Source organism: Paludibaculum fermentans (assembly GCF_015277775.1).
GTDB classification, from domain to species: Bacteria; Acidobacteriota; Terriglobia; order Bryobacterales; family Bryobacteraceae; genus Paludibaculum; species Paludibaculum fermentans.
The window spans coordinates 7516783-7632125 of sequence record NZ_CP063849.1; the positions used below are offsets into that span (position 1 = coordinate 7516783).

102 protein-coding genes, 1 tRNA gene and 1 riboswitch (2 of these 104 only partly in view) are annotated in these 115343 nt (G+C 63.5%); of the genes, 48 read left to right on the forward strand and 55 right to left on the reverse strand.

Features of this window, described 5'->3' with window-relative positions:
* A protein-coding gene (locus tag IRI77_RS29715) for a ribonuclease E inhibitor RraB (RefSeq protein WP_194448589.1) crosses the window boundary here: on the forward strand, positions 1–17 show its 3' portion. Its footprint begins 328 nt before the window's first position; only the last 17 of its 345 coding nucleotides appear in the window; the start codon falls outside the window, past its left edge; the stop codon is at positions 15–17.
* A 264-nt stretch (positions 18–281) separates the two neighbouring features.
* Here IRI77_RS29715 and tnpC read toward each other — a convergent pair whose 3' ends face one another.
* Positions 282–1385 carry an IS66 family transposase gene (gene tnpC / locus IRI77_RS29720; protein ID WP_194448590.1) on the reverse strand — a complete coding sequence of 368 codons (1104 nt, stop codon included), beginning with the start codon at positions 1383–1385 and terminating at the stop codon, positions 282–284.
* A gap of 1530 nt (positions 1386–2915) precedes the next feature.
* Positions 2916–3053: riboswitch (cyclic di-AMP (ydaO/yuaA leader) on the forward strand.
* Between tnpC and IRI77_RS29725 the strand changes: the two genes are divergently transcribed.
* The 12 genes from IRI77_RS29725 to IRI77_RS29780 all read left to right on the forward strand — a co-directional run bounded on the left by IRI77_RS29725 (position 3042) and on the right by IRI77_RS29780 (position 16763).
* Positions 3042–5273, forward strand: coding sequence for an APC family permease (locus IRI77_RS29725; RefSeq protein WP_228486385.1), 2232 nt, complete (start codon positions 3042–3044; stop codon positions 5271–5273). Its footprint overlaps the riboswitch before it by 12 nt.
* Positions 5274–5356: 83 nt before the next feature.
* The gene (locus IRI77_RS29730; protein ID WP_194448591.1) at positions 5357–6823 is read left to right on the forward strand and encodes an ATP-binding protein; all 1467 of its coding nucleotides are present in this window, start codon (positions 5357–5359) and stop codon (positions 6821–6823) included.
* The gene (locus IRI77_RS29735) at positions 6820–7515 is read left to right on the forward strand and encodes a response regulator transcription factor (protein WP_194448592.1); all 696 of its coding nucleotides are present in this window, start codon (positions 6820–6822) and stop codon (positions 7513–7515) included. The genes IRI77_RS29730 and IRI77_RS29735 overlap by 4 nt, the downstream gene beginning before the upstream one ends.
* A gap of 98 nt (positions 7516–7613) precedes the next feature.
* Positions 7614–8084, forward strand: a complete 471-nt coding sequence (locus tag IRI77_RS29740; RefSeq protein ID WP_194448593.1) for a hypothetical protein — start codon at positions 7614–7616, stop codon at positions 8082–8084.
* Between the two features lie 158 nt (positions 8085–8242).
* On the forward strand, positions 8243–8326 hold the full coding sequence (kdpF, locus tag IRI77_RS38740) for a K(+)-transporting ATPase subunit F (protein WP_194453844.1): 84 nt from the start codon (positions 8243–8245) through the stop codon (positions 8324–8326).
* 10 nt (positions 8327–8336) lie between these two features.
* Positions 8337–10127: a potassium-transporting ATPase subunit KdpA gene (kdpA, locus tag IRI77_RS29750; RefSeq protein WP_194448594.1), complete on the forward strand. Its 1791-nt coding sequence runs from the start codon at positions 8337–8339 to the stop codon at positions 10125–10127.
* A gap of 1 nt (position 10128) precedes the next feature.
* Positions 10129–12258: a potassium-transporting ATPase subunit KdpB gene (gene kdpB, locus IRI77_RS29755; RefSeq protein ID WP_194448595.1), complete on the forward strand. Its 2130-nt coding sequence runs from the start codon at positions 10129–10131 to the stop codon at positions 12256–12258.
* A gap of 9 nt (positions 12259–12267) precedes the next feature.
* On the forward strand, positions 12268–12852 hold the full coding sequence (gene kdpC, locus IRI77_RS29760) for a potassium-transporting ATPase subunit KdpC (protein WP_194448596.1): 585 nt from the start codon (positions 12268–12270) through the stop codon (positions 12850–12852).
* 38 nt (positions 12853–12890) lie between these two features.
* Entirely contained in the window at positions 12891–14006 is a 1116-nt protein-coding gene (locus tag IRI77_RS29765) for a histidine kinase (protein ID WP_194448597.1), read from the forward strand.
* Positions 14003–15133, forward strand: coding sequence for a histidine kinase (locus IRI77_RS29770; RefSeq protein WP_194448598.1), 1131 nt, complete (start codon positions 14003–14005; stop codon positions 15131–15133). Before IRI77_RS29765 ends, IRI77_RS29770 begins: the two co-directional genes overlap by 4 nt.
* A gap of 47 nt (positions 15134–15180) precedes the next feature.
* Positions 15181–16089 carry a cation diffusion facilitator family transporter gene (locus IRI77_RS29775; RefSeq protein ID WP_194448599.1) on the forward strand — a complete coding sequence of 303 codons (909 nt, stop codon included), beginning with the start codon at positions 15181–15183 and terminating at the stop codon, positions 16087–16089.
* Positions 16090–16115: 26 nt separating this feature from the next.
* Positions 16116–16763, forward strand: coding sequence for a HAMP domain-containing histidine kinase (locus IRI77_RS29780; protein WP_194448600.1), 648 nt, complete (start codon positions 16116–16118; stop codon positions 16761–16763).
* On the opposite strand, the gene IRI77_RS29785 is transcribed toward IRI77_RS29780, so the two are convergent.
* Both IRI77_RS29785 and lpxD read right to left on the reverse strand, forming a co-directional pair.
* The gene (locus tag IRI77_RS29785) at positions 16734–17135 is read right to left on the reverse strand and encodes a P-loop NTPase family protein (RefSeq protein ID WP_194448601.1); all 402 of its coding nucleotides are present in this window, start codon (positions 17133–17135) and stop codon (positions 16734–16736) included. The two genes, IRI77_RS29780 and IRI77_RS29785, sit on opposite strands and share 30 nt — an antisense overlap.
* Positions 17132–18106 carry a UDP-3-O-(3-hydroxymyristoyl)glucosamine N-acyltransferase gene (gene lpxD / locus IRI77_RS29790; protein WP_228486386.1) on the reverse strand — a complete coding sequence of 325 codons (975 nt, stop codon included), beginning with the start codon at positions 18104–18106 and terminating at the stop codon, positions 17132–17134. The genes IRI77_RS29785 and lpxD overlap by 4 nt, the downstream gene beginning before the upstream one ends.
* A 53-nt stretch (positions 18107–18159) precedes the next feature.
* On the opposite strand from lpxD, the gene lpxA reads away from it, so the two are divergent.
* Positions 18160–18948, forward strand: a complete 789-nt coding sequence (lpxA, locus tag IRI77_RS29795; protein ID WP_194448603.1) for an acyl-ACP--UDP-N-acetylglucosamine O-acyltransferase — start codon at positions 18160–18162, stop codon at positions 18946–18948.
* A 3-nt stretch (positions 18949–18951) separates the two neighbouring features.
* Here the strand turns inward: lpxA and IRI77_RS29800 are convergent, their stop codons facing one another.
* From IRI77_RS29800 to IRI77_RS29835, 8 genes are all read right to left on the reverse strand, one after another.
* Entirely contained in the window at positions 18952–20079 is a 1128-nt protein-coding gene (locus IRI77_RS29800) for a glycosyltransferase (protein ID WP_194448604.1), read from the reverse strand.
* Positions 20080–20093: 14 nt separating this feature from the next.
* Positions 20094–20405, reverse strand: a complete 312-nt coding sequence (locus IRI77_RS29805; protein WP_194448605.1) for an EamA family transporter — start codon at positions 20403–20405, stop codon at positions 20094–20096.
* Positions 20402–20779: an EamA family transporter gene (locus IRI77_RS29810; RefSeq protein WP_194448606.1), complete on the reverse strand. Its 378-nt coding sequence runs from the start codon at positions 20777–20779 to the stop codon at positions 20402–20404. Before IRI77_RS29810 ends, IRI77_RS29805 begins: the two co-directional genes overlap by 4 nt.
* A 7-nt stretch (positions 20780–20786) precedes the next feature.
* On the reverse strand, positions 20787–22247 hold the full coding sequence (hpnJ, locus tag IRI77_RS29815) for a hopanoid biosynthesis associated radical SAM protein HpnJ (protein ID WP_194448607.1): 1461 nt from the start codon (positions 22245–22247) through the stop codon (positions 20787–20789).
* Positions 22248–22419: 172 nt separating this feature from the next.
* A complete protein-coding gene (locus IRI77_RS29820; RefSeq protein ID WP_194448608.1) occupies positions 22420–22926 on the reverse strand; it encodes a hypothetical protein in 507 nt (168 codons plus the stop codon).
* A gap of 182 nt (positions 22927–23108) precedes the next feature.
* Positions 23109–24071 (reverse strand): dihydrodipicolinate synthase family protein, encoded by a 963-nt coding sequence (locus tag IRI77_RS29825; protein ID WP_194448609.1) that lies wholly within the window; start codon positions 24069–24071, stop codon positions 23109–23111.
* Positions 24072–24073: 2 nt separating this feature from the next.
* Positions 24074–24295 carry a hypothetical protein gene (locus tag IRI77_RS29830; protein ID WP_194448610.1) on the reverse strand — a complete coding sequence of 74 codons (222 nt, stop codon included), beginning with the start codon at positions 24293–24295 and terminating at the stop codon, positions 24074–24076.
* Positions 24292–26247 carry a heparinase II/III domain-containing protein gene (locus IRI77_RS29835; protein ID WP_194448611.1) on the reverse strand — a complete coding sequence of 652 codons (1956 nt, stop codon included), beginning with the start codon at positions 26245–26247 and terminating at the stop codon, positions 24292–24294. The genes IRI77_RS29830 and IRI77_RS29835 overlap by 4 nt, the downstream gene beginning before the upstream one ends.
* Positions 26248–26292: 45 nt before the next feature.
* On the opposite strand from IRI77_RS29835, the gene IRI77_RS29840 reads away from it, so the two are divergent.
* Positions 26293–27234: a PLP-dependent cysteine synthase family protein gene (locus tag IRI77_RS29840; protein ID WP_194448612.1), complete on the forward strand. Its 942-nt coding sequence runs from the start codon at positions 26293–26295 to the stop codon at positions 27232–27234.
* An 18-nt stretch (positions 27235–27252) separates the two neighbouring features.
* Positions 27253–28011 (forward strand): sialate O-acetylesterase, encoded by a 759-nt coding sequence (locus IRI77_RS29845; RefSeq protein ID WP_228486387.1) that lies wholly within the window; start codon positions 27253–27255, stop codon positions 28009–28011.
* Positions 28012–28033: 22 nt separating this feature from the next.
* On the opposite strand, the gene IRI77_RS29850 is transcribed toward IRI77_RS29845, so the two are convergent.
* The 7 genes from IRI77_RS29850 to IRI77_RS29880 all read right to left on the reverse strand — a co-directional run bounded on the left by IRI77_RS29850 (position 28034) and on the right by IRI77_RS29880 (position 33520).
* Positions 28034–28110, reverse strand: a tRNA-Arg gene (locus tag IRI77_RS29850).
* 63 nt (positions 28111–28173) lie between these two features.
* A complete protein-coding gene (locus IRI77_RS29855; protein ID WP_194448613.1) occupies positions 28174–28521 on the reverse strand; it encodes a hypothetical protein in 348 nt (115 codons plus the stop codon).
* Positions 28518–29705: an ATP-grasp domain-containing protein gene (locus IRI77_RS29860; protein ID WP_194448614.1), complete on the reverse strand. Its 1188-nt coding sequence runs from the start codon at positions 29703–29705 to the stop codon at positions 28518–28520. The genes IRI77_RS29855 and IRI77_RS29860 overlap by 4 nt, the downstream gene beginning before the upstream one ends.
* Positions 29702–30703 (reverse strand): aminopeptidase, encoded by a 1002-nt coding sequence (locus IRI77_RS29865; protein WP_194448615.1) that lies wholly within the window; start codon positions 30701–30703, stop codon positions 29702–29704. The genes IRI77_RS29860 and IRI77_RS29865 overlap by 4 nt, the downstream gene beginning before the upstream one ends.
* A complete protein-coding gene (locus tag IRI77_RS29870; RefSeq protein ID WP_194448616.1) occupies positions 30700–31809 on the reverse strand; it encodes a carboxylate-amine ligase in 1110 nt (369 codons plus the stop codon). The genes IRI77_RS29865 and IRI77_RS29870 overlap by 4 nt, the downstream gene beginning before the upstream one ends.
* A 19-nt stretch (positions 31810–31828) precedes the next feature.
* Positions 31829–32770 carry an ATP-grasp domain-containing protein gene (locus IRI77_RS29875; RefSeq protein ID WP_194448617.1) on the reverse strand — a complete coding sequence of 314 codons (942 nt, stop codon included), beginning with the start codon at positions 32768–32770 and terminating at the stop codon, positions 31829–31831.
* A gap of 33 nt (positions 32771–32803) precedes the next feature.
* A complete protein-coding gene (locus IRI77_RS29880; RefSeq protein WP_194448618.1) occupies positions 32804–33520 on the reverse strand; it encodes an esterase family protein in 717 nt (238 codons plus the stop codon).
* Between the two features lie 170 nt (positions 33521–33690).
* Between IRI77_RS29880 and IRI77_RS29885 the strand changes: the two genes are divergently transcribed.
* Positions 33691–37206, forward strand: a complete 3516-nt coding sequence (locus IRI77_RS29885) for a hybrid sensor histidine kinase/response regulator (protein ID WP_194448619.1) — start codon at positions 33691–33693, stop codon at positions 37204–37206.
* Between the two features lie 35 nt (positions 37207–37241).
* Entirely contained in the window at positions 37242–38516 is a 1275-nt protein-coding gene (locus IRI77_RS29890) for a YeiH family protein (RefSeq protein WP_194448620.1), read from the forward strand.
* Between the two features lie 4 nt (positions 38517–38520).
* Here IRI77_RS29890 and IRI77_RS29895 read toward each other — a convergent pair whose 3' ends face one another.
* The 7 genes from IRI77_RS29895 to IRI77_RS29925 all read right to left on the reverse strand — a co-directional run bounded on the left by IRI77_RS29895 (position 38521) and on the right by IRI77_RS29925 (position 47329).
* The gene (locus IRI77_RS29895; RefSeq protein ID WP_228486388.1) at positions 38521–39300 is read right to left on the reverse strand and encodes a LytR/AlgR family response regulator transcription factor; all 780 of its coding nucleotides are present in this window, start codon (positions 39298–39300) and stop codon (positions 38521–38523) included.
* Positions 39297–40406 carry a sensor histidine kinase gene (locus IRI77_RS29900; protein ID WP_194448621.1) on the reverse strand — a complete coding sequence of 370 codons (1110 nt, stop codon included), beginning with the start codon at positions 40404–40406 and terminating at the stop codon, positions 39297–39299. The genes IRI77_RS29895 and IRI77_RS29900 overlap by 4 nt, the downstream gene beginning before the upstream one ends.
* A gap of 13 nt (positions 40407–40419) precedes the next feature.
* Positions 40420–41433 carry a DJ-1/PfpI family protein gene (locus tag IRI77_RS29905; RefSeq protein WP_194448622.1) on the reverse strand — a complete coding sequence of 338 codons (1014 nt, stop codon included), beginning with the start codon at positions 41431–41433 and terminating at the stop codon, positions 40420–40422.
* Between the two features lie 107 nt (positions 41434–41540).
* Positions 41541–42398 (reverse strand): thiamine-phosphate kinase, encoded by an 858-nt coding sequence (gene thiL, locus IRI77_RS29910; RefSeq protein ID WP_194448623.1) that lies wholly within the window; start codon positions 42396–42398, stop codon positions 41541–41543.
* Positions 42395–45037 (reverse strand): hsp70 family protein, encoded by a 2643-nt coding sequence (locus IRI77_RS29915; protein WP_194448624.1) that lies wholly within the window; start codon positions 45035–45037, stop codon positions 42395–42397. Before IRI77_RS29915 ends, thiL begins: the two co-directional genes overlap by 4 nt.
* Positions 45034–46788, reverse strand: a complete 1755-nt coding sequence (locus IRI77_RS29920) for an Hsp70 family protein (RefSeq protein WP_228486389.1) — start codon at positions 46786–46788, stop codon at positions 45034–45036. The genes IRI77_RS29915 and IRI77_RS29920 overlap by 4 nt, the downstream gene beginning before the upstream one ends.
* 19 nt (positions 46789–46807) lie before the next feature.
* Positions 46808–47329 carry a DUF2760 domain-containing protein gene (locus tag IRI77_RS29925; RefSeq protein WP_194448625.1) on the reverse strand — a complete coding sequence of 174 codons (522 nt, stop codon included), beginning with the start codon at positions 47327–47329 and terminating at the stop codon, positions 46808–46810.
* A gap of 270 nt (positions 47330–47599) precedes the next feature.
* Between IRI77_RS29925 and IRI77_RS29930 the strand changes: the two genes are divergently transcribed.
* The 5 genes from IRI77_RS29930 (at position 47600) to IRI77_RS38745 (ending at position 52351) form a co-directional block, all read left to right on the forward strand.
* The gene (locus IRI77_RS29930) at positions 47600–47935 is read left to right on the forward strand and encodes a PadR family transcriptional regulator (RefSeq protein ID WP_194448626.1); all 336 of its coding nucleotides are present in this window, start codon (positions 47600–47602) and stop codon (positions 47933–47935) included.
* Between the two features lie 3 nt (positions 47936–47938).
* Positions 47939–50641 carry an ABC transporter permease gene (locus IRI77_RS29935; RefSeq protein ID WP_194448627.1) on the forward strand — a complete coding sequence of 901 codons (2703 nt, stop codon included), beginning with the start codon at positions 47939–47941 and terminating at the stop codon, positions 50639–50641.
* 49 nt (positions 50642–50690) lie between these two features.
* Positions 50691–50999, forward strand: a complete 309-nt coding sequence (locus IRI77_RS29940) for an ASCH domain-containing protein (RefSeq protein WP_194448628.1) — start codon at positions 50691–50693, stop codon at positions 50997–50999.
* A gap of 49 nt (positions 51000–51048) precedes the next feature.
* A complete protein-coding gene (locus IRI77_RS29945) occupies positions 51049–52122 on the forward strand; it encodes a hypothetical protein (protein ID WP_194448629.1) in 1074 nt (357 codons plus the stop codon).
* 100 nt (positions 52123–52222) lie between these two features.
* On the forward strand, positions 52223–52351 hold the full coding sequence (locus IRI77_RS38745; RefSeq protein WP_407674124.1) for a SpoIIE family protein phosphatase: 129 nt from the start codon (positions 52223–52225) through the stop codon (positions 52349–52351).
* A 44-nt stretch (positions 52352–52395) separates the two neighbouring features.
* Here the strand turns inward: IRI77_RS38745 and IRI77_RS29955 are convergent, their stop codons facing one another.
* The gene (locus IRI77_RS29955; RefSeq protein ID WP_194453849.1) at positions 52396–52740 is read right to left on the reverse strand and encodes an ArsR/SmtB family transcription factor; all 345 of its coding nucleotides are present in this window, start codon (positions 52738–52740) and stop codon (positions 52396–52398) included.
* A 177-nt stretch (positions 52741–52917) separates the two neighbouring features.
* Between IRI77_RS29955 and IRI77_RS29960 the strand changes: the two genes are divergently transcribed.
* On the forward strand, positions 52918–53664 hold the full coding sequence (locus tag IRI77_RS29960) for a glucose 1-dehydrogenase (protein ID WP_194448630.1): 747 nt from the start codon (positions 52918–52920) through the stop codon (positions 53662–53664).
* Between the two features lie 53 nt (positions 53665–53717).
* On the forward strand, positions 53718–54449 hold the full coding sequence (locus IRI77_RS29965; RefSeq protein ID WP_194448631.1) for an SDR family NAD(P)-dependent oxidoreductase: 732 nt from the start codon (positions 53718–53720) through the stop codon (positions 54447–54449).
* Between the two features lie 91 nt (positions 54450–54540).
* Here the strand turns inward: IRI77_RS29965 and IRI77_RS29970 are convergent, their stop codons facing one another.
* The gene (locus IRI77_RS29970) at positions 54541–55299 is read right to left on the reverse strand and encodes an oxygen-binding di-iron domain-containing protein (RefSeq protein ID WP_194448632.1); all 759 of its coding nucleotides are present in this window, start codon (positions 55297–55299) and stop codon (positions 54541–54543) included.
* A 106-nt stretch (positions 55300–55405) separates the two neighbouring features.
* Between IRI77_RS29970 and IRI77_RS29975 the strand changes: the two genes are divergently transcribed.
* Positions 55406–55951: an RNA polymerase sigma factor gene (locus tag IRI77_RS29975; protein WP_194448633.1), complete on the forward strand. Its 546-nt coding sequence runs from the start codon at positions 55406–55408 to the stop codon at positions 55949–55951.
* A complete protein-coding gene (locus tag IRI77_RS29980) occupies positions 55948–56565 on the forward strand; it encodes a hypothetical protein (protein ID WP_194448634.1) in 618 nt (205 codons plus the stop codon). The genes IRI77_RS29975 and IRI77_RS29980 overlap by 4 nt, the downstream gene beginning before the upstream one ends.
* Positions 56566–56616: 51 nt before the next feature.
* Here IRI77_RS29980 and IRI77_RS29985 read toward each other — a convergent pair whose 3' ends face one another.
* Positions 56617–57450 (reverse strand): methyltransferase domain-containing protein, encoded by an 834-nt coding sequence (locus IRI77_RS29985; protein ID WP_194448635.1) that lies wholly within the window; start codon positions 57448–57450, stop codon positions 56617–56619.
* Positions 57451–57634: 184 nt separating this feature from the next.
* Here IRI77_RS29985 and IRI77_RS29990 point away from each other — a divergent pair, with 184 nt between their 5' ends.
* The 4 genes from IRI77_RS29990 to IRI77_RS30005 all read left to right on the forward strand — a co-directional run bounded on the left by IRI77_RS29990 (position 57635) and on the right by IRI77_RS30005 (position 61172).
* Positions 57635–58066: a gluconate 2-dehydrogenase subunit 3 family protein gene (locus IRI77_RS29990; RefSeq protein WP_194448636.1), complete on the forward strand. Its 432-nt coding sequence runs from the start codon at positions 57635–57637 to the stop codon at positions 58064–58066.
* Positions 58063–59721, forward strand: coding sequence for a GMC family oxidoreductase (locus tag IRI77_RS29995; RefSeq protein WP_228486391.1), 1659 nt, complete (start codon positions 58063–58065; stop codon positions 59719–59721). Before IRI77_RS29990 ends, IRI77_RS29995 begins: the two co-directional genes overlap by 4 nt.
* Entirely contained in the window at positions 59718–60782 is a 1065-nt protein-coding gene (locus IRI77_RS30000; protein WP_194448637.1) for a cytochrome c3 family protein, read from the forward strand. Before IRI77_RS29995 ends, IRI77_RS30000 begins: the two co-directional genes overlap by 4 nt.
* Before the next feature lie 102 nt (positions 60783–60884).
* Positions 60885–61172: a hypothetical protein gene (locus IRI77_RS30005; protein WP_194448638.1), complete on the forward strand. Its 288-nt coding sequence runs from the start codon at positions 60885–60887 to the stop codon at positions 61170–61172.
* A gap of 84 nt (positions 61173–61256) precedes the next feature.
* Here IRI77_RS30005 and IRI77_RS30010 read toward each other — a convergent pair whose 3' ends face one another.
* From IRI77_RS30010 to IRI77_RS30025, 4 genes are all read right to left on the reverse strand, one after another.
* Positions 61257–63734, reverse strand: a complete 2478-nt coding sequence (locus IRI77_RS30010) for an ATP-dependent Clp protease ATP-binding subunit (RefSeq protein ID WP_194448639.1) — start codon at positions 63732–63734, stop codon at positions 61257–61259.
* Positions 63735–63857: 123 nt separating this feature from the next.
* Complete coding sequence (locus tag IRI77_RS30015; protein WP_194448640.1) at positions 63858–64577, reverse strand: ABC transporter ATP-binding protein; 720 nt, start codon at positions 64575–64577, stop codon at positions 63858–63860.
* A 31-nt stretch (positions 64578–64608) separates the two neighbouring features.
* Positions 64609–65532: an ABC transporter permease gene (locus IRI77_RS30020; protein ID WP_194448641.1), complete on the reverse strand. Its 924-nt coding sequence runs from the start codon at positions 65530–65532 to the stop codon at positions 64609–64611.
* Entirely contained in the window at positions 65529–67007 is a 1479-nt protein-coding gene (locus tag IRI77_RS30025) for a sugar ABC transporter ATP-binding protein (protein ID WP_194448642.1), read from the reverse strand. Before IRI77_RS30025 ends, IRI77_RS30020 begins: the two co-directional genes overlap by 4 nt.
* Before the next feature lie 62 nt (positions 67008–67069).
* On the opposite strand from IRI77_RS30025, the gene IRI77_RS30030 reads away from it, so the two are divergent.
* Positions 67070–67516, forward strand: coding sequence for an SRPBCC family protein (locus tag IRI77_RS30030; RefSeq protein ID WP_194448643.1), 447 nt, complete (start codon positions 67070–67072; stop codon positions 67514–67516).
* A gap of 2 nt (positions 67517–67518) precedes the next feature.
* Here the strand turns inward: IRI77_RS30030 and dnaB are convergent, their stop codons facing one another.
* Both dnaB and IRI77_RS30040 read right to left on the reverse strand, forming a co-directional pair.
* Positions 67519–68904, reverse strand: a complete 1386-nt coding sequence (dnaB, locus tag IRI77_RS30035; RefSeq protein WP_194448644.1) for a replicative DNA helicase — start codon at positions 68902–68904, stop codon at positions 67519–67521.
* Positions 68905–69209: 305 nt separating this feature from the next.
* A complete protein-coding gene (locus IRI77_RS30040) occupies positions 69210–69749 on the reverse strand; it encodes a hypothetical protein (protein ID WP_194448645.1) in 540 nt (179 codons plus the stop codon).
* A 114-nt stretch (positions 69750–69863) separates the two neighbouring features.
* Here IRI77_RS30040 and IRI77_RS30045 point away from each other — a divergent pair, with 114 nt between their 5' ends.
* A complete protein-coding gene (locus IRI77_RS30045) occupies positions 69864–70265 on the forward strand; it encodes a Dps family protein (protein WP_194448646.1) in 402 nt (133 codons plus the stop codon).
* A gap of 155 nt (positions 70266–70420) precedes the next feature.
* Here the strand turns inward: IRI77_RS30045 and IRI77_RS30050 are convergent, their stop codons facing one another.
* From IRI77_RS30050 to IRI77_RS30060, 3 genes are read right to left on the reverse strand one after another with little or no spacing between them, the layout of a single operon-like run.
* Positions 70421–75205, reverse strand: a complete 4785-nt coding sequence (locus tag IRI77_RS30050) for an efflux RND transporter permease subunit (protein WP_194448647.1) — start codon at positions 75203–75205, stop codon at positions 70421–70423.
* A 16-nt stretch (positions 75206–75221) separates the two neighbouring features.
* On the reverse strand, positions 75222–76424 hold the full coding sequence (locus IRI77_RS30055) for an efflux RND transporter periplasmic adaptor subunit (protein WP_194448648.1): 1203 nt from the start codon (positions 76422–76424) through the stop codon (positions 75222–75224).
* A 3-nt stretch (positions 76425–76427) separates the two neighbouring features.
* Positions 76428–77087, reverse strand: a complete 660-nt coding sequence (locus IRI77_RS30060; protein WP_228486392.1) for a TetR/AcrR family transcriptional regulator — start codon at positions 77085–77087, stop codon at positions 76428–76430.
* A 113-nt stretch (positions 77088–77200) separates the two neighbouring features.
* Here IRI77_RS30060 and IRI77_RS30065 point away from each other — a divergent pair, with 113 nt between their 5' ends.
* Both IRI77_RS30065 and IRI77_RS30070 read left to right on the forward strand, forming a co-directional pair.
* Complete coding sequence (locus tag IRI77_RS30065) at positions 77201–78439, forward strand: CotH kinase family protein (RefSeq protein WP_194448650.1); 1239 nt, start codon at positions 77201–77203, stop codon at positions 78437–78439.
* Between the two features lie 29 nt (positions 78440–78468).
* Positions 78469–80205, forward strand: coding sequence for a metallophosphoesterase (locus IRI77_RS30070; RefSeq protein WP_194448651.1), 1737 nt, complete (start codon positions 78469–78471; stop codon positions 80203–80205).
* Here IRI77_RS30070 and IRI77_RS30075 read toward each other — a convergent pair.
* Positions 80183–80611 carry a barstar family protein gene (locus tag IRI77_RS30075; RefSeq protein WP_194448652.1) on the reverse strand — a complete coding sequence of 143 codons (429 nt, stop codon included), beginning with the start codon at positions 80609–80611 and terminating at the stop codon, positions 80183–80185. The genes IRI77_RS30070 and IRI77_RS30075 overlap by 23 nt on opposite strands.
* Before the next feature lie 72 nt (positions 80612–80683).
* Here IRI77_RS30075 and IRI77_RS30080 point away from each other — a divergent pair, with 72 nt between their 5' ends.
* On the forward strand, positions 80684–81604 hold the full coding sequence (locus IRI77_RS30080) for a sugar phosphate isomerase/epimerase family protein (RefSeq protein ID WP_194448653.1): 921 nt from the start codon (positions 80684–80686) through the stop codon (positions 81602–81604).
* Between the two features lie 81 nt (positions 81605–81685).
* Complete coding sequence (locus IRI77_RS30085) at positions 81686–83488, forward strand: sodium:solute symporter family protein (RefSeq protein WP_194448654.1); 1803 nt, start codon at positions 81686–81688, stop codon at positions 83486–83488.
* A gap of 14 nt (positions 83489–83502) precedes the next feature.
* Here the strand turns inward: IRI77_RS30085 and IRI77_RS30090 are convergent, their stop codons facing one another.
* Positions 83503–84387 (reverse strand): hypothetical protein, encoded by an 885-nt coding sequence (locus tag IRI77_RS30090; RefSeq protein WP_194448655.1) that lies wholly within the window; start codon positions 84385–84387, stop codon positions 83503–83505.
* The gene (locus tag IRI77_RS30095) at positions 84374–85519 is read right to left on the reverse strand and encodes an IPT/TIG domain-containing protein (RefSeq protein ID WP_194448656.1); all 1146 of its coding nucleotides are present in this window, start codon (positions 85517–85519) and stop codon (positions 84374–84376) included. Before IRI77_RS30095 ends, IRI77_RS30090 begins: the two co-directional genes overlap by 14 nt.
* 1048 nt (positions 85520–86567) lie before the next feature.
* On the opposite strand from IRI77_RS30095, the gene IRI77_RS30100 reads away from it, so the two are divergent.
* The gene (locus IRI77_RS30100) at positions 86568–87773 is read left to right on the forward strand and encodes a lactonase family protein (protein ID WP_194448657.1); all 1206 of its coding nucleotides are present in this window, start codon (positions 86568–86570) and stop codon (positions 87771–87773) included.
* Here the strand turns inward: IRI77_RS30100 and IRI77_RS30105 are convergent.
* Genes IRI77_RS30105 through IRI77_RS30115 form a run of 3 tightly spaced genes read right to left on the reverse strand, consistent with a single transcriptional unit; the run spans position 87768 to position 90418 of the window.
* The gene (locus tag IRI77_RS30105) at positions 87768–88475 is read right to left on the reverse strand and encodes a nucleotidyltransferase family protein (protein ID WP_194448658.1); all 708 of its coding nucleotides are present in this window, start codon (positions 88473–88475) and stop codon (positions 87768–87770) included. The two genes, IRI77_RS30100 and IRI77_RS30105, sit on opposite strands and share 6 nt — an antisense overlap.
* A 10-nt stretch (positions 88476–88485) precedes the next feature.
* On the reverse strand, positions 88486–89649 hold the full coding sequence (locus IRI77_RS30110; RefSeq protein ID WP_194448659.1) for a galactokinase: 1164 nt from the start codon (positions 89647–89649) through the stop codon (positions 88486–88488).
* Positions 89650–89656: 7 nt separating this feature from the next.
* The gene (locus tag IRI77_RS30115) at positions 89657–90418 is read right to left on the reverse strand and encodes a GNAT family N-acetyltransferase (RefSeq protein ID WP_194448660.1); all 762 of its coding nucleotides are present in this window, start codon (positions 90416–90418) and stop codon (positions 89657–89659) included.
* Between the two features lie 131 nt (positions 90419–90549).
* Here IRI77_RS30115 and IRI77_RS30120 point away from each other — a divergent pair, with 131 nt between their 5' ends.
* The gene (locus tag IRI77_RS30120) at positions 90550–93591 is read left to right on the forward strand and encodes a non-contractile tail sheath protein (protein WP_194448661.1); all 3042 of its coding nucleotides are present in this window, start codon (positions 90550–90552) and stop codon (positions 93589–93591) included.
* 535 nt (positions 93592–94126) lie between these two features.
* Positions 94127–94717: a hypothetical protein gene (locus tag IRI77_RS30125; RefSeq protein WP_194448662.1), complete on the forward strand. Its 591-nt coding sequence runs from the start codon at positions 94127–94129 to the stop codon at positions 94715–94717.
* 223 nt (positions 94718–94940) lie between these two features.
* Here IRI77_RS30125 and IRI77_RS30130 read toward each other — a convergent pair whose 3' ends face one another.
* Positions 94941–95339, reverse strand: coding sequence for a hypothetical protein (locus tag IRI77_RS30130; RefSeq protein WP_228486393.1), 399 nt, complete (start codon positions 95337–95339; stop codon positions 94941–94943).
* A gap of 52 nt (positions 95340–95391) precedes the next feature.
* Here IRI77_RS30130 and IRI77_RS30135 point away from each other — a divergent pair, with 52 nt between their 5' ends.
* Positions 95392–95850, forward strand: coding sequence for a hypothetical protein (locus IRI77_RS30135; RefSeq protein WP_228486394.1), 459 nt, complete (start codon positions 95392–95394; stop codon positions 95848–95850).
* Positions 95851–95930: 80 nt separating this feature from the next.
* Here the strand turns inward: IRI77_RS30135 and IRI77_RS30140 are convergent, their stop codons facing one another.
* Complete coding sequence (locus IRI77_RS30140) at positions 95931–96362, reverse strand: Lrp/AsnC family transcriptional regulator (RefSeq protein ID WP_228486395.1); 432 nt, start codon at positions 96360–96362, stop codon at positions 95931–95933.
* Between the two features lie 76 nt (positions 96363–96438).
* Here IRI77_RS30140 and IRI77_RS30145 point away from each other — a divergent pair, with 76 nt between their 5' ends.
* The gene (locus IRI77_RS30145) at positions 96439–97005 is read left to right on the forward strand and encodes a LysE/ArgO family amino acid transporter (RefSeq protein ID WP_194448665.1); all 567 of its coding nucleotides are present in this window, start codon (positions 96439–96441) and stop codon (positions 97003–97005) included.
* 174 nt (positions 97006–97179) lie between these two features.
* On the opposite strand, the gene IRI77_RS30150 is transcribed toward IRI77_RS30145, so the two are convergent.
* Genes IRI77_RS30150 through IRI77_RS30160 form a run of 3 tightly spaced genes read right to left on the reverse strand, consistent with a single transcriptional unit; the run spans position 97180 to position 100975 of the window.
* On the reverse strand, positions 97180–98022 hold the full coding sequence (locus tag IRI77_RS30150) for a fumarylacetoacetate hydrolase family protein (RefSeq protein WP_194448666.1): 843 nt from the start codon (positions 98020–98022) through the stop codon (positions 97180–97182).
* Positions 98019–98981 (reverse strand): homoserine dehydrogenase, encoded by a 963-nt coding sequence (locus IRI77_RS30155; RefSeq protein ID WP_194448667.1) that lies wholly within the window; start codon positions 98979–98981, stop codon positions 98019–98021. The genes IRI77_RS30150 and IRI77_RS30155 overlap by 4 nt, the downstream gene beginning before the upstream one ends.
* Positions 98978–100975: a DUF4139 domain-containing protein gene (locus tag IRI77_RS30160; RefSeq protein ID WP_194448668.1), complete on the reverse strand. Its 1998-nt coding sequence runs from the start codon at positions 100973–100975 to the stop codon at positions 98978–98980. The genes IRI77_RS30155 and IRI77_RS30160 overlap by 4 nt, the downstream gene beginning before the upstream one ends.
* A 42-nt stretch (positions 100976–101017) precedes the next feature.
* Between IRI77_RS30160 and IRI77_RS30165 the strand changes: the two genes are divergently transcribed.
* Positions 101018–101413, forward strand: a complete 396-nt coding sequence (locus IRI77_RS30165) for a response regulator (protein WP_194448669.1) — start codon at positions 101018–101020, stop codon at positions 101411–101413.
* Between the two features lie 40 nt (positions 101414–101453).
* Here IRI77_RS30165 and IRI77_RS30170 read toward each other — a convergent pair whose 3' ends face one another.
* From IRI77_RS30170 to accD, 6 genes are all read right to left on the reverse strand, one after another.
* A complete protein-coding gene (locus IRI77_RS30170) occupies positions 101454–101879 on the reverse strand; it encodes a hypothetical protein (protein ID WP_228486396.1) in 426 nt (141 codons plus the stop codon).
* A complete protein-coding gene (locus tag IRI77_RS30175; protein ID WP_194448670.1) occupies positions 101872–102345 on the reverse strand; it encodes a Panacea domain-containing protein in 474 nt (157 codons plus the stop codon). Before IRI77_RS30175 ends, IRI77_RS30170 begins: the two co-directional genes overlap by 8 nt.
* Positions 102346–102496: 151 nt before the next feature.
* The gene (locus IRI77_RS30180) at positions 102497–103051 is read right to left on the reverse strand and encodes a hypothetical protein (protein ID WP_194448671.1); all 555 of its coding nucleotides are present in this window, start codon (positions 103049–103051) and stop codon (positions 102497–102499) included.
* Between the two features lie 28 nt (positions 103052–103079).
* Positions 103080–104993 (reverse strand): ABC-F family ATP-binding cassette domain-containing protein, encoded by a 1914-nt coding sequence (locus tag IRI77_RS30185; RefSeq protein ID WP_194448672.1) that lies wholly within the window; start codon positions 104991–104993, stop codon positions 103080–103082.
* A 19-nt stretch (positions 104994–105012) separates the two neighbouring features.
* A complete protein-coding gene (locus IRI77_RS30190) occupies positions 105013–106605 on the reverse strand; it encodes an N-acyl-D-amino-acid deacylase family protein (protein WP_194448673.1) in 1593 nt (530 codons plus the stop codon).
* 10 nt (positions 106606–106615) lie between these two features.
* Positions 106616–107476 (reverse strand): acetyl-CoA carboxylase, carboxyltransferase subunit beta, encoded by an 861-nt coding sequence (gene accD, locus IRI77_RS30195; protein ID WP_194448674.1) that lies wholly within the window; start codon positions 107474–107476, stop codon positions 106616–106618.
* Between the two features lie 81 nt (positions 107477–107557).
* On the opposite strand from accD, the gene IRI77_RS30200 reads away from it, so the two are divergent.
* Both IRI77_RS30200 and IRI77_RS30205 read left to right on the forward strand, forming a co-directional pair.
* Entirely contained in the window at positions 107558–107977 is a 420-nt protein-coding gene (locus IRI77_RS30200; protein ID WP_194448675.1) for a 23S rRNA (pseudouridine(1915)-N(3))-methyltransferase RlmH, read from the forward strand.
* Positions 107978–108029: 52 nt separating this feature from the next.
* Positions 108030–109391, forward strand: a complete 1362-nt coding sequence (locus IRI77_RS30205) for a phosphomannomutase/phosphoglucomutase (protein ID WP_194448676.1) — start codon at positions 108030–108032, stop codon at positions 109389–109391.
* 3 nt (positions 109392–109394) lie between these two features.
* On the opposite strand, the gene IRI77_RS30210 is transcribed toward IRI77_RS30205, so the two are convergent.
* A complete protein-coding gene (locus tag IRI77_RS30210; protein WP_194448677.1) occupies positions 109395–109955 on the reverse strand; it encodes an ECF-type sigma factor in 561 nt (186 codons plus the stop codon).
* Between the two features lie 57 nt (positions 109956–110012).
* Here IRI77_RS30210 and IRI77_RS30215 point away from each other — a divergent pair, with 57 nt between their 5' ends.
* From IRI77_RS30215 to IRI77_RS30225, 3 genes are all read left to right on the forward strand, one after another.
* A complete protein-coding gene (locus tag IRI77_RS30215) occupies positions 110013–111524 on the forward strand; it encodes a fibronectin type III domain-containing protein (protein WP_194448678.1) in 1512 nt (503 codons plus the stop codon).
* Between the two features lie 30 nt (positions 111525–111554).
* Positions 111555–113855, forward strand: a complete 2301-nt coding sequence (locus IRI77_RS30220; protein WP_194448679.1) for a serine/threonine-protein kinase — start codon at positions 111555–111557, stop codon at positions 113853–113855.
* Between the two features lie 122 nt (positions 113856–113977).
* On the forward strand, positions 113978–115343 hold the 5' portion of the coding sequence (locus tag IRI77_RS30225; protein ID WP_194448680.1) for an alkaline phosphatase. Its footprint extends 647 nt past the window's final position; 1366 of the gene's 2013 nt are visible here — the first part of the coding sequence; it begins with the start codon at positions 113978–113980; its stop codon lies beyond the right edge, outside the window.

Here is a 115343-nt window from a genome sequence, read left to right on the forward strand (position 1 = left end):
AGCCGACACGCCATTGACCTGGAGCATCCCCCTCTGGGCTTCGAGCTTGACTACCCAGAAGGCGGTTGAAAGGCGACAATTTGGAAAGGCGACAGCCTGACCCGTCCCACTTTGTAAGTAATTGAACGAATAGAACTTATAGATGACTGCGTGCACCTCGCCAAGCTCTTGGCATGTACTGCCGAGATCCGTCTGGTCGCCGCGCCAGACGCATAAGTGACGCAGCGTGAATAGCATGCGGTGAGCGCTACGCGAACCCCAGGTCCTCCGACCCGACAGCTCTACTTCATCGGGCCATCAGGCGATGCGGACTGACGCCGCTTCCATTCATCCGGCAGCCACTCGGCCAAGTCGCTGATGCGCACCGACGGCAGGTTGGTTAGCAACTGCGTCAGGTACAGTTGCGGATCCACGTCGTGACGGCGGCATGTACTCGTCAGGCTCGCCAGAATCGCTGCGGTCCGGCCTCCGCGCGCGTTGCCCACGAAGAGGGAGTTCTTGCGGTTCAGCACCACTCGCTTCATTTCCCTTTCGCTGATGTTGTTGTCCAGCGGCACCGCTCCATCGGAGCAGAACACCGTCAGCTCCTCCCACTGGCTCAGTGCGTAGTTCAGCGCCTCGGCCATCGGATGCTTCGGCAGCAACTGTTCTTTCCAGCCCAGCAGCTTCTCCCGTAACTCCGTCACCACCGGCACCGAGTTCTCCTGGCGCAGCTTCAGCCGCTCCGCCACCGGAAGTCCGGTCGCCTGACGCTCCACAGAGTACAGCGCGCGCACCATCTCCACCACTACCCGCGCGATCTCCGGCGCCGCCTTCTCCGCGTCCACTACCTTGCGACGGAAATGCGCCCAACACCTTGCGCGCGTGATCTCGTTGCCCGCCACCACGCCGTTGTATCCGCCGTAGGCATCGGCCAGCAAAACCTGCCGGTAATCTTTCAGAAAATGCTTCGGCCCGTCGCGGCCCCGGTTCAGCGTGAAGTCGAAGACGTTGTAGGCATGGTCGTCATCCCCCACATAGATCCACATCCGCGCATTCGCCGTTTTGCCTTTGCTCAGCATCGGCATGATGGTGTCGTCGGTGGCCACCACATGCGAGGACCGCACTCGCTGCGCCATCAATTCGTACAGCGGTTCGGCCAGGTCCGCCACATCGCCGCACCATACCGATTGGGTGGCGCGAGAAATCTCGAAGCCCTGCCGCGCGAAGATGTCTTCCAGCCGGTAGAGCGGCAGGTAGTCGGAATTATGTGGAAAGGCGACAGCCTGACCCGTCCCACTTCGTAAGCAATTGAACGAACAGAGCTTACTGGGAAAGGCGACAGCCTGACCCGTCCCACTTCGTAAGCAATTGAACGAACAGAGCTTACTGGGAACTCCGAGCACTTCGCCTCGGTTTTGGCATCTATTGACGGGATCTGTCTGGCCGCCTCGCCAGACGCATAAATGCCACAGCATCAACAGCATGCGGTTCACGCTGCGGCTCAATGCGCGAGGAATGCGACCCAGGCTATCCTGATTCCAGCCATCACAATTGCCACTGGGACGCATCAGTTCGAACGCAACGCTGGCCACAGCAAGCCCCCTGATCTAATCCTCCTCGAAGCAGGACCAAACTGACGGGCAGGAGCTGCGCGCCCCCGCCCGCACCCACTCCGCGGGTGACTGGGGGGCAACAAGAACCCGCACGTCCTTCGCCGCCCTACGGGCGTCTCGTCCGTGCAAATGGGGCATCTCTTGACCTCCTCCCCCCGACCCCCTCCTCGGCCTGCGGCCGAAGCGGGGGCGCCGTCCTGCGACAGGACCCTGCGGCCGCCGTCGTGCAGCCGCCCGAACTGACGGCGAGGGCACGCCGGCGGCCGCCTGGACGTCTTCCTCGGGTGGGAGCCAGCCCACAAATCCGCGCCACGACCCCACTTTTATCTCAATTCCATCATTAACCCATCTTCATTCACCGCCGGTCGGGTTATTTATCTCCCCTACTTCCCACCACTTGCGAGCCACACGCCCGGCAGCCCACCAACTCACGGCTATAATCCGCCCACTGGACACCGCGGTCTGTCCGCATCCAGCCGATCTTTGACTTCAGAACCTCCACACTTCCGCCGGAGGAGTCCGTCTTCACGCCATGAAAGGGAAGCGAATGCCGGGATTATGGTTGATCAAGGCCATTTATTCCCTCTTTCTTTCCTTTCCCGGACCAACGGCAGGCCCGCCCGACCCGCCCGGTGTCGAACCACTCACGTCACTCGCAATCCGCCACCTTTGAGGGATCAAACCCATTTCTTCTCTCTGTCTTCTCCTCCACGGCGGTTAGGTAGACACCCCGCGCGCACCCAAGGCCGACCCTCCGTGGCATATGCCATCCATAACTTCTGAGGGATCAAAGCCATTTCTTCCCCCGTTCTTCTCCCCTGTGCGAGGGCTGAACTCACTCCGCCTGGCCCGGATGCCACCGCGCCCGCTTCCTCCGCAATCCACAGATTGTGAGGGATCAAAGCCACTTCTTCCCCTGCTCTTCTCCCGTCGCGGGAAATGAATTCATCCCGCGCGCACCGGAGACCACCCCGCCCACTTCCTCCGCAATCCACAGCTTTTGAGGGATCAAACCCATCTCTTCCCGTTCTCATCGCCCTGTGCCACCGGCCCGTCGACCCGGCGGTGGCCAGTTGCCCGCCCACCCCGCCGGGAGGGCGGACGCCCTCGTCGGCAGCCGGTCCCCTGACCGGCTCACTTCTCTTGAAGATGGACCGTTCCTTTCCGGCAGCACGGAAGCACACCAAAGACGACCCGCCCCGTCCCCCCCGCCACCCCAATGCACCTCGTCTCCTGATCCGCAGAACGCTCGCCCTTGCCAGCTACTCTGCCCCTAAGCCCTCCCTGGACTGACTGTCTCGCCCCTGCCCGGGAGGTGCTAATCTGGGAAAGTCTAGCTTCCTGCTCAGGTGGGAAGGCGGGGGACCCAAGTCCCGGGGCGTATCGGCAGCGTTTGGCCGTAGGGTACTTTTCAGCCCGAGCCCGTCAGCTAACCTCGCAGACGAATTGAGAAGCCGCGGCCCGCTTTGGGGCGTGCGCAAGGAGCTGTTTGTGGAAGCGTCACCGCGAGTGGCGATGACCCCGAACCGGGTTGTCATCGCCTCAACGATTGCCCTCTCGTTCATTTCCTTCTGGCGGGCTGCCGCCATTGTGCTCTCCGACCTCGCCTCCTCGGCCTACTACGTCGGAGGCATCACCGAAAAAGCCATCGGTAAGTCCGCCCCCTGGTTCATCCTGGCCATCATGCTCTTCTCCTACGCGGTCCGCGCCGTGTATATCGAAGGCTGCGCCATGTATGTCCGCGGCGGCGTCTACCGCGTCGTCCACGAGGCGCTCGGATCGCGCATGGCCAAGTTGGCCGTGTCGGCGCTCATGTTCGACTACGTGCTCACCGGCCCCATCAGCGGCGTGTCGGCCGGCCTCTATCTGGCCGGGCTGATCAACGAGACGGCGGAGCACTTCTTCCACCAGCAGCACCTCATCAACGATGCCGGCTTTGCCGTGGTCTTTGCCCTGGTCGTGACCGTCTACTTCTGGCGCAAGAACATCATCGGGATCCACGAGTCGAGCCACAAGGCCCTGCGGATCATGCAGATCACCACGCTCATGGTGGTGATCCTCATCGCCTGGTGTCTCTACACCATCTTCCATGGCCACTTCCAGGCCGTGCCTATGCCGGTGCTGGGCAACATCAAGCTGAGTGAGGAGTCGCTGGGCTGGCTGCCCGGATCGTGGGTGCAGATGATTCCCGCCGTGGCGATTCTGGTCGGGTTGGGTCACTCGCTGCTGGCTATGTCCGGCGAGGAGTCGCTGGCCCAGGTGAACCGCGAAATCGCCCACCCCAAGCTCAAGAATCTTGAGCGCGCCGGCCTGGTCATCTTCATCTACTCCCTGGTCTTCACCTCCCTGGTCTCGTTCTTCGCGGTCATGATCATCCCGGATACAGACCGCAAGCTGTTCCTGGACAACCTGATCGGCGGCCTGGCCATGCATCTCGACGGGCCCATGCCGCTGCGCCTGCTGTTCCACGCCTTCGTGGTGTTCGTCGGCGCCCTCATCCTGTCCGGTGCTGTGAATACCGCCATCATCGGTTCGAACGGTGTGCTGAACCGCGTGGCCGAAGACAACGTCCTGCCCAACTGGTTCCGCAGCCCGCACAAGAAGTTCGGCACGACGCACCGTTTGGTGAACATGATCGTCGGGCTGCAGATCGTGACCATCATCCTCAGCCGCGGCGACGTCTACCTCCTCGGCGAAGCCTATGCCTTCGGCGTCGTATGGAGCTTCGCCTTCAACGCGACCTCGGTGCTGGTGCTGCGCTTCAAGGACAAACGGCCCAGGGAATGGAAGGTGCCGCTGAACCTGCAGGTCGGGGGCGTCGAGATTCCCGTCGGGCTGGGCCTGATCGCGTTGTCGCTGTTCACGCTGGCCATCACGAACGTACTGACGAAGAAGATCGCGACCGTGTCTGGCGTCATCTTTACCCTCGCGTTCTTCATCCTCTTCACCGTCTCCGAGAAGCTGAACCGCCGGCGCGCCCTGGCCGCGAACGCGGGGCACGAGCAGTTCCGCCTGGACGACTCGGAAGGCGTCTCGGCCGAGATTCTCGACGTGCGGCCGGGCAACGTGCTGGTGGCCGTACGCAATCCCAACCGGCTGAACCACCTCCACCGGGTTCTCCAAAAGACCGATATCCGCAAGATCGACATTGTGGCGGTCTCCATCTCCGATGAAGAAGCCCCTTTCACGGCCCGCGAATCCGAGTTGTTCACCAAAGTGGTGACCCTGGCGGAGAAGGAAGGCAAATCGGTGAAGCTGCTCACCGTGCCCGGCGACGATCCCAACGGGGCCCTCGTCGAAACCGCCGCGCGGCTGCAATCGTCGCGCATCGTCATCGGGACTTCGCCGAAGCTGACCACGGCGCAACAGGGACACGCCATCGGCATTCAGTGGGAACGCCTGCCTGAACCCAGGCCGGCCATCTCCCTGGAAGTCGTGCCCGACGATCCGGCGGAACGCCCGAGTTTCGTCAACCTGGGGCCGCACCCGCCGCGTCTGTGGCCCGAGGACATTGAGCTCCTGCACGAACTGTGGCGGGATCTTTCCGCTTCGGGGCCCGGACACCGGCTGCGTCATCGCGACGTGGTGGGCGTCGCGCTGCGCCGCCTGAAAGCCGAGCTCAATTCGAAGGAGCGGGATGAGATCCTGAAGGACATCTCGCGGTCGACTGACCTCTAATCCATGCACGCTTGCGCCGTGGCGCAGGCGTGCCATCATCACAGAGTGAGCGACGGAACCTTGTCAATCATAGAGGTCGGGCGATGACCGCGTGGGCGCAACGGCTGGGCATTTGGGGTACGGTGCTGCGGTCCCTGGCCGGAGTTGGCCTCGTCCTGCTGGTCTCCGCCGTGGCTCGCGTAGTCCTGGGCGTCAATGCCACTACCGTGGGCTTCGCGTTCCTCCTGGTGGTTCTGGGCCTGGCTACCGCCTGGGGGCTGCGTGAAGCAATTGCCGCCTCAGTGGTGGCGATGCTGTGCTTCAACTTCTTCTTCCTGCCGCCGGTGGGGCACTTCACCATTGCTGACCCGCAGAACTGGGTAGCGCTGTGCGCGTTCCTGGCTACGGCCCTCGTCGCCAGCCATCTGTCGAATCGCGCCAAGATGCAGGCCGTGGAGGCGCGGGAGCGGCAGCAGGAGACGGAACGGCTCTACTCGTTCAGCCGGTCCATCCTCTTGACCGACAATACTCAACCGGTGGGGCAGCAGGCCGCCCGCTTCATCGCGCAGACCTTCGACTGTCCGGCCGTGGCGCTCTACGACGCGGCGGAAGGCGAAGTCTATCGCGGCGGTGCCGGCGATCTGCCCACCATCGACGAGGCATTGAAGCGTGTGGCGCTGGACGGCGTGCGCAGTTCGGACGCCTCGAAGCTGCTGATTGTCCTGCCCATCACGTTGGGCGGCCGGCCCATCGGCAGCGTCGCGCTGCTGGGGCTGTCGTGCTCCGACGGGGCGATGGAAGCCATGGCGAACCTCGTGGCGATTGCGCTGGAGCGGGCACGGTCCGCCGAGATCGCCAGCAAGGCCGAGGCGGCGCGTCAAAGCGAGGAGTTCAAGTCCACTTTGCTCGATGCGATCGCGCACGAGTTCAAGACGCCGCTCACGTCGATCAAGGCCGCCTCCACATCGATCCTCAGTGAGCCGGAACGGGTAGCCCCGGATATCCGCGAGTTCACTGAGATCATCGACGAGGAGACAGACCGTCTGACGCTGCTGGTCAACGAAGCCGTGCGCATGTCCCAGATCGAGGCTGGCAAGGTGCTGGTGGAGAAGCAGGCGCAGCACGTGCCCTCGTTCCTCGCCCACGTGCTCTCGACCTTCCAGTCCAGGCTTGAGGGGCGTTCCGCCACGGTGGAAGCCTCAGAGGCTCTGCCCCTCGTCCAGTTCGATTCCGAACTGATCGCGCTGGCGCTGCGGCAGCTCATCGACAATGCGTTGAAGTACTCGCCGCCCGAGACGCCCATCCGGTTGACCTCGGCGGTGGTGGATGGCGCCCTGGAGATCCGCGTGATCGACCAGGGCAAAGGCATTCCCGAAAAGGAGCGCGAGAAGGTGTTCCAGGTCTACTACCGGCGAGACACGTCGAAAGGGAAGGTGCCGGGCACGGGCCTGGGCCTGCACATTGCGCGCGAGATCCTCAAGGCGCACGGCGGCAGTCTCCACATTGAGGGCCCGTCCGGGGCCGGTGCGGAGTTCTGCCTCCGGCTGCCGTTGGAGGCGGTCCGGGTATGACTTCCGGCAAGCTCCTGATTGTGGATGACGAGCCGCAGATCCGGCGCGTCTTGCGCGTGACGCTCACCACGCATGGCTATGAGGTGCAGGACGCCCGCAGCGGCGAAGAGGCCATGCTGCGGCTGCGCGAGTCGCGCTTCGACCTGATCCTGCTCGACATGAACATGCCGGGGATGGGCGGGCTGGAAGCCTGCCGCGAGATCCGGGCCACGTCCGAGGTTGCCATCATCATGCTGACCGTGCGCAGCACGGAGATGGACAAGGTGGCGGCGCTGGACGCGGGCGCCGACGACTACATTACCAAGCCGTTCAGCACGCCCGAACTGCTGGCGCGCATCCGGGCCGCCCTGCGGCGCCTGCCCGTGAGTGAAGAGAGCACCACTGATTCCCTGCGCTTCGACGACCTGGAGATCAATCTCGCGACGCGACGCGTCACCGCCAAGGGCAAGGAGATGCGACTCACTCCAAAAGAGTTTGACCTGCTTCGCTACCTGGTGGCGAATCCGAATATCCCGATTCCCCACGGCAAGCTGCTGCAGGCCGTCTGGGGGCCGGACTATGGCGACCAGGTGGAGTACCTGCGGGTGTTCATCAACCAGTTGCGTAAGAAAATTGAGCTCGATCCGTCCCATCCAAGGTATCTGCTGACTGAACCGTGGGTCGGCTACCGCTTCGCAATCCCCTCTAAATAAAGCACTTGGCGGGCATAAGGAGAAGACAATGGAATCCTTAGCCCGCCCTTATGACTTCCTTATGGCCTGCTCCGTATTCTCGGAATCGGAGATAGGACATGACCACCCAGCGGGCGTTTCAGCGGGAAGACACAGGGCAAGCCAGGGCGATCGAGACCGGTCGTGATGGCAGTGCGCCCCATTGCTTCGAGATCGTCGTGTTGTTTACGACTGTCCGCGAGACGCTTGGCGCCTTGCGCACGGCAGGGCGTCTGGCACAAGGCGTGGCCACCAGCATCCGGCTGCTGGTCCCGCAAGTGGTGCCGTACCCGCTGCCCTTGGACGAACCGCCTGTTTCGTCCGGCCACCTGATTCGCGAATTCCAGGTTGTCCTCGAGGACAGCCAACTGGAGACGCGCATTGATGTGAGGCGTTGCCGCGATCACTGGCAGGCGGTCGGGGCGGCGCTGAAGCCGCGCTCCGTCGTCGTGATGGGCGGCTCCCGGGGCTGGTGGCCTTCGCGCAAATACCGGCTGGCCGCGCGGCTGCGCTCCGCCGGGCATCAGGTGGTCTTCTCTTCTCCAGAGTGAGGAACTCAATGCTCGATCTCTTCTACTTGGCCATTGCGGTGGCATTCTTTATCGCCTGTTGGTGGTTCACCAAGGCGTGCGAAAAACTTTGATGCGCCCGCCTGGCGCGGGCAGGCCAGTCTGGGGCTGGTTGTGGGCTGGGAGAAAGGAAAGTCGAGATGGACTACGTGATCGCGGGGATCGCTGCTGTGCTGCTGTTCCTCTACCTGATCTATGCGTTGTTGAAGCCGGAGCGCTTCTAAGGGAATTGTCATGACTACACTGGGTGTACTTCAAATCTTGGTCTTCTTCGCGGTGATCCTCGCCGTGACGAAACCGCTGGGCGCCTTCATGACGCGGCTGTTCGCGGGTGAGCGGACCTTCCTGCACCCGCTGCTGCGGCCCGTGGAGAGGCTCATCTACGTACTGGGCGGCGTGGATGAGAAGGAAGAGCAGCGCTGGACCAAATATACGGCCAGCCTGCTCTCGTTCAGCTTGTTCAGCTTCGTTGTCCTCTATCTGCTGCAGCGGCTGCAGGGCGTGCTGCCCGTGAATCCGCAAGGTTTCTCCGGAGCCCACGCGCCCAGCGGCGCGACCGCGATGACTCCGGACCTGGCGTTCAATACCGCCGTGTCGTTCGTAACGAATACCAACTGGCAGAGCTACGTGGGCGAGACCACGCTCAGCTACCTGGTGCAGATGGCCGGACTCACGGTGCAAAACTTCGCTTCGGCGGCGGCCGGCATCGCCATTGCCGTGGCCGTCATCCGCGGCTTTGCCCGGCAGCAGGCCTCCTCGCTCGGCAACTTCTGGGTCGACCTGGTGCGCGGCACGCTCTACCTGTTGCTGCCCCTGTCGCTGGTCGGCGCATTGTTCCTGTGCTCGCAGGGCGTCATCCAGAACCTGAGCCCGTATACGCAGGTGACGACCGTTGAGGGCAAGACGCAGGTTCTGGCCCAGGGTCCGGTGGCGTCGCAGGAAGCCATCAAGATGATCGGCACCAACGGCGGCGGCTTCTTCAATGCGAACTCGGCCCACCCGTTTGAGAATCCGACCCCGCTCACGAACTTCGTGCAGATGCTGATGATCTTCATCATCCCGGCCGGACTCACCTATACGTTCGGCCGCATGGTCGGGGATACGCGGCAGGGCTGGGCGCTCTTCGCTGCAATGAGTTTGCTGTTCTTCGCCGGAGTCTTCGCGCTTTACGCCTCTGAGCAGGCGGGCAACCCGATCCTGGCGAAGATGGGTATCCAGACAGCGGCCACGGCCAACCAGCCGGGCGGCAACATGGAGGGTAAGGAAGTGCGGTTCGGTATCGCCGCAACCGCACTCTTCGCCACCATCACCACCGATGCCAGTTGCGGCGCGGTGAACGGCATGCACGACAGCTTCACGCCCCTGGGCGGATTGGTGCCGCTGTTCAACCTGCACCTGGGCGAAGTCATCTTCGGCGGTGTGGGCGCCGGCCTCTACGGCATGCTGCTCTTCGCCATCGTGGCCGTCTTCATCGCCGGCCTGATGGTGGGCCGCACGCCGGAGTACCTCGGCAAGAAGATCGAAAGCAAGGAAGTGAAGATGGCCATGCTCGCGATGCTGGCGACCTCGGCGGCCATCCTGCTCTTCTCCGGCATCACGGCCGTCATCCAGTTCCCGAAGGATGCCTACTGGAACGGGTCGTATGGACCGGGCGTGGGCAACCTGAACAACAGCGGCCCGCACGGATTGGCGGAGATCCTTTACGCCTACTCCAGCGGCGCCGCGAATAACGGCAGCGCCTTTGCGGGCATCAGTGCGAATACGCCCTGGTACAACCTGACCATCGGCCTGGCCATGTTGGTGGGCCGGTTCCTGATGATCATCCCGCTGATGGCCGCCGCGGGCAGCCTGGCTGCCAAGAAACGCGTGCCGGTGACCAGCGGTACGTTCCCGACGCACGGCCCTCTGTTCGTGGGCCTGCTGGCGGGCACTGTGGTGATTGTTGGCGCGCTGACGTTCTTCCCGGCGCTCTCGCTAACCCCGATCGTCGAACACTTCCTGATGCAACAGGGGAGGCTCTTCTAACATGCCGCAAGCTACTAAAGATGTACCGGTGGAGACACCGCAGCAACCAGTGGAAAGCGGCGAACTGCTGCCCAAGAAACTGGCGCACGCCCGTCCTCTCTTCGATCCGCAGATCCTGCGGCGGGCCATCATCGAGTCGTTCGTCAAGCTGAACCCGAAGGTTCTGCTGAAGAACCCGGTGATCTTCGTGGTGGAAGCGGGCGCCGTCATGACCACCGTGTTCCTGGTGCGCGACCTGGCGACCGGCGCCGGCGGCATCGGGTTCACCGCGCAGATCTCGCTGTGGCTGTGGTTCACGGTCCTCTTCGCCAACTTCGCCGAGGCGATGGCAGAAGCGCGCGGCAAGGCGCAGGCTGATGCCCTGCGGAAGACGAAGACCGATTCCGTGGCCAAGCGCGTGAAGTCGGGCGGTGCCACTGAGTCGGTGGCGGCTTCCATGCTGCGCGCCGGTGACGTGGTGATCTGCGAAGCCGGAGACATCATCCCTGGCGACGGGGAAGTGATCGAAGGCATCGCGACCGTCGACGAGTCAGTGATCACGGGTGAAAGCGCTCCGGTGATTCGCGAGTCCGGCGGCGACCGCAGCGCGGTGACCGGCGGCACGAAGATCCTGTCGGACCAGGTTCGCATCAAGATCACGTCGAACCCCGGCGAGACGTTCCTCGACCGGATGATCGCGCTGGTGGAAGGCGCCGAACGCCAGAAGACCCCCAACGAGATCGCGCTGAACATTCTCATCGCCGGCCTCACGCTGATCTTCCTGCTGGCCGTGGTGACGCTGCAGCCGTTCGCGCAGTTCAGCGCCGGCGCCTCGGGTACGGGCTCTGTCCCTTCGGTCGCGGTGCTGGTGTCGCTGCTGGTCTGCCTGATCCCGACGACCATCGGCGGGCTGCTGTCCGCCATCGGCATCGCCGGCATGGACCGCGTGATGCAGCACAACGTGCTGGCCATGAGCGGCCGCGCGGTGGAAGCCTCCGGCGACGTGAACACGCTGCTGCTGGATAAGACCGGCACGATCACCATCGGCAACCGCGAGGCGGTGGAGTTCCTCCCCGTCCCTGGCGTCACCGAGAGCGAACTGGCCGATGCGGCGCAGTTGTCGAGCCTGGCCGACGAGACTCCGGAAGGACGCTCGGTCGTCGTGCTGGCGAAACAGAAGTACGGCCTGCGTGGCCGCGAAGTGTCTCACCACGAGGCGCACTTCATCCCGTTCTCCGCCTATACCCGCATGAGCGGCGTCGATATCGACCAGCGCCGGCTGCGCAAGGGCGCAACCGAGTCGATCTGCCAGTTTGTGAAGGAGCAGGGCGGCCGCGTCCCGCAGGACCTGACCGCCATTTCCGAACGCATCTCCAGGATGGGTGGGACGCCGCTGGCCGTGGCCGATGGGGCTCGCGCGCTGGGCGTCATCTACCTGAAGGACATCGTCAAGGGCGGCATGAAAGAGCGCCTGGGCCAGTTGCGGGCGATGGGCATCCGCAGCGTAATGATCACGGGCGACAACCCACTGACGGCTGCCGCGATTGCCGCCGAAGCGGGCGTCGACGACTTCCTGGCGCAGGCTTCTCCGGCCGACAAGCTCGCCTACATCCGCAAGGAGCAGAGCGACGGCCGCCTGGTGGCGATGACGGGTGATGGTACGAACGACGCTCCGGCGCTGGCGCAGGCCGATGTCGGGCTGGCGATGAATACGGGCACCATGGCCGCGAAAGAAGCCGGCAACATGGTGGACCTCGATTCCAATCCCACCAAGCTGATTGAAGTGGTGGCCATCGGCAAACAGTTGCTCATCACCCGCGGGGCGCTCACCACGTTCTCGATCGCGAACGACGTGGCGAAGTACTTCGCGATCATCCCGGCCATGTTCATGGCGACGTATCCGGCCTTGGGCGCGCTGAACATCATGGGGCTGCACAACCCGCAGAGCGCGGTGCTTTCGGCGGTGATCTTCAACGCGTTGATCATCATCGTGCTGGTGCCGCTGGCGCTGCGCGGTGTGAAATACCGGCCGGAATCGGCGGCCAGCCTGCTGCGCCGCAACCTGCTGGTTTACGGCCTGGGCGGCATCATCGCCCCGTTCCCCGGCATCTGGCTGATCGATCAACTGGTGCATGTGTTGAGGCTTGCGTAAGGAGCTTATATGTGGAAACAAATCCTCCCCGGATTGCGAATGACGCTGGTGTTGACGGTGTTGACGGGCCTGGCGTACCCGGGCATCGTGACGCCGCTGTGTCAGGTGCTGTTCCCGAGGCAAGCGAACGGGAGCCTGGTCTCCCTGCATGGCCAGGTGGTGGGTTCGAACCTGATCGGCCAGAACTTCAGCAAGCCGGGCTACTTTCATCCGCGGCCCTCGGCGGCCGGCTCCGACGGCTATGACGCGTCGGCCTCCAGCGGCTCGAATCTCGGGCCGACCAGCCAGAAGCTGGTGGATCGGGTGAAGGCCTCGGCGGACCAGTTCCGCAAGGAGAATCCCGGCTACAGCGAGCCGATTCCGGCGGACATCCTCACGGCGAGTGGCAGCGGCCTCGATCCGCACATCACTCCGGCGGCGGCGCTGGCCCAGGCGGCCCGCGTCGCGTCCGCCCGGGGCGTGGGTGTGGAGCAGGTCAAAGCCCTGGTCGAGCAGGCGACGGAAGGCCGCGACCTGGGCATGCTGGGCGAGCCGCGCGTGAATGTGCTGGCCCTGAATATGGCGATGGATCAAAGGTTCCCGCTGGCCCGGTAACGATCGCCCCGGCAAACAGATGAAGGATGGAGCGGTGTATGACTGAAGTGGATCGCAGGCCAAGTCCCGAGACGTTTCTCAGGCAGGCGGAGTTGGAAGAGCGCCATCTGCGGCGAGGGAAGCTCAAGATCTTCCTGGGCTACGCCTCCGGGGTGGGGAAGTCGTTTCGCATGCTGGACGAGGGCCGGCGGCGGAAGGAGCGCGGCCAGGACGTGGTCGTGGCCGCCGCGCAGCATGCCGTGTCCGAGGACGTGGAGGAGCTGATCGATCGTTTTGAGGTCATCCCGCCGCGGATGGATCTCGGTGCGCCCGCCCTGGACGTCCAGCTCATCCGGAAACGCCATCCCTCCGTCTGCCTGATCGACGGCCTGGCCTATAACAATCCGCCCGGCTCCAAGCACCCTTACCGTTGGCAGGATGTGGAGGAGTTGCTGCGCAACGGCATCTCCGTGGTCACTTCGATCAACCTGCAATATGTGGCCGAGCGCCAGGAGCAGGTGGAAGCCATCCGCGGGCGTGTGGTGAAGGAGTCGGTCCCCCTGGCCTTCCTTCTCACGGCGGATGAGATTGAGATCGTGGACGCTCCGCCTGAGTATTGCGTGGACCGTGCGAACAGCCGGAATGGCGTGATGGTGGCACCGGAAGAGCTGTCCAGGCAGCTCTCGGAGCTGCGGGAGATTGCGCTTCTCCTCGCGGCGGAAGTGGTGGATCATCAGCTGGAAGAGTATCTGCACCGGAACGGTGTGGAGCAGCACTACGGCGCGAATGAGCGGATTCTGGTCTGCCTGACACCGCGCTCCAATGCGGCGCTGATGATCCGCCGCGCGCGCCGCCAGGCGGAGCGGTTCCACGGGGAGCTGTACGCCGTGTACGTCGAGCAGAGTGACCTGGATGAAGACGACCGCACAACGCTGGAGTCGAACCTGTCGCTGTCACGGGAGGCGAAGGCACAGGTGCACGTGCTGCATGGGGAGGATCCGGTGGGCGCCATCCTCAAATTCGCGGGGGAGCAGGGCGTCACGCAGATCTTCGTGGGCCACAGCCAGCGCACGAAGTGGTGGAACAGTTGGAGGCCCAATCCGGTGGAACGCCTCATCCTGGAGTCCGATGGCATCGACGTCAGGATCTTTCCCCATTCTGGAGGGGCAATGTGACTGAGCCGTCGCCCCGTCCGGCGGGGCGGTTGAAGATCATTCTCGGGTACGCGGCCGGGGTCGGCAAGACCTTCAAGATGCTGGAAGAGGGCCAGCAACTGCGGAAGGAAGGCCACGACGTGGTGGTGGGCTACTTTGAACCGCACGGCCGGCAGGACACCATCGCCAAGCTGGAAGGGCTGGAGCTTGTGCCGCGGCGGAACATCGAGTATCGCGGCCGGGTCTTCGAGGAGATGGACACGCCGGCGATTCTGGCGCGGAGGCCGGAGATCTGCCTGGTAGACGAGTTTCCTCATACCAATGTGCCGGGCGTGGAGAGAGGCAAGCGCTGGGAAGATGTCATGGTCCTGCTGGAGGCCGGCATCGACGTGTTTACAACGATGAACATCCAGCATCTGGAGAGCCTCAACGACCAGATGCGCGAGATCACGGGCATCCAGGTTCGGGAGACGATACCTGATTGGGTGGTGAAGCAGGCGGCGGAGTTGGTGCTGGTCGATGTGCCGCCCACCGCGTTGTTGAACCGGCTGCAGCGCGGAGTGGTCTATGCGCCGGACAAGGCGCAGCGCGCGATCAAGAACTTTTTCAAGGAGCCGGCCCTGGCGGCGCTCCGGGAGTTGGCCATGCGACAGGCGGCACACGAAGTGGACATACGTCAGAGTGAGATCGAACTGCCGGTGCATCCGGCGCATCATGCTGTGAACGGCGGCACTGCCGCGCCGAGGGAGAAGATCCTGATTCATATCTCGGAGGCTCCGACGACGGCGGCCTTGATCCGGCGCGGCCGCCGCGTGGCCGATTACCTCCAGGCGGACTGCTTCGCCGTCTGCATCCTGCCTGTGGCGGATCTGAGGCAACTGCCGGCGCCGGCCCGCCTGGCCATGGAAGAGCACCTGGAGTTCGCTCGCAAGCTGCGGGTGGAGACGCGTGTGCTGGAGGGCGAGGATCCGGCGGAAGCGCTGGTCGAGTTCGCCCGGCGCAATGGAGTGACGCAGATCTTCCTGTCCAAGCCGGCCAAGCGGCTGGTGGGCCTGGTGGTGCTGCGCGACTTCGTGATGAAGGTGGTGCGGCTGGCCAGCGATATGCAGGTCACCGTGGTGGCGGAACGGGCCAGCCGGACGAACTGACGGCCCGCGGCATATGCTGCCGGAGAGCCATCTAGTACAATGACGCAGTGACGCAGAGTAAGGGCTCCGATGCTCCCGTATTTGCGATGCGGCTGTCGCTGTGGACCGGCGTGGCCATGCTTCTGGCCAAGTCCGGAGCCTGGTTGCTCACCGGATCGTCCGCGATCTTCTCCGATGCCCTGGAGTCGGTCATCCACCTGGCCGCTGTCGCCTTCGCGTCCTTCAGCCTGTGGTTGAGCCGCCGTCCGGCGAATGAGCGGTTCCACTACGGGTACGAGCGCATCACGTTCTTCTCGGCGGGGTTTGAGGGCGCGCTGATCGCTGCCGCGGCGGTGGCCATCATCGTCACGGCCATCTACAAGTGGATGCAGGGGCTGCAGTTGGAAGCGCTTGGATTGGGCGCCCTGATCACGCTGGCGGCCGGCCTGCTGAACGGCGGGCTGGGCTGGTATCTGATCCGCACCGGCCGCAGGAACAACTCCATCATCCTGGTTGCCAACGGGAAGCACGTCTTCACGGACTGCTGGACCAGCCTCGGTGTCATCGTCGGGCTGGTGCTGGTGATGATCACAGGCTGGAAGCCGTTCGATCCCATCTGCGCCATCGTCATGGCGGCGAATATCCTGTGGTCCGGCGGCGTGTTGATGTGGACCAGCGCGCGCGGCCTGCTGGACTACGCCGACCCCGAGACGGAACGGCTGCTGCGCGCCCGGCTGGATGCCCTGGTGGTTGAGCTGGGCGTGGAGTATCACGAATTCCGGCTGCGTGAGACAGGCGGCCGGGTGCTGGTGGAACTGCATCTGTTATTCCCGGATTCGTTGCCGATTGGGCAGGCCCATGCGACGGCTACGCAGTTGGAGTCCGAGCTGGCGGCATGCCTCGACCGGCCCGTGGAAATCATCACGCACCTGGAAGGCAAAGAGGACCACGAGGAGCGGCACCCCGGCCGGCGGTGAGGTGCTATTCTTTGGGAGTTCTGATTATGGCATCCGGAGTCGACAGGTCCTTAACCGTGCATGAAGACCAGGAGCAGATGCTCCGTCACCTGGCTCACGAACTGCGCCAGCCGCTGAGCGGGATCGAGTCGATTGCGTACTACCTGGACATGGTCCTGGCCGCCGAATCGCCGCAGATCCAGCTGCAATGCGAGCGGCTGCGGCGCATGGTGCAGCACGCTCATTGGCTGATTGAAGATGCCGCGTTGGCCCTGCGGCTGCAGGGCACCGAACTGGCGCCTGTCTGCCTGCAGGACCACCTGATCCGCATCGGTACGGAGATGGCGTTGCACGAGGAGCGGAACCTCGAGATCTGCCTGGCGGAGCCGCTGACGCGGGCGCTGATGCCGGCTGAGTTAACCCACGCTTTTTGCCAGCACCTGCTTGCCTTCTTTCGCGGCGTGGCGCAGGCTAGGGATCCAATCCGGGTGAATATCGAGAACGAGGCCGGGTTCGTCCGCCTGGACATTCAGGCCGAGGTTGAGGCTGAACTGGATGATCTGTTGCGTGCCATCGATCCGCCTCCGCCCGGCAGCGGTGTGCGCCGGATTGTCACCTACTGCTCCGGGCAACTGCAGGCGATGGCGGAAGGACAGATGCTGGCGCTATCCGTCCACTTCCCCTCGGTCGAGTAGTCCGAGAACCTTTTCATCCTCAATGTGCGCCGGATCGACAGCCAGCAGGGCGAAGTCGTGTTCCAGGTGGCGGAGCGCCGCGCCGGATTCGACGATCCAGTTGGGCGTGTCGGCCAATAGCGCCTTGAGGTCGGGCAGCGCGCTGGCCAGATCGCCTTGCAGCCAGAATGTCCTGTGCGCGCCGGCTTCGCGGAAGCGTCTGGTGTCGCCCGCCGCGTCATCGGCCTGCAGGCTGTAAGGCGCTCCGCCGGGCGGTTGGTGGTGAGAGATCTTCACCGCGGTCCACTGGCGGTCGCGGGAAAGGGCTATGATCCGGCAGACCAGCGTGGTTTTGCCCGTTTTGCGCCCCAGGCCGCCCACGATGATCCTCACTCGTCCTTCTTTTCCAATGCCTTCAACCGCTCCTGCAGGTCAGCCAGTTCGCGCTTGAGCTGCGGGATGCGGGCAACGTTCGCCAACGCCTCCAGGTACTCCTTCAAGGGGCGGGCGGGCGTGCCCCAATAGACCTCGCCGCCGCCGCGGATGATCTTTGAGGACAGGACGCCCGCGCCGGAGCCGAGCACGGCGCCCGACTTGACGGTCACGTTGTCTCCCAGCCCGACCTGGCCGCCGATGACGGCATAGTCCTCAATGACGGTGCCTCCGGCCATGCCCGTTTGCGCCACGATGACTACGTGCCTTCCGACGCGGCAGTTGTGGCCGATGTGGACCATGTTGTCGAGCTTGGATCCGTCGCCGATGCTGGTAATGCCCAGGGCGGCGCGGTCGACTGCCGTACCCACTCCGATCTCGACGTCGTCACCGATGACGACCCGGCCGATCTGGGGGAACTTGGAATAACGGCCGTTTTCGAAGACGAAGCCGAAGCCGTCGGCTCCGAGGACCGCGCCGGAGTGGATGAGGGCGCGCGCTCCAATGGAGACGTCCGAGTAGATCGTGACGTGGGCATGGAGCAGGCTGTGCGGTCCGAGTTGGACGCGATCGCCCAGCACGCAGTAGGGGCCGATGGTACAGCCCTCGCCGATGCGGCAGTCCTTGCCGATGACGGCGGTGGGATGGATGCCGGGCTGCGGCGCCTCCAGCTTGCGGAGGCGGGGGATGATTTTCGCGAAGGCCGCGCGCGGGTCCTTGCAGCGGATCACGGTGCGCCCCCCGGTGTTGGCGAAGTCCAGGGCTACAATCAGACAGCCGGCGGCCGATGCCTGGGCATCCCGCGCCGCGCGGCGGTTTCCGACAAATGAGATCTGATGGCTGCCGGCCGAATCGAGAGGTGCGACGTCCTCGATCGTCCGCTCGCCATCACCTTCGAATGTCGCGCTCAGTTGCTCTGCAATCTCACGCACCAGCAATCGGTTTGTCTCCTTGTCCCAGCAGGGACCTGTATCATTATTAGTTTATGCCCGTTGATCCTTCGGCCTATGTGGCGCCGACGGCCCGAGTCCACCCGGACGCCGTCATTGGGCCGCAAACAAGAGTTGGTGAGTTTGTTGTCGTCGAGCAGGATGTCGTGATTGGCGCCGGGTGCCTGTTGGAGCCGTATGTCCTCGTCAAGCGCTGGACTACGATCGGCGACCGCAACGAATTCTCGGCCGGCGTCATTCTGGGCACGGATCCGCTGGACAAGAACTTCACGGGCGAGCGCAGCTACCTGATCATCGGGAACGGCAACAAGATCCGCGAGCATTGGACCATCTCGCGAGGCACCGCGCCTGAGAGCAAGACCATCGTCGGCAACGACAACTTCGTGATGACCTCGGGCCACATCGCGCACAACTGCATTGTGGGGTCGAACATCGTGGTGGCGAGCTGCTCGCTGCTGGCGGGCTATGTGGAGGTGGAAGACCAGGCATTCATCAGCGGCGGGGTCGTGGTCCACCAGTTTTCGAAGATTGGACGGTTGGCGATGATCGCCGGGAACGTGAGGGTCAACAGCGATGTGCCGCCGTTCTTTATGTACTCCGACTTCAACATTGCAGCCAAAGGGCTGAACTTGGTGGGGCTGAAGCGGGCGGGTTTCAAGCTGGCGGAGGTCTCCGCGCTCAAGGCGGCGTACAAGCTGCTGTTCCGCTCGAATCTCAAGCTGGAAGATGCGTTGGCGCGCATTGAAGCGGAAGTGCCCACACCGCACACGCTGCATCTCGTCGAGTTCGTGCGCAGCAGCAAGCGCGGCATCTGCCGCGAGTAGTCCTCAATCCAGGGGCTGCATGCGGCCGTCGGGCAGGAGTTCGGCCTTGCCGTTGCGCCAGTGGATCGTCCGGCCCATCAGGCCCGCCAGCCAGACGACGAACGCCCAGAGGTCCCAAAGGGGGATGAGCGCCGCGGCGAAGAGGGCCGGCCAGTGGCGCAGCACCAAAAACCCTCCGGTGACACCCATGCTGACGCGGGCCACCACCAGGACCACGGCCATGGAATAGTGTCCGGCGAGGATGTTCAATAGCGCCCAAAGTCCGGCCTGCGTGACCGGCAGGCCCAGGTAGCCTCCGCCGCGCGACACGCGGATGGTACGGGCCCAGCGCAACTGATGCCTCCACACGCCCAGCCAGGCCGGATCGGAGAGCGTCGTGGCTACCGTCACCTCGGACAGGAACGAGTGCCGCCCCAATTGGGTGATGCGTTTGGCGAGTTGATAGTCGTCGGCGATGTAGTCTTTGAGGGACTCGAAGCCGCCGATGGCTTTGAGGTCCTCCGCGCGGAAGCAGAGGGTGGAGCCGAGTCCAAACTCCTTCACGCCCACCAGCGGCGCGACCAGGGTGGAAGGGATGAAGTCGGTGGCAATCCCCAGGGCTTCCCATTGCCCGGCCACTGAGGCGGCGGTGGCGCGATAGAGGCAGGTGACGACGCCTGTTTTCTTCTCTTCCAGCGGGCTGACGACTCTCTGCAGGTAGTCGCGCGGCACTGAGATATCCGCGTCGTTCACCAGCAGGACGGCGTGTTTGGCGTGCTTCTCGAGTTCCAGCAGGATGGCGACTTTGCCGTTGGGCGCGTCGGCCGGACAGTGGATGAGCCGGATGGGCAGCTTGGGGTAGGACTCCATCAGGCAGCGGATCGCCGGAACGGCCGGATCGTCGAGGTCGCGGACGCCGAAGAGGATCTCGTATTCGGGGTAGTCCTGTTCCGCATGGCTGCGGATGGCCGCGGCGAAGCCGGAGTCCAGGCCGCGCACCGGTTTGAGGATCGAGATGGGCGGCCTGGGTCCAGTTGGAGGCTTGCGGTAGCGGAGGCGGGCGACGCCCCAGTGGATCAGGCAGGCCAGCAGCGCCGTGGCCTGGTAGCCCACCGCAACGGCACCGGCGATAAGGATGGCGAGGGACAGCATTTATGAATACAACTTCAATGCGAGAGGAGGAAGACTCCGGCGGCGACCAGGCCAGCGCCGAGACAGCGGCGGAGGTCCACGTTCTCCTTGAGAACCAGTTTCGCCAGGATGGTTTCGAGCACGATGCTGGCCGCTGTCGCCGGTACGCTGAAGCTGAGGTCGGCCACGGCCAGCAGTTGCGTGAAAGAGAAGAACGAGGTGGCCAGGAAGACGAAGGAGAGCGGCACCTTCCAGTTGGCGCCGCCGCGGCGCATGCCGTGCGACTGCAACAAGTCGGCACATACGGTGGAGAAGACGACACCGGCGACGAAGATCCAAGGGTTCATGGCTTGGGTTTCCCGTTGGTCTCGGCGGGGGTGAGGCCGGTCAGGGCAGCTCCGGCGAAGATGAGCAGGGTGCCGCTCCAGCGCTGCAACGAGACATGCTCGTGCAGGAAGACGGCGCCCATCACGGCGCTGAGGACATAGCCGACGGCGGTGACCGGCAGCACGAAGCTGAGGTCGGCCAGACCCAGCAGTTTAATGCGCAGCAGGGTCCAGGCGATGAGCATGACGATGCCCAGGATGACGAAGGGCTGCAGCAGGGACAGGATGGGGCCTGCGCTGGCTGGGGCGTGCTTCATACCCCAGCTGAGCGCAAAATTGCCGAGGACGTTCAACACGACCACCGCCGCTGTGAGGAGCAGGGTGGCGGGTTTCATTGCCGTACTAGTCGCCGTTCGCCATCCGCGCGGCGGCCGTGCTGGCCTGCTGATCAGCCACAAACTGCTTCCGCTTGCTGCGCAGGTTCAGGTACTCGCGCGCTTCCTTGTACAGGCGCTTGACGTCGCCGTTCATGACGGCCTTGCTGACCACGCGGAAGGCGGCCTTCGGACGGTAGTAATACTCGTCGTAGAAGCGCTGGACCCATTCCACGAGCTCGCCGCGGTTCAGGCCCGGGTAGACGATGTTCGGCAGTTGGTGGCCGGTCTCATCGGTCATCGAAGCGCCGAGCTGGATCAGGTTGTTCTTCTGGGCGTAGTCGTAGAACTCGGTGCCGGGGTAAGGATGGGCGATGGAGACCTGGATGGTCTCGCAATCGATCTCCTTGGCGAAGTTGATCGTGTTGCGGAGCGACTCGCGGCTCTCGCCGGGCAGGCCGACGATGAAATCGGCGTGGATCGTCAGGCCCAGCTTGTGGGCGTCGCGGGTGAAGCGGCGCGCCATGTCGATGGTGGCGCCCTTCTTGATGTTCTTGAGGATCTGCTGGTCGCCGGACTCGTAGCCGACGATCATCAGGCGGCCGCCGGCATCCTTCATGGCCGACAAGGTGTCGTAGTCGGTGGTGACGCGCGACGTGCAGGACCAGGTGACGCCCAGGGGCGCCAGCTTCTTGCAGAGCTCGATGGTGCGGGCGCCCTTGTAGTTGAAGGTGTCGTCGTCGAAGAAGATCTCTTTCAGGCCCGGGAAGTTCTCCTTCGCCCAGCGGACCTCGTTCACCACGTCGTCGGCGGAACGCAGGCGCCAACGGTGGCCGGAGTGGGTCTGCGGCCAGAGGCAGAAGGTGCACATGGCCGGGCAGCCGCGCGAGGTGTAGAGCGAGATGAAGGGGTTCAGCAGGAACGGGACGTTGTAGCGGCGGAAGTCCAGGTCGCGCTTGTAGACCTTGGTGACCCAGGGCAGCTCGTCGAGGTTCTCGATGTAGCCGCCTTCCGGATTGTGGACGAACTCACCGTTCTTGCGGTAGCTGACGCCGGGCAGTTCCGAGAGCGGCGTGCCCTTGGCATAGTTGACGATCTGGTAATCGAACTCGCGGCGGACGACGAAGTCGATGGCCGATTCCTTGAGGGCCTTTTCCGGTTCCGTGGTGACGGGCGGTCCCACGAAGCAGACCTTCAGCTTCGAGTTGACGTCCTTCATCATCCGGGCCATCTTCACGTCCACGTCGAAGCCCGGCGTGGAGGTAAAGAGCACGAGCAGCTCGAAGTCCTTCGCCATGGCGACGGTCTGCTCGATGCTGACCTTATGCGGAGGTGCGTCGACCACCTTTGAATCGGGCAGCAGGCCGGCGGGATAACAAAGCCAGACAGGATACCAGTAAGACTCGATTTCACGCGTGGCCGGCCAGCGCGAGCTGGCTCCGCCGTCGAAACCTTCAAACGAAGGAGGATTCAAAAAGAGAGTGCGCATTCACCCCTACCCAATTCAGATCGAACTTCCCAAACCATCATTGTATCAGGGCAGTTCATAGTAGCGACTGGGAGTAGGCTGAGCGGATCATTCCCGGGGGTGGACGGGACCGGAGGAGGGGCGGGCGGAGGAGAGGAGCGTCCCACCAGATGGGAAACGCTCCTGAACCTGGTTAGCGGGAAGCCTGGGCGGAAGCGGCCGGTGAGGGCCCTTCGTTGCCGTGGGCACTGTTACTGAATAGCACCAGGCCACAGCAGAACAGCATGATGACGGCCGCGATGAGCCACCGCGGGTTGAAGTGGAAGGTTGAATTCGCGATAACTTGAGGGGCCGGCAGCGGCAAGGACTCCACCACCACCTCGGGCTGGGGCTCTTCAATTTTCTGCGCCACTTGTTCGACGAACGCCGGCGCGTAGCCGCCTAGAGGAACTTCGATGCGCAGTTCATGGGTTGCGCCTTCGCCCTCATAGTACTGCTTCAGGCGCTTCCTCAACCGGTGCGCCTCGACTCGAACGATTGAATCTTTCTTAGGATCGAAGCCTTCCGTGCGGCCGAGCGCCTCAAGCGCGATGTTGGTCTCTTTGATCAGGTGCGATTCGCCGGCGAAGTGCTTCTTACAGATATAGGAGAGAAATTGTGCGAGAGACGGTGCCCGGGCGAAGATGCCGGAAGCGATCACTGCCTCGAGTTCCGCCTGCTGTGCGGAGGTATGAATTTGAAGGTCCAACTTGGGACTCCCTGAAAGCGGACTTAACGACTGGACAGAATATATCACCATCCTGACCAAGGCGTAAAGCCGGTCTCGGGCCCGAATGTTAATGTTGCCTTGAAACGTTTGTAACTAGATTGAAAACAAACGTCTTACTCGAGGAGATGGGGATACGCGGCGAGAACCCGGTCGATCTCTTGAGACTGGCCCGGCGAAAGGTCTTCGCGGGGGTTAAGGGTCCACCGGCCGGCCATGCGTCCCTGGCGGACGAGCACCTCGTGGATGCCCGCAATACAACCGCGGAACCCGTTGGCGACGTCAAAAAGGGCCGCGTTCAAGTCTGTGAGTTGAGCACCCAAGGCGAGAAGTAACGAGGGGTTGGTGCCCTCGTGGATGCGCCGAAGTAACTGCACGGCGCTCCTTGTACCCACGGCCCACTGGCCCAGCAGACCACCCGCGAAGCGCACGGTTGTACCGCCGAAGGTAAAAGGGGTGAGCAGGTCGGCCACGATGTTGTCGTCGTTGCCTGTATAGAGGGCAATGTCGTTTTCGCGCCCGGATTCTGCTACTGCCCGTACTACGTCGAGCGTCTGGTACCGATGGAACGGCGCCACCTTGATGCCGCACAGGTTCTCGATGGCGCAGAAGCGCTTCCAGAACTCGTGAGGCAGGATGCGGCCGCCCACTGCCGGCTGCAGGTAGAACCCGAACACGGGGATGATTTTGGACACCGCCTGGACATGCTGGATGAGTTCTTCCAGCGTGGCGTCCCGAAGAGCCGCGAGACTGAGCAGGCCGGCGTGGTAGCCCGTGTCCCTGGCCAGCGCCGCCTCGCGTAGCGCCTGTGCCGTGGGTCCGCAGACTCCGGCGATGAGGACTGCTCCGGAGCCTGCGGCCTCCAGCGCAGCCAGTTCCAGCACCGGCCGCAGCAGACCGTGTTCGCGAATCTCGAACTGCGTCGTGTGTACGCCCACCGCGACTCCGCCCGCGCCTGAGTCGAGGTAGTAGCGGGTGAGTGCGCGCTGGCGCGGTTCGTCGAGGGTCCGCTCCGCGGTGAGACACAGCGGATGGGCGGGGATGACGAGTCCCTGATGCAGACTGTCTCGCCAGGACATGATCAAAAACGCCCCTCCCGATTCTCGAAGTGTGTGGGTTTGTTCAGCAGCCGTCCGTCGCTCTGGATCCATGCATTCATTTGCGGCACGCCTACCCGCGACGGACCGAAGATTGAGTGGCAGAGCTCGGCATGGTTTAGCAGGGCGGTGGGCGCCTCGACGCTCTGCCAGATGACGTTGACTTGGCCCGTGGTGAAGTCGAGTTGCTTTTCCGTATGAATCATGTGCGGGTGATTGCCACAGTGTACCCACCTTCCGCCGGCGGCGTGGTGGAGGAGAGCCGGATGCGGCGCACCAGCGGGCCCCAGATCGGCTGCAGGCGCGCATCGGTGGACGCGTGCTCATCGATGACGGCCCGCAGGGACTTGTCGTAGCGCAGAACGAAGCCGCCTTCCAGGTGCAGTTCACCGGGGGCCACTTCCTTCGGTGCGCGGATGGTGATCAGGCTCAGCTCGACGGATTCGGTCTTGGTTAGTTGGAACTGGTCCTGAATGGAAACCGAGTTGGCTGTGCGATCCAGGCGTACCTGACGCCGCCATTGCTTTACACCTGCTTCCGCGAGGTAGGCATGCTGCAATTCCAGGGAAAAGAGAGCGGACCGGTCGTCGCTGGAACTCGTCACGGTCGCCGCTTCGAAGCGCCGGCCGGCCTGCTGGGACACGCCGTTGATGGTGGGGCAGTTGTGCCAGCCGGACTGCATGGTCCAAATTTCATAGCGACGGCTGGAGAAGGTCTTGGCAGTGTACATCTCCACGCCCACGTCGACGAGCACCGGTTCGCCGTCGTGGAACACGATGAAGTTGCCCACGTCGTTGTGGTTGTGGCTTTCCGCGTTATGACCGCCCTGGGCGGCGACATAGAAGCCTTCCGTCGAGCCCTGGCGGCGGCGTGCCGTGAAGACCTGTACTCCTGGCAGGAAGACGTCCCGCACCAGCGGCGGCTGGGCCGCGGCGCTTGCGGCGCGCAGGTCTGCGGTATGGAAGACTTCGTCGATGGCGCGGCCCAGCGCTTCCGGCTCCACGTGCGGTTTCGGATGGGTAGCGGCGATCCAGGCTCCGTGGGCGATCATTCCCGGATCCTTGATCCGCTGGCCGTAGCGCCATACCAGGTTGCCGTTGGGCACGACGCGGGCCGAGGCGTCGGCGAAGTTCACATACCAGTCGGCGGCGATGTGGGCCTTATAGATGTAGGTTCCGATTTCGTGGACCAGCGGCGTGCCGAAGTAGTCGAGACGCCCGGAGGAGGCGGAGTGGAGCAGTTCCAGGCACTCGAAGAGAGAGGCGCCGGCACGGCTCCAATAGCTGGGGCCTTCGTCGCAGCCGCCATCGGGATGGTAGTAGTCCAGGAAGCGGTCAATGGAGTTCAGGATCCGGTAGGCGGTGGCGGACCGCCTGGCTTCGTCCCGCTCCATGAGCAGGTTGGCGGCCAGCCAGTTGGAGTCGATCCAGGGTGTCCAGTTGTTCAAGGGGCTTTGATGCTGGGGATCGAGCCCCATCCAGCCGAAGTCGTTGCGGGTGGCGCAGGGCTCCAGCATGCGGCGGCGCACCTCGGCCAGCAGACGCGGCCGGATCAATGGGGACAGTTTCTCCAACTGGGCCCCGAGCAGGTAATCGGTCCAGGCGACTGTGTTGGCGGTCTCCGCGGCGAAGAGGTCGACGATGGGTTCGCTGATATCGGGGAGGCCGTTGCCGGCCTTCTGGGCTCCGATGTGCGCCGGCACGCCCCAGAAACTCTCCTCACAGACCAGCCAGAGGCCGTCGAGGATGTCGTCGAGAAAACGACCTTCGCCTTCCATGCACTCCGCCAAAACGGCCTGGCGCAGGCGGTTGCGCCGGCCGAAGCTGAGATCCTCGAAGCGCGTGCGGTTGCCGTTGCGCTGGAAGTCGAGGAAGACGGTGGCCGGAAGCGAGGGCCAGGGCTTCCCTTTCTGCTGGTTGGCCGCCGCCACAAACGCTGACCGGAGGTCCTGCGGCAGCGCCTGCCAGGCTGGCCGGTCGGTGGCTCGGGGGTATGGATTCCACTGGGTTCGCGGCAGCAGGAGGTTGGCGAAGGGCCCTGCCTCATACTTCGAGGACAACAGCCGGCGCGATTCCGGCGGGGTCTTGACGTCCTGGGCGTTGGCCAGCAAGGCGGCGGCAGGCGCCGCCAGGACCGCACGCCGGGTGGGAGTGAACATAAGACATTCATACACAATTGCCCGCTTGTGTGTAGCCTGGAAGTGATGAAGCTGCCTGAACTCAATGCGTACCTTCACCTGCTGGGGCCCACTCCGCTGGCGCCGATCCGGCTGGACGACGAGGGTCCGCTCATCTGGTGCAAGCTGGAGTTCCTCAATCCCAGCGGTTCCACAAAGGATCGGATTGCCCGCCATATCCTGACCAAAGCCTGGCGCGAGGGGCAGATTCAGCCCGGCAGCACCGTACTGGAGGCATCCAGCGGTTCCACCAGCATCGCCATGGCGCTTGTCTCCGCGCAGTTGGGCCTGCGGTTCATTGCCGTGATGCCCGAAGGGGTCAGCAACGAGCGAGTGCTGATGATTCGGGCCTTTGGAGGCGAGATCCGGCTGACACCCAAGGCTCTGGGAATTCGCGGCTCCATTGCCGAGACTGAGCGCCTGGCCGCCGAATTGAACGGCTTCCTGCCTCGCCAGTTCTCTAATCCGGAGAACGCCGCCGCGCATGCGCATACCACGGCGCGCGAGGTGCTGGATCAGATTCCCGGCGGACAGGTGGATGCGGTGGTGAGCGGAGTAGGCACGGGCGGAACTCTGGTCGGGCTTTACCAGGGTATCTGTGAGAGCGGGTGCGCGCCCATTCCTGTCCTCGCCAAGCCTGTGGACCTGGGGGATACCCCGGAGGTGGAGTGTTGCAGTTTCAGCGCGCGGATCCCGGGCGTCATCGACTGCATCTCGACCATCCTGAAACCCGAGGAGATGCCTGGCCTGGAGATCCTGGAGGTGCGTGATAAGGATGCTCTTGCCACGACCCGGGCTCTAATGCGGCACGGTTTCCCAGTAGGGGCCAGTTCCGGATTAAACTATGCAGCGGCGGTCCAGATCGCCCGCCGGCTGGGACCGGCGGCGCAGGTGGTCACGGTCCTGCCGGATCGAATGGAGCGATACTTCACTACCGAAGTCTTCGAACCCATGCGCGCCGCTGTTTAGTTTGCGAGGGAGGGTTGGATGCGAAGAAGGTCTTTCCTGGCGGGCCTGCCCGCGGTGGTGCTGCAGCCGCAGACAGCGGGGATGAAGCTGTTTCTGCTGGCCGGGCAGTCGAACATGGCGGGGCGCGGGGTAATCACGCCCGAGGACCAGGCACCGATCCCCGGCGTCTTCGCGCTGAACAAGGAGATGTCCTGGGTGCCGGCTGTCGATCCCATCCACTTCGACAAACCGATTGCGGCGGCCGGACTGGCCAGGTCGTTTGCACTCACGCTGCTGCGGTTCGCGCCGCAGCAGAGGATCGGCTTGGTTCCGGCGGCGATGGGCGGATCCAGCCTGGACGAATGGCAGCCCGGCGGTGCGCTGTTCGCCCAGGCGATACAACGCGCCAAGGCGGCGGCTCCGGGTGGGACATTCAGCGGGATTCTCTGGCACCAGGGTGAGGCGGACAGCGGGAAAGAGGAACTGGCCCGGTCGTACACGGCCCGGTGGGTGCCGATGATGACGGCCTTGCGCGGTGAATTGGGTTCGCCCGAGTTGCCCGTGGTCGTGGGGCAACTGGGCGAATTTTTGCGCACCACTGAAGGGGGTTGCCCGTTTTCCGGCGTGGTGAACGAGCACCTGGCGCAGTTGCCGTTGCGGGCGCGGCGAGTTGGGTTCGTGTCCTCAAGCCGCCTGAAGGACAAGGGCGACTTGATCCATTTCGACACGGCAGGGCTGCACGAGTTTGGACGGCGTTATGCCCTGGCGTACCTGGGGCTGGATGCTACCTGGGGCTGAGCGGCTGGGCCTGGAAGGTTCCTGGCGCGCCCGGAGAGACTCGAACTCCCGACCTGCTGGTTCGAAGCCAGACGCTCTATCCGACTGAGCTACGGGCGCGCTCGATTTGTATTCTATCAGCCTGCGCGGGAAATGAAACTGGCGTGTTTGGGGCCGGTTTGACTAAGACAGTGCGTCCCAGCCGCCGGACTTTTCTGCGGCCTCTTCCCAGTCGGATTCCGATGTCCGGGTGAAGATCTGCTTCATGCGCTGGGCGGCGGGGACGCTGGTATCGGCCAAAACCTTGCCGATCTTCGGATGCAGGTCGAAATCGGGCGCGACGAGGAACATCAGCGACACGTAGGCCGTGATCGCTTCCGGTTGTTCAATGCCGTGGCCCTGGGCCCGGCGGATGCCCACAGCCGCGCGGCGGCGGATCTCCTCATCGGCGATTTCGGCTACCGTTTCCGGCTGTTCCTCGCACAGGTAATCGAATACGTGGTCGAGCAGATCTTCCTCATCGGGCGTCATGACTCTTCATGGTACAGCGCCGCGCTGGCTCCGACCCACTCCATATTCCTGTTGTGGTCCACGCCCATCATCTTGCCGCGGCCCATTCGAATGATATGGGTGACCGGGCGGCGGTTGACGTACATCACCCGGATCTCGGCCTTGGTGAGCCCGAAGGGGGTCTCGACGACGGGGGTGAACTCCACCCGCTGTTGCAGGATGAAGTTGGCGCGCTGGGCGGCCGGGATGGCGTCGATGTCCGCTTTCTCGGGGCCGATCACCACGCCGAGTCCGGCGAAGGAGTAGAGCGGCTTCAGCACCCACTTCGACAGGTCGTCCGGCAGCTTTTCCACTCGGTCCAGGAAGATGGTTTCCGGTACCGAGGGGTGATGGAGGTAAGGAATGGAGAACTTCGAGACACGGAAGTAGAAGTTCGGGTGGCCGGCCCATTCCACGTCCAGGTCGTCGCGCCAGTCGAAGGGCATGGCCACCTGGCGGCGTTCGATCTCGTCGACGATGGCGCGGTTGTAGATGCGGCGGATCTCCACTTCGCGTCCGTCCCGCTGGTAGAACAGGTTACGGCCGCGCCTCACGACCTGGGTGAGGCAGACGGCCCTGACGCCGAGCATGCGCTCTGTCAGCAGGAAGTCGCAGCGCGTCTTCTGGTGGCCGGGATCCACTTCCAGCAGGACGACGTTTTCGGGGTCGTGGCCGCCGACGATCGAGTGCTTCAGCAGAGCCCAGTATTGGGAATTGTTGAGGCCGTCCAGCAGGTAGTGGAGGTCTACGGGCATCTCGTAGGCGTCGATGTAGCTCTGCGCGAGTACGGGCTGGAAGGCGTAGAGGGAAGGGAAGCCCTGTATCTCCACCAGCTTAGGGTGAAGGAAGCCGTCCTCTCCGCGGACCACGCCGAAGTCGACCTGGACGAACATCGGCTCAGCGGGTTCGTTTGGGACGTTGTATTGCTCGGGCAGCGAGGCGTCGGAGATCCGGCGGTAGGCGGGGTCGTCCACCAGTTGACTAATGAGTTCGCGGCCTTCGCGCGAGATGCGCTGCATGAAGTCCGAGTCGAAGAAGCAGGGCGTTTCGCAGAGGCGGAACCCGACGTGGGTGCCGCTGCGTTCGTCGATTAAAGACTGGAATCGCGCGAACCGCTCCGGCGTGAAGTGGCTGTTGAAGAGGCGCCGGAGTTCATCGCCTTTCACAGCGCGAACTCCCCGTCCTGCATGATCAGGCGGTCGTCGGCGTGAATGGTGAACTTCCGGCCCACGACATCGATGTGGGTCGAGGAGTACCACTGCGCTCCGGTGTGGTCGCCGTAGGGATTGCCGAAGGCGATGTGGACGCCGGGGATCTTCTCGTCCTGCAGGATGTTGCCGATGACATCGCGGACGCCCAGGTTGGTGCCGATGGCGAACTCGCCGACACGGTCTGAGTTCTCATCGGTGTGGGTGTACTGCCAGAACTCGGTTTCCAGTTCCTTGTTGGCGCAGTGTGCTTCCTTCAGCCGGTTGCCCTCGATGAGCAGCGTGAGCGGAGTGGCGGCCAGGTCGCCGTACTTCGCGCAAAGATAGTCGCCCACTACGCCGTCCACGACAAAGCGGCCGTTCACCTCGCCGGGGGTGGTCCAGACTTCGCCGCCGGGCAGGTTGCCCCACGTGTTCTCGCTGATAATCCCGCTTGTTTTCAGCCACTTGTAGTCGGGATTCATGGTCGCCACGATATCCGTGCCGGCGGCGTTGCGGGCGCGGATCTGCCTGGCTGGACGGGTGATGTCGAGCAGGCGGAGGCTCAGGTCGTCCACCGCCAGGTAGTCCGCCCGCATGCCTTCGAGCATGATGCGCTTCTCGATGTTCACCATGTGGGCGTGGCGGATCTTGCGGCGGTTCACCACGTCGGTCATCTGCATGCGGCTGCGGAGCTCGTTGCGCTGCGCCACCACGGCAAAGATGCTCACCTGGCTCGACTCCATGTCGTCCAGCACCACCTGCGGCATCGCTTCCAGAGGGCGCGCGGCGCACTCTTCGAGGACGAACGTCTGGTAAGGGGCTCCGATTTCCGCCAGTGCCGCCTCCAGTGCGGCCGCGATCTCGCGGGAGACGTTGTCGGTGATGACCGTTACTTTTTCGTGCGGTTGGACGCGCAGGCAGACCCTGACTGCGTTGCGCGCCCCTTGCGTCAATTCAGGGTCGAAAGGGATCAATTGAGCCCCGCTTCTGTTTCCTGGATGATGTAGTCCACGACGGCCTTGAGGTCGCGTGTTTCGTGGAAGACCTTTAGCTGCCGGTCGGCTCCGGTGCCTTCTTCGAGGATCTGCCGCAGGTAATTGATTTCGCCGAGGCTACCAAGTTCTTCGGCCACGGGCGCCACCATATTGAAATACTCCTCCATGAGGTCGCGGAACGGGACTTCCACCCGCTTGCCGAAATCGATCAGCTTGCCGTTGATGCCGTAGCGGACGGCGCGCCACTTATTTTCCATCAACAACATACGGCGATAGAGGCGGAAACCCTGGTTGTTGGAGTGGAGCTTCCAGAGCATGACCACGGTGGCCTGGATGAGCGCCGCCAGGGCGATGGTTTCGTCCAGGCGCATGGGCAGGTCGCAGATGCGGAACTCGATGGTGGAGAACGTCGGATGGGGCCGGAGGTCCCACCAGATCTTCTTGGCGTTGTCGATGCAGCCGGTCTGGATGAGGAGGTTTACCAGGCTCTCGTATTCCCCATAGCTCTGGAAGTAGTCTGGGATATTGGTGCGGGGGAACTTGTCGAAGACCTTGCACCGATAGCTGCGCAGGCCGGTTTCGTCGCCCAGCCAGAAGGGTGAGTTGGTGGAGAGCGCGAGGATGTGGGGCAGGAAGTAGCGCGCGGCGTTCATGATGTGGATCGCGGTTTCGCGGTCCTCAATGCCCACGTGAACGTGCAGCCCGAAGATCAGGTTGGCGCGGGCCACGTTCTGCATGTCTTCGACGATGGTCCGGTAGCGTTCGTCCGGATAGATGCTCTGGTTCCGCCAGTGGGAGAACGGATGGGTAGCGGCGGCCGCCAGCCTGAGTCCGTTCGCCTTGGCGAGAGCCACCATGTGGCGGCGGATGGTGGTGATCTCGGCCCGCGCCTCGGCGATGTTGTGGCAGATCTCGGTACCGACCTCGACCACGCACTGGTGCATCTCCGGCTTGACGCGCTCGCGCAGCACCAGTTTGCCCTGCTCGATCATTTCCGCGTCGATGTGACTGCGCAGCTCCCGCGTCACGGGATCGACGGTCATGTATTCTTCTTCGATGCCGATGGTGAAGCTTGGACTCTTCATGAGCGTCTCCTCCTGCTTACTAGCGTTGGCCGCCGGCCAGGAACCGGCCCCAGTGGTAGTCGTCCCGCGGCAGGACAGGGCTGAGCGCCGTGGCGATAGCGAAGTCGGCCATGGCCTCGAGAATCCACTCGAAGTTCTCCTCGCCGACGGAGAACCTGTCGGCGTCCGGAGCCGGATTCAGGTAGTCGATGGCGTAAGGGATGCCGTCGCGCACCGCGAACTCCACCGTATTCATGTCGTAACCCAGTGCCCTGCAAAGCTTTAGCGCGTCGGCCACGATCCGGTCGTAGAGCGGGGATTGCCTGGGGTCGGCGGTGGTGACGTAGCGCTGCTCGTGCGGGAGGCGCGGGTCGTAGGCCATGACATGCACCTTTTCGCGGCCGATGACGTAGCAGCGGTAGTAGTCGGTGAAGTCGATGTTTTCCTGGAGCACCATGCCCAGGTCGCCCGTCTGGTTGTAGGCGGCGTAGAGCTCGTCGGGGGAATTCACTTTGTAGACGTTCCGCCAGCCGCCGCCCAGATGCGGTTTCATGAAGGCGGGAAAGCCAATGTAGTCAAAGACTTCCTGCCAGTTGAGAGGGTGCATCAGGTTGCGCATCGACTGGGAGGTCGTGCTGGGTGGATGGGAGTGGTGCGGCAGCATGACGGTTTTGGGAACCGCCACGCCGATCTGCTCGCCCAGCGCGTAGTTGAAGAACTTGTCGTCGGCGCTCCACCAGAACGGATTGTTGATGACCTTGGCGCCGTGGAGGATGGCGTTCCGGAGGTAGGCCCGATAGAACGGGATATCGTGCGAAATCCGGTCGATGATGACCTCGTAGCCACTGGGTTTGTCCATGCGGAACGCGCCGGTCATCAGGCTCTCGGCGATCACTCCGTCCACCTGCCGCGCGTTGATGCGCTCCACCAATGCCATCGGGAAGGTGTTCTCCATCCCATACAAAAGCCCGATCTTCTTCATCCCTGCTTCCTCCGTTGAAGATGATTCCGCGATCTAGCTAAAGTACTTCTTCGACATGAGCTGCCACAAGGGCCAATCGTGGACCGCGCCCAGCCCCCAGTAGTCGAACCAGTGGGGGATGCCCTTGGCGTTGAAGATGCCCGAGATGCGGCGGTTCTCCTCCAGGCAGATGTCGTGTTCGCCCGCGCCGAAAACCCAGCGGATCTCGCGACGGTACTGGTCAAGATACCAGGCGTCCTGCGTGTTGGGCACGAAGTCCACCGGGTTGTTGAAGTAGCACTCGTTGTCATAGTAGCCGCCCAGGAACTGTTTGATGTCGTAGGCGCCCGACATGGAGACACAAGTGTGAACACATTCCGGATGGCGCAACGCAAAGTTCGTGCAGTGGTAGCCGCCGAAGCTGCAACCGGTCACCGCGACGCGGTGATGCCCGCTGCGGGCCCGCATCAGGGGCAGTACTTCTTTCAGGAGGTACTCCTCGTATTGCACGTGCCGGCGGACGCGGTCGGCTGGATGAATGCCTTTGTTGTACCAGCTCTCCCTGTCGACACTGTCGACGCAGAAGAGCATGGCCTGGCCCGTATCCAGTTGCCATTGCATGGCTTGCACCATGCCGCGATCCTCGTATTCGAAGAACCGGCCCATCGAGCTGGGGAAGACCAGCATGGGGATTCCCCCGTGTCCGAACTGGAGAATCTCCATTTCCCGGCCCAATCGTTGGCTGTACCACTTGTGATATTCGCGATTCATGGACGGCCCCAGCGCCTGCCCCCTTCCCGAGGTATTCTCCCAGTGTAGAGCAGGAGATTCGCGGCTGGATGAACCCCCGCGGGCCTCCTCCAACACCTTTTGAAGAAAAGACTTGTCAGCAAGCCTACACAGCGCTCAACTTTCCCATCCATTCTGTCGATAAACCCGACATGGACCTACGCGCGAGCGGCCTCCGGCTGGCAGCGTGCCTGGCAGCAGTCTGCCTGGCACCGCGCGTGTGTGCCCAAAAGTTTGCGTTTCAGGAGTTTGGCTACGCGGACGGACTGCTGAACCTGGCCGTTGAGCAGGTGATCCAGGACAAGGACGGCTTCCTCTGGGTGGGCACCCAGAACGGGCTGTACCGCTTCGATGGGCACAGTTTCGCCGAGTATGGCATCAAGGACGGCGTGCCGGCGACCTCGCTGCAGTCGCTGCACCAGAGTCCCGACGGAACCATCTGGCTGGGAAGCCAAGTTGGCTTGTGGGTCCAGAACGGAAACCGGTTCGACAAAGTCGACATCGCACCGGCCAAGAAAGTCGTGGGGGCACAGGGCGTTGCCTCGGACCGCTCCGGCCGGGTGTACATTGCGACGCCGTCCGGCCTGCTCATTGCCGACCGTCAGAAAACCGGGACCTGGAAGTACCACTACGCGACTGGCGTGAAGAGCCCCGTGGCCAGTGTGATGGTCAATCGCCGGGACGAAGTCTGGTTCGGCTGCCTGACGTCCATCTGCAAACTGGACGGTGAGAATGAGATCCCGGCCGCCACCTGGAGTGAGCAGCCGAAGGATCCATGGCAGTACATGCTGGAGGATCACGACGGCAATCTCTGGATCCGGAACCGGGTGACGGTGATGGTGCGCAGGGTGGGGACTGAGGAATTTGTGCCCGTCCCGTGCGACCGGTCGCTGAGCAGTCCCTGGGTGCCGCAGTTGGCCCTCGACAACAAGGGACGCCTGCTGGTGCCCCTGAAAGAGGGTTTCGCCATTCTGGAGGGGAACCGCTGGCGCTTTGTCACGCGGGCCCAGGGGCTCGCCGCAAACGACGTTTCCATGATCTTCCGGGACAAGGACGGTGCGATGTGGATCGGCCTGCTGGGCCGCGGGCTGTTTCGCTGGATCGGCTACGGAGAGTGGGAAGGCTACACCTACACGGAAGGACTCAACGACGAACTCGTCTGGCAGATCCTGCCTGACGGGCACGGCGCCATCTGGGTAGCCACGCGGGGCGGCCTTTATCTCGGGAGGAGAAAGTCGGAGAGGTACTTCTTCGAGCCGACTCCCGCCTTGCAGGGGGAAGAGATCCAGGCGCTCGCGATGGATCGGGATGGCAGCCTGTGGGCCGGATTGCGCGGCTTCGGCGCGGTTCACTTCTTTCCGGGAACAGGGCGTGTCGACCGGTATCCCATGGCCCAACTGGGGCGGAACAGTTACATCTCGCACATCGAGATCGACAAAGAGGGGCAGATCTGGGCCTCGACGACCACCAAGTCCGGGTTGAATCTCTTCAATCCGAAGACGCGCCGCTTCGAGCCGGTGGATGTGCCGGGTTCCGAGAAATCGACAGGGCTGACCATGAAGGTCCTGGCGGATGGCGAGCTCTGGTACGGCACAACCCACGGGTTGTTCCGCCGGACGGGCGGCCGATGGATCCGGTATGGGCTACGGGAAGGCTTGAAGTATGACGGCGTCTGGTCGATCAGCGACGGGCCGGACGATTCGGTGTGGATCGCCTATCAGACGGGCATGGGGCTGACCCGCGCCACCCGCCAGGGCGACAAGCTGCAACTTTCGCACCTGACCCCCGCGGATGGACTGCCGTCGAACCAGATTTACTTCACGCGATTCGACACCAAGGGGAACATGTGGGTGGGGTCGGATCGAGGCGTGGGCGTCTTCAACGGCAAGCAATGGTCCCAGTACCGGCGCGGCGACGGGCTGGTGTGGGACGACTGCAACTCGGATGCGTTCGCGTCCGAGCCGGATGGCACCGTCTGGATCGGGACGAGCGCGGGGCTCTCGCGTTTCCACGAATCCGAAGTCAAAGCAAGCCCGGGACCGCCCCGGGTGGTGCTTACTTCCGTCCAACTGGGTGGACACCCCCAGACGCCGTCCACTGCCGCGAAGGTGGATTACCGCTGGAACACGCTGACGGTCCGGTTCGCGGTTCTGTCGTTTTCGCGGCCCTCCAGCCAGCGCTTCCGCTATCGTGTCGTTGGGCTTTCGTCGGAGTGGCAGAACACGTCGCAGCGTGAGATGCAGTTTGCGGAAATGCCGCCGGGCGACTACCGCCTGGAGGTGTACGGGTTTGACGGGTACAAGGAATGGAGCCGCGAGCCGGCCGTTTTCGCGTTCACGATTATGCCCCCGTGGTGGGCCAATCGCTACCTGCAGGGGCTGGTGGTCCTGCTGCTGATTGCGGCGGGCCTGTGGCGCATCGAGCGCGCGAAGCACCAGCACCGCGAGGAGACTGAGCGGCTGGAACGCGCGGTGGACGAGCGCACGAAGCAACTGCGGCTGGAGAAGGAACGGAGTGAACGGGCCAATCGCCTGAAAGACGAATTCCTGGCCAACGTCAGCCATGAGATCAGGACGCCGATGAACGGCATCCTCGGCATGACGGAACTGGCGCTGGGTACGCCGCTGACGACGGAACAGAAGGATTATCTGGAGACCGTCAAGATCTCGGCCGACAGCCTGCTGGCCCTGCTAAACGACATTCTGGACCTCTCCAAGATCGAAGCGGGCTTCATGGAAATTGGCCACGAGGAGTTCCCGTTGCGCGATACCGTGCAGCAGGCGGTCCGCACGCTGGCCGGCCGGGCCGCGGCGAAGCGGCTGGAACTCACCTGCTCTTTCGACAAGAAACTGCCCAACCGGATGATCGGCGACAGTTCCCGGCTCAGGCAAGTGCTTCTGAACCTGCTCGGAAATGCCCTGAAGTTCACTGAGAAGGGATCCGTGTCGTTGAGTGTGGCCCTGGACCGCACCGTCGATAACGATGCGGAGATTCGTTTCGAGGTGAAGGATACCGGTATCGGCATTCCGTTGGATCAGCAAAAACTCATCTTCGAAGCCTTCCGGCAGGCGGACGGTTCAGTCACACGCCGCTACGGCGGCACGGGGCTTGGCCTGGCGATCTCGGCCAAGATTGTCGACGGGATGGGGGGCCGGTTGGAGGTGGAGAGCGAGCCGGGCAAAGGCAGCCTCTTCCGCTTCTGGGTGAAGATGCAACTGGTTGCCCCGCTGGAGAATGCTCCGGATCCCGAACCGGAGCCTGTGCCGGAGCCACCGGCCCCAGCCCGGCTGCGCGTGCTGGTGGCCGAGGACAATCCGGTGAACCGCAAACTGGTGGAACGCCTGATGAGCAAGCGAGGCCACGACGTGGTGGCGGTTTCCGACGGCAAGCAGGCCGTCGACCGGATCTCAGTGCAACACTTCGATGTGGTTCTCATGGACGTGCAGATGCCAGGCATGGACGGGTTGGAGGCGACACGGCAGATCCGGAGCCTGGAAGTGGCCCTCGGCCGGCACGTGCCCATTCTGGCGCTGACGGCCAACGCCATGAAGGGCGATGAAGGCTCGTGCCTGGAAGCCGGCATGGATGGGTTCCTCACCAAGCCTTACGAGGCCGAAAAGCTGTTCGGCGTGATCGACGAAATGACTCGCCGCAACCCGATTCCATGAAGCTCCCCGCCTGTGCGTGGTAGTGTTCGATAGATATGGCTTCTGCATCGAACCGCTGGTGGATTCATGAGGACTGGCTGGCCGTTTGGCTGGGGTTGGCGACACTGATTGTTGTTCCGTTGGGCCTCAGGCCGGCCCTGCCCGCCTTCAAATGGGCTTCCACCACCGCGCTGGGCGGGTTATTCAACGCCGCCAACCTACAGACATCGCTGATTCTCTGCGCAATTTTGTTCGTGATGGCGCTGCCTGGCGCCCTGGCGCTGGGTGCGAAAGCCGGAAAGTTCGCCCTAGGCTTCCTCGTCGTCTTCGCCCTGTCCTGGCTGGCTCAACTCATTGCGGGCAACAGTACGATGGCCTACTGGGGCATCGAGTACGTCATCTTCGCGCTGGTGCTGGGCCTGCTGTTCAGCAACGTGATCGGCTGCCCGGCCTGGTTGATGGAAGCGGTGCGTACGGAGTATTTCATCAAGAGCGGCCTGGTCATCATGGGCGCCACGATCCTTTTCCAGGACATCATGGAAGCCGGCGTCCTGGGCATGCTCCAGGCGGTGTTGGTGGTCGTGGTGGTTTGGTATTTCAGTTTCTGGCTGTGCCGCCGCCTGAAGCTGGACGATGAGTTCTCGGCGATGCTCTCCACCGCGGTGTCCATCTGTGGAGTGAGCGCCGCCATCGCGGCCTGCGGAGCCATCCACGGCGACCGCCGCCGGCTCAGCTACGTGGCCAGCGTCGTGCTGATTGTGGCCGTCCCCATGATCGTGATCCAACCCTGGCTGATCAAGACAATGGGACTCTCCGATGTCGTTGGAGGCGCATGGCTGGGCGGGACGCTCGACACGACGGGCAGCGTGGTTGCGGCCGGGTCGTTGATCAGTGAGACGGCCATGAAGATGGGCACCATCGTGAAGTTCTCGCAAAACGTGCTTATCGGCGTGGCGGCGTTCCTGCTATCCGTCTGGTGGTCGATGAAGTCCGGCAATGGCAATCAGCCCAAGGCCAGTGCGCGGGTGATCTGGGAGCGGTTCCCCAAGTTCGTGATCGGATTCGTCGCCGCGTCCCTGGTGTTCAGCTTCCTGGTGGATCCGGCTGTCGTGAAGGCGACCAAGGGGACTCTGACTGGACTGCGTACGGCCTGGTTTGCGCTCGCCTTTGCCTGCATCGGCCTGGAAACGAAGTTCACCGATCTGCTGACCATGGAGAACGGCCGGCCGTTCTTCGCCTTCCTGGGTGCGCAGACGGCCAACGTGATCTGGACGTTGATTCTGGCCTGGCTCATCTTCGGCGGCATGTTCTTCGCCGTGCCGAAGATCTGATCCTCTAGAGGAATCCCAGCCTGCGGCGGTATCCGCGGCTGATCTTGAGCTCCGTGCCATCCGAGAGGACGGCGCGGTGCTCACCATCGACGCCGAGTTGGACCTCGCGGATGCGGTCAATGTTCACGATGGTCGAGCGGTGCACGCGCACGAACTTCTCGGGATCCATGCAGCGTTCCATCTCGGCCATGGATTGCCGCACCAGGTGGGCGCGTCCGGCTACGTGCAGGCGGACGTAGTAGTCCGCGGCCTCGATCCAATCGATCTCGGGGGCCCGCACGAGCACGAGGCGGTTGCCGGTCCGCACGATAAAGCGGTCGGTAAACGCGGCTTCTCCCTCTTTCACCTGGCCCGGCCGCGCGGCCGCCAGCGCCAGCAAACGCTCGCCCAGTTGTTCCATCTCGCGGCACCTCACTTGTCTTTTGGCGTTCTCCAACGCCTTCGCGAATCGCTCGTCGTCGAAGGGCTTCAACACATAGTCCACGGCCTGTACTTCGAAGGCACGAATGGCGTGCTGGTCGTAGGCCGTCACAAACACAATCACCGGCATGTTCTCCGGATCCAGCGTCGCGATGACGTCGAAGCCGTCGGCCTCGGGCATCTGCACATCCAGGAACACGAGATCGGGCTCGAGTTTCGGAATATCCTCCATGGCTTCCAGTCCGCTGGCGCTCTCGCCGGCGACCTCGATCTCCTGGTCGCACTCCAGCAGCAGGCGCAGGTTCTTCCTGGCCAGCGGCTCGTCGTCCACCAGCAGGGCGCGGATGCGGGGTGCGGCCGTCACGCCGGCTCCTCCCGCAACGGCAGGTGAATCACCGCCTCCACGCCGGACGGCGTTGCATCGTGCACGTCCAGGCCGGCCCGCTCGCCGTAGAGGGTCGCCAGCCGCTGGCGCGTGTTCGCGATGCCGACTCCGGCACGCCGAGGGTTCTCCTGCAGCGACGGACCATCGTTATTCACCGTCAGCCGCAGCACGCCCGAGGACTCGGCCGCGCTGACCCGGATGTTCACCGCCGCATTGCGGGCCGCGACGCCGTATTGAATCGCGTTCTCGAGCAGCGGCTGCAGGATGAGGCTCGGCACCCGGGCGCCGCCCAACTCTCCCGGCACCGACCAGTTCACGCCCAGCCGCTCGCCATAGCGCATCTGCTGGATGTCGAGATACTGTTTGGCGAAGCGGATCTCCTCATCCAGTTCCACTTCCAGGTCCGGCGGGCTATCGATGACATAGCGCAGCAGGTCGCTCAAGCCCACCAGCATGCGGATCGCACAGGTCTGGTTGCCGTCGCGCACCAGGGCCGAGATCCCGTTCAGCGTGTTGAACAGGAAGTGCGGGTTCAACTGGGCCCGCAACGCCCGCAGTTGGGCCTGCGAGAGCTGCGTTTCGAGCTGCGCCTCGCGCACATCCCGTTCCTGGAGTCTCTGCTGCGACTCGCGCCACGCGCAGAAGATCATCACGCCCACATAGGCCAGCAGATCCATGTGCAGTTGGGCCAGGAATTGCCCGCCCAGACGCTCCAGAAACGTGCTTTTGCCTTCATTCGGCCAGTATTTGAGCAACTCGGTCGCCAACACCACCAGCAGCACCGCCCGGGTGGCGGCAATGCAGATCCAGGTGGCCAGATGCAGCGGCAAAGCCACGGCCAGGCCCGGCCTGCGCAGCGGATAGCGCCTGCCCAACTCAACGACCAGCGGCGTCGCCATGGCCCAGATCATCCAGCCCAGGAAGGCCCGGATGAAGAGGGGAGTGCCCGGCACCTCCGGCATTTCCGCCTTGACGCTGAGCACCACCTGGGTCGCGTTGAACAGGGCAAACGCTACCCAGACAGCGGACAACTTCCACCACGTCACGCGGATGCGCGACGGATCACGCGGTACAGCCGGATTCATGCCTTGCATTCCATCAGATTGACGCACGCCGGGGATCCAGGTGCAAGGAGAGGCGCACGGCCACCCCCTGCCCGCTCACCGTATTCGGCGTTACTTCCAGAACTCCGCGCCAGCTGCGGTCCCGCTCATCCCGAAAGCGCCACTGGCTGCGCAACGGGGCGTCCTCGCCGTCGATCTTCGTCCACTGCGGCGTCGACTCCATCCAGGTCACATGCTGCCGGATGGCTGTCTGGAACGCTTCGAAGACCACCTCGGGTGACGACGGGTCTGTGACAGCCCACTCATTCACCCATTGCTCTTCGTCGCCTTCCCGCCGGATCGACTGCGCGCTGGTCACCGCATAGCGAAAGGCGCACAGCCTGTCGGCCAGTTGCGACCTGACAAAGGATCCCTCGGGATCCCAGTTATATTCCACGGCGAGTGCCGCCATCTGGGCCGCGCCGCGCCCGTCCAGCTTCTCAAGCACGTGCAGCGCCGCGTCGATGCCCGCGGACAGGCCGGCGGAGGTCACATATTTACCGCTATCCGTATAGCGGACATCGTCCACGACTCGGGCCAGGGGCGCGATGCGGCGCAGCCCGTCCGTCAGTCCGAAGGTGGCCGTAGCCGTGTGATCGTCCAGCAGGCCGGCCTTGCCCAACAGGAAAGAGCCGTTGCTCACGGAGAGTACGACCTGGGCTTTGCCTGCTTTGTCGCGGAGGAAGCTCAGCAGCCGCGGATTCTCGAGTTCCGCCTTCATGTTGCTGCTGCCCGGCACCAGCAGGATGTCCGGATCGGGCGCGTTCTCGAAGGTATACTGCGCGTTCACGCTCAGGTCGCCGTTGGTGACGACGGTGGGCTGCTCCGCCACCGTGAAGACGCTGGTTCCGCCGTAGCGCAGAATGTCGATCGGCGCGGCGTAACCCATCACCTGCGCTCCGGGAAACAGGACTACGGCGGCCGTCCTTTGCGGCACGGTGCCGTCTCCGCGGACGGCCGTCAGCGGCAGTAAAACGGCGAAGAGAAGTCGACTGCATGTTTGGCTCATTACGGGGCCTCCCAGTCTCGGCTGGATACAGCATGCGGCCAGAGGCTCCGGTCAGGTTACGGAATGCAGGGAGAGGCGGCGGATTTGCAGCGAATGGCGGAATCCGGTCAGGCGAGGGGATCCCAACCGCGGGGTTGTAAACTTTCGCCGGCCAGGGTCACGCGGCCCGGCTTGCCCTCCACGATGAGCCCCACGCGGGTCAGTTCCCGTGGTGCGCGGCGGCCTGGCGGCAGCGTGCAGAGCAGTTCGTAGTCTTCGCCCCCGAAGAGGGCGTGCTCGAGCGTAGCCTTCGGCGCCGAGGGCAGTGGACCGTCCAGTTCAGCGGCCACGCCGGACTCCACCGCCAGGCGGTGCAGATCCATCGCCAAGCCATCGCTCAAGTCCATGCAGGACGTGGCTTTGCCGCGCAGCTTGCGGCCCAGTTCCAGGCGGGGGATGGGGCGGTCTTTGTATCCCTTCGCGGCGGCACGGCCCAGGGCTCCGCTGACGTAGATCACGTCGCCGGGTTTTGCTCCGTCCCTCCGCAGCGCCTTGCCGCGCGGCGTGGAGCCGATCACGATGACGTCGATGCTGAGCTTCTCTGTCTTCGAGACGTCTCCGCCGATGATCTGTACGCAATGGAGGCCGGCCAGCTTGTTGAAACCCTGATACAAATCCCGGACGTAGTTGTGACAGCACCAGGGCGCCAGGGCCAGGGAGACGAGAGCGTAACGGGCGTCGCCGCCCATCGCCGCGATGTCGCTGAGGCCTCGGGCCAGGGCCTTCCAGCCTGTGTCGATGCCCGTCTGGGTGGCGCGCGTGAAGTGGACGTCTTCGATCACGAAGTCCGTCGTGAACAGCAGATCCTCATTCGCGCGCGGCCGGATGATCGCGCAGTCGTCGCCGATGCCCTTCACCACGCCGGGCGCCGCTGTCTTGGGCGTCGACCACTTCCGGATTGCGGCGATGAGGCTGAGTTCGTTCATTCCTGTGCGGGAGCGGCCAGCACGAGACCGGAGGGTAGCTCTTCCCCGAAGACGCGGGCCATCGAGTCGAGATCGCTGGGTGTGTCTCCTTCAAATAGAGACAGCAGTTCGGGTGAGCCGGCCAGGGTACGCCGCACCATTTCCAGGGAGCCGGGCGGCAGATCGCGCGTCGCGTCGCCGGTGCTCTGGCCCAGGCGCGCGATGCACTCTTCACTGCCATTTACCTTGCCGATGCCCTCAATCCAACGCACCGCCGTGGCGGCCGGCAGCACCTGGTTCAACGGTCCATAGAAGAGCTTGCGGGCGCCGATGCGGGCCAGGCACCAGAAGTCCGACGCATTCGGTTCTGACCGCAGCCGTTTCACGAGGGCGTTGCCGAGGTCGGTTCGAGTGCCCGCGGGCAGCAGTTCCAGCGATGCCGCGCAGCGCCACATCTCGCGTTCCAGGCTGGAGTTCAGCCGCTGCGGCTTGCCCTTTGGCAGCAGCGCATAGGCGGTGCGCTGGAACACATCGGCCTGCTGGTTCCTGTTCAACCCGCCGGCCACTCGTCCCCAGAAGATCCACCACTGCGTTTCATTTTCGGGTTTGTTCCCGAAGGCCGGGCCCTGCGCCCAGACGCGCCGGGCGAGTTCGATGCGATAGTCGTCGCCGGGATGCCCGAAGCCGGGGCGCAGGCACAGGCCGCCCAGGTTCAGCCAGCGTACTTCATGAGCGGGCGATTTCCGCCGCCCTTCATTCAGTTCCAGGAACACATCGGCCAGCTTGCGGATCACTTCCAGCGGCCAGGAGTTGCGGCCCAGCGCCAGGATCTGTTCCAGCTTGCCCGGCAGTTCCTCGGGCGCCAGCGTGCCGTGCTGGAAGACCGCGCGCACGGCTTCTTCGGCCGCGGCCAGGGCTTCGGCGCTGATCACGGCCACGGGCCGCGATTTCTTCACCTGCTCCGCCAGCACGGGCTTGCGCAGCTCGAATTGAAGCCGCCAGCGGTGCTCGCTGATCTTCGACTCCGCCCAGATCTCCAGCGTGCCCACCTCGCTCAAATGCACGCCCAGCTTCACCGGAACCAGCCGTTCCTCCGCTTTTTTGCCGAAGCGGATCACCGCCTCCAGCGGAGCGTGTTGGTGCAGGGTTTCGGCCACTTCCTGAACGGGGAACTCCACCACTTCGCCCACCTGGTCTTCCGTGCGTAGCAGTGAGGAGTAGAGCTTGAATTTGACGGGCTTGTTCGCGACCAGTTGGAGGTTTTCGAGATCCAGCGTCAGTGTGGAGCCTTCCTCCGTGCCGCGCGGTACCAGGCACACCGTCTTCAAATTCGCCGCGTCGGGCGAGTCGACACCCAGGAAGTAGGCACGCGGCAGGCCGCCGCGCACCAGCACGCCGCTGCCGGTCCCACGCACGTAGGAGTAGTAGGACGCGCCCACGGCTACGGCCAAGTCCAGGTCGTTGTTTTCGAACACCAGCGGCCGCTTGCCATACCAGCTTTCCACGACGTCGGTGACACGCTGGCGCAGGATCTCGGGGATAAAGAATCCGCCGTTGAAGAGGATCGCGTCCGGCGCCGGTGATTGCGACGACTGCAGGAACGCCGCCAGGTGACGCGTGACGGCCGGGTCGCTGACATACGGCAGCCCGATCTCGCGGAACAGGCTCTTCTTGTCCTCCTGCGGCTTTTCGTCGAGCCCGCAGAAGGGCAGGAAACCCTCCATCGCGAGTTCCATCGCCTCTTCGCGCAGTACGGAGGCTTTGAGCGTCCCGCCGATGAGCGAAGTGCCTCCGCCGAGCACGGTGATGTCGACGCTCGCCAGATCCGGAGAACCCAGAAGCTTCTCTTTCGCGGCCGAGCACTGGCGGCGCAGCGCGCTCCGCTGGCGCAGGGAGAGCTGTTTGTTCAGCTTCGACTCCACCAGCCATGCCAGCGTCAGGTCGAGGTTGTCGCCGCCCAGCAGCAGGTGCCGGCCGACGGCCGTGCGCGTGAAGTTGACGCGGTCGCCTTCGCGGCCGACCCGGATCACTGTGAAGTCGCTGGTGCCGCCGCCGACGTCGACTACGAGGACAGTCATGCCGTCTGTCAGCGACTTCTGCGACTGCGAGAGGTGGTTGGCGATCCAGGAATAGAACGCGGCCGCCGGCTCTTCCAGCAGCGTCAGGTTCTCGATGCCCGCTTCGTGGGCGGCCTGGACGGTTAGTTCGCGGGCTTCCTCGTCGAACGAGGCCGGCACGGTGAGCACGACGTCGTGTTCAGAGATGGGTCCGCGGCCCGTTGCTTCCCACGCGTCGCGAATGTGCTTCAGATAGCGCGCCGACGCTTCCACGGGCGACACCACGCGGCCCGCCTCCTGCGCGTCCCAGGGCAGGATCTTCGCTGTCCGGTCCACCTCGGAGTTCGACAGCCACGACTTCGCGGAGTGCACCAGCTTGGTCGGGACCAGCGCCCCTTGTTCGCGCGCGTTCTCGCCGCTGAGTCCATCGCCTTCGAGGTAGAGGAACGAGGGCAGGGAACGCCGGGGTTCGATTTGGCCGCCGATGACTTCCTGCGGAATAGGCAGGATGTGGACTGGCGGAAAATCCGCGCCATCCGCCTCGTTGGGGTCGATAAACGCGCACGCGGAGTTCGTCGTGCCGAGGTCAATACCGATCTTCATGGTTTTCGTTTCTGTCCTGCGTCGCGCACCTGAAACTCGAGCTTCCAGCGGCGGCCATCGCGGGCCACACACCACAACTCCAGCACTCCGGTCTCGGTCACGTGCGCCTCCAGCGACACACGCACCATCTGGCCTTCCTGGCCTTCCAGATGGACCTGGATGGGCGCGATCTCTTCCAGGTCGGAATCAATCTCTTCCAGCAGCGTCCCCGCGTCATCGTGCTTGCGCGCCGAGGACGAGAAGAACCGGAACTCCGCCGGCTCGCCCACCACGAGGGCGAATTCGCGATTCGGGACTTTTGTGCCCGTGCCCTCTTCCATGCCGAAGGGCACAACGGTCAGAGCCTTCATGGGGGCCGCGAAGCCAGGCACCGCGGGCATGGCCGATTCGATGCCGATGTAATAGGTGCGTGGAACGCCGCCGCGAATCCGGATACCGCGTCCTTGCCGCGCGCGGCCGTAATAGGCGGCTCCGCGGGCAACGGCATGCATCAGATCGTCGCCTTCCAGCGAAATGACCGGAGGCTTCCCTTCTTCCCCGAGGAAGGCGTTCAAGACCTCAAGGACACGCTCGCGCAGATGGCGCGCGCGGAAGACGCCGCCATTGAAGAGGACGTGCGTCGGGCACGCCATCCCTGTCGCGTCGCGCCGCAGGAACCGCGCCAGGTGCCGTGTGATGGCGGCGTCGGGTTCGTACGGCAGCCCCACTTCCATCAGGCCGGAGCGGCGCTGCCGGGCCGGCATGTCGTGCGATGAGACGACGGGGAAGAAGCCGTCCACCAGCGTTGTCTCGACTTCAGAGCGCGTCAGTTTCCCTTTGATGGTGCCGCCGATCAGCGAAGAGCCGCGGCCGAGAATGGTCAGCGGCGCTTCCTGCAATTCGTCGTTCGAGAGCAGGTTCTCTTTGGCCAGGCGGCACTGCTGCCACAACGTGTGGAACTGCATGGCGTCGAGCTTGCCCATGCGCGCGGCGGCGGAATGAGCTAGGGCCAGATCCATGTTGTCGCCGCCCAGCAGCAGATGGTCGCCCACGGCTACGCGTTCGAGCTGCAGCGAACCGGCGCTTTCCGTGACGCTGATCAGGGTGAAATCCGTGGTGCCGCCGCCGACGTCGATCACCAGGATCAGATCGCCCGGCTGGACGCTCTCGCGCCAGTTCTCATGCCGTTCCAGCCACGCGTAAAACGCGGCCTGCGGCTCTTCCAGCAGGATCAGGTTGCGGTAGCCCGCCTGCTCGGCGGCCTTCTGGGTCAACTGGCGCGCCGCTTCGTCGAACGAGGCGGGCACCGTGAGCACGACTTGCTGGTCTGTGAACGGCTCATCCGGATGCTGGTAGTCCCAGGCGGCCTTCATGTGCTCCAGGTAGCGCTGGCTGGCCTCGACTGGAGACACGCGCGGAGCCCCGTCCGGTGCATTCACCGGTAGGATCGCGGCGGTCCGGTCCGCGCCTGTATACGACAGCCAGGACTTGGCCGAGGTGACCAGCCGGCCCAGCGTTTCGACCCCGCGGCGCGCCGCCAGCCGGCCCGTGATGGTCCGGTTGCCTTCGAGCCACGGCAGGTCCAGCGCGCCTTCCGCGAATTCACCTTCCCGGGCCAGATACAGAGCCGACTCCAGCAGTGGTTCGGCCTGCACCTCGCCAGGATTCGTCAGTTGCGGGATCGCAAACAGTTCCACCGCGGTGTCCGCATCAGCGGACGTCGAGGCAAACCCGCAGTTTGTGGTGCCGAGGTCGATACCAAGAATTCGCACGAAACTTCGCCGGCCTTTCCTACTCGACTTCCAACTCCGCCGGAGCCAGAATCGACAGGTTCGTCTTGGGATTCAGCGTGGGCAGCATGGTGGAGTCCACCCGCCAGCCCTTGTGCCGCAGCAGTCCGCCCGTTGGCTTGCCCTGCGCCGGCAGATTGCCGACGAACTTGATGGCCGAGGCATCCTTGGCGAGCGCGCCCGCCGACTCGGGCTTGGTGAACGTGCCTTCCACCCCGTCGATCACCGGGGCCAGCTTGAAATACTTCCGCAAAGCCTCCTGTGACTGGTCGTGCAGCGACCGCACCGCGGCGCCCACCTGGTCGTCAGAGAACGGCGTGATGTCTTCCATGACAAAATCCAGCAGGCGGGCGTCCCGCTGAAGAATGCCAAGCACTTGCATGGCTCCGGCCTCCGGTTTCAGCACCGGCTCCTTGGGCGGTTCAGGAGCCTTCTTCACCGGGGTCTTCGAATACCCGTGCGCCTGTGCGATGTCCTCTGCGAGAGAGCCTCCCAGAATACCGAAAAACGCACGAAAAGCCATACCAATGCGGCTCAAAGCGGATTTACCTCCAAAACTCAAGGATACAACGGGCTTCGGTAGCGAACGCCATGGAAAACCTCGCGTCCAGGTCCATGCTTCGAAGCTGGGTTTGGGACTGTCCTGGCCGAATTCCCCTCAACCGGCGCGAGGGGCGGGCTTCGCTGCCGGCGGAGAGGGGCGATCCGCGGCATCTTCTCTTGATAGTCACATCTTGACTATCAAGGGGAGAGTGCCGTACGCTGAAGACGCGGCATCCCGAGACTGAAACTCATGGACGAACAAAACACAGACCTTATCCAGGGCACCCTGGACATGCTCATTCTGAAATCGCTCGATCTGGAGCCCATGCACGGCTTCGGCATTGCCCGCCGGATCGAGCAGGTCTCGCGCGGAGTGTTCAAGGTGAATCCCGGCTCGCTGCTGACCGCCTTTCAGCGGCTGGAGCGCATGGGCTGGCTGGACTCCGAGTGGCGCCAGACCGAGAACGCCCGCAAAGCGAAGTTCTACCGCCTGACCCAGACAGGCAGGAAGCAGTTAGGGGTAGAGACGGCGAACTGGAACCGCCGGGCATCCGCCATCGCGCGCCTCCTGAAAGCCGAAGGCTAGCCCATGTCGCTGTGGCGCCAACTCTCCCGCGGCCTGCGCACGCTGACGAACCGGAATGCCGCCGACCAGGCGATCGACGACGAGATTGAGCATTTCCTGGAAGAATCCGCCGCCGCCTTCACGGCAAAGGGCCTTCCGCCCGAAGAGGCCCGCCGGGCCGCGCGCCTGGAGCTCGGCGCATCCCTGTCGGCCCGGGAGGAGGTGCGCGCCTACGGTTGGGAGAACCGCGTCGACAACCTCTGGGCCGACCTGCGCTATGCGGGCCGGACTCTGACCGGCAACCCGGGTTTCACTGCTGTCAGTATCCTCACCCTGGCCCTGGGCATTGGGGCGTCGACTGCCATCTTTTCCGTTGTCGATGCCGTGCTGTTGCGTTCGCTGCCCTATCCGGAGCCGCAGCAGATCGTCCGAATCTGGGAGCAGGCTCCAAATGGCCACCGCATCAATCTCGCGGATGGCAACTTCGACGACTTCCTGAGGCAGAACCATACTTTTGCCGCACTGGCTGCTTATAACGAGCGTCCGGCCTCGGTTTCGGGCGGCAGCGAGCCGGCGCGGGTCAAATGGTCGGAAGTGTCCAGCGGATTCTTCGGCACTTTTGGCGTCAAGCCGCTGCGTGGGCGGGTCTTCTCTCCCGATGAGAGCCGGACCCAGGGAACCCCCGCGGTGATCGTCAGCTTCCCCTTCTGGCAGCGCTACTTTGGGGGCGCGGACGATCTTGCGCCGCTCCATTTGAAGATCGAGGGCAAGGACTACGCCGTGGCCGGCGTGATGCCGGAGGGGTTCGACTATCCGGCCGGCAATGCGCTGTGGACGCCGGTGGAACTTCAGTCGCAATCGCAGAGTCGCTCCGCACACAATTGGCGCGGCATTGGGCGGATCCGGGCTGGCGTCACGCTGGTGCAGGCGCGTCAGGACCTGAGCGTCATCGCGCGCCGCATCCGCGCTGAGTACGGGAAGAAGGTGGATCTGCAGGATGCCGCGGTGTTGCCGCTGGGCAAGGCGCTGGTGGGCGATGTGCAGACCGCGCTGCTGACCTTGCTGGGCGCGGTGGGCTTGCTGCTGCTGGTGGCGTGCGCGAACGTGGCCGGCCTGTTGGTGGCTCGTGGTGCGGCCCGGCGCAAGGAACTGGCGCTACGTGTCGCCCTGGGCGCCGGGCGCGGCCGGCTGTTGCAGCAGTTTCTGGTGGAATCGCTGGCGCTCTCCCTGGCCGGTGGCACGCTGGGCGTTCTTCTGGCGGCCTGGGCGGTGCGGCTGCTACCGGCGATCCTCCCCGCAAATCTGCCCCGGCAGCAGGGCATCGTCATGAATACGGGGGTGCTGCTGTTCGCTCTCGCCGCGACCTTCGCGGTGGGTGCTGCCCTGGGCGCGCTGGCCGCCTGGCGGGCCGGACGCGGCAACGTGCAGCAGGCGCTTGCCTCGGGTTCCCGGGCCTATACCGGCACGGGCGCCAGCCAACGGCTGCGCGGCGTCGTCGTGACCGGTGAGATTGCAGCGACGCTGGTGATCCTCATCGCGGCCGGACTGCTGGGCCGCAGCTTCCTGCGTCTGGTTTCGACGAGCCCCGGGTTTCACGCCGGCAACCTGATCACGATGCAGTTTTCGGTGCCCATCGAGACGGAGCAGAACGGCGCGCTGGGGCCGGACGCGGTGGCGCGCCAGGCTCGTCTGCTGGAACGTGTCTCCGCGCGCTTGCAGGCGTTGCCCGGAGTGGAGTCCGTCGGCGTCTCCGGTGCGATGCCGGTGGCCGAGGGGGACAACCTGGCCGAAGGCGGTTTCCTGATTCTCAATGGCCGGAAGCCTCCTGCCGATTTCGAGGAGTTCCAGCGCATGGGCCAGAACTCCGGCCAGACGGGGCACGCCCTGTATGCGGTGGCTGGAGAAGAGTACTTCCGCGCAATGGGGATTCCGCTGGTGCGTGGACGGATGTTCGCGGCCCAGGATCAGGCGGACGCCCAACACGTCGCTGTGATCAGCGAAGCGCTGGCGCGGCAGCGGTGGCCCGGGCAGGACCCGCTGGGCCAGGTGCTGGAGTTCGGCAATATGGACGGGAACCTGAAGCCGCTCACCGTGGTCGGATTAGTGGGCGATGTCCGTGCACGCGGCCTCGATGCACCGCCGGGCCCGGTGGTCTACGTCAACTACCGGCAGCGCGGGATGAACCTGAACTCGACGCCGACGCTTCTGCTGCGCACCGCCGCACCGGTGAAGGAGGTCGTGCAGCAGGCGCGGGCGATCGTTCAGGAGATGGCGCCCGACGTTCCGCTCAAGTTCTCGACCTTCGAGGAACAGATGAGCGGCTGGCTGGCCGACCGCCGGTTCCTGCTCCTGCTCGTCGGCCTCTTCGCGGCAGCGGCGCTGTCACTGGCGGCGATCGGGATCTACGGCGTCGTCGCGTTTTCCGTGGCTCGGCGGACGCAGGAGATCGGCATCCGTGTCGCGATGGGGGCCCGGCGCGGTGACATTCTTCGGTTGGTGGTGGGGGAGGGGGCTCGACTCGCCATGCTCGGCGCGGCCATCGGCATCGCCGCCTCCCTGCTGATCACGAGGCTGTTGACCACTCTCCTGTTCGGGATCAGCAGCACCGATCCCGTCACCTTTGCAGGCGTCGCGCTGCTTCTGGGGTTGGTAGCCGTGCTGGCGTCTTATCTACCGGCGCGGCGCGCCATGCGGCTGGATCCCAATAGCGCGCTGAGGTATGAGTAAAAACCTGGTTCCGGGCCGCGACCTCTATCGACCGTTGTAGACTCGCCTCATGGTGTTCACCAAACGGCTGCGCGACGGAGTGCGCCGCGGCGAAATCACTTGCAGCGTCCGGATCTGGCAGCGCCCGCACGTCAAGGCCGGCTGCCGGTATCGAATGGAAGAGGGTGCGATCGAGGTGGACTCCATCACTCCCATCGGCCTGCCTGACATCACTCCGCAACTGGCGCGGGAGTCCGGCTTCCTGGGCGTGGTCGATCTCCTGAAAGTCGCCAAGCACGGCCCTGGCGAGAATATCTACCTGATCCGGTTCCACTACCTGCCCCCCGCCGCCGATCCTCCGGCCCACAAGGCGAAATAGGGAAGCTACCAGGAACAGTCTGCTTCAGGGTGGTGTCCATACCACGAGAATGAATCCCAAGGCCGCTATACCCATCGCCCTCGCCGTGTGCCTCCTGCGGGTGTCCGCTCAGCCGGCGCAGGACCCGGCAGCGGCGGTCGCTTCCAGCATCCTCAAACTCTTTGATGATCATCGGATCGTGATGCTCGGAGAGATGCATAGCTCCGTTCAGCAGCACCAACTGGTGAAGCTACTGGTGACGAATCCGGCTTTTGCGGAGCGCGTCAACGACATCGTGGTGGAGGCCTGCAATTCCCTATATCAGGAGGCGATGGATCGCTACATTGCGGGTGGGGATGTTTCGCCGGAGCGGCTCCGCCCGGCTTGGGAGAACGTCGTCGGCGCGCCCGGTGGAGCCCCGGTGCCGCCCTACCACGGCCTGTTCGCCGCCATTCGCTCCGCCAATCAGAAGTTGCCGCAGGCTCGCCGCATGCGCGTCCTCTGCGGTGACCCGCCTATCGATTGGACCCGCGTCGAAGCTCGCGAGGACATTGCGCCCTTCCTGGGCTTCCGCGACGAGCACTACGCCAGCGTGGTCCGCTATCAGGTCCTCGCCCTTCGCCGCAAAGCGCTGCTGCTCATGGGGAGCGGGCACTTCCAGCGGAGGGAGGGGAAGCCGGGTCTCATCGAACAGCAGATGCTCCAGGCCTTCGTGAAGCCCTACGTAATCCTGCCCGGCAGCGACACCGTGGGCGCGTACGACGATCTCGACGAACGCTTTCAGCAGCAGCCTGCGCCGTGGCTTGCCGAAATGAAGGACCATTGGGCCGGCGCCTTGCCGCGTTGGCAGGAGTCGCCGGTGATTGGTTACCCTGCGATAAACGTTCCCAAGACGAAGCTGGGCACCTGGGCACAGACTGGCGATGCCTACCTCTATCTTGGGACCCGCGACAAACTGACTCAAGGCGGCGAGGCATTTGACCTGGAGGGCACGCCTTACGGAGCCGAACTGCGCCGCCGGTGGAAGATCATCTTCCCAAAGCCTCCTGCCGACCTACCGAAGTCAGATGGCCAGGAGCGGCCTCTCTTCCCTCGGATGGCGCCGCCCGCGCCGGCACTGCCCCGGGTGCCCTCGCCCAATTGATTCGGCTTACCGGCATCGCCCGTTCCGGCTTGCGGCATTCCTTGCGATGGCCCGGGATCTTTGCCCCGGCCATTGAGCGTTCATCTCTACCAGGGCCATCCTGCACGGGAATCGGGGCAGCAGTGCGGAAGAACTCCTGGAGCAGATTGTGAGCGCGGTGCGCGAGTTCGGCGGGCCGGAGCCCCAGGACGACGTCACTCTCCTGGTGGCGAGGGGCCGTCCCTCGTAATCCAGCCAGGGAATCGACTCGCGTCGCCATCGCCGGCCTGATTCTCAGCTTGCACCCCGGCACTTCTCCTGGATCGCGTGCGCGGTCACAATCGCCCGCAGCAGGCCCGGAAACCGGCCTTCAATCTCCGCGCACCGGGCAGCGTTGCGCATCTCCACCCCGTGCCGCTCCCCCCGGATCAGGCCGGCCTCCCGCAGGACCTTGAGGTGCTGGGAGAGTGTCGATTTCGGTATGTGCCGGGTCCTGACTGTCGGAGAATCCGTACAGTTGCGCGGACACGCCTGTTCCACGATCTCGACAAAGAGGGCGGCCCTGGCCGGATCCGACAAGGCATGCAGGATCCCCTCCACGGTGATCTCCTCGAGTTTGGGGTGGAACAGAGGCCGCACACCTAGTAAGAGCATCCGCACTATCGATCGGGTTCAATAGTTCACAAGTTCAGAACAATTGAATCTTCCTGCCGGCTGCGCCCATCTATCCAGCTGAACCGGACGAGTGGCGGCCGAAAAGAGGCGCCCCGAAGGGTTCTCGCAATTCTATAGCGGTACCGGAAAGGGAACAAAACAATGAGCAAGCTCGCAGGAAAAGTCGCGGTTGTCACGGGGGCCTCCAAAGGCATCGGCGCCGCCATTGCCAAATCGCTGGCCTCTGAAGGTGCCTCCGTCATCGTCAACTACGCCTCCAGCAAGACCGGCGCGGATGCCGTCGTTGAGACGATTACCGCCGCCGGCGGCAAGGCTGTTGCCGTCGGTGGCGACGTATCAAAGGCCGCGGAAGCCAAGGGACTGATCGACGCCGCCATCCAGAACTTCGGCCGGCTCGACATCCTGGTGAACAACTCGGGCGTCTACGAGTTCGCCCCGATTGAAGGCGTTACGGAAGAGCACTTTCACCGCATCTTCAACATCAACGTTCTTGGCCTCCTATTGGTGACGCAGGCCGCGGTCCCCCACCTGGGTGAAGGCGCCAGCATCATCAACATCGGCTCGGTGGCCAGCAGCGTGACTCCGCCCGACACCACGGTCTACTCCGGCACCAAGGGCGCGGTTGACGCCATCACCGGAGTCCTTTCCAAGGAACTTGGGCCGCGCAGGATCCGCGTTAACTCGATTAACCCCGGGATGGTCGAGACGGAAGGCGTCCACACCGCCGGGTTCCTGAATTCCGACTTTGCGAAAGCGACCGTCGCCCAGACACCACTCGGCCGCATCGGCCAGGGGCACGACATCGCCACTGTCGCCGCGTTCCTTGCCTCCGATGATTCGAACTGGCTGACCGGCGAGATCATCCGCGCCGGCGGCGGACTCCACTAAGCGCAACGAAGTATGGCCCGCCCGCAAGTCCACCAGGAAAGAAAGGATCTGTCATGGGAAAGCTTGAAGGAAAAGTAGCAGTCATCACCGCCGCCACCTCCGGCATGGCACTCGCCACTGCCAAACGCTTCGTGGAAGAGGGCGCGTACGTCTTCATCACGGGACGCCGCCAGAACAAGCTGGATGAAGCCGTGAAGCTCATCGGCAGGAACGTAACGGGCGTCCAGGGCGATGCCGCGAATCTGGCCGACCTGGACCGTCTCTATGAGACTGTCCAGCGCGAAAAGGGGAAGATCGACGTCCTCTTCGCCAGCGCCGGGCAGGGCGAGTTCGCCAAGATCGGGGAGGTCACCGAGGAGCACTTCGACAAGACCTTCGACCTCAACGTACGCGGTACCCTCTTCACCGTCCAGAAGGCGCTGCCGCTCTTCAACAACAACGGCTCCATTATCCTGAACGGCTCCATCGCCAGCATCAAGGGCTTCCCGTCCTTTGGCGTATACAGTGCCAGCAAGGCGGCGGTCCGCTCGTTCGCGCGCACCTGGCTGTTGGAGTTGAAGGATCGCGGCATCCGCGTGAACGTCATCAGCCCCGGCACCATCGACACGCCGGCCCTGGACCCCCTCGGCCCTGACGCGAAGGAGTTCTTTAAGACGCAGATCCCCCGCGGCGAGATGGGACGCCCGGAAGAGATCGCGGCCACCGCGGTCTTTCTCGGCTCCAGCGAATCCAGCTTCGTCAACGGCATCGAACTCTTCGTCGACGGCGGTACGGCCCAGGTCTAGACAACCGGCCGCCGCTTCGATGGTCCATCGGGCGGGACTCGCCGGCCGCGGCGCCTGGCCGTCTCCGCTGCGAGTCCCGCACCGACCATACCTACCGTGATCCGGCCGAATCGAGAGTCCTGTTCCGTTCCCCTTCGAGGATCGAAGACAGCTCCCGCAACAGTGAGGCTCCATCTCCGCGATAGGCGCTCCCGTGCTGGCACGCCAGCGTCGACGGATTCAGGTCGGCCAGCCGTTCCAGGATCCCCTTTGTCGTTGGCGCCTGGGCGTAATAGTCCATCATTCCGCGCATCCCTTCGCTGGCGCTGAGAACCTCCGACTCCGTCACGGGCGGCAGGTCCGCGCCGGGTTGCGTGAACAGATCCCCGCAGAGCAGGGTCCCGGTCGAGAGATCGAACAGGATGCCGCAATCCCAGCCATGCGGCACATGTGGCGTGTAGATCCACTTCATGCGCCGGCTCCCAATCGAGAACTCCTCCCCATCGCCCAATCCGCGCGGAGTCCGCACGGCAAAGTCATTCAGCGAAGTCATCACCCCGACCTCCGACCCAAATGCAGTCGCCTCCGGCGCCGCTGCCAGCAGGTCGTTCAGCGCGCCAAACTCATCGCTTTCGAAGTGCGATCCTCCGGCCCAGCGCAGCTTTGTGACAGGCATCACTTTTTGGATGGCGGCCAGTGTCGTCGGAAACAGCTTCCGGTACCCGGTGTGGAATAGCAGCGGCTCTTCGTCCTCGATCAGGTAGGAATTGAAGGTGAATCCGCCCGGGATCACGTCCATGCGGGTCGATATGCGGTAGATCCCGGCCGCGACCTCGTCGACCTGGGTGCCTGTGAGCTGATCTGCGATCAATTGACAATCTCCTTTTTCTCGATCGGGCCGGCTGGCGGCCTCAATCCGTTTTCGCTTCGGGATGTGTAACGAACACCGGCCCCCGTTACACGTAAAATGTGGATCAATGGTCACTGGGCAGACTGATACCGAACTGGTGTTGCGAATTGGTGCCGGAGCCGACCGCGAAGCGGAAGCCGAACTTGTCCGCCGCATGGCTCCGCGGATTCGCCTGTACGGCTTGCGCCACTTGCGGGCGGAACACGCCGCGGACGATCTCATGCAGCAGGTCCTCATCACCACGCTGGAGACCCTGCGGGCCGGCCGCCTGCGCGAGCCCGAAAAACTCGCGTCCTTCGTCCTGGGTACCTGCCGCATGACGGTGCTCGACCTCCGCCGCGGCGCGCAAAGAAAGGAGCGGCTGCTGGAGCAATATGCAGCTGGCCTGCGCGTACCGGCCGGACCGTCCTTGCCGCACCTCGACAGGGAGCAGCTCGCCCGCTGCGTGCGAAAGCTGAAAGAGCGCGAACGTTCGGTTGTCGTGATGACCTTCTACGGCGATCGGGACGGTCCGGATGTGGCGCGGTCGCTTGGTCTCTCCGAGGCCAATGTCCGCGTGATTCGCCACCGCGCGGTCCATCAATTGCGCGAATGCATGGGGGTGCCCGCATGAACCAGGACGGCGGATCCGAAGCACTGCGTTGCGTGACGCCGATCGACGCGGCGGTCCTCGTCGACTACTGGCTCGCCGCACTGGTCGGCCTCGAGGAGGAGACCATCGAGGAGCACCTGTTCTCCTGCGATTCCTGCGGTGCTCGCCTGCGGGAGGTGATTGCGCTGGCCGAGGGCGTCCGCCTCCTGGCCCGCGAGGGGTCGCTCCGGATGGTGGTGAGTGACGAATACGTTCAACGCGCTGCGCGCGAAGGCCTGCGAGTCCGGCAATATGCGCCTCCGCCGGGCGGCAGCGTCGAATGCACGGTGACCGCCGAAGACGACCTGCTCATCGGGCGCCTGGCCGCGAACCTGATGGGGGCTCAGCGGGTCGACCTCTGTTTCTGTGATGAGAGCGGCGTGGAGCAGTTCCGGATGCCGGACATCCCCATCCAGCCTGACGCCGGAGGCGTGGTCTACCAGGAGTCCATGATCTTCGCCAAGGCCTCGCCCTCCAGCAGCCTCATCGCGCGGCTGGTCGCGCTGGACGAAGCAGGCGCCGAGCGTTTACTGGGGGAATACACCTTCCACCACACGCGCTCACTGCCCGGGCCCGGCACGTGGCTGCGCATCTAGACACCCTGGTGGCGGGCCGGCCAGGACCCGCATGCAGCGCCGGGTACGGCTTCAGCGCTTCTTCTCGGCGATCATCCGCACCAGCCGGACCTTGTCGGTCGTCCAATCCGGAGCATCCGTCACATCGTCCAGCTTCTCAATGCGGAATCCCTCGAACGCCTTCCTCAGCGCCACGGGATCGATGTCCACTGGACGCCGCCCGGCGCTGCCCGTATCCGAGGCGAAGCTCTCGATCACTACCAGCCCGCCCGGCCGCAACGCGCTCTTCAGCCGCTGAACATAGTCCGCGTTCTCCACGGCAAACGGCACATACGTGAAGACCATCAGGTCCCACTGAGCCACGCCGTAGTCGAACTCCTTCTCGCTCTTCTGCACAGCCGTGATCTGCACACCGGCCTTCTCCGCATTCTTCCGCGCAATCGCCAGCCCGGCGTCGGACACATCGAATCCGGTAACAGTCCACCCCTTCAGGGCGAGGAATACGGAGTTTCTGCCCTGGCCCATGCCGGCGTCCAGCGCCCGCCCCGCCGGCCGCCCCTCAATCGCCGACATCAACAGCGCATTGGGACGCGTGCTGAAGCCTGTGCCGGCACTGGAGTAGATGTTGTTGAAGATGACCTGCCAGCCATCCTGGCGGGTGCGCATCAGGGCGGTGATGGTATTGATTTGACGAACCGCGGCCGGCTCGTCAGTTCCGCCGGCGATCAGGTGCTTCCGGTACTCCGCTAGCAGCGTGCGCGGATTGTCGCTCGGCGGAGCCTTGGCCAGCCAGCCAAGAAACTGCTGCCATACTTCCTCATCCGGCATCTGTGCGCCGGAAGCGCCGGCCGCCAAACCCAGCAGACACAGCGCGGAAACCGCGGCCCAGAAACTGAACTTGCCCATACCGCAGCTTAGCAGAGCGGCCGCTGCCCGTCGCCGCTTGCCGCCTCACACAGCTGCACGATATGATCGCGGTGGATTTATTTGCGGAGGTATAGCTCTGAAACGCCGAATTTTTATCGCTGCCGCTGCCGGAGCTACCGCCGCCTGTTCGCGCGCCCCGCTCGCCCCCTCGTCTCTCCGGGTCTTGTCTCCGGAACAGGCGGTGCTGCTCGAAGCCTGGGTGGACGCCCTCATCCCGTCTGATCAGGATGCCGGAGCCCGCGATGCCGGCGTCGTACAGTACATCGATCGCCAACTCGCCCGTAAGTACAAACGCCAGCAACCGGCCTATCGCGAAGCCCTCGCCGCGATTAACCTGCTGGCCGAAGGCCAGTTCGCCCAGATTACCCTCGAGGAGCGGACGGAATTTCTCACTGCCATGGAAAAGGGCGAGGCTCCGAAAACCCTCTTTCCCGATGGCGGCAAAGCCATTTTCGAAATGGTGCTCGCGCATACAATGCAGGGCTTCTACGGCAGCCCGCGCCACGGCGGCAACAAGGATTATGCCTCCTGGAAAATGATCGGCGTCCCCCCCCTGCCGGTCCGCGGCCGCCAGCAATATGAGGTGAAATCGTGAGCGCACTGCCGCGCGTCAAGGCCGTCATCATTGGAGCCGGAGCCGGCGGACCCATCGTCGCCAAGGAACTCACTCAGGCCGGTTGGCCCGTCGTGCTGCTCGAACGCGGCCAGTGGTACACCGCCAACGACTGCCGCAAGGACGATCTGCGCAACCAGCGCAACTCAACCCTCGGCCATCCCTTTGGACCCGACGACGACGGCAATCCGCGCGTCGTGGTCACCGCCAATGGCCAGCAGCGGCTGGTTGAACCCTCCGGACCCGGCTACTCCAACAACGCGGCCTGCGTCGGCGGCGGGACCCTCTCCTATGGCGCCATGGCCTGGCGCTTCCACCCCAACGATTTCCAGATGAAGACCGTCTACGGCGCCCAAGTGCCACGCGCCGTCGAAGGCTCCACCCTGGCAGACTGGCCCATTACCTACGACGAACTGGAGCCCTTTTACGAGAAGGCTGAGTGGGAGCTCGGCGTCTCCGGCGACGTCTCCACCGACCCGTTCCACGGCCCCCGCAACAAGCCGCTGCCCATGCCGCCGCTGCCGCCCACCCGCGAGCACCTGATCCTCGAAAAAGGCGCCAAGGCCCTGGGCCTGCATCCCTTCCACATCCCCATGCTGCGCAACTCCGTGCCCTACAACGGACGCCCCGCCTGCATGCGCTGCCGCTGGTGCGTGGGCTTCGCCTGCGAAGTGGATGCCAAATGCGGCACCCAGAACACCGTACTGCCCACCGCGCTCAATACCGGGCTCCTGGAACTGCGGCTCCAGTGCATGGTGAAAGAGATCCTCGTCGACGAGCACGGCAAGGCGACCGGCGTGGCCTACTTCGACCGCCAGGGCCAACTCTGGGAGCAGCCCGCCGAGCACGTCATCGTCTCCGGTTCGGCCATCGAATCCGCCCGGCTGCTTCTGAATAGCAAGTCCCGCCTCTTCCCGCAGGGCCTCGGCAACCGCTACGACTGGGTGGGCCGCAACCTCCAGGGCCACACCTACACCGGAGCCTTCGGCCTCTTCGACCAGGACACCTACGACGACGTCGGGCCCGGCGCGGGCATCGCCATTTGCGACTACAACCACGGCAATCCCGATCTCGCCGGCGGAGCCATGCTCGCCAACGAGTTCATTCGCCTGCCTTACCAGTTCGTCAGCGGCCTGCGCGCACCAGGCGTCCCCCGCTGGGGCGCGGCCCATAAGGAGTTCGTCCGCCGCTTTTATCGCCGTTCCATCGCTGTCCAGGGGCCCACGCAGGAGATGCCCTTCTTTGAGTCCCGCGTCACCGTCGACCCTCAGGTCCGCGACAAACTAGGCATCCCCGTGGCCCGCCTCAGCGGCAACAAACATCCCCATACCATTGAGATCGGCGACGCCATGACCGCCAAGGCCGAGGCGTGGCTCAAAGCCTCTGGCGCCATCCAGACCTGGCCCAAGAAAGCAGGGCAGGGCACCAGCGGAGGCCAGCATCAGGCCGGCACCTGCCGCATGGGCAACGACCCGCGCACGTCAGTTGTCGATCGCTGGTGCCGCCTCCACGAGGTGGAGAACGTCCACGTCGTCGACGGCTCCGTCCACGTCACCAATGGCGGCTTCAATCCCGTCCTCACCATCATGGCGAACGCTTACCGCGTAGCCGGCCATCTCGTGGGCGGTGCGAAATGAAGATCGCCCTCATCCTTGCTGTCCTCGCCGCGGCCCTGGTTCTCATGGTGCCCGCCGCCAGCTTCGTCTACGAATCCGGTGGCCCCGGCGCCTGCGCCCGCTGCCACGAGATGGGCACGCCCGTGGGCCAGTGGATGGGCTCCACCCATCGGAAAGTACCCTGTGCCGATTGCCATGGCGACGCCATGACCACCGATCCCGGCTTCCATCTCACCAACGCCCGCCGCGTCCTCGATCACGCGCAAGGCAATATCCCGGACCGCGCCCATCTCCGCCCGTCCGACATCTTCAGCATGCTGCCCCGCTGCCAGCGTTGCCACCAGCAGGAGTTCGCCGCCTGGGCCAATGGCCCGCACGCCACGCCCTACAAACGCATCTTCCTCGATCAGAAACACAACAGCACGCGCCATCTCATGGACGACTGCCTGCGTTGCCACGGCGCCCATCTGGACGCCGGCGTCCGTGATCTCGTCCAGCCCATGAACCGCAAGGGTCCCTGGACCCTGATCCGCGCTGAACTCTCAGACCGTCCCGCCATCCCCTGTCTCAGTTGCCACGCCCTGCACCGTGCCGGCATGCCTCTGGAAGACCGCCGCCTTGAGTCGCGGACCCTGGGCAACCGCCAGGAGCGCTTTCGCCCCTCGCTCGCTTTCTACGATCGCCGCGAGCAGGAATCCATCCCTGCGTCGATGTTGCCCGTCCCTGCCGTGTTGGATGGGGACCGGCCCGTCAAGATGAGCCCGGATCCCCGCGGAGCCCTCTGCTACCAGTGCCATGCGCCCATGTCCACCATGCAGGTGCGCTCCGGTGACGACCGTACGCCCATCGGCGTCCACGAAGGACTGTCGTGCCTTGCCTGCCACGACAAGCACCGCCAGACCACACACGCCAGTTGCTCCACCTGCCACCCGCGCCTCTCCAACTGCGGCCTGGATGTCGAAAAAATGGATACGACCTTTGCCAAGCCCGGCAGCGCCCACAACGTTCATTTTGTGAAGTGCCAGGACTGCCATCCCAAGGGCGTCCCACCGCGGAAGCTAGCGGCCGCCAAGGCGCCCTAGTTCGCCCGTTACTCCTTCGATGGATAGGACTTCACGAAGAAAAGTACTCCAAATTTCCGTGCCAATGATGCAGAGGCCGTTCATCTCGGATACGATTGTGGTTTGAAGCGAGTATTGCTCATCGCGGTGTTGGTGTTGGCAGGGGGGGGCGTCTCGGACTTGATGCGCGGGCAAAGCCCGAATCCCGCGCCCCACGGCACCAACTACGACCCGCCGATCGTCGCCCGGCCCAAGGATCCGGCCCCGCCTCCGCCACCACCTCCGGAGGAGCCGCTCTTCAGCCTGCAGGACATCGACCTCGACAAATCTGACACTTGGGTAAAGATGGCGCTACTAATGGGCTCCATCGTCCTCGCGTTGCGTGCCTTCCGCCAGATGCGGGGCGATTAGGCACTCCCAGGCAGGGCAACCCGGCAGGAAACACGAAGGGCCGCCTCGTTGGAGGCGGCCCTTCTGCTTGCGGGTAGGTGCTACTTAGAACGGATAGAGCGAAATGGCTTCGCCGGACGAGGGTCCGCCGGCGCCTACCGTGGCGACATCAGCTTCCGCATTGATCACCCGGCAGAAGATGCCCGTCTCGCCCAGGTACACTTCATACTCGGCCGGACGCAGCAGCGAGCCCTGGATCAAAGCCTCCGACAGCGGATCCTCGATGTACTTCTGCAGCGCCCTGCGCAGCGGCCGCGCGCCGTAGCTGCGGTCCGTGCAGGTCTTTTCCAGAATGTACTTCGCGGCATCCGGCGCCAGCTTCAGCTTGATCTGCTTGGCCACCAGGTTGATGTTGATCTGAGCCACCATCAGGTCGATGATCTGGATCAGGTCTTCTTCCGCCAGCGAAGTGAACAGGATCACCTCGTCCAGGCGGTTCAGGAATTCCGGATTGAAGGCGCGCTTCACTTCCGCCTGCACCATGTCTTCGATCTTGGACGGCACTCCGGAGGCCGTCTGCGCCGCGAAGCCCAGTTGCCCCTTCTTGTCGAGGAACCGCGCCCCAAGATTCGAGGTCATGATGATGATCGTGTTCTTGAAGTCCACCGTATTGCCGATACCATCGGTCAACTGGCCGTCTTCAAAAACCTGCAGCAGGATGTTGTAGATGTCCGGATGAGCCTTCTCGATTTCATCCAGCAGGATGATCGAGTAAGGATTCCGCTTCACCCGCTCGGTGAGCTGCCCGCCCTCCTCATAGCCGACATAGCCGGGAGGCGAACCAATCAGCTTCGACACCGAATGCTTCTCCATGAACTCCGACATGTCGAAGCGGATCAGCGATTTCTCACTGCCGAACAGGAACTCGGCCAGGGCGCGCGCGGCTTCGGTCTTGCCGACGCCCGTGGGGCCCAGGAACAGGAAGCAGCCCGACGGCCGCTTGGGTGACTTCAAGCCGGCGCGGGAGCGGCGGATGGCACGAGCCAGGGCGCTGATCGCCTTCTCCTGGCTGATGACCCGCTTGTGCAGCTCTTCCTCGATCCGGATGAGCTTGCTGACTTCTTCTTCCTTGATCGCCGTCATCGGCACGCCGGTCCACTTGGCGACGACTTCTTCAATGTCGTCCTTCGTGACCACGCCCGTCGACGTATCGTCCAGGTTGTACTTCTCGCGCAGCAGCCGCAGGTTCTCGCGTTCCTTGCGCTCTTCATCGCTATAGAACCGGGCCTTCTCGAACTCGTGGTTCGCGATGGCCGTCTCCATGCGGTGAACAATGAACTTCACCCGCTTCTGGATGTCGCTGATGTCCGGCGGCAAAGTGGTTTGGCGCAGCTTCACTCGCGCACCCGCTTCGTCGATGAGGTCGATCGCCTTGTCGGGCAGGAAGCGGTCCGGAATGAAACGGCTGGAAGCGAACACCGAGGTTTCAATCGCATCGTCCGTATAGGCGACGGCGTGGAACTTCTCGTAGCGCTCCTTGATGCCGAACAGGATCCGGCAGGCATCCGCCTCACTCGGAGGCGGAACCTTTACCGCCTGGAAGCGGCGTTCCAGCGAGCGGTCCTTCTCGATAGACTTACGGTACTCAGCCGGCGTCGTGGCGCCGATGCACTGAATCTCGCCCCGCGACAGCGCGGGCTTCAGGATATTGGCGGCGTCCAGCGAGCCTTCGGCCGAACCGGCGCCCACCAGCGTGTGCAACTCGTCGATGAAGATGATGGCGTTCTGGTTCTCCATCAACTCCTTCATGATCGTCTTGAGCCGCTCTTCGAACTGGCCGCGATACTTCGTGCCGGCCACAATGAGCGACAGGTCCAGGGCCAGGATGCGCTTGTCCGCCAGGAAACTGGGGACGTCGCCTTCGCTGATCTTCTGGGCCAACCCTTCGACAATGGCCGTCTTGCCCACACCTGGCTCGCCGATCAGCACCGGATTGTTCTTGGTGCGGCGGCACAGGATCTGAATCACCCGCTCCAACTCATAGTCGCGGCCGATCAGCGGATCCAGCGCGCTATCGGACGCCGACTGGGTGAGGTCGCGGCTGAACTCGCTCAACAGCGAGGACTCTTTCGGTCGCGAAGCGGTGGTCTTCTCGGAACTGGCACGCGCTATCTCATCGCGCACCTGGTTGAGCCGCAGTCCGCGCTCGTGGAGGATCTCGGCGGCAAAGCACTTCTCTTCGCGGAGCAAGCCCAGCAGAAGATGCTCAGTCCCGATGTGCTTGTGCCCCAGGCGTTCGGCTTCTTCCGCCGCATACGCCAGGACGTGTTTGCATTCCGTGCTCAGCGGAAGGTCGACCGACGTCGATACCTTCTCCCGGACAGTCGTCTGCGCCTCGATCTGCTTGCGGATCGACTCGATGTTCGCCTGCGACCGCAAAAAGCGATTCGCCAGCGGCTTGTCTTCCCGCAGCAGCCCGAGCAGCAGATGTTCCGTCTCAATGTACGGGCTGCCGAACTGGCTGGCCTCATAGCGCGCGAAGAAGATTACTCTCCGCGCCTTTTCTGTATAGCGTTCAAACATAGGTTTGCGCCTCTCGTGGAGCCCGGGACTCGGACGGAGATGCCCCTGGCTTCCCAGCACCGGCGCGACCAGAGCCGATGCGTCTATCCCGCGCGCCGGTCTGCAGCGCGCCCTGTCCTAATTCTAAGATGCCGGAGGGGTCGCCTGCGCACCCAGATTCCGTATTTTCCCGCCCCGCAGTTCCAGAACCTTCGTTGCGCGCTCCGCGTAAGCTGGATTGTGGGTCACATATAGGGTCGTTAATCTACGCCGCTCGTGGACCTCCTCGATCAATTCCATGATCATGTTACCGGTCCGCTCATCCAGGTTTCCCGTCGGTTCATCCGCCAAAAGCAGCTTAGGACCGGCCACCAAGGCCCGCGCCAGGACGACTCGCTGCTGCTCTCCGCCGGATAGCTCTCCCGCCAGGTGATGGCCCCTGGCCGCCAGCCCGACCTCGGAAAGCAACTCCTGCGCCTGCTCCGCCGCACCTTTCCGCTCGCCCCGGATCAGCAGCGGCATCATGACATTTTCCAGGGCCGTGAACTCCGGCAGCAGCGTGTTCATCTGCCAGACGAACCCAATGGCCCGGTTCCGCAGGTTGGCCAACCCGCCCTCATCCAGTCCTTCCGTGGCCTGGCCATCCACCCGGATTGTTCCCTCGCTCGGCGCATCCAGCAGCCCTAAGAGGTGCAGCAGCGTGGACTTACCCGTCCCGCTCTCTCCGGTCAGCGCCACCCGGTCGCCCGCCTCCAGCCGCAGGTCCAGCCCCGCGAAGACCGTCAGCTCCGCCGGGCCGCTATGGTACCGCTTGCCCAGTCCGCGCGCCTCCAAAGGCGGCACGTTCTCACCGTGTTTGGCCATTTGTCACTTTAAATTCTATCGGATAGCCGGCCTACGCGGCCATTTTCCGTTTGCGCAGCTCATCCAGCACCACCGCCAGAATAATGACCGCCCCGATAATCGCCTGCTGCAGGTAAGGCGAGATCCCCAGCAGGTCGCTGCCATTCGACAACAGCCCCATGATGTAGGCGCCGATCAGCGTGCCCACGACGGACCCTTCGCCGCCCCGCAGAGACCCGCCCCCAATCACCACCGCCGCAATTGCCTGCAGCTCATAGCCTTGGCCCGCCGTCGGCTGCCCCGTCATCAGCCGCGAAGTCTCGATCATGCCCGCCAGCCCGGTCAGCAAGCCGCCCGCTGCATAGATCGTCGTCACATGGAACGACACGGGGATTCCCGCATAAAACGCCGCATCCGGATTCGACCCGATCGCAAACCCATAGCGGCCCATCCGGGTATGCTCCAGCAATATGTGGACCCCCGCCGCACACACAAACAGCACGTACAGCACGAACGGAATGTGCAGCATCGCCCCCTCGCCCAGGAAGGCGAAGTCCTTTGGCATGTTCTGGATAGGCAGCCCGCCCGAAATGATCAGGCCCAGCCCGCGATAGATGCCCAGCGTGCCCAGCGTGGCGATGAATGGATTGATCCGGAGTTTCGTCACCAGCAGGCCGTTGACCGTCCCGCACGCCACCCCCGCCAGCAATCCCACCGCGATGCCCACCAGGATGGGCTGGCCCTGCGCCATGGTCATGGCCCCCAGCAACCCGCACAACGCCATAATCGAACCCACACTCAGATCGATGCCGCCCGCGATGATAATCATCGTCATCCCCAGGGCCATGATGTTGATCACCGCGGTCTGCCGGATCACCGCCGCCAGGTTCACGGCCGTCATAAAGTGCGGAGTCGCCGCCGACAGCCCGGCAAACAGCAGAATCAGCGAAATAAACGGCAACAGGCGCTCGATCATGCCACTCGCTCCGTCCCGCCGCCACCCAGGGCGGCATGGCGCAGAATCTCCTCCTGGGTAGTCTGGCCCGGCAGTTCGGCCACGATCCGGCCCTGCCGCATCACCAGGATCCGGTCGGCCAACTGCAACAGCTCCGGCAGCTCGGAGCTCACCATCAGTACGGCCGCTCCGCCCCGCGCCAGCTCGTCGATCAGCCGGAAGACCTCGATCTTCGCCCCGATATCGATGCCGCGCGTCGGTTCGTCGAACAGAATGATGTTCGCGCCCCGTGTCATCCAGCGGGCAATGACCACCTTCTGCTGGTTGCCGCCGCTCAGTTTGCCGGCCAACTGTCCGGGCGAGGCGGACTTCAAATTCAACCGCGTTGACTGCCCGGCCACCACTGCCTCCTCCTGCGCATGATTCAGGAAGCCGAATCTCGACACCCGCTCCAGCGACGCCATCAGCATGTTCTGCGCGACCGGTAAGCCAACCGCCAGTCCATTCTTCTGCCGGTCTTCCGGAATCAAAGCCATTCCAACCCGCACGGCGTCGCGCGGCGAGCGGATCCGCACCGGCTGCCCCTGCACGCTAACCGTGCCCGCATCAATGGGATCCACGCCGAAGATCGCCCGGCACAGCTCCGTCCGGCCCGCGCCGATCAGCCCCGCCAGCCCCACCACCTCGCCCGCGTGCAGCCTGAACGAAACACCGCACAACACACCGCGCCGTTCCAGGCCCTCCACGCGCAGCATCTCCTGGCCCGGCGGCAGCGACGCCCGCTGGTAGACCGCCTCAAACGGGCGCCCCACCATGTGCCGGATCAGCTCCTCCGTAGTGGTGCCCCCCAGCTCGCCCGTAAACACCGTCTCCCCATCGCGCAACACTGTGACGCGATCCCCCAGTTCCCTCAACTCGTCCATGCGATGCGTAATGTAGATGATGCTGGTGCCGCGGTCGCGCATCTCGCGCACAATGCGGAACACCTCCGCCGACTCCGCGTGCGACAGCGACGACGTCGGCTCATCGAAGATCAGCAGCGACGACCCGTGCGCGATCGCCCGCAGGATCTCCACCAGTTGCCGGCCCGCCGGGCCCAGCCGCTGCACCGTCCAGTCCGCTTGCAACGGGAAGTGGTGCTGCTCGATCAGGCGCCGGGCGTCCTCCACGGCTTTCCGCCGGTGGATCAGTCCGAACGGGGCAGCCGGTTCGCGGCCCAGGTAAATGTTCTCGGCCACCGTCAGGTGCGGGGCCAGCAGGCTCTCCTGGTGCACCATCGACACCCCGGCCCTCTGTGACTCCGCCGGGTTCGCGAAGCGCATCGCCTGGCCCTGCCACTCCAGCGTCCCGGCATCCGGCCGCTGCAGCCCGGCCAGGATCTTCATCAGAGTGGACTTGCCCGCGCCGTTCTCGCCCAGCAGCAGATGCACCTCACCGCGCCGTACCTCGAGGTTGCCGTCCCTCAGGGCCACGACGCCCCCAAACCTCTTTTGCATCCCTCTGACCTGGAGAACCATCTCGGTAGTGCCGCTCACGCGAACTACACAGCTTATCAGCCATGCCCGAATACGTTCACTCGTCCGTCTTCCAGACCTCCGTCGAGCGGCTCTTCGCCTTTCACGAGGCCCCCGACGCCTTGCAGCGCCTCATGCCGCCCTGGCAGCCCGCCGAAGTGATTTCGCGCGCAGGCGGACTCTCAGTCGGCGCACGGGTTGAGCTGGAGTTGAAGTTGGGCCCGTTCCGGCTGCGTTGGGTGGCGCGCCATACGGAATTTGTGCGCAACCGCCTGTTTGCGGACATCCAGGAGTCAGGCCCGTTCCGCCGCTGGAGCCATCGCCACGAGTTCGCGCCCGAAGGCGCAGCGGCCCGCCTCACCGATCGCGTCGAGTTCTCACTGCCCGGCGGCCGTCTGGTGGATTTCTTGGGAGCGGCCATCGCCCGCCACCAACTCCGCCGCCTGTTTGCCTACCGTCACGCGGTCACGAAACAGGCGTGCGAGGGCTGAGTTTACTCGCCGTGGTCGTCGTCGAACGAATCGGCCGCGTTCTCAAACTTCGTGTAGTTGTGCAGGAACACCAGCGGGACCTTGCCCGTCGGGCCGTTACGTTGCTTGGCCAGGATCAGCTCCGCCACGCCGCGCAGGTCTTCGCGGTCTTTCTGGTAGACTTCCGGCCGGAAAATGAACGCCACCATGTCGGCGTCCTGCTCAATCGAACCCGATTCGCGCAGGTCGGCCAGCTGCGGCCGGTGGTCTCCAATGCGCTGTTCCGGAGCGCGGCTCAACTGCGACAACACCAGGAACGGCACTTCCAGATCCTTCGACATCAGCTTCATGCCGCGCGACAGGGCGCCCACTTCCTGCACGCGGTTCGAGTTGCGGCCCAGCGACGGAGCCGGCATCAGTTGCAGGTAGTCCACCACCACCAGGCCCAGGTCGTTCGACGCCCGCAGCTTGCGCAGCTTGGCGTTGATGTCCATCAGCGTTGTGCTCGACGTATCGTCGATAAAGATCGGCGCTTCATACAGATCGGCCGCCGCCATACCCAGCCGGGCGCGCTCTTCGCGGTCCAGGTAGCCCGACCGGAAACGCTGCTGGTCCACCCGGCCCAGGGAACAGATGAGGCGGGTCAGCAGCGACTGCTTCGACATTTCCATCGAGAAGACGGCGACCGCCTTCGGATTCTTCTTGTTCGTGGCCACATGCAGCGCGACATTCAAAGCCAGGGCAGTCTTGCCCATGGCGGGACGGGCGGCGAGGATGATCAGTTCGCCCGGCCGCATACCGCCGGTCATCTCATCGAACTTGATGAAGCCCGTGCTGACGCCCTGCACGCGCCGGCCGGGGTCCAGAAACGCGTTGACGCCGCCCTCTTCGCTGTCGAAAACCTGCTGCGCGCTCAGCAGCGAGTCCTTCGCCCGTGCTTCGCCCAGCTTCAGCAGCCCTTCCTCGGCATGCGAGAGAATCAGGGCCGGATCGTCCTCCGCCAGCATGCAGCGCTGGATCGTCTCCTGCGCCGAATAGATCAACTGCCGCAGCAGGCTCTTGTCGCGGACGATCGCGATGTAGCTCTCGATGTGGAAGATTTCCGGCAGGCCCTCGTCCAGCGATGAGAGGTAAGTGAGGCCATCCACCGCTTCCAGTTCGGAGTGCCGCATTAGCTCATTCGCCACGGTGACGCGGTCAATGCGCTCTTCCCGATTGTTCAAGTCCATCATTCGCTGGAAGATGCGGCGGTGCTTGTCCAGCGAGAAATCATCCGGCGACAGGCTGGCGGCGGCCGTGATGAACGTGTTGCTGTTGATCAGGATCGAGCCTAGAACCATCCGCTCGGCGTACACATTGGACGGCAGGCCCCGCTCGAAGGACTGGTCAGTTTTCGAAGGCTGTGACATCGTGGAACGTTTCCCAATGTCGCAGTCCACGGCTGCTCTTTCAACTAGTATTTCGGCGCCGGTTTGTGGTGCGCCGCTCAAACCTGTGAGTATCCTGTGGACATCCGCCGGTGCTCAGGAACGGGCGCAACAGGATTGAATTCCGAAGCCGGCATCGGCTAAGCTAATAGTGTCGACGTATGAACGGAGCGGCTAAACGCCGTGGCGTCGATCCCGCCGGGTGACCGGCCCCCACCCAAGTGTGGGGATACTCAAGAGGACCGATTAGGACTAACGGAAAGAGGCTCCCAGCCCGGGGGCCTCTTTCATTTGGGCACCCGGATCGCTTTATTGTTCAAAACATTGAACAGGATGACCGGGAAGCCGATCGGCTTCAGCTTGGGCCGGTTGGCTAGGTGCTCAGGATCGCGGACATAGGCGCTCTGGACAACGAGATTGACGCGCCCACTGCGCGACGATCGGCTGGCCACGAAATAGATCTCGTATTCCAGCCGGGCGCCAGTCCGCTTGTCGACGATTTCGATCGTAAAGAAGTTGCCCTTGCCGGAGTGGTAGACCTTGCGCCCGCACAGGCCTCTGACGATGTCCGGCAGTTGATGCGAAAGCTCGTAGCGCTGGAAGTCGAAAACGCGCGTTTCACGATCGTCGCGATAGCACAGGTTCGGATCCGGACATTCACCGGCCTTGATGCCCCGCGTGAAGCAGTGCATGGAGAAGATCACGTCGACGGTATAGCAACGCGCGGGCTTGCCGCCTTTAGCTTCCTGCGCATAGGTGATAGTGGCCGGATGGAGGTGGCTTAGATCATGCTCCTCCCCTCCGTGCCGGAATGGACGCCAGATCACCAAGCGTCATCCCTGACAGCACCCGCCGAGAACATGCGTACTCGCTCAGTCTAGTTCACAACGGTATTCGACCTGCAACTTGCAAATGACTTGCAATATCCAATAGGGAGAGCTATGGAAACCTTAAACATCGTCCTGAAACGCGAACTGGCCCTGTTGCTCCGTACGTGGAACTACCACTGGAACGTAGAGGGCCCTCTTTTCCCGAGCCTCCACAAACTCTTTGAGGCTCAGTACGACGAACTCCAGGAACTGGTCGACGAGGTGGCTGAGCGGATCCGCTCACTCGGTGGCGTGGCTCCCATGCAGGTCAGCCTCGATCTCACCACCGCTGAAAGCACCAGCCACATGCTGGATGCCCTGGCCGATGCTCACGAAAGCCTCAGCGCGCAGATGCGCACCGAATGGGTGCCCGCACTGAGCGAAGCAGGCGATATCGGGACGGCCGATCTGCTCACCCGCGCTCTCCAGCTCCACGACAAGGCTGCCTGGATGCTGCGCTCCACCGCAAAATAAAGTTTGCTTCTGTTGTTCCCTGGCTCGCGTACCGAGGTCTAATCCAGGCAAGGGGTCTCACCTTCGGTTCTTTCGTTCCTAAGGTACGTACCGCTAAGTGGGATCAGTCGGGACCGGTGTTCCTGGAACGGCGCCGGTCCCAAACCGTTTTCTGCCTAGTGCAGTTCCACCTTGTTGGCTTCCAGCGTCGTGCCCAGCACCTGCTGCAGCCGCGCCACCGCCTTATTCCTCAACAGGAACGAGCCCACCAGCCGGCGCCTTGTATCCAGCAGTTCGTTCTGCCGGGTTAGCACCAGGAAGTTCGTACTCTCCCCCGTCTGGAACAGCCGGATCTCGCTGTCCATCTTCTCCGCGGCGGCCTTTTCCGCGGCGCGGGCCGCTTCCATCCGCTGGCGCGCCGTTTCCAGCGCCTGCAGTGAATTCCGCACCTGGGCCGAAATGCCCTGTTCCAACTGCATCCGCGTAAGCTTCAGCCGCTTCTCCGTGATCGCGGTCTGCTCATACTGCGCTTCCGCCGTACGATTGCGAGGCGACCATTCAATGCTCAAACCCGCCTGCACGGACTGGTAGTTGCCGCTGAACAGGTTCGACAGCCCTTGTCCATAGCCGCCCACGAAGGACGCCGGAACCGAGCCGCCCAGGCTGATCGCCGGCAGCGGCGGCAGCCCCGCGACCGCGGAAAGGTCATTGACCCGTCCAAACAGCGGAGAGAACGCCGCCGCGAATCCACCGCTCGACGTCGCTGGCACCGTGCCCGCTAAACCCGAATTGATGTAGTTCGCGTTCAGGTTCACCTGCGGCTTCGTGCCGCTGCGCGCCAGATCCTTCTGGACGTCGTTCTGCTGGGTCCGCAGCTCCAGCGACCGCAGTTCCGTCCGCTTCTCCAGCGCAATGGTCATGGCCTGCTTCAGGTCGTCGATGGGCGTCTCCAGCGTAGTGCGCTCCGAGGGCATCAGCCGGTCGTTCCACAACGGATCGTTGCGGTCCGGCGTGAGGATCACCTTCAGTTCGTTCTCCGCGCTGGTCACAATGCCGATCGCCGTGACGTAGTTGTCGATGCGCCGTTGCAGCTCCGCTTCCGAAGCCGCCAGTTCCACCGGAGCCAGCGTGCCCGCCGAAATCTGCCGCTGGTTGCGCTCATGCTGGTCGCGCGCCAACCGCACGCCATCGGCCGCCACCACGGCGTCTTCAATCGAAGCCGCCAGATCCCAGTACGCCGCTTGCGTGCGCGCAATCACGTCGATCACCCGGGTCTCGAAATCCGTCTCCGACTGCTGCTTCTGCTTCGCCCGGATCTTCAGCACGGCCCGGTCGTTGTCCAGGTCCCGGTAACGCCACAGCGGCATCGAGAACCCGGCCGTCAGCCGCGACGTGAAGTTCGGATTCAGCGAGACGAACGGGTTGTTCGTGCTCTGCCGCTGGTTGTCGAAATCCACATGGAACGACAGGCCCTGCCATGGAGTCTTCTGCTTCACCGACAGGTTGTTGGTCAGGTAGTGCTCGCTCACCTTGCCGTTCGCCGCCGCCAGGCTGCTGGCCGCCGGCGAGTTGTTCGCCTGTATGGAGGGCGCGAACAGCACCACGGAATCGAAAGCGCCGCGAGCGCCCTTCAGGCCCGCCACCGAAGTCGCCACCGTAGTGCGCTCCAGTTCGATTTCCAGGTTGTTCTTCAGCGCCATTTGCACGGCTTCCTGCAGCGACAGGGGATGCTGTGTGCCGCTGACGCCGACGCGCTCGGCCTTGGAGACTTCTTCCAGGATCTTCGTCATCTCCGCGTTCTGCGGGAACGTCAGATCCTGCGGCTTCTGCTGCGCGCGCAGCGGAGCCGCCCCGATCAGCAGCAGGATCAGCAGCATCGCCGTGACGGGCTGGATCACTTCCTTGCGCCGCGTACGGCGCTTGAAGAACTCGCCCATGTCGTCAAACAACGTATAGGCCACGGGCGTGACCACCAGCGTCAAAATCAACGCCATGGCCTGGCCGCCGATCACGACGATGGCCACCGTGCGGCGTGTACCAGCGCCGGCGCCCGAGCCGAAGGCCAGCGGCAGCATGCCCGCGATCAGCGCCGCCGTCGTCATCAGGATCGGCCGCAACCGGTCGTCGCAGCCGCGGAAGACCGCCTCCAGGCGAGGCACGCCTTCGCGCCGCAACCCCTTGATGTGGTCCACCTGCAGAATCGAGTTCTTCTTCACGATGCCGAACAACACCAGGATGCCCAGCGAGGTGTACACCACCGAAAAGTTCTCGCCCGCCAGGAACAGGCTCAACAAAGCAAACGGAATGGACAGCGGCAGGCTGAGCAGAATCGTAATCGGATCCACAAAGCTCTCGTAGTTCGCCGCCAGAATCATGTACATGAACACGATGGACAGCAGGAAAGCGAACAGGAAGTTCGTCACCGCCTTGCCCAGTTCCTTCGACCGGCCCACCGCCCCGTGCCGGTACTCCGGCGGCAGGTTCATCTTGACCATCTCCTCGCTCACCGTGTTCAACAGGTCGCTCAGCGCCAGGCCCTTGTTCAGACTGCCCTGGATCAGCACGCGCCGCTGGCGGTTCCAGCGGTCGATCGACGTCGGACCCGTACCCAGTTCCATCGAAGCCACGTTCGAGATGGGCACATTGCCCAGCGTCGCCGATGGCACGAACAGCCGCTCCAACGCCTGCTGGGAGTTGCGGAACGGCTTCGAGACGCGCAGCAGCACGTCATAACGGTCGTCCCCTTCGCGATAGGTCGTCACCTGGTCGTCGCCGCCCACCAGCACGCGCATCGCGTTCGCCACCTGGGCCACGTTCACATTCAGGTCAGCCGCCTTGTCGCGATTGATCTGCACCCGCACTTCCGGCTTGCCGGACTCATAGGTCAGTTCCAGATCGGCCATGCCCGGAATCGAATTCAGCTTCGTCATCAGCCGCTTGGCGTACTGCTCCAGCTTGCCGAGGTCCGGACCTTGGATGGAGTACATGAAGTCGCGATCCGCGCCGCCCGAAATTAGCGACGGCAACTGGACGCCCACGATCAGGTCCTTATACTTCTTCAGCTTGTCGCGAGTCATGTCCATCAGCACGCGCTGGCTCTCCTTGCGCTTGTTGGTATCCACGAGCTCGACGATGATCGACCCGCGATCCACCTGACGGCGCTGATCCGCGCCCACCGTGGTGAGCAGGTCGCGCACGCCCGGCAACACCTGGATGTCCTTCTCGATCTGCGCCATTACCTGCGTGGTGCCCTCCAGCGAACTGCCCACCGGCATGCGCACCGAGACTTCGAACTCGCTCTGGTCCTCGACAGGCAGAAAATCCACACCCATGCGGCTCATCATCGGACCCGTCGAAAGCACCACCAGCACCGAAACGACGACGATCACCCAGCGGTGGCGCAGCGACCACGCCAGCATCTCGTGATACGGCATCGACATGTACTTGTGGAAGAAGCCGGATTTCGTGTCGTGATCCTTCTTGCCCAGGCGCAGGAACCGTGAACACAACATCGGCGTCAGCGTGAAGCTCACCAGCAGCGAGATGCCGATCGCAAACGCCGCCGTGTAGCCGAAACTCGACATGAACCGGCCCACGATGCCGGGCATCAGCGCGATCGGGATGAAGATGATGATCAGGCTCAACGTGGTCGCCATGACCGCCAGGCCAATCTCCCGCGTGCCGTGCACCGCGGCCTCCATCGCCGACATGTTCTTCTCTTCCATGTAGCGGAAGATATTCTCCAGCACGACGATAGCGTCGTCGATCACGATGCCCACCACCAGTGTCAACGCCAGCATGGTGATCTGGTTCAGAGTGAACCCCATGTAGTTCAGCAGCGTGAACGTGGAGATGATCGATGTCGGAATCGCAATGGCCGCAATCAGCGTCGAGCGCCAGTTGCGAATGAACAGCATCACGATGATGCCGGCGAACACGCCGCCCAGCACCAGGTGCTCCTGCACCGCTTCAAACGCCGCTTCAATGAACCCTGACTGGTCGCGGGCGTAGGTGATCTTGAAATCCGGCGGCAGCGACTTCTTCAATTGCTCGATGCGCGTCTTCACCGCCGCGATTACGTCCAGCGAGTTCGTGCCCGACTGCTTGCGGACCGCCAATACCACCGCGCTCTCGCCGTTCAACCGGGCCAGTGAGCGCGGCTCTTCAAACCCGTCCACCACTTGCCCGATGTCCGCCACGCGGATCGGCGCGCCGTTCAGGTTGCCCACGACGATGCGCTCGAAATCCACCGGCCGCTCCACGCGGCCCATCGTGCGCAGCGAGAGTTCGCGATTCCCTTCATCGATGCGCCCGCCGGGAATCTCGATGTTCTGCGCTGCCAGCGCCGCCCGCACCTGCTCGATGTTCAGGTTGTAGGAATATAGCTTCTCGCCGTCCACCACCACCTGGATCTGCCGCTTGCGCTCACCCACGAAACGCACCTGGCCCACGCCGCTGATCGATTCGATGTTCTTCTTCAGGCCGTCATCCGACAGCTTCGTGATCTCCCGCAGATCGCGATTGGCCGACACCACGACATTCAACACGGGTGAGGCATCCGTGGCGATTTTCTCGACAATGGGCGACTTGGCGTCCTTCGGCAATTGGCCCAGTACGGTGTTGATCTTGTCCCGTACCTCCTGCGCCGCCACTTCCGGATCTTTCTCCAGCAGGAACGCGATGGAGATGATCGACACACCTTCAGCCGACGTCGAGTTCAATTCGTCAATGCCGCTGATGGTGTTTACCACCTCTTCCAACGGCTTCGTCACCTGCGTCTCCACCTCTTCCGGCGAGGCGCCGGCCAGGGTCGTCGTAATGTTGACGTACGGAAACTCCACCTTGGGGAAATAGTCCACGCCCAACTGGCGGTAGCTGGCCATGCCGACCACCATCAACGCCAGAATCAGCATGGTGGCGAAAACAGGCCGCTTGATGCAGATCTCTGCTAGTCTTTGCATTCTGGTGCGCCTCCGGCTAGTTCTGACCGGCCGTCCGCACCGGCGCGCCGTTCGTCAGCATCGGCAGATTGGAGACCGCCACCTGGGCGCCGGCCGCGATGGTGCCTTCCGGCATCTCCACCATTCCGTTGGAACCCAGAATCTGCGGGATCTTGTGCTCCACCGCCTTGCCGTTCTCGATGGAGAAGAACTTGTTCAGTCCGGCCACCGTGTAGACCGCATCCTTCGGCACCGCGATCACCGGGTAGGCTTTGTTCGTCACCAGGCGCACCTGCACGAACGAACCCGGCTTCAGCCGCGCATCGCCATTCAGCAGCCGCGCTTCCGCCGTCAGCGTCCGCGAACGGTTGTCCAGCGCCGGATTCAACTCCCGCACCACGGCCTTGAACGTCGCGTTTGGCACCGCTTCTGTCGTGAACTCCAGCGTCGTGCCCACATGGATCTCAGACACAGCCGACTCCGGGATCTCCGCCCGCAGCCGCAGCGGCGTCGCCTTCACCACCGTGTAGATCGCCACGTTTTCCTTGATGTACTGGCCCGGCGACACGTGCTTCATCTGCACGATGCCATCAAACGGAGCCACCACCGTCGCGTCCCGCAGCCGTTTCTCGGCCAGCTTCACATCGGCCCGCAGCGAGCGGATCGCCGCCAGTTGCGTGCGCAGTTCGTCCTGCGTCGCTTCCAAAGCCGCCCATCGGGCCCGATACGCTTTTTCCAGCTCAGTAAACCGCTCCGTACTGATGTCGCCCGTCTTCACCAGCTTGGCCGCGTTCTCATATTTCGATTTCGCGTCTTCCATCTGCGCCTTGGCCTGGCGGGTCTGCGGCGTCGTGTCCGGAATCTCTTCCTTCGTTGGATCGATGCCCACCCGCGCCATCGCCTGCGCCAATGATCCGCGCGCGCGCTCCACTTGCAGCGCCAACTCCTGCGTATCCAGCTCGGCCAGGATCTGGCCCTTCTTCACCATCTGTCCAAAGTCGTAGTTCAGCTTCGTGATCCGGCCCGGCACCTCGGAACTCACCGTCGTCGTCTCATCGGGCTGCAGCGAACCCGTCGCCATGATGGCGCGTTCCACCGTCTGTGCCACAGCGGGTGCGGTCTTGATCGAAATGGGGTCTGGTGCTGTCGTCGCTTTGGCTGCTTGCGGATCTTTCCTGCCGCAGCCGGCGGCTAACAGGATGGAAATGAGAAGAAGGGCCAGGGAAAAGGCACGCGACATATACTACAGGTCTCCTTCCGCACGGGGGCGGATGCCATTCAAAAAAAGATCAACGAATTCTCGGACGATCTCGTTCCGTGGGCGTTCCGGCAGGGGGCAGCGGAACACAGTCGAAACCAGTCCATAGTGGGCAATCGGCCCCACGAAGGCGAAAGATAAGGTCTGCGGGTCAAAACCGCGAAAAGCGCCGTCCTTGATCCGCCGCTCCATATAGGACGCCACAAAGGCTTTGAATTGTGTGGTGGCCCGCTCATGCCACAGCTCCGCCAGTTCATGACCCTCCAGCCCGCTGAACATCAGCAGGCGGATCTGCGCGGGATCGTCCAGATACCAGCCGAGGATCACTTCCCCCAGCGCCATTAGCAATCCCACATCGTCCTGCTCGCCGTCCACCTTGCGCATGCTCGCGTCGAAGGTAAGCGATGCCTCAGCCACCATGTGGTCCACGATGGCTGTGTAAAGTTCCCGTTTCGTCGCGAAATGCTGGTACAGCACCGGCTCACTCACGCCGACGGCCGAAGCCAGTTCCCGCGTCGTCGTACCCCGGAAGCCTCGTTGGGCAAACAGCTCCACCGCCGTTCGGAGAATGGCTGCCCGCCGCTCTCCACTGCGCAACCGCTGCTTCCCCACGACTGGAGTATCGAAATTAGCGTCCGCTAACATAGCACCTACTAAGATAGCAGGCGCTAGCTTGGTCCGGCAACGCGACAAAGATCACATCACAAGCCGCGCAACCTTTTTTCGGATATTGCCGTCTTAATTCTTACGGTAAGCCAATGAAAATAAACAATTTAATACTGATTGGATTGCTTGCCTCGTTCTGCCCGGGCAGCCTCCTGGCTCAAGTACCGGATTCCGTCATCGATAGCTCCACCAAACTCTATGACTCCAGCGTTCTCCATCAATTCGATCTCACGATGAGTCCGGACGACTGGGCGCTCCTGAAGCAGAACTACACCGAAGACACCAACTACAAAGCCACCATGAGCTGGAGCGGCATCACTGTCACTGATGTCGCCGTCCGCAGCCGCGGCAGCAGCAGCCGTTCCGGCGTGAAGCCGTCGCTGAAAATCTCAATCGATAAATACGTGGATGGCGCCAGGTTTCTTCTCCAGAAATCCCTGGTGCTGATCAACATGATCCAGGATCCGCCCATGCTGCGCGACTACCTCAGCATGCAGATGTTCCGCCGGGCCGGCGTGCCCGCCCCCCGCAGCGCCTTTGCCCGGGTGAATGTGAACGGCGAATACCAGGGGCTCTTCCTGCTGGTGGAGGACATCGACACCCCGTTTCTGGCTCGCAATTTCTACACCAATACAGGCTGGCTGTACGAGTACAACCTCGTCAACATCTATCACTTCGAGGACCTTGGCGACGACCCTGCCGCCTATTCTCCAGATCCCTTCGAATTGAAAACCAACAAGAAAACGCCCAATACCGGAGAGCTGATAGCCTTCATCAAGGCGGTCAACTCCACCACGCCCGAGACCTTTGTCGACGACATCGCCTCCCACCTGGATATCAACCGACTGCTGCGCCATGTGGCCGTCGAGACCTACCTGGGTGAGATCGACGGCCTCGCCGGGGTGGTCGGTTCGAACAACTTCTACCTCTACCAGGCCGGCGCCGGCACGCCCTTCGAGTTCATTCCCTGGGACAAGAGCGCCGCCCTGAACTACTGGGACGAACCCATCTTCGCCCGGCTGGATGAGAACGTCATCCTGCACACCGCCCTCCAGGTGCCTGAGCTGAAGCAGCGCTTCCTCTTCCATCTGAACGAGGTGAACCGCCTGGCGGGCGGCAAGGACGGCTGGCTCGACCGCTTGACCGCCCAGGCCATCGCCTTGACCAAAGCCTCCGCGATTGAAGATAAGAACAAACCCTACACGCAGGCGGAGTATGATGAGGCGTTGGATTGGACGATCTTCTCGATCCGCAGCCGCTTCACCTTCATTCAGGAGGCACTGGCCTCCGAGGGTGTCCAGAACCAGGAGCCGGATAGCCGGGTTCAGTAAGCGCCTGCCCAGACAGGTTTTGTGACGCAATGACACATCACGGGCGCCGGCTTTTCCTCAAGGCCCTGCTGGCCGGAATGGCCGGCTCCCGTATGCTGCGCGCCGCGCCTGAGGCCTCCACCGCGCGCCTCCAGTTTCTGCCCGGCGGCGGAGCCTCGCTGCTCTGGGTTCTCACCGAACCGGGCTCCGGACTGCTCTCGTGGCAGGCCGGCGATGGCGAATGGTCACAGCTCGAAATCGGGGTCCGGCCTCTCCCCCCCCAAATCACCGGACTCGACTCCGAGCTAGAACTGCTCATCGCCCGCCTGCCCGACCTTCCGCCTGAAACCGACATCCAGTACAAGCTGGAATGGAACAGCGCTCCGGCCGGTTCCGGCACGTTCCGCACACCCGGCCCGCATGGCCCCACCGCGACCTTTCTCGCTCTCGGCGATTCCGGCTCCAGGCTGCCCGAGCAGGATGCCGTCGCCGCCGCGATGCAGCAGGAGACCGATGCGGATTTTGTACTCCATGTCGGAGATATGGGGTATCCCGCGGGCAGCTTCACGGATCTCCGCGAGGCCTACCTGAAGCCCTATGCGGCCCAGATGGCCCGCATCCCCTTCTACTCCGCTCCGGGCAATCACGAGTACTACACCGACAGCCTGCGGCCCTACATGAAGCTGCGCCTCGGGCCCGACGACCAGTGGAGCTATTACTCCGTCCAGCACGGCCCCGTCCACGTCATCTCTGTGGATTCGAACGATCCCGTGCTGCCGGATCCCGATACCAACCGCATGCTGCCCTGGCTGGAGCAGCAACTGCGCGACAGCACCTCCTTCTGGCGGGTTATCCTCTTCCACCATCCGGCCTACACCGCGGGTCTCCACCGGGACGATCCCTTTGTCGCCCTCTCGCGCGAGCGCCTGGCCACCCTTTGCGAACGCTACTCCGTGCCGCTCGTGCTGAATGGCCACGAACACTTCTATCAGCGCACCTGCCCGGTAAAGGACGGCCAGCCGGCCCAGGGCGGCGCGGGCACCACCTACATCATCACCGGTGGCGGCGGAGCCAAACTCTACCCCTTCTACGTCCACCCGCTCACTGCCTACGGCGCCTCGGTCTTCGAATATGTGAAGGTGCACATCGACGGGCTGCGCATGGTGGTCAGCGCCCTCGATGCGAACCGGCTCGAATTCGACCGGGTGGAGATTGCGCCCCCACCCGCGATCCGCGATCTGGTGAACGCCGCTGACCAGCGGCCGGCTCTCGCTCCGGGTTCTCTTGCCGTCCTGCGCGGCTACCACTTTTCACCAGACCGGCCGGTCCGCCTGCGCTGCGACGGACAACTGCAGGACGTGATCGATTCCAACGCGGTCACCGCGCAGTTCCAGGTTCCCTATTCGGCCTCCGTGGTGGTGCGCCTCCAGGTGGAGACGCCGAATGGACTGGCGGAGACGGAGGTGCGCATCGCCACCCTGGCTCCGGCGCTGTTCCCGCTCGATCCGCAACTCACGGTGGCGCCTGGCGCCGCCTCGGACGTCTTTGCCACGGGCCTGGGCGCTCTTGCCGGAGACCTGCCGGCCGCACCGCTCGCCCTGGCCATGGCCTCGAATTACATGCCCGTGACCCCCATCGCCACCGCCCTGCCCGGCGTGTACCGCCTCGACTACACCGTGCCGCTGGATGCGCCGGAGGGCAATGTGGAACTCCGGCTCAACGCCGGAGATGAGTGGAGCGGGCCGCTGTTCGTGCCGGTCGTCTTCAGTCCCGCACAATCAGCTTGAACATGCGCTGATGGATCTCATAGCGCGATTCGTGGATGAACTCCAGAATCTCCAGCAGCTCCTCGAAGATCGCTTCGTTGTTCTGGCGCAACTGTTCCGGAGCCCGGAACAGCACCACCCACCCCATGTGCGAGTCGTTCGGCAGGCGCAGCAGATTCTGTCGCAGCGCTGACAGATCGGCGCTCAGCAAGGCAGGCGCCGGCGCGGCCGATGCGAATCGTTCCAGTAGCGAGGCCGCATCCGTGACCGGCGTGGTTCCATCGAGATTCAGCACCGAATAACCGGCGCGATGCAGAGCCGCGGGGAGGCTAGCCCAGAGACTGTCCGGGATACTTGGGTCCAGCCACACCACTGGCGTGCCTGGATCCTCCACCCGCAAGAGTATCTGACCGAGGGATAAACTCATGGCGGAGCGCTTATAGTCTTCCAGCATATGCGATAGACTTTCCCGACAGGAACACACTTTGGAGGAAATTCCATGACCCGGCGCGAAATGTTGGCGGCCACCACCGCCCTGGTGCCCGCGGCAATGGCATCCGGCCGCACCCGGATGACCATCCACCTGGACTGCGGCTCGATCGGCGTAAAGGCCTCACAGCCCGAGGCTTTGGCCTATGCCGCCCGCTTCGGTTTTGAATCCGTCACCGCCGATTCAGCCTGGCTCGCCGCCCAGGACGAGAGCGCCCTCAAGCGCTTCCTCGACGACATGAAGGCGAAGAAGATTGTGTGGGCCAACGCCGGCCTGCCCGTCGAATTTCGCAAAACGGACGAGGAGTTCGCCAAAGGGTTGAAGGACTTGCCCGTACGCAGCGCCGCCCTGCGCAAGGCAGGCGTCACGCGTGTCAGCACCTGGCTCTCCCCCAACAGCGACACCCTCACCTATCGCGAGAATTTCGACATCCACGCGCGCCGCCTGAAGGAGTGCGCCCGCATCCTCAAGGGGGACGGCCTGCGCCTGGGCCTCGAGTACGTCGGCCCGAAAACACTTTGGACCGCGCGCCGCTACGCCTTCGTTCACACCATGAAGGAGATGAAGGAACTCATCGCCGCCACCGGCGAACCTAACATCGGCTTCCTCATGGATAGCTGGCACTGGTACACCGCCGGAGACACAGTGGCCGATATCCACTCCCTGGCCAACAAGGACGTCATCTCCGTCGACCTCAACGACGCCCCGGCCGGAGTGCCCGTCGACCAGCAGGTGGACAGCAAGCGCGAAATCCCCTGCGCCACCGGTGTCATCGCCGTGGCCGACTTCCTCAACGCCCTGAACAAAATCGGCTGCGACGCGCCCGTGCGCTGCGAGCCCTTCAACGCCGCCCTGCGCGCCATGCCGCCGGATGAGGCCCTGCAGACCACCGTCAACGCCATGAAGAAGGCCTTCTCCCTGATTACGTAGGGGTTGGGCGCGGACCAACCGGATGATCGCATTGGCTTTTACCCCGCCCATGCGCTATTCTCAGCCGTTCAGGGAGTTCTTATGATTCTAGGTCCTCTGGATTGGGTGATTGCCCTTGCGTCGATCCTGATTTGCTTCGTTCCGGCACTCTTTTTTGGCAAGCGATCGGGCAAGAGTACAGCGGAGTTCTTTGCCTCGGGCCGCTCCGTTCCCTGGTGGCTGGCCGGCCTTTCCATGGTCGCCACCACCTTCTCCTCCGACACCCCCAACCTGGTTGCTAACTTCGTTCGAACCCAGGGCGTGGCCGGAAACTGGCAATGGTGGGCGTTCACGCTCACCGGCGTCTCCACTGTTTTCTTCTACGCCCGCCTGTGGCGCCGCTCCGGCGTGTTGACGGATCTGGAATTCTACGAGGTCCGCTACTCCGGCAAGGCGGCTTCGGCCGTGCGCGGCTTCCGCGCCGTCTACCTCGGCCTGTTCTTCAACTGCATCATCATGGCTTCGGTGAACCTGGCGGCCTGTAAGATCGCCAGTGTCCTGTTCGGCATGAGCCGCTGGCAGACGCTGCTCGCCGTCGGCCTGCTGAATGTGGTCTTCGCCGCCCACTCCGGCCTGTGGGGCGTGCTGGTCATCGACATGATCCAGTTCTTCATCAAGATGACGGCCGTCATCGCCGCGGCGTACTTCGCCCTCAAGCTGCCGCAAGTCGGCGGCATGGCTGGCCTGGTGGAGAAGCTCTCCCACAAGGTCGGGCCCGGCGGCCTCAACTACCTGAACGTCCTGCCCGACTTCACCAGTAGTTGGGATCTGGCCCTGGCGGTGTTCATCATCCCCCTCACCGTGCAATGGTGGGCGGTCTGGTACCCTGGCGCCGAACCCGGCGGCGGCAGCTACATCGCCCAGCGCATGCTGGCCTCGAAGTCGGAGAAGGACGCGCTCGGCAGTTCACTCTTCTTCAACCTGGCCCACTACATCCTGCGCCCCTGGCCCTGGATCATCGTTGGCTTGGCCTCGCTGATCATCTACCCCGAACTCTCCGACATCCAGAAAGCCTTCCCGCACGTCGATCCATCGCTGGTCGGCCACGACATCGCCTATCCGGCCATGCTCAAGTTCCTGCCCACCGGCTTCATCGGCCTGATGGTGGGCGGCCTGGTGGCGGCCAACTCCTCGACGATCCTGACGCACCTCAACTGGGGCGCGTCTTACCTGGTCCACGACTTCTACCGCCGCTTCCTGAAGCCCGGCGAAACGGAAAAGCATTACGTGAAAGCCGGCCGCTGGGCGACAATCCTGCTCTTCGTCGTCTCCTCGGCCATGGTGTTCGTGCTGCAGACGGCGCAGGACAACTTCAACATCATGTTGCAGGTGGGCGCCGGTACGGGCCTGCTCTACCTGTTGCGCTGGTTCTGGTGGCGCATCACGGCATGGTGCGAAATCGTCGCCATGATCAGTTCCTTTGGAGCCTCCATCGCGTTCCTGATCCTGCACAAGAACGGCATCGTCCTGGGCACCTACAAGGAACTGCTGCTCACCATCGGCTTCACGACGCTCTGCTGGGTCATCACGGCCCTCTTCGGACCCCAGACCGACCACGACAAGCTGATCAGCTTCTACCGCCTGGTGCACCCCATCGGGCCCGGCTGGACCACCATCCGCCGGGAAGCCGGTGTGGACCCGACCGAAGCCGCCGCCTACGCTCGCCAGGACAACATCCCGTTGGCCATGGTGGGTTGGGTCACCGGCGTCTCCGTGATCTGGTCCGGCCTGTTCCTGGTCGGCAACTTCCTGTATGGCCGCATGGACTACGTCATGATGTTGACGGCGACCCTGGCGGTCAGCGGCACCATCCTGATCCTCGTGATCCGCCGGTTGTGGGAATAGCTCCCTCTTTGCTCCTACCGCTGCTGAACCGGCGGCGCCGGGCATCCTGACGGGTGCTCCGGCGCTGTTGTGCACTCTCTGAGAAGTCTTGCCAAAATCTGCTCTCGCCGGGCGGTATCTTTGATCCGCACAGCCTGCCCGTAAGTTAGCGACCAAGCATGATTATGGGACGAGCCCTTCGTACGGTCCAGAATGTCGAGCATTGCCTGAATGGCGTCGGGTGTGTCGAATTTGGCCAGCGACACCATGGCGAAGTCGTTCGGGGACTGGCTGGACTTCACGCCTTCCAGGATAAACGGCACGGCGACCGGATCATGGAACGCACACAGTCGGCCGAGAAGTATCGCCCTTTCGGATTCATCACGCGCGTCCTTCAGATCTCGGACAAGCTGCCGGCATCGTTCGGTTAGCTTCTGCTCGTTACGAGGTTCAACGAGCAGGGAGAGCGAGCCCTCGGAGCCGCTCGGGAGATGACGGATGGTGAGAATGTACCGGCCCGGCTCGCGGAACGGAGTTCGCTCGTCCAGGATGAGCTGCAGCCGGGCGGTGCCTCGGCCCAGCACGGGAAATGGAAAACTCGCAGTGTCGCCAGAAGGTGGGTGGTATGGGTATTCCACCGGCTTCCCGTCAGGGCTAGCGACAGTCCAGACGAAGTTGCCAACTCCGTTATCACCGGTTTCCAGATCCAAGTCGTTGGCGCCAAGGTTCTCGAATCGCACGATGACATCCACCGGTTCACCGACTGAGATTTCGGCTCGTCCCAGCGTGTAGGAAATGCGCGCCCTTCCTGGCATCGCCGTCTCCTGCGCAAGAAGAACCATGGCCGGCAGGAGAACAAATCCGGCGACGCCAATCAAACGAAGCGGCAAGCCGATCCAGGAATAGTTATGGAAGGTCATAGGTATTGGATACTCCGCTTTTCTCAATTTTGTACTGCCAGCGACCGCTTTCGTTCGTGATAGAGCGAACGATCTGGATGTCGCGGAACCCACCTATAACGGTCCAGTCCGTATTTGATCCACACGTACACCTGAACTCGTAGTCTTGTGATGCCACGAATGAATTCGTACTATATGGCTTAGCAAACTGCATTGTTGAACTTAACTTGTGCTGGTCCTCCATAAAACCGTATGAGGCAGGCCTCCCGTCGTTAGGTGGGTATATCGTGGGGTTTATGAAGCCAGCATCAGTCGGCCACGGTGGGCTGGGAGGGTAATAGACTGATCCGCTTGGGTAACGCACTACTTCGCGGATTGAGCATCTGTTCAGATCCGCGAGATTCCCTGTTGGCGAGACCCATTCATACCTGAAGTATAGCCATCCCTGAGGTGCCGGCGTTCCAACTGTCTGATGGAAACCAGTTGGTTCGATGCAACTTGCCGTAAATGTCGCTGAATTGCTGGTTAGGTTGTTGGTGACGGTCACGTTGTGTGCCCCCATTGACATGTTACTACTGTCAAAGCTGACGTTGATTGAAGTGCTCGACGCGCTAGCGACATTGATGCTTGAGGCCCCGTCGATGTTCACCGTGGGGCTGGTGCCGAAGGCGAGTCCTGATATCACCATTTGAACACCAGATCGCTGCGATGCATTGCTTGGCGTCACTGTAGAGATAATCGGAGCCACCGCCAGGTCTTTCTGCTCGGTGGTTGGCAGATAGAGATATGGTGGGTAGACGCTGTCATCCTGTACCTTCCAGAAATTGCTTGTTGCATATGTTCCGGTAGCGTCGAGAATTGGTAGCTGGACAGTCGCTTGGGCGAGTCCAGGTATGTAGTCCCCTGGGCTTTCCTCTCTTGCCGGCGGTCCGCCAGATGGCCTAGTTAGATCAACATATGTGTAGAACGAGCAAGGATTATATCCGCCGATGGTGGATGTTGCGATAACCTTCAGTTTGTCAGATGATCTCTCAATTGTTAGCGTCTTATTGTAAGTATAGCCGGCGCATGTGGTTTCAGTTGGAGGAGAAGCTGAGAGTTGCAGAAGTATCGCTGTGGAAATAATTAGTGGGAGAATAGTCCGTTGCGACATTTCTATCTACTCTCTTCTATTGTCCCGGGACGACCACCATATTAGGCTTAATTTTGGTGTCTACGAAACTCCTCAGCCGTGCGCTTCCCGCCTGTCCAAGGCCCCGCTCAAGCGCGGCCCTTGTCTTTTCGAGGCCTGTCCACCCTTCGGCGAAAAGAGCGTCAAATTGAACGAATACGGACTGTGGGAGGGGCCGGGAAAGATTTTTCTATTTGATTGTCTTCACGCGCAGCATGATCGAGTCGTATGAGCTACGAAATTCATTCGAGGCACTAACTATCAAACCTGCCTCGACGGAGCCTAGCCCGCCATCCTGCAAACGAAAGAGACGGTCGTTCTTGGGGACGGTCGAACGGTCTGACATAGTGAGAAAAAGAACCATATACGCCTCTCGATCAGGCACGAGATCCGGGTGTTCAGAGCCGTTGATCTCGGTTTTAGTGCTTGAATTGGTCTGTGCGTGCGTTGGTAGTAGCGCCGTCGAAACAAACAGCGCAAAAAAAATTCATGTAGAACCTTGCTGCCGCACCTTGTCCTAGTTTCAGCATAGATTATGTTCTTTCAAGAGACTGATTGCTTCGCACCTCTGGTCTGCGACGGGCTCAGTATGCGCAAGAATAAACCACTTGTCAAGCGATTTCTTGCGGTATGCGCACTTACATGATTGAATGGCGGAGCTAATTTACGGGGAATTGCAATGATGAGTGGATCAATATATATCAGTCTTGATCGTGAGGGTTGCTGCCGTCCGAGCACATCACGCCAGGGCTCGGTTTTTCTGCGGAATCCCGATTTTGGGCCGCTTGGAATTGACTGGCTGTTGGCGGACTTAGCACGCAGGAGTTCTCCGCGCGCATCCAGTCGCGGCACAGATTCACTTGGCACCACCATAGACTTATCCCGTTCACGTGAAAAAAGAGTGGCTGTGGTCCAGGAAGAAACTCCATGTTTTGCATTCGCACTTGCGAGCCACGAGGGCCCATTCTGGGCGGCTCGAAGGATAGATCCGATCCACGGTTCCGGATTGGGCATACTAGGCACTAGGCCAATGCCCAATCCGAATCTCTCTCCCTCGCGGCGTAGCTTTCTCCAGCTCACGGCAACCCTGGCGAGCGTTTCCGCCCAGACGCCGAAATCGAATCTGCTCTATGTCGGGACTTACAACCAGGCCGACGGGCCGGAAGGAAGTCACGGCAACGGCAAGGGGATCCATCTCTTCCAGATGGATCCGGCCACCGGCGCCCTCACCGTGCGCGACGTCCTCACCAGCGTCCCCAACCCTTCCTCGCTGGCGCTGCACCCGGACGGCAAGCACCTCTACTCGGCCAACGAGGTCGCGACCTCGAAGGAAGAGAAGGGCTCCGGGTCGGTCAGCGCGATGTCCATCGATCGGGCCACCGGTCATCTCACCGTTCTCAATACAGTCAGCTCGCGCGGCGCCGGACCCTGCCACCTCAGCGTGCACCCTTCCGGCAAGTTTGTCTTCGTGGCGAACTACCATGGCGGCACCGTGGCCGTCCTTCCAGTTCAGGCCAATGGGTCACTCGGCGCAGCGACCGACGTCAAAGAAGGGCAGGGCCAGCTTGGGCATCTGCCGGCCGCCAGCGCGCCTCCTGGCAGCTTTGCCATCAGTGGGCACGATCGCACGCACGGCCACATGATCCAATCGGATCCGTCTGGCAAGTTCATTGTCTCGACCGATCTGGGCCTCGACCGGATCTGTGTCTGGACGCTCAATGGCGGGAAGCTCGTGCCCGCCGCGACACCCTACTTCCAGGCACCCTCCGGCGACGGGCCGCGCCACTTCGCCTGGCATCCCAAGGGCAAGTGGTTCTACAGCATCCAGGAAGAGGCCTCGACCCTGATCGCCTTCGACTACGATCCGGCGACGGGCAAGCTCGCGGCGAAACAGACCCTCAGCTCGCTGCCCAAGGGCTTTGCCGGGACCAACTACACGTCGGAGGTTGCGGTCTCAGCGGATGGCCGTTTCCTCTATGCCGCCAATCGTTTGCACGATTCCATCGCCGTGTTCGGCATCGGTGCGAACGGGACGCTCTCGTGGGTGGGCGAGGAGTGGACGCGCGGCGACTATCCGCGCAGCTTCACGCTCGATCCCAGCGGCCGGTTCCTGTATGTCTGCAACCAGCGCGGCGACGCAGTGACGTGCTTTAAGATCAACGCGCAGACCGGGTTGCCGGCGTTTACGGGACAGTACACACCCGTGGGGACGCCGTCGATCATTACGTTCCTATAGAGTTTCAGCAGCGGCCAGGTCTTCCGGCCGTCCAACATCGCGCCAGGCGCCTTCGATCGCCGAGATCCGCACTTCGCGGCCCTCGTCGAGCATCATCGTGAAGATGGACGTCAGTTCATACTCGCCGCGCGGGGACTTCTCGAGACGGTCCAGGTAGGGGAAGACCTGAGGACTCATGGAGTACAGGCCCGCGCTGTTCCACCTGGTTGTGGACGTGCCCTGGGGAGGCTTCTCCACGACCCGCGTGACCACGCCCTGCTCTTCGTAGACTGCCGCCCCCTGCCAGGGGTCGTCGACGTCCTTCACGCCCATCACGGCCAACGTGGCCGGATGGTCCGTCAACGTATTCGCGCACAGCGTATAGGCCGGAGGCGGGCAGAGGATGTCGGCGAAGGTCAGCAGGAACGGATCCTGCGCGGCAAAATCGCGGGCCAGGCGCGTGGCCGAGCCGGTGCCGTCCAATGACTCCTGCACCCGGAAATCGATGGGCAGGCGCCACTGCCCGAAGTACTCCTCGACCATCTCGCGGCGGTAGCCGGTGACGACCAGGAACCGCTCGACGCCGACGGAGGCGAGTCCGTCCAGGACGTGTTCCAGCATGGGACGCCCGCGCACGGGCAGCATGGCCTTGGGCGTGTCGACCGTGTATTCACCCATCCGGGTACCGCGGCCCGCGGCGAGGATCACCGCTTTTCGAATCATGTTCAAACTCCTACAGATACAATGCACCAGCGCAGGGCGTGGCGGTCAGGAGGTGTACTTCCGGCACGAATCCAGACCGCTTTGAGTAGTATCGTTCGATGACGCCGGCGCGCACTTTCTCCAGGTCGGCTGTGCGGCACAGGATGACGGCGCAGCCGCCGAAGCCGGCTCCGGTGAGGCGGGCGCCCAGGGCGCCTGAGGCGCCGGCCGCGAGTACAAGTTCGTCCAGATCGTTGTTGCTGATGCGCAGGTCGTCGCGCAGGCTGACGTGGGAGGCGTTCAGGATGCAGCCCAGGGACTGGCCATCGCCCTCTTTCAGGGCCTCGACGGCGCGGGTGACGCGGCTGGCTTCGGTGATGACGTGGCGGAAGCAGCGCTGCTCGGGATCGCGCAACCGGCTGGCGGCCATGGACTTGAGGTTGCCCACGGAGTGCTGGGCGAGCGCCTCGCCGAACGAATCGAAGCCAAGCTGGCGCAGGCCGCTGGAGCCGGCGGTGCGGCGCGCGTTGTACTCGGCGCGGACCTCGCCGGATTTCTCGGCCGTGGTGAGGCTATGTGCAACGAGGAACGAGAGATCCGCCGGGATGGGCACCGGAGTGGCGGACAGCGGCGCGAAGTGGATGAGCAGGGCGGCGCCCTCGCGGCAGGCCAGGACGGCGGCGTGGTCCATGCCTCCGCCGCGCGTGCCCACGAAGTACTCGCCCTCGGGCAGGATCTCCATCAACTCCTCGAAGTTCGCGTCCAGGCCATTGGCCCGGAGCAGGGCCAGGGTGATACCCGTGAGCAAGGCTGAGGACGAGGACAAGCCCGCGGCTGGGGGCAGGTCAGAGACTACGGCGACGTCGATGCCGTAGGACAGTTCCCACTTGTGCTGCACGGCCTGGGCGGCGGCCTTGATGTAGTTCTCCCAATCGCCGGCGGCGGAGGGCTGGAGGCGGGTGGTCCACTCGAATTCGCGATCGCCGAAGACGTCGGAAGCGGCGCGGATGTGGCGGTCTTCGCGGCGGCGGAAGGCGAGATGGATGCGCCGGTCGATGGCGATGGGCAGCACCGGCAGCAAGTGGTAGTCGATGTGTTCGCCGATCAGGTTGACGCGGCCGGGGACAGAGAGGCAGGCCGAAGAACCGGGGCCGAAGCGTGCCGCGAGCAGCGCGGCGGAATCAGGAGTGGGCATGGTTCACCTAGAGAGTGGCTCGACCTTCGTAGAAGTCGCAATGTCTTTGAAATCCCAGGCGTTGGTAGACGCGTTCAGCCGACTGGTTGGCCTGGTGGACGGAGAGCACGATGGTCTCCATGCCTAGGCCCAGCAGTTCCTGGACCAGGGCGGTGGTCAGGCGGGTAGCCCAGCCTTGGCCGCGGTGGCATCTTCGAGTGTAGACGTTTCCGATGGCGGCCACATGGTCCGTGGTGGAGACCAGGTGAGTTCCGGCGACGGCCGCCAGTTCGGCGCCGTGCCAGCCGCCGATGAAAACGGCCTGTTCCAGCATCGACGGGAAGAAGAATTCGGGCGCCTCGCCGGCGGCCTCGCCATCGGCATAGAGATTCTCCAGGGCGGCCAGGTCGGGCGGCCCCAGGCGGACCGCGCCGGTGGTGTCTCCGGGCTGGAAGCGGTTTAGATCCAGCGACATCCGCCACATGGGCTTGAGGTAGGCCATGCGATAGCGGCGTTCCAGCAGCGGGATCACCGGGGGCTGGACCTGGAGGATGTAGGACTGCTCCCGAGGCAGTTCCCCGGCCAGGTCCGCCAAGTCCTGGTCCTGACCCTGCATCCACAGGACGGGGGTAGGGAATTCGCGGTAGATCAGGGCCGTGGCATTGCCTGCCTGGAGCCACGAGCTGTGCTCGAAGTAGCCGTCCGCCAGGTCGCCGAGCGCGTAGGCGGCCCAGGGCGTATCCCGCTGGAGCCGGGCCCGGATCATGGGTTTTTCAGAAATCTGAGGCATGCGTAGAGGGCAGTCACAAGGGTACCGTATTTTTTCTCGCCTTGTCTTTTGAAGAGGATAGGGCGAAATCGCAGGGTAGGGCGAGCTGAATTTTAGAAACAGTGTGTATCTTCTGCCGTGGAGGTTTGCATATGACGGAGAGGATTTATAAATTGCAGCCGGACCGGACGGTGCAGCTGCGCGGTTTTGATCATCTGGGCGCATCGGCGGCGGTCCATCATGCGACAGCGAGCGGGTTCTCGGTGTCGGGCCATTTCCGGGACGCGGCGGATTTCGCGGTGGTCGTGTTGTACGACGCCGATAATTTCTATGAGCATCCGGATTTAAAGTACCTGCCGGATTTCCGGTTTGACGGGCTCAAGCTGGATTTCGACGTGACCTATTCCGGGCTAATGCCCCTGACGTCGAAGAAGTACCCGACCATCGACTGGCCGTTCCTGGACGTGGAACTGGCGAGCGGGGGCCGGCAACAGGTGCGGTTGTCGGACCACGCGACTGTGGTGGAGACACCCGATGCGCCCGCGCGCGCCGAGTTCAAGATTGCGGGCAAGGACCTGGATGCGTGGGACCGGGTCACACTCTGGTATCAGAACTACGCATTCGACTACATCGTGCCGGGCCAGGTCCGCAGCGAGCACGAGATCTTGGCCGAGGGGGAAGGGCATATTCATTCCGTGGTGATCCGGGACCGGGGCTACGGCTATGAGGAGTTCAAGGGCGACACCGCGGCGGAGGTGGTGGCGGAGCTGATCGACAGGATCAACGGGGTCACGCCGGGGTACGAAGCCGATCCGGAAGTCGTTGCCTCGCGAGGCAGTGAGCCGTGGATGATCGACCTGGAGCGGCGCCTGGACGATGGGACGCGCGTGCCGGTGAACGTGGACGGCGGCTTTGCCGAGTACCTGTATCACGTGAAGGAGTCGACTGTCTGCCGCGCGCTGCGGGACCAGATCAACGGTGCAAGTTACGACACAGCATCGACTTACGCGCTGCGAGCCGAGTTGGACGGCAGCACCTTGCGGATCGAGACCACGGAGGGCGGCTACGACGCGAACTTCCTGCGGATGTACTGTACGTCGAAGAACTCGCGCCTGACGGCGGGGCCCGGCCACGTGCAGTTCGCGGGCGGCACGTCCACGGCGAAGCTGCACATTTCATTGGACTTCGGTGCGCTGGGGCTGAAGGAGGTGCGGCAGATGTGGCTGACGCTGGCTCCGCGGCTGGCGGACAGCCAGGAGTATGAAGCGTCGCCGTGGTCGGCCAAATTCGAGAACTGGGCCGTGACCGGACCGGAGGAGCTGCGGCGGCTGCAAGTGGCGGGGCCGGACAGCGTCCGCGTGGGGACGTTGGACAAACGGTGCCTGTACGAGGGGCCCTGGCAGCCCGAGTCGGGCTTCTTCCTGGACAATTGCGCGCGGGTGACGAGGACGGCCGGGGCGTCGGTGACCGTGCGGTATCACTGCGACAAACCGCATGATTTGTGGCTGGGGACTTCGCTGTACGGGGACCGGGGCGGCGTGCGGGTGGAGGTGGATGGAGTGACGGCGGGGGACGTGCATACGTTGCTGGGGTCGGAGCCGGCCGTGGTGACGCGCCGGCCGGCGGTGAGAGGGGTGGCGCCCGGAGACCATGTGGTGCGGCTGACGGCGCTCTCCGGCTCGCCGTTCTACTTCGATTTCCTGGAGGCCGTGGTGGCCGGCGACGTGCCGGACGCGGCCCCCCCGAATGCCTTTCCTACCCCGGCGCTGGACTATTCGACGGACCATGCGTACAAGCTGCCGCCTGCGCGTATCTTGTGGATTCTGGATAAGTTAGGCGCGGTGGGGCCATTGAATGAGTACCTCGGGATCTTCTGGTGGAACGAGCGGAAGCGCGTGGGCGGCTCGATGCCAGGACTGTGCCTGGAGTTCAGCGGCGAGTTCAAGCCGGGCGACCAGGCGTTCGTCGATATCGGGGGGCAGAGGTGTGGCAAGTCGGTGCTGTCGGACGAACAACCGGAAGCCGTGGCGCTGCACTTCGCCTACCTGATCAACGCGAATTATGTGGGTGTGCGGGCGGCTGTGGATCAGGCGAAGCTGTGGATCTGGCCGCGATCGGCGTCGGCGGCGTACGAGTTTCCAGTGAAGGCGTGGGTGGAGCGGGCGGCGGAGTCGACGGCGGTGGTGAGCGGGTCTCCGGGGCAGTTGACCGGCGGAGCGATGGGCGACTGGGTGGTGGACGAACTGGCGGAGCACGCCTTGAACGAGGGGGCGCGGGCCTGGCACTCCGACTTCTACCGCCTCTGCGCGGCGTCGGGCCGCGAGGTGACGACGTCGGTGTCGATGGAACTGGTGAATCCGCCGCCGGGATTCGCGGCTCAGTATCCGGACGGAAAGGCGGTGCTGACGGACATGAGCTTCGGGGGGCTGAGGTCGTCCCACTGCTCGTTCTCGCCCGGGATGCAAGCATTTCAAATCCGGGTGTTTAAGGAGCTAGCCGGGCTGATGTCGGCGGCGGGGCTGACGCCGGATCTGCAGATGGGCGAGTTTACGTGGTGGTACTTCACCAATCGCACCCCGGATAATCCCTTAGGGGGGATGGCTTACTACGACGCGGCCACGACAGAGGCGGCGGCGGAGGTTCTGGGGCGTGCCTTGCACCGGTTCGAAGGGCCGGACGACGACCCGCAGGTGAATGGGGGCAAGGATGTGTTGTTTCTTCGGAACAGGTTACGGGCCCATGCGGCGGCCATCGGCGATGCGTTGAGGAAGGCATTCCCCGCCGTAAAACTGGAGATACTTTTTCCAAACGACGTCAATCATCCTAAGCCAATCGGAATCCATCAGTTAGGCGGGCGGCTGAACCGTGGGGTCAACCTGCCGGACGAATGGGGTACTAAAGATTCATCCGGCTTCGACCGATTCAAGATTGAAGCATTGGACTGTGGTGCGTGGTCCAGAGACCTGGACTTGGCTCGAAGTTGTATGCGGCTTCCGATTGAGCTTGGCTGGCCGCCGGGCGCCGTTCGAGCCATGATCCCTGTGTTCAGAGGCTCGTATCCGTGGTCCCGGGAGGTTGCCTATGCGAAGGACCTCGGGATGGACTGTACCAGTCTCTGGGCCTTCGATCATGTGTGCCTCTATGGGATAGATTTGTCGGCGCTGGGTGTGGGCCGAGCGTACCGATTCCGATGAGCAGGCCGGTTGGTTAAGGGATTTTAGGATCCCTGGTGGGGTGGCCAACCCTGAGGCGGAGGAACTTTTGCACCTAGTGGGGTATGAACCTACAAGGTCACTGGTACTATTCGCTAGTTAGCGGAGAAAGCGGATGCGTTGTCAAAGGTGCGGGAAACCGATCAGCCCGCTGAGGCAATTGACGGACCGCGAGTTCTGTTGTGAAGGCTGCAGGAAGCGGGGGCCGCGTGCCTCAGCTTCGATGATGAGGGACTTGGAATTCGAAGAAGATCCATTCTGGGATTCGAATCGATCAGGGGCTCAAAAGCAGCCGCAGCAGGGTAAGTCGTCCAACACTGCCTTGGCAGGAGCTGTGTTCGGGGTTCTGGCCGCCATGTTGGGTCTGCGGTTGTTGTTCCCCGACAGCAACGCAGGCGGCGGGCCCAGTCCTCTGGCTACCACTGCGCCCACCACTTTGCCGAGCACAGGGGACAGCCGGGACTTGTCGCGGCGGTCCAGTTTCTCGAACAATTGGTCGAGCTGGCTGCAAAGCCATATGCCCGGCGAGCAGCCGTTGCAGGTAAAGTCGGATTTCCGCAGCCGTCTCTCGGAGTGGACGGGTGGGAGCACCGGTTGGTCGTGGAACGGCAATGCGGTATCCCCGGGCAAACTGAGGTTATGGCGGCCTACGTTGAACAGCAAAGACTACGAACTGCAGTTCCGGGCCTCCATTGAGCGCAAGGGGATGGGCTGGGCCTTCCGGGCGCGCGACACGGACAACTACTACGCGACCAAGATCCTGTTGTCGCGGCCGGGCGAGGTCAGCGGCGCGAGTATCGTGCGGTATGGGGTGTTGAACTCCTGGACGTTCGACCGGGCGGAACTTCCGCTGCCGGTGGTGCTGCAGAAGGACCGGCGGTACAACATTACGGCGATGGTGCGGGGGAGCCGCTTCACGACGCTGATCGACGGGCATGTCGTGGATGAGTGGACGGATTCGCGGCTGAAGTCGGGCGGCGTCGGGTTCTTTGCCGATGACGGGGATTCGAGCGCGATCGAGTGGGCGGATTTCCGGGAGCAGAAGGGCTGGCTGAGCCGGTGGCTGTCGGCGTCGTTATTTATCTCGCCGAACCTGATGGTGCCGTAGGGCCGGGCTCAAGTTGGAGCAAAAGCGATGGCGGCTGGCAAGCTGGCTTCGGAAGTAGACACCAGCGGGTGCGTGGCGCCGCTTAGGCAAGCACCCCAATGCCCAGTCAGTTTTCCGGTGGATCACAGAGGCCTTAGGCTTCGCGCGGACAGTCATTCAAGGTTGCGTTGGGCCGTCCAGAGTGATTCAGAAATCCGCGAGACACTGGATCTGAATCGTCCGTCTACCAGCCCAAGCCAGAATTTGCCAGCTGCGAAAGTCGCTCAATATCGGTTTCGACGATCGAGTCTGCAATCTCGCAACGTGATGGGTCCAGCGCTTCCGTGCCGATCTCCCTCAAATACTCATGAACGGCAGCGGCCTCGATCAGGATTTTGCCCGACCCGGCCCAATGACGGTCTTGCCCGTTCCTTTTTACGCCGGAGATCCAGAAGGACTCGCGCGTTTCCACATCGACATAATTGCCTCCGGACGATGCGCGTCGTTGACCTTTGAGTTTCACGAGCCCGCGACCATTGAAATATAGGGTTCGACCCGATTTAGACGGTCTCACGAAACCAATCCAGGCCGGACCATTGTCCGAAAAGCCGCTCTTTAGCTCAACGTACTTGAGAAGCTTCACGACCGAATTATTGCACGTTCCAACGTGGCCGCAAACGATGAATCGACCTGCTATGCTTGTGCTTTCCAGACCAGCCATGGCCATCCAAAACCTCTCATTCCTGGTCGCCGCCCTAAATCCCCCCGAGCAGCTGGAGCTTGCCGTAGTGCCCGTCATTGACGGTCTCCTGCTCGCAGATTTGGTGACGGAGTTTGAAGCCCGGTTTGGCTACCAGCCGGCCGGTGGATACGGCGGAGTTGTATTTGCCTTCGGTAGTATTGACCCGTTGGACAACTTCCTTGGCATCTCCTCGGAGACCTTCCTGCTGGGGTGTGATTGCGGTGAACTGGGCTGCTGGCCTCTGTGCTGCTGCGTCCGGCATGAAGGTGAAATGACCGAATGGACGAATTTCTCGCAGCCGCACCGACCGGATCGTGACTATTCCGCTTTTGGGCCTTTTCGCTTTGAAGGGCGTCAGTACCGCGAGGCGATCTCGTCCTTATCGGCGCAGCTTGCATCCAGCCGTCCGTGACGAGAGACCATGCCCGAAGGAGCCGTGCTCCAAAGCTCGATCGAAAAACTCTGGTGTTCTACGCCGCCGGTGAGAGCTGGCTACAACTGGGGATTCGGCCGGTCCATTGGGGTCGAGAGAACGATGGACGTCACGGTGGGCCCGAACAGACTGAACTTCTGAATGAGCTGTTCCAGCTCCGCCACGTCGCGCACCGAGGCTTTCAGGACGAAGGCTTCCGCACCGGTGACGTGGTGACATTCCTCTAAACATGGTTCGAGCGGTACGATGCGCAGGAACTTCGGGTACTCCTTGGGCGGGACTTGGACGCGCAGGAAGACGCGCAGGGGCCGGCCTATCGCCGCGCGGTTGATGCGGGCCGTGTAGCCCTGAATGATGCCCTGGTCTTCCATGCGGCGGACGCGCTCCGCCACGGCGGGCGGGGTGAGCTTCACGCGGCGGCCGAGTTCAGCGAAGGGCATGCGCGCATCCTCCTGCAACAGTTTCAAAAGCTCCCAGTCTCTGGCGTCCATCGATTCCATGGTGTTTCCTCCATTCGGCTTACGATCCCGTCTGTTCAAAACCGCCCTAAGTTCCTAACATACTGCCATGGACGCATTTTTCAAGGGAATTGTGCTGGGTTTCTCGATTGCGGCTCCGGTGGGTCCGATTGGACTGCTGGTGCTGCGGCGCTCGCTGGCCGGGGGGATGCGGGCTGGCTTCATCTGTGGCCTGGGGGCAGCGGCGGCGGATCTCTGCTACGGCGCACTGGCCGTGTTTGGCGTGACGCTGCTGGCCTCGTGGCAGCGGCCGGCGGCTCTGATTGGCGGGTTGATGCTGTGCTGGCTGGCGTGGCAGACGCTGCGGAGTGAGCCGGGCGCGCAGGCGGCCCAGGGCTCGGGCTTTTGGTCGACGTTTCTGCTGACGGTCTCGAATCCCATGACGATCCTGGCGTTCGCGGCGATGGTGGCTGGTCTGGGCGCTGCCGCGCCGGGCTGGTTCATCGGCGGGGTCTTTGCGGGTTCGATGCTGTGGTGGGCGATTCTGTCGACGGCGGCCTCGCTGCTGCGCCAGCGGGTGACGCCGGTGGCGTTCCTGTGGATCAACCGGGTGGCCGCGTGTGTGTTGTTTGGGTTTGGGGTGAGGGCTCTGAGCGGGCCTCTGCTGGGGGCATAGGTCTTTGAGGTCGCGGGTGGCCCTGCTTGGTTTGCGGGTTGGGGCGGGTGCGGGATCGGGGGATCCCGCGCGGACCAGGGGGTCCGCCGTCCCAACGGGGAGGTCGCGGTTGTAGGATGGCCTCTAAGCCCTGAGCCCTGGTCACCAATCGCTGCGGGCTTGTGCGCGGGCCTCTCAGTAGATCGGGATTCTTGCACCTTGGGTGACGTTGGCCGTCAGGCGGCCTACGCCGTCGATGCGCGATTCGACGACATCTCCGGCCTTGATGCGGGCGCCCTTGGGGCAACCGGTGGAGATCAGGTCTCCGGGCTCCAGTGTGAAGAAGTCGCTGTGGAAGCGGACGAGTTCGTAGGGCAGGTGCCGCATGTGGTGGACGAAATCGCGGGAGCAGATGCCGCCGTTGTGGCCGGTGATCACTTCGAGGGCCGCGACGTCGGGGACTTCATCGGCCGTGACGATGACGGGTCCGAAGCTGAAGAAGGTATCGATGGACTTGGAGCGGGTGAGGTAGCGGGTGTTCTTCGCCAGGACATCGAGGGCGGTGAGGTCGAGCGTGGTGGTGTAGCCGAAGATGACCTCGGGCACGTGTGCGGCCGGGACGAAGCGGCAGCGGCGGCCGATCACCACCCCGAGTTCGCCTTCGGCGTCGACATCGTTGGAGACTTCGGCCGGGGGCAGGACGATGTCGCCTCCGGGAGGGAAGAGGCACGAGGCGGGCTTCATGAAGCTGCCGGGCTCTTCGGGCTGGACGGCGTTGATGTCCTCGGCGTGGCTCTTGTAGTTGAGGCCGATGCACCAGATCTTGGGCGGGGTGAAGGGTAACTGTGGCGTGATGCCGGAGAGCGGTTCGCCTTCGATGCCGCGCAGGTCGTGGAGGGCGCTGAGGTCGCCGGACTGGATCAGGCTGAGCAGGTCAGCGGGCAGGGCCGCGCCGCGCTTCGCGTTGATCTCTTTGAAGAGGACGGCGGCGCCGTCGTGGAGCACGGCCGGACCGTGCTGGGTGTTCATCAGTTTCATAAGCTTCTCGCGATGTCGACGAGGTCGGAAAACAGGCCGTAGGCGGTTTGATCGAGGCCGGGCTTGAGGGTGAAGACACCGAGCTTGCCCATGAGATCGGTTTCGAGCACCAGAAGGTTGGAGGTGCCGCGCATGGAGGCGAGGATGTCGTCCTTGTCGAGGACTTCGGCGCGGACGCGGAGTTTGACGGCTCCGGCGGCGCGTTTGGCGCGGGCGACGAGGGCGACGGTCTTGCCGGTGGCCTGGATCTCGGCGAGCTTCTCGGGCGTGAGTTTGCCGATGCCGCGGCGGTCGACCTGTTGGGGGGTGACGCGGGCGTCCATGATGACGTTGGCGAGGGCGGCGGCTTTGCAGGCGGAGTCCCAGCCATCGATGTCGAAGACGGGATCGGCTTCGGCGATGCCCAGGGTGCGGGCCTCGGCGATGCCTTCGTCGAGTGTGAGGCCGCGGCTCATGGCGGCGAGGATCACTTTGGTGGTGGAGTTGAAGACTCCGGCGAAGCCTTCGATTTTGACCCCGGGCAGGTTGTTGCGGACGAGGTTGTAGACGGGGGTGCCGTCCATGGTGGTGGCCTCGTAGCGGAACTCGAGTCCGGCGCGGCGGGCCTCCTCGTGGAGGGCGGCGGAGGCGAAGGCGACGGGTCCTTTGTTGGCGGTGATCACGTGCATGCCGCGCTGCAAGGCGGTGCGGATGTGGGTGATGGCGGGCTCGCCGGATTCCGGGTTCAGCGGGGTGAGCTCAAGGGCGATTTCGGCGCGGGCGTTGGCGAGGAATTCGTCGACGGTGGGGGCGGCGGGGCCGAAGGCGGGCTCGACGGGCAGACCCTTCAGATCGTAAGCCGAACCGTGGCGGGCGGTGTGGACCGCCACGATTCGGAAGGGATAGGCGGAACGTTTCTGTTCGAGGAGGCGCGCAAAGGCGCGCCCCACATTGCCATAACCGATGATTGCGACTCTCAAAACTCTAGCTTCTCAATGAGGGCGTTGAGTTCAGTGTCGAGGGTTGTGTGGCGTTTGCGCAACTCGCTCTGGCGGTCGCGGAGCTGGGCGAGGGTGGTGTCGAGCTTGGCGAGTTCGGCCGCATAGCGATTCACCTGGGCTTCCTGGCCGGCGATGCGGCTGAGGGAGTTGATGTTCTGGCGGATGCGCTCCTGGTCGCGGCTGATTTCCGCGGTCTGCGTGTCGATCTGGCGCAGTTCGTTGTCGGCGGAGGCGATGTCGGCCTTCTTGGCGGCAATGGCTTCGAGCTGTTTGCGGGCCGCGGCGGTGAGCTGCTTGTTCTGGATGTAATCGGCCAGGACGTCCGGCGTCAGCGAACTGACCATGATGGTCTGCTGGAGTTCGCGTTCCTGGACGACGGCGAGCTTGGCGTTGCCCTTGGCGGCGAGCTTGATGTTGAAGCGGTATTTGTTGGCGCTGGTCTCGTCGGCCTTGGGGCTGAGGAGCTTCTGGGTGGGATCGACGGGGTGCTCGATGACGAGGGTCTTTTCCTTGGCGTCTGCGTTGTCGATGGTGTAGGTCGTCGTGGTGACGATGGCGCTGTTGGTGATGAGGATGCCGCGGTTGGCTTTGAAGGAGCGGACGAGGTCGCTGGTGGTTTCAAAGTTGGTGGTGACGCGGGTGCCCTGGTCGACGGAGTAGCTGATGAGGCGCTTTTCGCCGGCCTTGAGGGTTTCCATCAGCGCTTCGCCGGAGTAGCCGCCGGCCTGGTAGACGGTGATGGGGCCGCCGTCGAGGGTCTTGCCGGTGATGTTGGTGATTTCGGCGGCGTTGCGCGGGTTGAGCTGCGAGCGGTCCGAGTAGACCAGGAGCTTGCGGGCGCCGATCTTCTGCTGGAGGAAGGGGAGGAGCATGGACTCGCCCTTCTTGGCGGTGACGGGCGTGGAGAAGCGGTATTCGAAGAGTTCTCCGGCCTCGCGGGCTTCGGTGTTGATGTTGAGCATGCCGGAGCCGGCCGAGAAGGACAGGGACTCGGGCGCGGGCGCGGGGGCCATGGCCATGGCGGGCGCGAAGGCTCGATTGGACTTGGCGGCGCGATCGGCTCGCATGCCGCCGACGGCGACTCCTTCCGCGCGGGCGTCCGCTTCCTTCTTCATGGCGCTCTCATAGAGGACGGGGGCGACGGGCTGGTCGTCGGGCAGGGAGACTTCGGGCCGGGTGAGGAACTTGGGTTCGTAGAGCCGGCTGATGAAGGAGACAGGGCGTCCGCTGACGACGGTGAGGTCGACGTTCGTCCAGTCTTCGCCGGAGGCGTTGTCGACGATGGCCCAGCCTTCGAGGGTGGAGTCGCCGGTGTCGGCCAGGGCGAGGCGGTAGCTGGACTTCCAGACCGCGGCGGGGATGAGGTAGCGGGCGATGAGTTTGCCGCCGGCGGCGGTGTCGATGAAGACGGCGCGTTTGTCCTTGGAGCGGGACTGGGCGATGGCGGCCAGGGCGTCGACGAACTGCTGCTGGAGCTTGGCGTCGGTGAGTTTCAGGCCCTGGGCGGCTTCGAGATCGATGAGGCGCATTTCGCCGGAGTCGGTGAGGATCGACAGTTCCTGGCGCTGGCCCTGCTGGGGCAGGGGCGCGAGGCGGCCGCTGATGATGACGCCCGTGAGGGCGACGCCACCGTACTTGAGCTCGATGTGGGCGCCGCGCCAGCGGTCGAGGAGCTGGACGAGGGGCATTTCCTCGCGGATCTGGATGCCTTGTCCGGCGAGTTTGCGTTGGAGCGGTTCGCTGAGTTCGTAGCGAATGCGCGAGACGCCGCCTTTGGCATCGACGACGAGCGACTTGAGGACGTCGTCCATCTCCGAGGCCTGGAAGTCGAGGCGGCCTGGTTCTCCTGCTTTTACCTCCCCCGCTCGCTCATAGTAAGCGACTCCGTTCTTGTAAAGGATGACCTTGGTCACCGGCAAATCGGCCGCCTGCATCAGGCTGGCTGAGAGTACTGCGGCGAGCGCTTGTTTCATGACGCCTCCCCTATCTAGATGGTATGTTCAGAGGGCGCACTCATGGCGAACCTCTCGCTACTCCTGGTGGACGACGAACTTCCGCTGCTGAACCTGCTCCGCAAGTATCTGGAGCGGCAGGGCTATACGGTCGACGTATGTGAAACCGGCCAGGCTGCTATCGATAAATGCCGCCAGTCCCCGTGTCCCTTTCAAATAATCGTGCTCGATTTGAAGCTGCCGGACATGACGGGTGAGGCTGTGATGGAAGTGGTGCTGCGGGAGTCGGCCTCCGTACGGATTCTGATTTCCAGCGGGTCGCCCTTCAGCAACGAAATTCTGGATCCGGCGTTGCGGCCGCGTGTGGGCTCGCTGTTGAAGCCGTTTGTGCCCAGGCAGTTGCTGGCGGCGATTGCCGAGTTGGTGCAGGTGGCCAAGGCGGCGGGGCACAGCGGGTAGGTGGGCTGCCTCCTCCTCGCTGGAACAGGGAGGGAGGACTTCATTGATACAGGCGATGTTCGGGGTCAACCCAGACCACAAAGAACGTCTGGTCGATGAAGAAGCCATGGACACGCCCATGCTCATTGCTGGATACCTCGAATTGCCAGGCCGGCAAGCTTCGTAGCTGGTCGTTGAGGCAGCGGAAACCGCCTGGTTCTGTGGTCGCGTTCCAATCCAGCGAATGGCAGCGAAGGGACTTGGATTTGTTGTGCTTCAGTTCGCTCACCTTGAAACCGTGCAGGGCCTTGAGCCGCTCCAGCAGCTTCGATAGGTAGCCCTCCCTGCACCGGTCCAACGTAAATTTGGGATTGGTGGCCAGGTCCAGATGCTTGAAGGAGAACACAAGGGAATCGTCAAACTGCTTGACTTCCGGTTGCGGAATCTTCCCGTGTGACTTGGGGATCCCCGGCCTGATTTTACCCATTCATCCGCGAACGGTAAAACGCCTTCATGTCTTCATGCGAGATCACAGCGTTGGACGGCTCGTCGGCCGGGATTCCAGCCCGAGCGTTTCTCCATGGGGCTTCTTCGTGGGTCAAAAGCTCAAGACCATACGCGGTCATGGTTCCGTAGGTCCCCATTACCTCTTCCAAGTGCTCATTCGTTCTCTGGTCCAGCGCTGGAATGGCAGGAGTGTCCTCAATCGGCTTCCATGCCCAATCCTTGTAGTGCTGATATACCGACGGCACAACTGGTCCGTGCACCCAGGCTTGAATCGGATCCCTGAAAAGAGGCTCGTCATGGATCGCCAGGTGCCAGGCCTGAGCGTAGTACAGGAGTTTCTGAAGCTTCAGATTTGACACAGGATCGCCGTGCTGGTGCGAGAATGCAACGACAAAATCAGCAGCGGCCTGGGCTGTAATCACGCGGCTCCTTTCTTCAATTGCCATGCTCATGCTACTGCAGCCGCCTAACGAGCGCAATCAGCCACTTTGCCTATCCATACTGGCCACAAGGGGGATCTCCCGGGCAATAGGCTGCGGACAACTGGAGGCCTTCCGGCCAATAATAGTTCCGAATTGCCAGTGGCTTCGGCTTTGCTCAGTCCAGCATCAGCATCAGTTTATCGACGAAGTTCTCCTCGTCTTCGGACCAAAGGATGCGGCGGTCGATGATCAGCTCGTTTTCGATGTCCTGGGCCAGGTGCAACATGCTGCGGATGTTGGACTGCACCGGACGAAGCTGGTCGCTTTGCGGCTGGGGCAGGTAGAGCTGCTCGGGTCCAAAGTCGACCCTCGCGTGTTCGCCCCGGCCGCTGTCAAACTCCGGGCCGTAGATCTCGATCGTGACGGGGGAGGGCTTCAGTTCCCAATCTCCATCCCATTGATAGAGTTCCCAGCGGGTTTCAATCTGCAGGGCACAATCGTCGTGGAGAAAGTCCTGGGCCCGGGTGGCCAGGCCTTGCGGGTCGAGTTCGCCTTCGATGTATTCTTCCCAGAGCGGCGGCTCGCGGAAGCTGAGGGCGCAGACACGAAAGATGCCGCCTGGGGCCAGGCGGGAGACCGGCAGAACCCCCAACGCCTTCTTCATGTACAGAGGAAGGGCCAAGGTGGAATAGTTCTTCAGCCAGAGAGAGAGGTAGAGGGGATCACCCATTACCTCCATTGTAAAGCGGCGGGGCGGATTAGCGAACTTCCTCGATCTCCAGGGAGATCGCTTCCCATTCGGCCAGGACCGCGTCGAGTTGCTTGCGGCGCTGGTCGAGGAGTTCCATCTGGCGGCGGGTCTCCTCGGCGTTGACGAAATCCTGGAGGGCCTGTTCGAGCTGGCCGATTTCGGCTTCCAGCTCCATCGATTTTGCTTCCAGCTTTGCGGCCTTGTCTTCCAACTGCTTCACTTTCAGCGGGTTGAGGCGTTGCTTTCGCGCCTCTGGCTTGGGGGCGGAAGGATCCTCGACGACTGCCGCGGCGACTGGAGCCGAGACGACGGGGGAGCCGCCGGCTTTGCGGTATTGGTAGTCCTCGTAGTTGCCGGGGAAGACTTCCACTTCGCCGTTGGCGATCTCATAGACCTTGGTGGCGAGCTTGTCGATGAAGTAGCGGTCGTGCGAGACGAAGACCACGGTGCCGGTGAAGGCCTGGAGGGACTCGAGCAGGACGTCCTTGGCGCGCAGGTCCAGGTGGTTGGTGGGTTCGTCGAGCAGCAGGAAGTTGGACGGGTTCAACAGCATGCGGGCCAGGGCGTAGCGGTTGCGTTCGCCGCCGCTGAGGACGCCGATCTGCTTGAAGACGTCGTCTTCGCTGAAGAGGAAGCAGCCGAGGAGGCTGCGGAGCTCGGTGACGGTCTTGCCGTTGGCGACGCTCATCAGGTCGTCGAGGAGGCGCGAGTCGGTATCGAGTTCCTTGTACTGATCCTGGGCGAAGTAGTCGGGCTGGACGTTGTGGCCGATCTTGTAGTCGCCGCGGGTGAGGGATTCGGTGCCGGCCAGGAGCTTGATGAGGGTCGACTTGCCGGCGCCGTTGACGCCGACGAGGGCGACACGCTCGCCCCGCTCGATGGCGAAGTTCACTTTGTCGAGGATGACGCGGTCGCCGTAGGCTTTGGAGACGTTGGTGAACTCGGCGACGACACGGCCGGAGGCCTTAGGCTGCGGGAAGGAGAAGTGGATGGCCTTCTCCTCGGGCGGGATCTCGATGCGCTCGATCTTCTCGAGTTCCTTGATGCGGGACTGGACCTGCTTGGCCTTGGTGGCCTGGTAGCGGAAGCGGTTGATGAAGGCTTCGAGCTGCTCGATGCGCTCCTGCTGATTGCGGTAGGCGGCTTCGAGGAGGGTCAGGCGCTCGGTTTTCTGGGAGAGGTAGCGCTCATAGCCGCCGGTGTAGAAGTGGAGGTTCTTGTTCCAGAGTTCGACGATTTTGGAGACGGCGACATCGAGGAAATAGCGGTCGTGGGAGATGAGGACGAAGGCGTTGGGGTAGTTGCCGAGGTACTCTTCGAGCCAGTTGCGTGCTTCGAGGTCGAGGTGGTTGGTGGGTTCGTCGAGCAGGAGCAGGTCGGGCTGTTCGAGCAGGAGCTTGGCGAGCGCGATGCGCATCTGCCAGCCGCCGGAGAAGTATTCGGTGCGCTTGGTCCACTCTTCCTTGGGGAAGCCGAGGCCGCTGAGGACGCTGCCGACCTTGGCTTCGAGGGCGTAGCCGTCGCGATTGCGGAACTGGGAGTCGAGGTGGCCGAAGCGGTCGGTGGTGATGGCGTACTCTTCGCTCGTAGGGTCGAGCTCGCTCATGGCGTGGGCGAGCTGTTCCATCTCGCGTTCCATGTCGCGGATGTGGTCGAAGACGGAGAGGCACTCCTCGAAGACGGTGCGGCCGGAGAGGCTGAGGCCATCCTGGGGCAGGTAGCCGGCGGTGATGCCTTTCTGGGTGGTGACGTCGCCGGAGTCGATGGTTTCGAAGCCGGCGAGGATCTTCATGACGGTGGACTTGCCGGTGCCGTTGGCGCCGACGAGGCCGACGCGGTCCTGCGGGGTGATGAGCCAGTTCACCCCTTCGAAGAGGAGCTTCGGACCGAAGCGTTTACTGGCGTTTACGAGCGAAATCATTAATTCGGGAACTCTCTTGTCAGCGCGCGGCGTGGCGCAGGATGCGGCCTCCGCGGGCGTCGGTCAATTTGCCGTCTTCCACCATGACGATGCCGTTGACGAGGACGAAGTCGAAGCCTTCGGTGTACTGGTGGGGTTGGGTGTAGGTGGCTTTGTCCTGGACGCGCTCGGGGTCGAAGACGAGGATGTCGGCGGCGGCGCCCTCGCGGAGGACACCGCGGTCCTGGAAGTTGAAGGTGCGGGCAGGCAGGGAAGTCATGCGCCGGACGGCGTCTTCCCAGGTGAGGACTCCGCGTTTGCGGACGTATTCGGCGAGGACGCGGGCGTTGGTGCCGTAGGCGCGCGGGTGGGGCATGCCTTCGCCGAAGATGCGGATGCCGCCGTCGCTGGCGATGCCGGTGTTGGGGTAGCGCAGGATGCGCAGGATGTCGTCGTCGCCCATGGAGTGGTAGATCATCTGGGCTCCGCCGGCGGCCACCATTTCGAGGATGGTGTCGATCTGGTTGGCGACGGTGGGCTCCTGGCCGCGCAGTCTGGTGACGTCGACTATGTTTTTGCCTTCGAACTCGGGGTTGGGGGTGTAACGGGCGACGATGGCGTAGCTGTAGTCGGCGTGGCCGAGGTCCTTGATCATGCGCTCCATCTGCTCGGCGATCTCCTTGCGGGAGCCGGGCGTGGTGAGGCGTTCCTTGATTTTGGCCTGGCCGTCGGCGAGGGCCCAGGAGGGCAGGGTGATGCCGAGGTTGGTGGACGAGTGGTCGTAGGGGTACTGGTCGACGACGACGTCGACGCCCTTGCGGCGGTAGTCCTCGACCAGCGCGAGGGACTTGTCGCTCATGCCCCAGAGGCGCGGGGTGTCGATCTTGAAGTGGGAGAGCTGGACGCGCATGCCGGCTTCCTGGCCGACGCGGGCGGCCTCGTTGATGGCGTCGAGGATTTTGGCTCCTTCGTCGCGCATGTGGGAGGCGTAGACGCCCTGGTAGGATGCGGCGGCGCGGGCGAGGTCGACGACTTCGTCGCTGTTGGAATAGGTGCCGGGGATGTAGATGAGCCCGGTGGAGAAGCCGACGGCGCCTTCCTGCATGGCCTCGTGGATGAGCGCCTTCATCTTGGCGATCTCGTCGGGGGTGGCGGGACGGTTCTCGGTGCCCATCACCTGGCGGCGGACGGTGTTGTGTCCGATGAGGGAGGCGAGGTTGAGGCCGAGGCCTTTGGCTTCGAGGGACTGGAACCACTCGGCCATATTGACGACGGAGCCGCCGCAGTTGCCGGTGACGATGGTGGTGACGCCGTCCAGCAGGTAGTTATCGCCGCGCGGGACCTTTTCGACGGCGCCCTCGACATGCGTATGGACATCGATGAAGCCGGGGCTGACCAGGCGGTTGCGGGCGTCAATGACACGGGCGGCGGTGGCGGCGGGCAGGGCTCCGATGGCGGCGATGCGGCCATCCTTGATCGCGATGTCGGCGCGGAACCAGGGATTACCGGCGCCATCGAGCAGGCGGCCGTTGCGGATGAGCGTGTCGTACTGAGTGGGCGCTGCCGCGGGCTGGGCGTGCGCCAGCGCTGCGCTGAGCAGGAGGAGCGCGGGCAGTCTCCAGGATGGGTTCATGGATCGATTCTCAGGCGGCCAGCGGACCGCAGAAGAAGTCGAGCGAACGGGCGATGAAGGCACGGAGTTCGCTGCGCTTCACGACTGCGTCAAGGAAGCCGTGCTGAAGTACGAATTCGGAGCGCTGGAAGCCCGCGGGCAGCTTCTGGCGAATGGTCTGTTCGATGACACGCGGACCGGCAAAGCCGATCTGGGCGCCGGGTTCGGCGATATTGAGGTCGCCCAGCATGGCGAAACTGGCGGTGACGCCGCCGGTGGTGGGATCCGTCAGCAGGCTGATGTACGGGACCCTGGCTTCGTCCAGTTTCATCAGGGCGGAACTGATCTTGGCCATCTGCATCAGACTGATTGCGCCTTCCTGCATGCGGGCGCCGCCGGAGGCCGAGACGATGATGCAGGGCGACTTGTCGGCGATGGAGCGTTCGATCATGCGGGTCATCTTCTCGCCGACGACCGCGCCCATCGAGCCGCCGATGAATTTGAGTTCCATCGCGCAGACGTGGACCTGGCGGCCCTGGATCTTGCCGGTGGCCGAGATGACGGCATCCTTCATGCCGAGGCTCTTCTGCATGCCGGCCAGGCGCTCTTTGTACGGCTTGGAGTCGACGAATTCCAGCGGGTCGGCCGACATCATGCCGGCGTCGTGTTCCTGCCACTGGGCGCCGTCCAGCAGATAGTTCAGGCGTGTACGGGCATCAATGCGGAAGTGATGACCGCATTTCGAGCAGCACTGCAGGGTCTCTTCGAGGTCTTTGCGCCAGATGATCTGACGGCAGCCGTCACACTTGATCCACAACCCTTCGGTGCGGATGTGACGCTCTTCCTCGCTTTTGACAGCGGTGACTTTCTTCTGGAGTTTGAACCAGTCCATGGGTGGGCGCAGTCCGCCTCAAACCACCGTAACAAGTCGGGGCGGGTGTACTCAACTGCCATTCTCGGCGATACTGTCCCCTTGAAGCTGTATTTGTATTTCATCGGCAAGCCGCGGGACGTGCACTCGAACGGCATGGCGCAGGAGTTCGTGAAGCGGGCATCGCGGTATATGGCCTGTGAAATGAGAGAGATCCAGCCAGGAAGGTTCGATCTCTTCGCGCGCCATACGACGGCCCGCAAGGTGTTTCTGGATCCGGCGGGCAAGCCGATGGACTCGCAGGCTTTTTCCGCGCTGGTGGGCAAAGCGGAGTTGGAGGCGCGGGACGTGGTATTTCTGATAGGCGGGCACGATGGGCTGCCGCCGGAGTGGAAACCGAAGGCGGACCTGCTGCTGTCACTGTCCCAGATGACGATGCCTCACGAACTCGCCCGGGCCGTTCTGGCCGAACAGATTTACAGGGCGCTGACGATGTTGCGGGGGCATCCGTATCCACGCTGAAGTTTCTCGAAGTTATCGTTTAAGTACAATAAAAAGACAAGAGTTCTCCTTCATGCTGAAACAGACCATTTTTCGTGAGTACGACATCCGCGGCATCGCCGATGTGGAGATGCTGAGTCCGGATGTGATCGGCCTGGGCCGGGCCCTGGGGACTTTTCTGCTCCGCAATGGGGCGACCAGGATCAACGTCGGCCGGGATGTCCGCCTGAGCGGCCAGAGGTTGAAGGACGCGTTGGTGGAGGGACTGCTGAGCACCGGGTGCCAGGTGACGGATCTGGGCCAGGTGCCGACGCCGGTTCTTTACTATTCAGTGCATTACCTTGGCTCGGAGGCCGGGGTGATGATCACGGGTTCGCATAACCCTTCTGAATACAACGGTTTCAAGACGATGCTGGGGAAGGGCACGATCTACGGCGCCCAGATCCAGGAGGTCTACCGGATTCTGAGGGACGAGGATTTTATCGTCGGGCAGGGCACGCTGAACATGGCAGACGTGATCACCCCCTATGTGGAGGAGATTCCGCGGCAGTTCCAGTTCTCGCGGCGGGTGAAAGTGGTGTTCGACGCCGGCAACGGGGTGGCGGGGCCTACGATGCACCGTTTGCTGGAGAAGCTGGATATCGAGGCGACGGAGATGTTCTTCGAGCCGGACGGGGCGTTCCCGAACCATCACCCGGATCCGACGGTGGAGCACAACCTGGAGATGCTGAAGGCGGAAGTGGCGCGACAGGGCGCCGAGTTGGGCATCGCGTTCGACGGGGACTCGGACCGGATTGGGGCTGTCGACGAGAAGGGCAATGTCATCTGGGGTGACATGCTGATGCTGATCTACGGGCGTGAGATCCTGACGCGCAAGCCGGGGGCTACGTTCATCGGCGAAGTGAAGTGCTCGCAGGTGATGTATGACGAGCTGAACCGGCTGGGCGCGAACGCGATCATGTACAAGACCGGGCATTCGCTGATCAAAGCCAAGATGAAGCAGGAGCATGCGGAACTGGCGGGCGAGATGTCGGGCCACATGTTCTTCGCGGACCGCTACTACGGGTATGACGACGCGCTCTATGCCGCCTGCCGGCTGATCGAGATCGTGGCGGATTCCGGCAAGCCGCTGTCGGCGCAGACGGACGGGCTGCCGAAGATGGTGTTCACGCCGGAGCTGCGGGTGGATTGTGCGGATGAGCTGAAGTTCCAGGTGGTGGACCGGGTGAAGGCGCATTTCCAGGCGATCCGGCCGACGGTGGACGTGGACGGGGTGCGAATCCTGTTTGATGAAGGCTGGGGTCTGGTGCGCGGTTCGAATACGCAGCCGATTCTGGTGCTGCGGTTTGAGGCGACCACGCAAGAGAAGCTGGAGGAGTACCGCCGGACTGTCGAGGCTGTGGTGGAAGAGGCCAAAACGGCCGTCGGGGCGTAGGGTTCAGCCCGCGGGGCTGCCGGCGAGTTCGCGGCGGACCCAGAGGCGGGCTACGGCCCACTCGCGCTTCACGGTGGCTACGGAGAGGTTCAGGGCTTCGGCCGTTTCCTCGATGCTGAGGCCGGCGAAATAGCGTAGTTCCACGATCTGCATCTGGCGCGGGTCGACGTCTTTGAGGCGCGAGAGGGCCTGGTCGAGGGTGAGGATGTCGACCATCTGGCGGTCGCTCACAGCGGCGGCGCCCGGGTCCGGCAAAACGCCGGAGGAATCGCGGCGAGCGGCGTTGCGGGCTTCGGCGTAGTTCACCAGGACGCGGCGCATCATGCTGGCGGCGACACCCAGGAACTGCGCGCGGTTGCTCCAGTCGACGGTCTGCTGGCCAATGAGGCGCATGTAGGCTTCGTGGACCAGGGCCGTGGGCTGCAGGGTGTGGCCGTCGCGCTCGCGGCTGAGGTAGGCGCGGGCGAGGCGGCGCAGTTCCTCGTAGACGAGGGGCAGCAACCGGTCGAGCGCGGACTTGTCGCCGGCTGTGTGCAGGGCCAGAAGCTGGGTGACGTCGTCCACGCCCAGATTCTAGCGTTTTCGTGAGCCAGTTTGTCCAGATTCCCTGCGTTAGCATTCGTGACGCAAAGAACACCTTTTGTCCTACTCGTATTCGGAGCAATCGCACTGGCCCAGGCGCCGCCCACGGGGCTGACGGTGGTGGAGGCCACCAAGTCGGCTGTCTCGCTGAAGTGGGCGGCGGGGGACGATACCGCCACGTCGTATGTGGTGGAACGCAAACCGTTGAATGGAGAGTATGGTCCGGCGCTCACCATCCTGGAGTCTACCGGAAGGGACACCGTGATCGACTCCTATGCCACCTATGTCTACCGGGTGCGCGCGGTGAAAGACCAGAACCTGTCAGACCCTTCCAATGAGGTGACGGTGGGTCCGCCGCCGGTGGGCTTGCAGGTGATTGTGCCGGAGCCGGAAGACGGCTCGGCCAGCTATGTGGGGCGGAGCCTTGCGCAGGCTTTCGATGCCAACGGCGACCCGGCCCTGGCTTACCTGATCGACGATCCCAACCAGGATGGCGACTACTCCGATTCCACATTGTGGTTTCTGAGCTGGAACCGCGCGCTGTACAAGTGGAACGACGCGGTCCAGGTCGCGGTGGTGGGCATTGTCAGCGGCGCGGCGCATTCGATTCCGCCCATCTCGCTGGCCCACGACGATTCGGACAACACGTGGGCGATCGCGCATGCGACGCAACTGATGGAGGGCGCGTCGATGATCGAAGTTCACTTTTCGCGCGACAACGGGTTGAGCTGGAGCCGGCAACTGGTGGCGTCGGACCCGCAGAACGCGGTGAGCGCGCCTGCGATGGTGATGACGGGCGGTATCGCGCATATCGCCTGGTATCACGACTACAACGGGGTGCGCTACGCACAAGGGAAGCTGGTGGCGGAGGCTGCGCCGTTCGACAACAGCGTGGTGCCGTTCCTGCCGGGGTCGAGCAGCGCGACGCCGTATCTGAGCATGGCTCTGGACGCGAACAACAATCCGGGACTGGCGATGATCGGCAACGACGACTCGAACGGCTACAACCGGCTGGTGGGGTTCTGGCGGCCGGGCACGGATCCGGTGCTGGTGACGACGAGCAACGGGTATCAGATCGACGATCCGCAGATCCGGCTCGCGTTTGCGGGCGTGATGCCACGGGTGTTGACCACGTTGCGGCGGGATGACAACTACTACTCCGACTACAATCACGCGCTGTGGCTGTCGCGGTCGGATGACGGCGGGACGACGTGGGCGGAGGCGGTGAACATCCCGTCTGACGGCTCCCGCTCGCTGGATCCTTCGATCGACCATGCCTACGGCTCGGCAGGGCAGGGCGCCCTGGTGGCCGAATCGAACGGCGGGAGCCTGGACGGGGTGCAATGCGGGGAGCCGAAGCTTTCACGGTCGGACGACCTGGTGAACTGGAGCACATGCGGGCCCGCTCCGCTGGGTACGCCGAACACGTCGGCCGCTTTTCCGACGGTCCGCTTCGCGGGTAACGACAAGCTATATGTCGCGTTTCTGAACTTGGCTTATGGGGACGATGCGCTGCCGCGCGGAGTGGTGCTGTGGCGGGAGCCGTTTTAGAAGAGCTCCGGGCGCAGTACCCTAACGGGAATGGACACGCGGCGGTGGCTGGAAGTGAAGTCTGTGCTGGGCGAGGCGCTGGATCGCCCGGCCGGCGCGCGGGCCGCGTATCTGTCTGAGGCGTGCGCCGGAGATGCAGGGTTGCGGGCCGAGGTGGAGGCGTTGCTGGCGTACGAGCAGGAGGCGGATCTGCCGCCCCTGTTCGCCGGCGACGCGAGCCCGCACCGGTTGGGGCCGTGGCGGATCCTCAGGGAACTGGGCCGCGGCGGGATGGGCGTCGTGTACCTGGCGGAGCGCGACGATCAGCTGTATGAGAAGCGTGTCGCGATCAAGCTGATCGACAGTGCGGTGCAGCCGGAGGAGCTGCTGCGGCGGTTCGAGGCGGAGCGCCGGATTCTGGCGCAACTCGAACAGCCAAACATTGCGCGCCTGATCGATGCCGGGATCGGTCCGGACGCGCGTCCCTACTTCGTGCTGGAGTACGTCGACGGTTTGCCGCTGGACGAGTTTGTGCGTGAGGCGGCATGGCCGCTGCGGCGGCGGGTGGAACTGTTTCTGAAGGTGTGCGATGCGCTGAATTACGCGCACCGCCAGTTGATCGTGCACCTCGATCTCAAGCCGGGCAATATCCTGGTGACGGCGGACGGGACTCCGAAGCTGCTGGATTTTGGAGTGGCCCGGATCCTGGACCGGGAGTCCGGCGGTGGGCTGGAGGGCTCTCCCGTGCGGATGCTGACGCAGGCGTATGCCAGCCCGGAGCAGAAGTCCGGGGGCGGGTTGAGCGTGGCGTCCGACGTCTACTCGCTGGGGGTGCTGCTGCGGGAGGTGGTGCAGGGCGAACCGCAGGAGGATCTGGCGTGCATTGCCGGGAAGGCAACCGCGGCGGAACCTGCGGCGCGGTATGCCTCAGTGGAGCAATTGGCGGGCGACCTGGGCCGCTTCCTGCGGGACGAGCCCGTCAGCGCGCATGAGCAGGGGTTTGCCTACCGGGCCGCCAAGTTTGTGCGGCGCCACCAGATGCCTGTGTTGGGCGGCGTGGTGGCGCTGAGCGGGCTGCTAATCGGGCTGTCGTCGGCGATCTATGAGGCGCGGATCGCGAACCGGCGGTTTGACCAGGTGCGGCACATGGCGAACTCGTTTCTGTTCGAGTTTCACGATGCGATCCAGAATCTGCCGGGGTCGACGCAGGCCCGGGCGTTGGTGGTGCAGCGGGCGTTGGAATACCTGGACAGCCTGGTGAAGGAGTCGGGCGGGGATGTGGGGTTGAAGCGGGAGCTGGCGCAGTCGTATCTCAAGATCGGCGATGTCCAGGGGCTGTACTTCGAGGCGAACCTGGGGCAGCAGCGGGAGTCCGAGGCCAGCTACCAGAAGGCGCTGGACCTGTTCCAGGAGATTGCGCGGCAGCGGCCGCTGATGCCGTCGGCGCAGCTGGACCTGGCGGATGCACACATCCGGGTGGCGACTTCGCTGTCGGCGGCCCAACGGCACGCAGAGGCGCTGCGGCATCTGGACCAGGCGATTGCGACGGCGTCGTCGGTGAGATTCAAGATTCCGCCAGTCCGGATCGCGCTGGCGAAGGCGAGTTTCGGGCGAGCCGAGAATCTGGAGGGTTTGGGCCGAATCGACGAGGCCCTGAACGAGCGGCGGAAGACATTGGCGATTCTAGAGGAACTGCGGCAGTCGAGCCCAAAGAATGCGGCCGCGCGGCGCTGGCTGGCGCTGGGGCACAAGCGGTATGGGGCGACGCTGCTCAATCGGGCCGGGGCGGTGGAGCAGGCGCTGGCGGAGATGAGGACGGCCGAGAAGCTGGATGGCGAGACGTTTCGCGCGGATCCGAATAACGCGGTGGCCAAAGGGGATGTGGCGCTGGATGCGCAGTACCTGGCCGCGGCGCTGACACGCAAAGGCGACGTAGAGGCGGCGCGGGCGGAGTGGGGGCGAGCGATCCAGATGCAGGGGGAGCTGGTGCAGGCCGATGGGCGCAATGTGCGGGCGCGGTTCTTCCTGATCAGGGGGCTGCAGGAGTTGGGCGCGCTGGACCGGCAGCGGCGGGCGTGGGTGCAATCGAAGGAGTCTCTGCAGAGGGCGCTGACGCTGGCGCAGGCGATCCGGCCCGGGACGGAGGAGTCGATGGAGCTCGTTGCTGGGTCGGAGGGGCAACTGGGCCGGACGTTGGCGGCTGAGGGGGCGTGCGGGGCAGCGAGGGTCCATCTGGAGGGCGCTCTGGCCGGGTATGCGGATTTGAAGGATCCACGGCGGCTGCCCGCGGTGGGGGCGCAGCGGAAAGAGTTGGCGGCGCTGCTGGCGGGCTGCCGGGGCCAGGGCCGCTGAGCCGCGCGGCATTCACCGCTTATTCACTCCACAGTCGTCAAGACGAGATAACGGGTCTCTACCATGGCCAATTGGCGGCGGCGCGTGTCGCGCCCAGCCTCACTTTGGAAATGGAGAACCCTGTGAACCTGAAACGAGCCCTGCCGGGCGTCCTGATGGTGCTGGCGTGCATGCCTGCGTTCGCGCAGAGCAGCGCTCCGAGTGTGCGCATTCTGTTGCCGGAACATACGCGGCTGCTGGAGAAGCAGCAGGTGGATATCGTGTTGGAAGTGCGGAACGCGACCGCCGTCAGCGGTTTGAAGGTGCTGGCCGGGGGCGTGGATTGGACGTCGAGGTTCAAGGCTCCGGTGAAGGCGGCGCTGGATTGCGATACCTCCAGCGACTGGGTGGTGCGGGCGGACCTGCAGTCGTTTCCGACGCCGGGCCAGGTGAAGCTGGAAGTTTCGATTGCCGCTGACGGCACGACGGTGACGGACACCCGGACGGTGGAAGTGCGCGAGTTCAAGCTGCCGGACGGGCAGGCGCGGAACATCATCCTGTTTATCGGCGATGCGATGGGTACGTCCTATCGGGACGCGGCGCGGCTGGTGTCGCGGGCGATTGTCGACGCCAACGGCAAGAACTCGTTCCGCGACGGCTACTTCGACGATCTGCTGCAGATGGATAAGATGCCGGTGAGCGGCATGTCGATGACCTACGGGACGGACTCGATTGTGCCGGATTCGGCCAATACGGGGACGGCCTGGGCCACGGGGAACAAGAGCTTCCTGAACGCGGTGAACTCGCTGGGCGACGGCACCGACTGCGCGTGGCGCACGACGGGTTTGACCAACGTAGCGACACTGCCGTATATGACGGACAATCCGCGGGTCGAGAATCTTTGGCAGTACCTGAAGCGCCGCTATAGCTACCGGACGGGGATCGTTTCGACGGCGGCGATCACCGATGCGACTCCGGCTGTGGAGGGGGCGTACGTGGCGTATCGCCAGATGCGGCTGGAGATCGCGCGGCAGTATCGCGAGAATCCGATGCTGAACGGGCGTCCGGCGTTTGATGTGATCCTGGGCGGCGGCGCGGATCCGTTCACCGCGGCGGGCCGTACAGATAAGCGCGACCTGATTGGGGAGTTCCAGGCTCTGGGGTACAACTATGTGACGACGGCGTCGCAGCTCAAGAATGTCTACGGGCCTTCGGTGCTGGGCCTGTTCAAGGGTTCGGCCAGCCCGGCTCCGGCGAGCAACGGGATCGCTACGGCTTCGGATGTGAACATGGATGTCGCTTACGACAAGCTGGGCCTGACGCGGCCGGCGTCGGAGCCGACGGCCAACCTGGGCGCGTATCCCGACCAGCCGATGCTGGATGTGATGACGCAGAAGGCGATCGACGTACTGGCGGGCAGCTTCACGCAGGCTCCGTTCATCCTGATGGTGGAAGCGGCGTCGATCGATAAGCAGTCGCACCCGAACCAGGCGGCGGGCGTGTTCTGGG

Bases quoted from the DNA above. Each gene is read 5' to 3' on its own strand.
- IRI77_RS29730 (WP_194448591.1), top strand. From the start codon at position 5,357: ATGACCGCGTGGGCGCAACGGCTGGGCATTTGGGGTACGGTGCTGCGG.
- IRI77_RS29735 (WP_194448592.1), top strand. From the start codon at position 6,820: ATGACTTCCGGCAAGCTCCTGATTGTGGATGACGAGCCGCAGATCCGG.
- IRI77_RS29740 (WP_194448593.1), top strand. From the start codon at position 7,614: ATGACCACCCAGCGGGCGTTTCAGCGGGAAGACACAGGGCAAGCCAGG.
- kdpF (WP_194453844.1), top strand. From the start codon at position 8,243: ATGGACTACGTGATCGCGGGGATCGCTGCTGTGCTGCTGTTCCTCTAC.
- kdpA (WP_194448594.1), top strand. From the start codon at position 8,337: ATGACTACACTGGGTGTACTTCAAATCTTGGTCTTCTTCGCGGTGATC.
- kdpB (WP_194448595.1), top strand. From the start codon at position 10,129: ATGCCGCAAGCTACTAAAGATGTACCGGTGGAGACACCGCAGCAACCA.
- kdpC (WP_194448596.1), top strand. From the start codon at position 12,268: ATGTGGAAACAAATCCTCCCCGGATTGCGAATGACGCTGGTGTTGACG.
- IRI77_RS29765 (WP_194448597.1), top strand. From the start codon at position 12,891: ATGACTGAAGTGGATCGCAGGCCAAGTCCCGAGACGTTTCTCAGGCAG.
- IRI77_RS29780 (WP_194448600.1), top strand. From the start codon at position 16,116: ATGGCATCCGGAGTCGACAGGTCCTTAACCGTGCATGAAGACCAGGAG.
- lpxA (WP_194448603.1), top strand. From the start codon at position 18,160: ATGCCCGTTGATCCTTCGGCCTATGTGGCGCCGACGGCCCGAGTCCAC.
- IRI77_RS29800 (WP_194448604.1), bottom strand. From the start codon at position 20,079: ATGCTGTCCCTCGCCATCCTTATCGCCGGTGCCGTTGCGGTGGGCTAC.
- IRI77_RS29805 (WP_194448605.1), bottom strand. From the start codon at position 20,405: ATGAACCCTTGGATCTTCGTCGCCGGTGTCGTCTTCTCCACCGTATGT.
- IRI77_RS29810 (WP_194448606.1), bottom strand. From the start codon at position 20,779: ATGAAACCCGCCACCCTGCTCCTCACAGCGGCGGTGGTCGTGTTGAAC.
- hpnJ (WP_194448607.1), bottom strand. From the start codon at position 22,247: ATGCGCACTCTCTTTTTGAATCCTCCTTCGTTTGAAGGTTTCGACGGC.
- IRI77_RS29825 (WP_194448609.1), bottom strand. From the start codon at position 24,071: ATGTCCTGGCGAGACAGTCTGCATCAGGGACTCGTCATCCCCGCCCAT.
- IRI77_RS29830 (WP_194448610.1), bottom strand. From the start codon at position 24,295: ATGATTCATACGGAAAAGCAACTCGACTTCACCACGGGCCAAGTCAAC.
- IRI77_RS29835 (WP_194448611.1), bottom strand. From the start codon at position 26,247: ATGTTCACTCCCACCCGGCGTGCGGTCCTGGCGGCGCCTGCCGCCGCC.
- IRI77_RS29840 (WP_194448612.1), top strand. From the start codon at position 26,293: ATGAAGCTGCCTGAACTCAATGCGTACCTTCACCTGCTGGGGCCCACT.
- IRI77_RS29845 (WP_228486387.1), top strand. From the start codon at position 27,253: ATGCGAAGAAGGTCTTTCCTGGCGGGCCTGCCCGCGGTGGTGCTGCAG.
- IRI77_RS29855 (WP_194448613.1), bottom strand. From the start codon at position 28,521: ATGACGCCCGATGAGGAAGATCTGCTCGACCACGTATTCGATTACCTG.
- IRI77_RS29870 (WP_194448616.1), bottom strand. From the start codon at position 31,809: ATGAAGAGTCCAAGCTTCACCATCGGCATCGAAGAAGAATACATGACC.
- IRI77_RS29875 (WP_194448617.1), bottom strand. From the start codon at position 32,770: ATGAAGAAGATCGGGCTTTTGTATGGGATGGAGAACACCTTCCCGATG.
- IRI77_RS29880 (WP_194448618.1), bottom strand. From the start codon at position 33,520: ATGAATCGCGAATATCACAAGTGGTACAGCCAACGATTGGGCCGGGAA.
- IRI77_RS29885 (WP_194448619.1), top strand. From the start codon at position 33,691: ATGGACCTACGCGCGAGCGGCCTCCGGCTGGCAGCGTGCCTGGCAGCA.
- IRI77_RS29890 (WP_194448620.1), top strand. From the start codon at position 37,242: ATGGCTTCTGCATCGAACCGCTGGTGGATTCATGAGGACTGGCTGGCC.
- IRI77_RS29900 (WP_194448621.1), bottom strand. From the start codon at position 40,406: ATGAATCCGGCTGTACCGCGTGATCCGTCGCGCATCCGCGTGACGTGG.
- IRI77_RS29905 (WP_194448622.1), bottom strand. From the start codon at position 41,433: ATGAGCCAAACATGCAGTCGACTTCTCTTCGCCGTTTTACTGCCGCTG.
- thiL (WP_194448623.1), bottom strand. From the start codon at position 42,398: ATGAACGAACTCAGCCTCATCGCCGCAATCCGGAAGTGGTCGACGCCC.
- IRI77_RS29915 (WP_194448624.1), bottom strand. From the start codon at position 45,037: ATGAAGATCGGTATTGACCTCGGCACGACGAACTCCGCGTGCGCGTTT.
- IRI77_RS29925 (WP_194448625.1), bottom strand. From the start codon at position 47,329: ATGGCTTTTCGTGCGTTTTTCGGTATTCTGGGAGGCTCTCTCGCAGAG.
- IRI77_RS29930 (WP_194448626.1), top strand. From the start codon at position 47,600: ATGGACGAACAAAACACAGACCTTATCCAGGGCACCCTGGACATGCTC.
- IRI77_RS29935 (WP_194448627.1), top strand. From the start codon at position 47,939: ATGTCGCTGTGGCGCCAACTCTCCCGCGGCCTGCGCACGCTGACGAAC.
- IRI77_RS29940 (WP_194448628.1), top strand. From the start codon at position 50,691: ATGGTGTTCACCAAACGGCTGCGCGACGGAGTGCGCCGCGGCGAAATC.
- IRI77_RS29945 (WP_194448629.1), top strand. From the start codon at position 51,049: ATGAATCCCAAGGCCGCTATACCCATCGCCCTCGCCGTGTGCCTCCTG.
- IRI77_RS29960 (WP_194448630.1), top strand. From the start codon at position 52,918: ATGAGCAAGCTCGCAGGAAAAGTCGCGGTTGTCACGGGGGCCTCCAAA.
- IRI77_RS29965 (WP_194448631.1), top strand. From the start codon at position 53,718: ATGGGAAAGCTTGAAGGAAAAGTAGCAGTCATCACCGCCGCCACCTCC.
- IRI77_RS29975 (WP_194448633.1), top strand. From the start codon at position 55,406: ATGGTCACTGGGCAGACTGATACCGAACTGGTGTTGCGAATTGGTGCC.
- IRI77_RS29980 (WP_194448634.1), top strand. From the start codon at position 55,948: ATGAACCAGGACGGCGGATCCGAAGCACTGCGTTGCGTGACGCCGATC.
- IRI77_RS29985 (WP_194448635.1), bottom strand. From the start codon at position 57,450: ATGGGCAAGTTCAGTTTCTGGGCCGCGGTTTCCGCGCTGTGTCTGCTG.
- IRI77_RS30000 (WP_194448637.1), top strand. From the start codon at position 59,718: ATGAAGATCGCCCTCATCCTTGCTGTCCTCGCCGCGGCCCTGGTTCTC.
- IRI77_RS30010 (WP_194448639.1), bottom strand. From the start codon at position 63,734: ATGTTTGAACGCTATACAGAAAAGGCGCGGAGAGTAATCTTCTTCGCG.
- IRI77_RS30015 (WP_194448640.1), bottom strand. From the start codon at position 64,577: ATGGCCAAACACGGTGAGAACGTGCCGCCTTTGGAGGCGCGCGGACTG.
- IRI77_RS30020 (WP_194448641.1), bottom strand. From the start codon at position 65,532: ATGATCGAGCGCCTGTTGCCGTTTATTTCGCTGATTCTGCTGTTTGCC.
- IRI77_RS30025 (WP_194448642.1), bottom strand. From the start codon at position 67,007: ATGCAAAAGAGGTTTGGGGGCGTCGTGGCCCTGAGGGACGGCAACCTC.
- IRI77_RS30030 (WP_194448643.1), top strand. From the start codon at position 67,070: ATGCCCGAATACGTTCACTCGTCCGTCTTCCAGACCTCCGTCGAGCGG.
- dnaB (WP_194448644.1), bottom strand. From the start codon at position 68,904: ATGTCACAGCCTTCGAAAACTGACCAGTCCTTCGAGCGGGGCCTGCCG.
- IRI77_RS30045 (WP_194448646.1), top strand. From the start codon at position 69,864: ATGGAAACCTTAAACATCGTCCTGAAACGCGAACTGGCCCTGTTGCTC.
- IRI77_RS30050 (WP_194448647.1), bottom strand. From the start codon at position 75,205: ATGCAAAGACTAGCAGAGATCTGCATCAAGCGGCCTGTTTTCGCCACC.
- IRI77_RS30055 (WP_194448648.1), bottom strand. From the start codon at position 76,424: ATGTCGCGTGCCTTTTCCCTGGCCCTTCTTCTCATTTCCATCCTGTTA.
- IRI77_RS30060 (WP_228486392.1), bottom strand. From the start codon at position 77,087: ATGTTAGCGGACGCTAATTTCGATACTCCAGTCGTGGGGAAGCAGCGG.
- IRI77_RS30065 (WP_194448650.1), top strand. From the start codon at position 77,201: ATGAAAATAAACAATTTAATACTGATTGGATTGCTTGCCTCGTTCTGC.
- IRI77_RS30070 (WP_194448651.1), top strand. From the start codon at position 78,469: ATGACACATCACGGGCGCCGGCTTTTCCTCAAGGCCCTGCTGGCCGGA.
- IRI77_RS30075 (WP_194448652.1), bottom strand. From the start codon at position 80,611: ATGAGTTTATCCCTCGGTCAGATACTCTTGCGGGTGGAGGATCCAGGC.
- IRI77_RS30080 (WP_194448653.1), top strand. From the start codon at position 80,684: ATGACCCGGCGCGAAATGTTGGCGGCCACCACCGCCCTGGTGCCCGCG.
- IRI77_RS30085 (WP_194448654.1), top strand. From the start codon at position 81,686: ATGATTCTAGGTCCTCTGGATTGGGTGATTGCCCTTGCGTCGATCCTG.
- IRI77_RS30090 (WP_194448655.1), bottom strand. From the start codon at position 84,387: ATGACCTTCCATAACTATTCCTGGATCGGCTTGCCGCTTCGTTTGATT.
- IRI77_RS30095 (WP_194448656.1), bottom strand. From the start codon at position 85,519: ATGTCGCAACGGACTATTCTCCCACTAATTATTTCCACAGCGATACTT.
- IRI77_RS30100 (WP_194448657.1), top strand. From the start codon at position 86,568: ATGCCCAATCCGAATCTCTCTCCCTCGCGGCGTAGCTTTCTCCAGCTC.
- IRI77_RS30105 (WP_194448658.1), bottom strand. From the start codon at position 88,475: ATGATTCGAAAAGCGGTGATCCTCGCCGCGGGCCGCGGTACCCGGATG.
- IRI77_RS30110 (WP_194448659.1), bottom strand. From the start codon at position 89,649: ATGCCCACTCCTGATTCCGCCGCGCTGCTCGCGGCACGCTTCGGCCCC.
- IRI77_RS30115 (WP_194448660.1), bottom strand. From the start codon at position 90,418: ATGCCTCAGATTTCTGAAAAACCCATGATCCGGGCCCGGCTCCAGCGG.
- IRI77_RS30120 (WP_194448661.1), top strand. From the start codon at position 90,550: ATGACGGAGAGGATTTATAAATTGCAGCCGGACCGGACGGTGCAGCTG.
- IRI77_RS30125 (WP_194448662.1), top strand. From the start codon at position 94,127: ATGCCCGGCGAGCAGCCGTTGCAGGTAAAGTCGGATTTCCGCAGCCGT.
- IRI77_RS30135 (WP_228486394.1), top strand. From the start codon at position 95,392: ATGCTTGTGCTTTCCAGACCAGCCATGGCCATCCAAAACCTCTCATTC.
- IRI77_RS30140 (WP_228486395.1), bottom strand. From the start codon at position 96,362: ATGGACGCCAGAGACTGGGAGCTTTTGAAACTGTTGCAGGAGGATGCG.
- IRI77_RS30145 (WP_194448665.1), top strand. From the start codon at position 96,439: ATGGACGCATTTTTCAAGGGAATTGTGCTGGGTTTCTCGATTGCGGCT.
- IRI77_RS30150 (WP_194448666.1), bottom strand. From the start codon at position 98,022: ATGAAACTGATGAACACCCAGCACGGTCCGGCCGTGCTCCACGACGGC.
- IRI77_RS30160 (WP_194448668.1), bottom strand. From the start codon at position 100,975: ATGAAACAAGCGCTCGCCGCAGTACTCTCAGCCAGCCTGATGCAGGCG.
- IRI77_RS30165 (WP_194448669.1), top strand. From the start codon at position 101,018: ATGGCGAACCTCTCGCTACTCCTGGTGGACGACGAACTTCCGCTGCTG.
- IRI77_RS30170 (WP_228486396.1), bottom strand. From the start codon at position 101,879: ATGGGTAAAATCAGGCCGGGGATCCCCAAGTCACACGGGAAGATTCCG.
- IRI77_RS30175 (WP_194448670.1), bottom strand. From the start codon at position 102,345: ATGGCAATTGAAGAAAGGAGCCGCGTGATTACAGCCCAGGCCGCTGCT.
- IRI77_RS30180 (WP_194448671.1), bottom strand. From the start codon at position 103,051: ATGGGTGATCCCCTCTACCTCTCTCTCTGGCTGAAGAACTATTCCACC.
- IRI77_RS30185 (WP_194448672.1), bottom strand. From the start codon at position 104,993: ATGATTTCGCTCGTAAACGCCAGTAAACGCTTCGGTCCGAAGCTCCTC.
- IRI77_RS30190 (WP_194448673.1), bottom strand. From the start codon at position 106,605: ATGAACCCATCCTGGAGACTGCCCGCGCTCCTCCTGCTCAGCGCAGCG.
- accD (WP_194448674.1), bottom strand. From the start codon at position 107,476: ATGGACTGGTTCAAACTCCAGAAGAAAGTCACCGCTGTCAAAAGCGAG.
- IRI77_RS30205 (WP_194448676.1), top strand. From the start codon at position 108,030: ATGCTGAAACAGACCATTTTTCGTGAGTACGACATCCGCGGCATCGCC.
- IRI77_RS30220 (WP_194448679.1), top strand. From the start codon at position 111,555: ATGGACACGCGGCGGTGGCTGGAAGTGAAGTCTGTGCTGGGCGAGGCG.